Below are 111,798 nucleotides of genomic sequence, written 5' to 3' on the forward strand. Positions count from 1 at the left end.
CTCGCCGGCACGCGCCGCCTCGATGGCCGCGTTGAGCGCCAGCAGGTTGGTCTGTTCGGCGATGGAGGTGATCACGTCGGCCACGCTGCCGATGGACTGGGTCGACTCGGCCAGTTCGTTCACCGCCTGGCCGATCTCATGCACCGCGCCAGCCATCTGCTGCATGGCCTGCAGGCTGCCGCCAGCCAGGTCACGCCCCTGCAACGCCAGGCGATCGGCCTCTTCGGCGGCATGGGTGGTGCTCTGTACGTTGCTCGCCACCTCCTGAATGGTCGCCGCCATCTGGTTGATCGCGGTGGCCGACTGGTCCGTCTCACTACGCTGCTGTTCCAGCAGGTCGGCGCTGGAGCGTGACAGGTCTGCAGACTGGGCGGCGCGCTGGCGCACGTTCTCGCCGGCATCCTCCAAGCGCGTCAACGCGGTCTGCAGGCGCGCCTCCTCGCTGATCATGGCCATGTCCAGCAGGCCCTGGGCGCCGCGGTTGTCGCTGTAGGTCAGCGCCACCAGAGCGCTGGTGAAGGCTCGGGGATGCTCGGCCAGGGTACGGCGGATCATCTGCCGCTTGCTGTACAGCTGGAAGGAGCCGAGGGCGAACATCACCAGCACGATCTGCGGAATCTGCATTTTTTCTGGCAACAGCAACGCGCCGGCCATGATGATCAGCGCGGCGACTATCACCGGCCAGGAACGCAGCAGATCGTAGGTCCAGTATTCGAGCTTCGGCACCGGCGGCTTGCCAGCCCGCAGGCGGGCGTATAGGGCTTCGGCACGGCGCTTCTGCGCCTCGTTCGGCAGCGAACGCACCGACTCGTAACCGGCCATCTTGCCGTTCTCGTAGATAGGCGTGACGTAGGCGCTGACCCAGTAAAAGTCGCCGTTCTTCGAGCGATTCTTGACCACGCCCATCCACGGCTTGCCCTGCTTGATGGTGTCCCACATGTGGCCGAACACCGCAGGCGGCATGTCCGGGTGGCGCACCAGGTTGTGCGGCTGGCCGATCAGCTCCTCACGGGTGAAGCCACTGATCTCGACGAAGGCGTCGTTGCAGTAGGTGATCTTGCTATTCAGGTCGGTCGTGGAGATCAGCCGCTCGTCGGCAGCAAAAGTGCGCTCGCGCTGAGTCACCGGCAGGTTCTGACGCATAGGCATACCGTCCTTGGATGTTGGGAGAGGTTACTTCCTGGCCTTGATCATTTGGTCTAGCACATCCGTGCTAAACCGGCACATGGCCAGCACGCAACCCCCAAATCCCTGACGAACGGTAAGGCTTTAGTGGCAAACGCCCGAATGGCGCCGGCTTCAGGCGATCAGGTCGGCCTTGCGCCGGTACGGAAACACGTCGATCACCTTACCGGCGCGGATCGCATCCTGCAGCCCCTTCCAGTAATCGGCCTCGTAGAGATCGCCATGCAACTGGCTGAACAGCCGGCGCTGGCCGATATCGACGAACAGGAAGCGCGGGAACTCCTCGGGAAACACGTCGTTCGGCCCCACCGAATACCACGGCTCGCTGGACATCTCGTCCTCCTCGTAGCGTGGCGGCGGGATGCGGCGGAAGTTCACCTCGGTCAGGTAGCTGATCTCGTCGTAGTCGTAGAACACCACGCGGCCGTGACGGGTGACGCCGAAGTTCTTCAGCAGCATGTCGCCAGGGAAGATGTTGGCTGCGGCCAGCTGCTTGATGGCCAGGCCGTAGTCCTCCAGTGCCTCCTTCACCTGGGCCTCGTTGGCGTGCTCCAGGTAGATGTTCAGCGGGGTCATGCGCCGCTCGGTCCAGCAGTGGCGGATCAGCACGGTGTCGCCGTTCTCGATCTCGACTGTGGACGGAGCCACTTCCAGCAGCTCGGCCAGGCATTCCGGGTCGAACTTGGACAGCGGGAAGCGGAAGTCGGAGAACTCCTGGGTATCGGCCATGCGCCCTACCCGGTCGACGCTCTTCACCAGGCGGTACTTCTCGATCACCGTGTTGTGGTCGACGTTCTTCGACGGCGAGAAGCGGTCCTTGATGATCTTGAACACGGTGTTGAAGCCCGGCAGGGTGAACACGCTCATCACCATGCCGCGCACACCGGGGGCCATGATGAACTTGTCGTCGGTGCCGGCCAGGTGGTTGATCAGGGAGCGGTAGAACTCCGACTTGCCGTGCTTGTAGAAACCGATCGAGGTGTACAGCTCGGCGATGTGCTTGCCCGGCAGGATGCGCTTGAGGAAGCCGATGAACTCCGCCGGAATCTCCACTCGCACCATGAAATAGGAACGGGTGAAGGAGAAGATGATCGAGACTTCCGCCTCGTCGGTGATCAGCGTATCGATCTGGATGCCCTGGCCCTCGCGGTGCAGCAGCGGGAACACCAGCGGCCACTGCTCGTCCGGGGTATAGATGCGCCCCACCAGGTAGGCGCCCTTGTTGCGGTACAGGGTCGAGGAGAACAGCTCGATGGTCAGCTGCTGGTCCTTGCACACCCAGTCCGGCAGGTTGGCGCGCAGCTGCTGCTCCAGCTTGGCCACGTCGCGGTCCAGATCGTCGAAGGCCACGGCGTAGCTGTAGTCGGTGAAGATCTGCCGCAGCGCCTGGTTGAGGTCGCCACGCGGCTGGTAGCTGCGCGTCTGCGGTGTGCGCTCGTGCGGGCGCAGCGAGGGCCGGGTGGTGTGGATGAACATGCAGCCATCGCTGATCTGGTCATGGCTGAACAGGCCGCAGAAGATCGAGTTGTACCAGGTCTCTGCCAGCTCATCGTCGTTACGCAGGTCGATCAGGCCGATATAGGCGCTCTTGGCCAGCGGCCACAGGTCGATGTCCAGCAGTTGCTCGTCGGCGAAGGACTGGCGCAGGTGACCGGTGACTTCCGCCACCTTCTCCTCGTACAGGTTGATCCGTGCGGCCGAGGCACTCTGCGCCTCCTGCCACTGGGCCTGCTCGAAGCGGGCGCGGGCGCCGTTGGTGATCTCGCGGAAGTGGGCACGATAGTCATCGAAACCATCGAGGATCATTCGGGCGATATCGGCGGCAGGCCGTTGCTGCGACATGGGAGAGCCTCTGCTGCATGGGCGGAACCGCAGCTTAGCCAGAGCCGGCGCTGAGGAAAAGACGAGGCGGCAATCAGTCCACCCGGTCACAACGCGAACAGCGCTGGCGGCCGCACTTTCTACGGGGCAAAAAAAGCCCGCCAGAAGGCGGGCCAGGAGAGACCGCTCGCGGGGCGAGCGGTAAACACGGAATCAAACGATCTCGGCGCTGGTCGGCAGCGGGTTCTTGCCGCCGCCATTGAGCTGGCGCTGCAGGGTGTCTTCGTCCAGCTGCTTGCACCACTTGGCGACCACGATGGTGGCTACGCCGTTGCCGATCAGGTTGGTCAGCGCGCGGGCCTCGGACATGAAGCGATCGATGCCGAGGATCAGCGCCAGGCCGGCCACCGGCAGATGGCCCACGGCGGACAGGGTCGCGGCCAGCACGATGAAGCCCGAACCGGTGACGCCAGCGGCGCCCTTGGAGGCGATCAGTAGCACCGCTAGCAGGGTCAGCTGGTGGCTGATGTCCATGGTGGTGTCGGTGGCCTGGGCGATGAACACGGCGGCCATGGTCAGGTAGATCGAGGTGCCGTCCAGGTTGAAGGAGTAGCCGGTAGGTATCACCAGGCCGACCACGTTCTTCTTCGCGCCGAGCTTCTCCATCTTGTCCAGCATGCGCGGCAGAGCCGACTCGGAGGACGAGGTGCCCAGCACGATCATCAGTTCCTCACGGATGTACTTGATGAACTTGAGGATGCTGAAGCCGTGGGCGCGGGCGATACCGCCCAGCACCACGAGGATGAAGAACACGCAGGTGATGTAGAAGCAGATCATCAGCTGGCCCAGCTGCACCAGCGAGCCGACGCCGTACTGGCCGATGGTGAAGGCCATGGCGCCGAAGGCACCGATCGGGGCGACCTTCATGATCATGTTGATGATGCCGAACATCACGTGGGCGATGCGGTTGATGAACTCCAGGACCGGCTTGCCGTAGTCACCCATGCGCTGCAGGGCGAAGGCGAAGATCACCGAGAAGAACAGGACCTGCAGGATGTCGCCGTTGGCGAACGCACCGACCACGGTGGCCGGAATCACGTTGAGCAGGAAGGCTACGGTGCTCTGCGACTCACCGGCCTTGGCATAGGCGGCGATGCTGCTGGCATCCAGGGTGCTCGGGTCGACATGCATGCCGACGCCCGGCTCGACGATGTTGACCACGACCAGGCCGATGATCAGGGCCACGGTGGAGACGATCTCGAAGTACAGCAGTGCGTAACCGCCGGTCTTGCCCACGGCCTTCATGTCCTGCATGCCAGCGATACCGCTGACGACGGTGCAGAAGATGATGGGGGCGATGACCATCTTGATCAGTTTGACGAAACCGTCGCCGAGCGGCTTAAGCGCTACGCCGGTTTCCGGATAGAAGTGACCGAGCAGAATACCGACGGCGATGGCCACCAGTACCTGGATATACAGGCTCTTGTACAAGGGGGTGCGGGTCATGGCAGTTCCTCTTCGCGGCAAGCACCCGGAGTTCCTTCCGAGCATTGCGGCTATGGCGCTTGCCCCTCCTTTCTGGAGGGTCTTGTTGTTGAGTTACCCGCGAACGGGCTGCAGTCCCAATGGCAAGCGCTGTGCCAAACCTTAAAACGTAAAAATATCCTTATTTTTCAATGATTTAATTTTAAACCAGTTGATTGATAACCATCAGCCTTGGCGGATATCCGCCAACACCAGGCGGATATCCGCCCGAATTTCAGTACACATCGCGCAGATAGCGCTTCTGCTCCGCCAGGCCACGGATGAACTCGGCGGCCTTGTCCTCGCTCAGCGCGCCATGCTCGCGGGCCACCTCGCGTAGGGCCGCATCGACATCCTTGGCCATGCGACTGGCATCGCCACAGACGTAAACCTGCGCGCCCTCCTGCAGCCAGCGCCACAGCTCGGCGCCCTGCTCGCGGATGCGGTCCTGCACGTAGATCTTCTGCGCCTGGTCGCGGGAGAAGGCCAGGCTCAGCTGAGTCAGCAGGCCGTCGTGCTGCATCGCCTTGAGCTCGTCGCGGTAATAGAAGTCGCTGGCCGCGTGCTGCTCGCCGAAGAACAGCCAGTTGCGGCCAGCATCGCCACGCGCACGGCGCTCGTTGAGGAAGCCGCGGAACGGAGCCACCCCGGTGCCGGGGCCGATCATGATCATCGGCACATCACCGTCGGCCGGCACGCGGAAATGCTTGTTGGTCTGCACGAACAATGGCACTTCGCCTCCGCCCAACCGGTCGGCGAGGAAGGTCGAGGCCACGCCCTTGCGCTTGCCATAGCGCACCGCCGAAACGGTCAGGTGCAACTCGCCGGCGTGCGCCTTGGGACTGGAGGAAATCGAATACAGACGCGGTTGCAGACGCTTGAGGCTGGCCAGCAGCTCCTCCGCGCGATATTCGACAGGAAAGGCCTGCAGCACATCGGCCAACTGGCGGCCCCACAGCCAATCCTTCAATTGCTCTTTATTCGTCAGCAGGCCGCGCAGCTCGGCGCTGCCACTACGTTCGGCGACCAGCGCCAGGGCCTCGTTGCTCGGCCTGGCTATCTCGTAGTGAGAGGTCAGCGCCTCGCGCAGCGGCAGGTCGCCAACCTTGGCCACGCTGACCAGCTGATCGCCATTGAGGCGCGCCAGCTGCAACACCTCGGCGACCAGCTCTGGGCAGTTGCGCGGCCATACGCCGAGGGCATCGCCGGCCTCGTAGGCGAGGCTGGAATCACCGATGGCAAAACCAAACTGACGGGTGTCCTTACTCGCTCCGGCGGTATTCAGGCGCAGGTTGATCACCTGACGCGCGACGACCGGCTGCTCCTTGCTCACGCCCGGCACAGAAACTACAGCCGGCTCCATGTCGACCACCGGCGGTGTGGCCGCAGCAGGCATGAGCATCGGCAGCAGCCCGGCCAGCCAGGCCGCGGCCGGCGCCTCGAACTCGGTGTCACAGTCGACCCGCGCGACCAGGCGGCTGGCACCCAGCTCGGCCAGGCGCCCGTCGAGGTTCTTGCCGTGCTGGCAGAACTGGTCGTAATTGGGGTCGCCCAGGGCCAGCACCGCATAGCGCAGCGCAGCCAGATCGGCCGAGCTGGCCTTGAGCTGATCCCAGAAACCCTGGCCGCTGTCCGGCGCATCGCCGTCGCCAAAGGTGCTGCTGAGCAGCAGCAGGTTGCCGGCGCTGCCGAGTTTCTCCAGCGGATAGCCGGACATGCCGGCCAGCTCCACGGCGCAACCGGCGGCCCTGAGTTGCCCGGCGAAGCGCTCCGCCAGAGCCTCGGTATTGCCGGTCTGCGAGGCCCACAACAAGGTCACCGGGGTACGACCGTCCGACACTTCACCCGCCAATTGCAGCGGTGCACCTGAGGCCACGCGACTGAACATACCGGCCAGCAAACCATCCAGCCACAGGCGGGTCGGCTCGGCCAGCGGCGCCTGACTCGGCAGGCTGGGCACGCCGCCCATGGGGTTGGCGCGCAGGCCGCCGACGAAGCCGGCCATATAGGTGCGCTCGCTGTCGCTGAGTACCGGTGGCGTGCCAATGGCGACGCCGAGAAGGTTGGCGAATGCGTCGATATGCGACATATCGAGTTCCTCGGACAAAGGTTCGGAAAGGGTCGAATCGCTCGCCGCGCTGGCGGGCGTCTCTAGGAACTGGTGGTCGATCAGCTCGACGCGGCGCAGGCTGACGGCGCAGAACTTGAATTCCGGCTGCTGCGAGATGGGGTCGACGGCGTCGCTGGTCAGCGCGTTGATCGCCAGGTTGTCGCCGTACACATCGTTCCAGTGGAACGGGGCGAAGCAGCCGCCGGGCAGTACGCGGTCGGTGACCAGCACCGGCAGCACGGCGTGCCCACGCCGTGAGCGGATCTCCAGATGATCCTTGTCGCGCACGCCGAGACTCTCGGCGTCTTCCGGGTGCACCTCGACGAAGGGCCCGGGGTTGAGCTTGTTCAGGGTGGCGACCTTGCCGGTCTTGGTCAGGGTGTGCCACTGGTGCTGCAGGCGCCCGGTGTTGAGCACGAAGGGGAAGTCGGCATCGGGCATTTCCGCCGGGTCGAGGTGCGGGCGGGCGAAGAACTGGCCCTTGCCGCTGGGCGTGGCAAAGACGATGCGCGGCGTGCTGCCATCCTCGGCAAGCTTGAGCTGCTGGCTGATGCCGTCGTTGAGGTAGCGGATCGGCGCGCGGTCTTCGCCCTCCCCGTTCGCGCACGGCCACTGCAGCGGCGTCTCGCGCAGGCGCGCATGGCTGGCGCCGCGCAGGTCGTAGCCGGTCTTGGGGTTGTGGAAGCGCTTGATCTCCTCGAACACTTCGGCCGCCGAGGCGTACGTGAAGGCCTCGGCAAAGCCCATGGCGCAGGCCACGCGGGCAATGATCTGCCAGTCGGCCATGGCCTCGCCGGGCGGCGACACGGCCTGTTGCATCAGGCTCAGGTTGCGCTCGGAGTTGATCATCACCCCCTCGGCCTCGGCCCACAGGGCGCCGGGCAGGAGGATGTCGGCATAACGGTTGGTCTCGGTGTCGAGGAAGGCGTCCTGGGCGATCACCAGCTCGGCGGCCTTGAGCCCCTCGATCACCTTGCCGCGGTTGGCCATGCTCGCCACCGGGTTGGTGCAGATGATCCAGCAGGCCTTTACCTTGCCCGCGGCCATATCCTCGAACAGTGCCACGGTGCCGCCGCCCAGGCGCGTGTGCAGGGTGCCGGCCGGCACGCCCCAAACGTTCTCGACAAAGGCGCGGTCGTCCTCCACTAGCACCGAGCGCTGCCCAGGCAAGCCGGGCCCCATATAGCCCATCTCGCGGCCACCCATGGCGTTGGGCTGGCCGGTCAGCGAGAACGGTCCGCTGCCGGGTCTACAAATAGCTCCAGTAGCCAGGTGCAGGTTGCAGATGGCGTTGGTGTTCCAGGTGCCGTGGGTGCTCTGGTTGAGTCCCATGGTCCAGCAGCTCATCCACTCCCCCGCCTCACCGATCCACTGCGCCGCCTGGCGAATGGCGGCCTCGGGCAGGCCGGTCAGCTCGGCGACCCACGCCGGCGTGTACTCGGCGAGGAAGTCGGGCATGACCTCCCAGCCTTCGGTGAACTGCGCAATAAAAGCTGGATTGGTGTGGCCGCTCACATGTAACAGATGCAGCAGACCATTGAGCAGCGCCAGGTCGGTGCCTGGCTTGATCTGCAGGAACAGGCCAGCCTTGTCCGCTGTGGCGTTGCGCCGCGGGTCGACCACTATCAGTCTGGCGCCGGCCTTGACCCTGTCCATCATCCTCAGGAACAGGATCGGGTGGCAGTCGGCCATATTGGCGCCGATAACGAAGAACAGATCGGCCTTGTCGAAATCCTGGTACGAACCGGGTGGGCCATCGGCGCCCAGCGACAGCTTGTAGCCGCTGCCGGCGCTGGCCATGCACAGGCGTGAGTTGGACTCGATCTGGTTGCTGCCCAAGTAGCCCTTCACCAGTTTGTTGGCCAGGTACTGCGCCTCCAGCGACATCTGCCCGGATACATACAGGGCGATGGCATCAGGACCGTGCTCATCGAGGATCGCACGCAGGCGCCGAGCGGCACTGGCGATAGCCTCGGCCAGCGGCGTCTGTACCGGCTCCTGGGCACGCTCATCGCGCAGATAGGCATGCTCCATGCGCCCGGACTCGGCCAGCGGCTGGTGGCAGGAGCTGCCCTTGGTGCACAGGCGGCCGAAGTTGCTCGGGTGCTGTTTGTCGCCGGCCACCTTCACCACTTTTCCATCGGCCACCTGCATGACGATGCCGCAGCCGACGCCGCAGTATGGGCATACGCTCCGTATCGTCTTCTCCGCCATGCCTTCCCATCCGCCAAAAGCAAAGGCGCCATGCCACCCTCCGCTTGAAGCGGGAGCAACACGGCGCCTTTGTCGTGATCTGGCAATCCACATTGATTGCCGGTACCAGAGCCATAGCAAGGCACGCGCCAGCCTCGGTGAAGACGGCGCAAGCGCAGCCAGCATGCGGTCTGCAGGGTAACAACAGGGGCAAATTGCCCTGCACCGATACGATTCAGATTGGGGCAGCGCGAGCGCCGCGCGCCTCCTTTTGGGTCTCGGCGCAGTGCATCAGGCTTGCCCGCTGCCATGCGCAGAAGCCCATGCAGCAAGGGCTGCAGCAGCATTGGAAAAAACTGGCACAGCCACTGCATACCCCCCATCGAGCCCGTTGTATACGGGCGGCCCAGTCGATCAATGGCGATCGAATGCATGGGTGACAACGATGCCCCGCGACGGCATCGCACAGAACAGGCAAAGGCGCCTGAGACCGCAAGGTTTCAGGCGCCTTTTTTATTGCCGCGGAAAAACCTGATGAGCTTTGGCCGGGAAACGCTATGAACAGCACAGCAGCTACCACTGACAAGCAACGACTGATCGTCGTCGGCAACGGCATGGTCGGCCACAACTGCGTCGAGCAACTGCTCGCGGGCGGCGCCCTGGCGCACTACCGCATCGAGGTGTTCGGCGAGGAAGCCCAGCGCGCCTACGACCGCGTGCACCTGTCCGAATACTTCGGCGGCCGCGATGCCGAATCCCTGGCCATGAGCGCCGCCTCTCTCTATGAAGCGGAAGGCCTGACTCTGCACCTCGGCGTCCAGGTGCTGGAGATCGACCGCGCCAAGCGCGAAGTGGTCACCGCCAAGGGTCGCTTCGGCTACGACAAGCTGGTGCTGGCCACCGGCTCCTATCCCTTCGTGCCGCCGATCGAAGGCGCCGAGGGCGACTCGCGCCTGGTCTACCGCACCCTCGATGATCTCGACGGCATCCGCGCCGCCGCCAACGGCAAGCGCCGTGGCGTGGTGGTCGGCGGTGGCCTGCTCGGCCTGGAAGCGGCCAACGCCCTGAAGTCCCTGGGCCTGGAAGCCCATGTGGTGGAATTCGCTCCACGGCTGATGCCGGTGCAGCTGGACGACTTCGGCGGCGCCGCGCTGAAGCAGCGCATCGAGGACCTGGGCGTCGGCGTGCACCTGTCCAAGGCCACCCAGTCGATCTGCGCTGGCAGCGAGTACCGCTACCGGATGAACTTCGCCGGTGACGACTTCCTCGAGACCGACCTGATCGTCTTCTCTGCCGGCATCCGCCCGCAGGACGCCCTGGCCCGCGCCTGCGGCCTGGAGCTGGGCGCGCGTGGCGGCATCAACATCAACGACCAGTGCCTGACCAGCGACGAAAACATCTTCGCCATCGGTGAGTGCGCGGCGTGGAACGGCAGCATCTTCGGCCTGGTCGCCCCCGGCTACCAGATGGCCCGCCTGGTGGCCGCGCAGCTGTGCGGCCAGGAAGGCTCGCCCTTCCTCGGTGCGGACATGTCGACCAAGCTCAAGCTGCTCGGCGTGGACGTTGGCTCCATCGGCGACGCCCACGGCGCCATGCCCGGAGCCAAGAGCTACCGCTACATCGACGAGGCCACCTCCAGCTACCGCCGCCTGGTGGTGTCGGCAGACGGCAAGCAGGTCCTCGGCGCCGTACTGGTCGGCGACAACAGCTACTACGACACCCTGCTGCAGTACGCGCAGAACGGCATCAAGCTGCCGGAAGACCCGGCCAGCCTAATCATGCCGGCCGGCGAAGGCGCCCCGGCGCTGGGCGCCGACGCCCTGCCCGATACCGCCACCATCTGCTCCTGCCACAACGTCAGCAAGGGCGCGATCTGCTCGGCCATCGACGGTGGCTGCAGCGACATCGCCGGGGTCAAGGCCTGCACCAAGGCGGCCACCGGTTGCGGCGGCTGCGCGGCGCTGCTCAAGCAGGTGGTCGAGCACGAACTGACCGCCCGCGGCGTGGAAGTCGACAAGAGCCTGTGCGAGCACTTCGCCTACACCCGCCAGGAGCTCTACCACTTCGTCCGCGTGGAGAACATCGAGAGCTTCGAGGAGCTGCTGGCCAAGCACGGCAAGGGCCATGTCGGCTGCGACATCTGCAAGCCGGCCGTGGGCTCGATCCTCGCCTCCTGCTGGAACCGCCCGATCATGAATCCGGCGTTGGTGCCGCTGCAGGACACCAACGACACCTTCATGGCCAACATGCAGAAGAACGGCACCTACTCGGTGGTGCCGCGCATCCCCGGCGGCGAGATCACCCCGGACGGGCTGATCGCCATCGGCGCGGTGGCGAAGAAGTACGACCTCTACACCAAGATCACCGGCGGCCAGCGCATCGACCTGTTCGGCGCCCAGCTGCACGAACTGCCGGAAATCTGGAGCGAGCTGATCGCCGCCGGTTTCGAGACCGGCCACGCCTACGGTAAGTCGCTGCGTACGGTGAAGAGCTGCGTCGGCAGCACCTGGTGCCGCTACGGCGTGCAGGACAGCGTCGGCATGGCGCTGCTGCTGGAGGACCGCTACAAGGGCCTGCGTTCGCCGCACAAGATCAAGTTCGCCGTCAGCGGCTGCACCCGCGAATGCGCCGAGGCGCAGAGCAAGGACATCGGCGTGATTGCCACCGAGAACGGCTGGAACCTCTACGTCTGCGGCAACGGAGGCATGCGCCCACGCCACGCCGAGCTGTTCGCCACCGACCTGGATGACGCCACCCTGGTGCGCTACATCGACCGCGTGCTGATGTTCTACATCCGCACCGCCGACAAGCTGCAGCGCACCTCGGTATGGCGCGAGTCACTGGAAGGCGGCCTGGACTACCTCAAGGATGTGGTCATCCACGACAGCCTGGGTCTGGGCGACGAGCTGGAAGCGCAGATGCAGCTGGTGGTCGACCGCTACGAATGCGAATGGGCCAACGCGCTCAAGGACGAGGAGAAGCTCAAGCGCTTCCGCACCTTCGTCAACGAGCGTGGCGGCGATCCGGATATCCACTTCGTCCGCGAACGCGGCCAGCGCCGCCCGGCGCGCGACAACGAACTCGAACTGATCCCCGTGACCATGGAGGCCGTCTGATGAGCACTGCAACCCAACTCGACCATGCCTGGCAGCCGCTGTGCAGCGCCGCCGACCTGGTGCCCAACTCCGGCGTGGTGGCCCTGCTCGGCGGCCAGCAGGTCGCCCTGTTCTACCTGCCGGACAGCGAGCAGCAACTGTTCGCCATCGGCAACCGCGACCCCAAATCCGGCGCCAACGTGATCGGTCGCGGCATCATCGGTCACCTGCAGGGTGAGATGGTGATCGCCTCGCCGCTGTACAAGCAGCACTTCCGCCTGAGCGACGGCGCCTGCCTGGAATACCCGGAGCAGCAGCTGCCGGTGTGGCCGGTGCGCCTCAATGGCGAGCACGTGGAAGTGCGCGTCTGATGCAGCCGCAACGGCCGCTTCGTCCTCCAACGGGGCGGCCGTTGAACAGATGCCACGCAAGAAGCCGGCTTGCACTCTCCGGTAATTTTGTTGACTTTAAAGTCAGCTTTTGGCCTCATGCGCATCTGACGCCTGATCCGCCATCGCGTTTTCCCCAAGCCTTTTCAGCAACACCCCAGGAAACCGGGGCTATCAAGCGTTCGCCTATCGCTATATAGATTTATATATAGCGATATGTTGGGATGGCCTCGCTCTCATCCAGAACAACCACAAAGCAACCTCGGAGCATCCACATGAACAGATCCACCCTGGCCCTCGCAGTCTCCCTGGCCGCCCTGGCCACGGAAGCAGGCGCCGCCGGCTTCATCGAAGACAGCAAAGCCACCCTCGGCCTGCGTAATTTCTATTACGACCTGAACACCAAGAACACCGCCGACAACCGCGGCGAGGCCAACGAGTGGGGCCAGGGCTTCCTCTTCAACTACAGCTCCGGTTTCACCGAGGGCACCGTTGGCTTCGGTCTGGATGCCGTAGGCCTGCTGGGTCTGAAGCTGGATGCCGGTGGTGACGGTGATGTCAGCGACAGCCGCAAACCGGGCCAGCTGTTCCCGCTGGATAGCGATGGCAAGGCCCGTGACGACTACAGCAAGGCCGGCGTGACCGCCAAGGTGCGCGTGTCCAAGACCGAGGGCCGCCTGGGCACCCTGCAGCCGAAGCTGCCAGTCGTCACCTTCAACGACGGTCGCCTGCTGCCACAGCTGTTCGATGGTGGCCAGATCACCTCCAGCGAGATCGACAACCTGACCCTGACTGCTGGTCAGCTCGAGCACACCAAGACCCGCTCCTCCACCGACGACATCGGCCTGCGCATCGCCGCGCCGACTGGCACCCCGGTGGTCGACAGCAACAAGTTCTACTTCGCCGGCGGTGACTACAAGATCACCAAGGACCTGCTCGCGCAGTACTACTACGGCAACCTGGAAGACTTCTACAAACAGCACTTCCTCGGCCTGACCCACAACTGGGCCATCGGCCCGGGTGCACTGAAGTCCGACCTGCGCTACTTCAACAGCAGCTCCGACGGCAAGAACTCCAGCGCCGCCGGCCGCGCCGAAGGCTACTTCAGCAACGGCTACTGGGAAGCGGGCGACAGCGACCGCGGCGAAGTCGACAACCAGACTTGGAGCGCCCTGTTCACCTACACCCTGGGCGGCCATGCACTGAGCGGCGGCTACCAGCAGGTTTCCGGTGACAGCGCCTTCCCGTTCCTCAACCAGGGCGATGGCTCCACCGCCTACCTGATCACCGACCGCCAGATCGGCAAGTTCCTCGCCGCCGGTGAGCGCACCTGGCTGGCCGAGTATGCCTACGACTTCACCAAGGTCGGCGTGCCGGGCCTGAAAGCCACCGTGACCTACCTGTCCGGCGACAACATCGACGCCGCCGGCGGCGACCGTAAGGAATGGGAGCGCGACTTCCGCCTTGACTACACCCTGCAGGAAGGTGCCCTGAAAGGTCTCGGCTTGTCCTGGCGTAACGCCTCGCTGCGTGGCAACACCAGCACCGCCGACCAGGACGAGAACCGCCTGATCGTCAGCTACACCCTGACCCTGCTGTAACCGCCATGACCCTCCTCGCCAGCCGCCACGCCCTCGAGCAGGAAATTCTGCGCGGGCAACCCGTCTGCGCCGAACTGCGCGCAGCCCTGCGTGAGCTGCTGGCGAGGATCGAACGCAACGGCTACGCGGTGAACCTCGACAGCCTCGCCACGCACCTCGCCCAGTTCACCCCCGAGCTGCCGCTGGAGCGCGCCGAGGAATGGCAGGCACGCGCTCAGCAACACTGGCTGGAAAACACCAAGCCAGCGCTGATCGACTGCCTGGCCGACTACTTCATTCGCTGAACCCAACCCCTCACAACAAGGAATTCCCCATGATCAAGACCATGCAACGCAGCCTCCTGGCCCTGAGCCTGGTGTTCGCCGGCAGCGCCCTCGCCGACCAGGTACAGGTCGCCGTGGCCGCCAACTTCAGCGCCCCGATGCAGGCCATCGCCGCCGAGTTCGAAAAGAGCAGCGGGCACAAGGTAGTCACCTCCGTCGGCGCCACCGGGCAGTTCTATGCGCAGATCAAGAACGGTGCGCCCTTCGAAGTATTCCTCTCCGCCGACGACACCACTCCCGCCAAGCTGGAGAGCGAGGGCGACAGCGTGCCCGGCTCGCGCTTCACCTACGCGGTCGGCTCCCTGGCGCTGTGGTCGCCGAAAGCCGGCTACGTCGACAGCGAAGGCGCCGTGCTCAAGGCCAATCAGTTCAAGCACCTGGCCATCGCCAACCCGAAAACCGCGCCCTACGGCCTGGCCGCCACCCAGGTGCTGGACAAGCTCGGTCTGACCCAGACCCTGGCCGGCAAGCTGGTCGAAGGCCAGAACATCGCCCAGGCCCACCAGTTCGTCGCCAGTGGCAACGCCGAGCTGGGCTTCGTCGCGCTGTCGCAGGTGTACAAGGACGGCAAAATCAGCGAGGGTTCCGCCTGGCTGGTGCCGGCCGACCTGCATGAGCCGATCCGTCAGGACGCCCTGCTGCTGAACAAGGGCAAGGACAACGCGGCGGCCAAGGCCCTGCTCGACTACCTGCGTGGCGAACAGGCCGCGACCATCATCCGCGCCTACGGTTACCAGCTGTGATCACGGGCCCCGGCCGACGCCGGGGCCTCCTACAAGGATTCAACGCCCCATGCCCCTGAGCGGAGCCGACTTCGCCGCGATCTGGCTGACCCTGCAACTGGCCAGCCTGACCACCGTCCTGCTGCTGGCCCTGGGTACGCCCATCGCCTGGTGGCTGGCGCATACTCGCTCCTGGCTGAAGGTGCCAATCGGCGCACTGGTGGCCCTGCCACTGGTGCTGCCGCCGACCGTGATCGGCTTCTACCTGCTGGTGGCCATGGGGCCCCATGGCCCGGTTGGCCAGCTGACCCAGAGCCTGGGCCTGGGCACCCTGCCCTTCACCTTCGCCGGCCTGGTGGTCGGTTCGCTTTTCTATTCCCTGCCCTTCGTCGTGCAGCCGCTGCAGAACGCCTTCGAGGCCATCGGCAGCCGCCCGCTCGAAGTCGCCGCCACCCTGCGCGCCAGCCCCTGGGACTGCTTCGTCAGCGTGGTGCTGCCACTGGCCCGCCCCGGCTTCCTTACCGCCAGCGTGCTGGGCTTCGCCCATACCCTCGGCGAATTCGGCGTGGTGCTGATGATCGGCGGCAACATCCCGGACAAGACCCGCGTGGTCTCGGTACAGATCTTCAACCATGTCGAGGCCATGGAGTACGCCCAGGCGCACTGGCTGGCCGGCGGCATGCTGCTGTTCTCCTTCCTGATCCTGCTGGTGCTGCACTTCAAGGGCCGCCCTCCGATGAAGGTGGCCTGAGCCCATGAGCCTGCATATCGAACTGGACCTGCCCTTCGCCGACTTCCACCTGCAGGTCGCGCTGGACCTGCCCGGGAGCGGCATCACTGCACTGTTCGGCCCCTCGGGCTCGGGCAAGACCAGCCTGCTGCGCTGCGTCGCCGGCCTGGAGCGCGGCGCCCAGGGCCGTGTGATGATCGGCGACGAGTGCTGGCAGGACAGCGCGCGCCGGCACTTCCTCGCCCCGCACAAACGCGCGCTGGGCTATGTGTTCCAGGAGGCCAGCCTGTTCCCGCACCTGTCCGTGCGCGGCAACCTCGAATACGGACAGAAGCGCATCGCCCCCGCCACGCGGCGTATCGACCTCGACCAGGCCGTGCAACTGCTGGGTATCGGCCATCTGCTCGAACGGCGTCCGGACACCCTGTCCGGCGGCGAGCGCCAGCGCGTCGGCATCGCCCGCGCCCTGCTCACCAGCCCACGCCTGCTGCTGCTCGACGAGCCACTGGCGGCGCTGGACAGCAAGCGCAAGCAGGAGATCCTGCCGTACCTGGAGCGCCTGCACGACGAGCTGGACATCCCCATGCTCTACGTCAGCCACGCCGCCGACGAAGTGGCGCGCCTGGCCGACCACCTGGTGCTGCTGGAAAGCGGCCACGTACTGGCCAGCGGCCCGCTCGACGAGGTGCTGCCGCGCCTCGACCTACCCCTGGCGCAGAGCGACACCGCCAGCACCGTGCTGCACGCCCAAGTGTGCGGCCACGACAGTCACTATCAACTGCTGGAATTGCAACTGCCGAACAGCGAGCAGCGCCTGCGCATACCGCACGCAGCGGTGCCTGCCGGGCAAATGCTGCGCCTCAAGGTGCCAGCCCGCGACGTCAGCCTGAGCCTCGAACCACCAGGCCCGAGCAGCATCATCAACCGCCTGCCGGTGCGCGTGCTCGACCTGGCCGAAGGCGAGTCATCGGCCCAGGTGCTAGTGCGCCTGGAGCTGGCCGGCCAGCCGCTGCTGGCACGCATCACCCGCTACTCGCACGACCAGCTCGGCCTGCATCCGGGCCAGGCGCTGTGGGCGCAGTTCAAGGCGGTGGCCCTGCTCGGCTGAACCGCACGGCTTGTCTCGGACAAAGGCTCCCGCCTAACATCCGCCCAGCCTTAGGACGAGCCCGAGCATGCGCGAACGCACCATCGCCAGCCATTTCATCCGCGCCGCCCTGCGCGGTGCCCAGCGCCAGAGCTGCGACTACCTGCCTCTGCTGCGCGAGGTCGGCATCCAGCCGGCGCTGCTCGAAGAGCCGCGCGCGCGCCTCGCCCCCGAACAGTTCACCCGCCTATTGCAGGGCCTGTGGGCGCTGCTCGACGACGAGTACATGGGCTTCGGCGTCATCCCCAGCAAGCGCGGCACCTTCGCCATGATGTGCCACGCCATCATCCACTGCCACAGCCTGGAAAAGGCCCTGGTCCGCGGCATGCTGTTCTACGGGTTGTTCCCGGATGCACCACGCGTGCAGCTGCAGCGCGACGGCGAGCACGTGCGCCTGACCCTGGACAGTTCGATCCTGTGGGACCCGGACCACTTCCTCACCGAGAGCCTGCTGGTGATTTGGCACCGCCTCGGCAGCTGGCTGATCGGCCAGCGCATCCGCCTGGACGAAGCCAGCTTCACCTACCCCGAACCGGCCCACAGCGGCGAATATGACCTGCTCTACCCCTGCCCACGGCGCTTCGGCGCCGAGAGCACCAGCCTGCTGTTCCACAGCCGCTACCTGGCCATGCCGCTGCTGCAGGACGAACGCACGCTCAAGCAATTCCTCGAACACTCGCCGGCCGATCTGCTGGCCCGCCCAGACGGCGGCGACAGCCTGACCAGCCGCATCCGCCGCCTGCTCGGCCGCGACTGCGCGCACTGGCCGGACCTGGAAAGCGTCGCCGCCCAGCTGCATATCAGCCCGCAGACCCTGCGCCGCCACCTGCGCGAGGAAGGCAGCAGCTTCCAGGAGCTCAAGGACCACCTGCGCCGCGACCTGGCCATCTACCACCTGGGCCGCGACGAACTGTCGATCCAGGACCTCGCCGAACAACTCGGCTTCTCCGAACCCTCGGCCTTCCACCGCGCGTTCAAGAAATGGACCGGGCTGACGCCGGGTGCTTATCGGGCCCAGGAAAATTGAGCCAGCGCCTGCAGATCGACCACAGCAGCGGGCACCTACGCGTCGGCGACATACTCATTACCCCGACCACCACGCCTGCGGAGCTGGACGCGACCTTCCGCATCGGCGAAACAAGCCTGGTGCAGGTCCTGAACCAACAGGTGCCCTGCCGCTTTGCCTATCTGCAGCTACAGGACGGTCATCTAGGTATCGAGCTGAGCCTGCGCTTCGAAGCTGAAATACTGGTCAGCCTGTTCATCGAGCTCAGCGACCCGCAGATTCCGAGCGAATCCGAAGACGACTTCTACGCCTCCATCCCCAAGCGCGAACATCTGCATCGCCAATGGCTCACCGCCCAGTTGGGCGAGCAGAACGACTTCGCCTGGGGCAGCGCTGGCGTCGCTCGCGACAAGAGCGAGAACGTCTTCATCTACCTGCATAATCGCAACAACGGCTGGGTGTTTGGCGACTGAATACCGGCTCTAACCCGACTATTTCTCTGACTATCAAGGACGATAAATGAAAGCTTCAGATCTACTCGCGATCGCACTTCGCATCAGTGCCCTGTACCTGCTGTTCCGTACCTTCCTGTTGGCAGTCCAGCAATACCAATATGTCAGCCAACTGGCCAACGTCAGCTACTCGGGCAAAGCCCCGGGCGCCGCAATCCTTGGCATAGCGATGGTGCTCGGGCTAGGCCTCGTCAGCCTCGCCCTGCTGAAGTTCCCCGTGACCATCGCTCGCTGGCTGACTCCAGCCACGGCCGACAAGCCCCTCAGTATCAACCTCTCTGTCGATGAGCTGCAGTCGGCCGCCTTCTGCGTGCTGGGTGTCTATCTCATTGCCATGGGCCTGGCCGACTTCGCCAACAATGGCATGTGGATCATCTACATCCTGCGCGGTGGCGAGTTGGAGCGGAACAACCTGGCCGCCTACTTCATCAACCAGCTGATCACGCTGGTCGAGTTCGCCATAGGCCTGGCGCTATGCCTCAAGTCGGATGGCCTCAGTCAGTTCATTCGCCGCCTCAGAACCGCAGGCGCCCCTGGGGCCTGATCGCTGGAAGAAGATGTTCTATCTCGACCCAAGCGCAATACTGGGCTCAGCACACTAGGTCGGCACTAGAGGTGACATCGCCATGCGCATCGAATGCACTCGCCATGTGGACGCCAGCGAGCCGGATGAAGATGGGGCGTACGACTACCACTACGAGTACGACATCTACCGCTTCGCTAACGAGGCTCTATGCCTGATTGCGCGTAGCTATGTCGACGAAGCGGACGAGGCACACTTCCTCAATGTCGAGGAGCACGGCAGGGCGAGGTTGATGCGACCTGCCGACCTGAGACATCCGCTGTTTATCGAGGCGGCGGCTCATCTGCGAACCGCTGGCAAGCAGCGCCTGCGCTGGCTCAGCGGCCGTGGCGACGGCTACGAGCTGGTGCCCTGACGAGCCTGCACACAGGCTCGCCCGGCACCTTGGTTACTTCGGTGCCTTGGCCGTGCGCAGATACGGCAGCTTGATATCGAGGGCGCCGTATTTCTCGCGCGCCTGCTCGTCGTTGAGCGCCAGAGCGACGATTACATCCTGGCCGGCGGCCCAGTTGGCCGGGGTGGCCAGCGGCACGTTGTAGGTCAGTTGCAGGGCATCGAGGGCGCGCAGGACTTCGGCGAAGTTGCGGCCGACCGACATCGGGTAGGTCATCGACAGCTTGAGCTTCTTGTCCGGGCCGATGATGAACACCGAGCGCACGGTGGCGGTGTCGGCCGGGGTACGGCCCTCCGGCAGGTAGGCCTCGGCCGGCAGCATGTCGAAAGCCTTGGACACGGCCAGGCCCTCGTCGGCGATGATCGGGAACTGCGCCGCGGTGCCGCAGACGGCCTCGATGTCGCCCTTCCAGCGCTTGTGCGACTCGGCGCCATCCACCGACACGCCGATCACCTTGGTGCCACGCTTGCGCCACTCTTCGGCCAGTTGGGCGACGGCGCCGAACTCGGTGGTGCACACCGGGGTGAAGTCCTTGGGATGGGAAAACAGGATGGCCCAGTCGGAGCCGATCCAGTCGTGGAACTTGATCGGGCCCTGGTCGGTTTCGGCGCTGAAGTCCGGTACGAGATCATTGATACGTAAAGCCACTTGGTGTTCTCCAGATAGTGGGGATGGGACCTTGCCTGGCCGGCTCGTACGCAGGCAGTCGCTGCCGCGCCCGCAGGCGCCCGGCATCGCAGCGCAGGGAGTATAGGCGGCCGTTTTCGCACGAGCCGGCAGCCGTTCGACTCTGGCGCAGATCATGCACTACCGTTGTTGCATTCACACAGCCCAACCATAGGGCCAGCAAAGGGAGTTGCCATGACCTCCACCGCCCTGCAACGCTTTATCGACGAGGCCGACGCACGTAGCCACCTGCACGGCATTCCGGCCGATTGCGTACTGGCCCTGGCACCACTGATGCTGGAGCTGATCGAGCACGCCGGCAGCTTTCTCGAACCCGAGCACTACCGCAGCAGCCCCGAGGGCTACACGCGCAACCTGATCTACGCCGCGCCGGACCAGAGCCTGTCGCTCTACGCGCTGGTCTGGTTGCCCGGCCAGTGGACGCCGGTACATGACCACGGCAGTTGGGGCGTGGTCGGCGTGGTCGAAGGCGTGCTGGAGGAGCGCAGCTACGTGCGCCTGTCACCGGACCGTGGCGCCGACGAGGACATCCAGTTGGCCCGTGGCGGCACCATCCTGCTCAGCCACGGCGCGGTGACCAGCTTCGTGCCCAATCCGGACCACATCCACATCACCGGCGTGCCCCACGAGCGGCCCCGCGCGGTGAGCCTGCACCTCTATGGGCGCGCCATGAACGACTTCAATATCTATGACGTCGAGGCCGGCAGCCGCCGGCGTACCGTCGTCGCGCACAACGAGAGTTAACCCGGCAGGCGCATGCGGAAACAGGCGCCGCCCAGCGCGGAATCCTCCAGCTGCAACTGGCCGTCGTAGCTGTCGAGAATATCGACCACCACCGCGGTGCCGATGCCCTGCCCCGGATGCTGACTGTCCAGGCGCTCGCCACGTTTGAGAATGCGCTCGCGCTGGTTGGCGGGCACGCCGGGGCCATCGTCCTCCACCACCAGCTCATAGCCCTGCGCATCCTGCCGGGCGCTGACCCGAACCTGGCCCAGGCACAGGCGGTAGGCGTTCTCCAGCAGGTTGCCGAGCAGCTCGAGCAGAGCATCACGCTCCATCGGTACCTGCAGGTTGGCGGGAAAGTCGCGGATCACCTGCACGCGCTTGTCGCGGTAGACCTTGTCCAGGGCGCCACACAGGGTGTCCAGCGCCGCGCCGAAGGGCTCGCGGTGGCGCACCAGGCCGCTTTTGCGCAGGCTGGCGCGTTGCAGCTGGTAACTCACCTGCTGGCTCATGCGCTCGACCTGGTTGCCCAGCACCTGGGCCTGCTCGCGGCTGCCCGGGTTCATCGCCAGCGTCTCGCCGACACCCTGCAGCACGGCCAGCGGTGTCTTCAGGCTGTGCGCCAGGTCGCCGAGGGAGTCGCGGTAGCGTTCGCGCTGGCGGCGCTCACCTTCGAGCAGGTGGTTGAGCGAATCGGTCAGGCGCAGCAGCTCCAGTGGGTGCTCGCGGCTCAGGCGTTCGCGCTGGCCGCTCTCCACCTCGTCCAGTTCGTGGCGCAGCCCGCGCAGGGTGCCAAAACCCCAACCCAGGCCGAGCCAGAGCAACCCGAGCAGCACCAGCAGCGCCCCACCCAGCCACAGCCACAGCTGACGGCCGACGCCATCGAGCACGGCCTGGTATTCGCTGGCCGGCTGCATGGTGACGATGCTGTAGGCGGCGGCCTGGCCGCGCAGCAGATCGACCTCCAGGTCGTAGACGAAGAACTCGTTGCCGCGGGCATCGTGCACCTGGCTGAACTCATGGCCCTGGCCGTCATAGCGCGGCTGGTAATCGAGACTCTCGTCGCCACTGGAAGGCGAACGCCAGACCAGGTTGCCGTCGCGGTCGAAGATGTAGCCGAGCAGCTTGGAGTCGAGCAGGTTGAACTCCTCGTCCGGCAGCCGCGCGGGCATTGCCAACTGGCCACCGTCGATGCGTGCGGCGGAAATCAGGGTCGCCGCATCGGCCGCCAGGCGCTGCTCGATAACGCCCTCCAGGGCATTGCGCACCACGCCCTTGAGCACAGGCAGCAGGGCCAGGATGAACACCACGGCCAGCGCCGTGGCACCGAACATCAGCCGCACACGCAGCGAGCGGATCATCGGCAGCGCTCGGTGAACATGTAGCCCTGGCCGCGCACGGTATCGATCGGCTTCAGCGCGCAGGCACCCTCGATCTTGCGGCGCAGGCGGCCGACCAGCACCTCGACCACGTTGGGGTCGCGCTCGTCATCGCCTTCGTAGAGCTGCTCCATCAGGCGATCCTTAGACACCACCTGCTGCGGGTGCAGCATCAGGTATTCGAGGATGCGGTATTCGTAGGCGGTCAGCGGCAGCGCCTGCTCGTCGACCAGGGCCTGCTTGCGGTTGAGGTCGAGCTTCAATGGGCCGGCCTCGACGCTGGACTGCACCAGCCCCACGGAGCGGCGCAGCAGGGCATGCAGGCGCGCCTCCAGCTCCTCGAACTGGAACGGCTTGACCAAGTAATCGTCGCCACCGGCGGCCAGGCCCTCGACCTTGTCCTGCCAGTTGCCACGCGCGGTGAGAATCAGGATCGGCAGGCCGTTGCCCTGCGCCCTGACCTCGCGGATCAGGTCCAGGCCGCTCATGCCGGGCAGGCCCAGATCGACGATGGCGATGTCGTGATTGAATTCGCGTACGCGATACAACGCCTCTTCGGCATCGGCCACCGCATCCACCACGAAACCTCGTTCACCGAGGCGGGTATGCAGGTGGTGGCGCAGCAGCGCCTCGTCCTCGACCACCAGAATCTTCATGACTGTTCCCCCTTACGACAGGCCGGGCTTGCGCCCGGCCTTCTCCCTGGTTCGTCAGAACTTGTAGTTAGCGCCGAGGTAGACCTGGCTGGTACGGTCCAGATCAAGGGTGCCTACCTTGTTGCCGCCGTGCGGCGCCATGTCGGTGCTGGCATTGGTCTTCATGTAACGGTAGCCGGCTTCGACCGAGGCATTCTTGCCTACGTCCTGCAGGATGCCGGCCTGCAGACCGGCGGCCAGGCCGACGTCACTGTCGCGTTTGTAACCGCGGCTCTCCTGCTCCAGTTTCACCATACCGACGGTGGCACCACCGAACAACTTGGTGCCGCTGTCGTTCAGGGGCAGGAAGGCGTCGTAGCTACCGAGCAGGTGTTGCTGGCGCAGCTTGTAGCCCTGCGAGTCGTCCGAGACGTTCTCGTAGGTCATGTAGTAGCGGCCGTCCTGGGTTTCCTGGCCGACGCGAACACCCCAGGTGCCGCTGCCGTCGATCACCCGATCCAGGTCGGGATGACCCAGGTTGCGGTTGAGCGAACCGGAGTTCTCGATGCGGCTGTCGCTTTGTCCCCAGGTCCCACCGACGAAGGTATCGGCAGCTTGGGCCGATACGGCCGCGACGGAAATGGCGGTTACCAGGGCAAGTTTGCTAACGATGTTTTTCATGGTGTTTTCTCCGAGTTGGGAAAGTTGCTGAACTCGGGGCCTAGGTTGCCTAGGCACTACTGAACCGCTGCTGAACCCTTCCTGAACCAAGCCTGAACGAGACTGCGATGGCTGCACTGCCCAAGCCAGGCGCTTTGCAATAGCCTTGGCAGGCATTCGCCGGGGACTCACACCATGTTCAAGAACAGCTTCAACTCGATCTTCACCACCTGGCTGGCCGGCCTGCTCGCACTGCTGCCGCTGGCCCTGTCGCTGGCCCTGCTGGGCTGGGTGGTGAGCCTGCTGAACGGCCTGATCGGCCCCGCCAGCACCGTCGGCAGGCTGTTCGCCGGTCTCGGCCAGCCCTTCGTCAGCAGCCAGAACCTGGCCTGGCTGCTCGGTACCGTTGGCCTGATCGTGGCGCTCTACCCCCTCGGCCTGGCCGTACAGCTCGGCCTCAAGGGCCCGCTGAGCCGCCTGTTCGACCGCACCCTGCGGCGCATTCCGCTGCTCGGCAACCTGTACGGCCTGGCCGACCGTTTCGTCGGTCTGCTGGACCAGAAGGACAACGCCGACCTGGCCGCCATGAGCCCGGTGTGGTGCTTCTTCGGCGGCGACGGCACCGCCGTGCTGGCCCTGCTGCCCAACCCACAGCCGCTGGAGATCGACGGTCGCGCCTACCACGCCATCCTGGTGCCGACCGCGCCGGTGCCGGTGGGCGGCGGCCTGCTCTACGTGCCGGTGGAGTGGGTCAAGCCGGCGGAGATGGGCATGGAGCGTTTCACCAGCATCTATGTGTCCATGGGTATCACCCCGCCCAAGCCGCCGCTGTAGACCAAGCACAGCGATACAAGTGATGGCCGGCGCATTCGGCTATGGTGACGACTTTCGCCCAAGGACCAGGAGAACCGTCATGCGCCATGCCCTCTTCGCCCTGCTCTGCCTCGCCGGCCTGGCCAGCACTGCCCAGGCCGCGATCCAGACCCAGGAAATTCCCTACACCAGCGCCGACGGCACCCGCCTGATCGCCTACCACGCCTGGGACGACGCCATCGCCGGCAAGCGCCCCGGCGTGCTGGTGGTACACGAATGGTGGGGCCTGAACGACTACGCCAAACGCCGTGCCCGCGATCTCGCCGCACTCGGCTACAGCGCCCTGGCCGTGGACATGTACGGCGATGGCAAGAACACCCAGCACCCGCAGGATGCCGGCGCCTTCATGCAGGCCACCCTGGCCGACCCGGCCGTGCCCAAAGCGCGCTTCCTCGCCGGGCTGGAACTGCTCAAGGCACAGCCGCAGACCGACACCACGCGGATCGCCGCCATCGGCTACTGCTTCGGCGGCCGCATCGTGCTGGACATGGCTCGCCAGGGCCTGCCGCTGGCGGCTGTGGTGAGCTTCCACGGCGCCCTGGTCACCGACACCCCGGCCACCCCCGGCAGCGTCAAGGCCAAGGTGCTGGTCGAGCACGGCGCCGCCGACAGCTTCATCACCGCGCAGCAGGTGGCCGCCTTCAAGGCCGAGATGGACAAGGCCGGCGCCGACTACCGCTTCGTCGAGCTGCCGGGCGCCAAGCACGGCTTCAGCAACCCGGACGCCGACGCGCACAAGGGCCACGGTCTCGATCTCGGCTACCAGAAGGAGGCCGACGAGCGCTCCTGGGCCGACATGCAGGCGCTGTTCAAGCAGGTTTTCTGAAGGCAAAAAAAACGGGAGTCCAGCTGGACTCCCGTACTCGATCAGTAGAGCAAAGCCACGTTGGCGACCCGCCTGCGTGGCTACAACCTCACCAGCGCCCCAATGGAACGCCTGGCCCATTGTTAACCCAAACCAAGCGTTTGCTCTGTAGCGCTTCGTTGTCCCCGTGCAAAGAAATGTAAACGGCTGGCCCGCCCCAGCCGGTCACGGCAGAATGCCGGCCATGAGTCTGTACATCCCACCCTTCTGCCAACTGCACCCCGAGCCCGCCCCGCTGCACCTGGCCGGCGGCCAGCTGGTGCGCGCCAGTTTCGATGCAGCGCAGCTGGTGGCCGAAGACTTCTCGCGCTGCGCCATCGAGTCGGTGCGTGGCGTGGCCAAGCGCCAGGGCGAGTACCTGGCCGGCCGCCTGTGCGCCCGCGAGGCGTTGCGCCGGCTCTATGGCCAGGCGCTGGTGCCGGGACGTGACGAGGATGGCGTGCCGCTGTGGCCGAATGGCATGGTCGGCTCCATCACCCATGGCGCCGGCCAGGCCGCGGCGATTGTCGCCAGCAGCCAGCAGTGGCGTGGCCTGGGTCTGGACCTGGAGAAACAGCTAAGCGCCGAGCGCGCCGCCAAACTGGCCGGGGAAATCCTCACCCCGGCCGAGTTGCAGCGCGCCGCTGGGCTGGATGCCCAGGCTTTCGCCCAGCTGGTGACCCTGACCTTCTCGCTCAAGGAGAGCCTGTTCAAGGCTCTCTACCCGCTGGTGCTCCAGCGCTTCTATTTCCACGACGCCGAGCTGATCGAGCACGGCGCCAGCGACGCGCGCCTGCGCCTGTTGCTCGACCTGCACCAGGAGTGGCCGGCCGGCAGCGAGCTGCACGGCCGTTACGCCGAGTTCGACGGCTACCTGCTCAGCCTGGTCGCCATTCCCGCGCGCTAGACGAACGCCTGCTCGCCGAAGCCGCGCGGCAGACGCTGGCGCCCCGGCAGCGCGGTGAGCCGCGCTTCCCACGAAGTGCGCCAGTCGTTGGCGGCGCGCTCCTTCTTCTCCCGCCGCGCCGCACGCCGCGCAGCATTACGAGTAGTACGCCGGGCCTCGGTGAAAGCCTCGGTCTTGCGGCAGTTACGGCACTTGACCTTGGCCAGGTCAGTGGTGGACGGCAGTTTCTCGCCATGGCTGCCACAGGCCAGGTGGCCGGCAGTCTTGTAGTGCATGACCATTGCATCGTCTCCTGCTTGTGGGCATCACAGCCCTACAAGCATTCCGACTCCCGGCATCGCGCTGCGGTTCAGGCTAACGGCACACCGCCCCAATACGCAAAACGGAGCACCAGGCCCCGTTGCGTTGACTCAGGCCAGTTCGGCTCGTAGCTGCCGCGCCGCCGCCACCATGTTGACCAGCGCCGCCTCGGTCTCAGGCCAACCGCGGGTTTTCAGACCGCAGTCCGGGTTGACCCACAGGCGCTCGGCCGGCACGCGCTGCGCGGCCTTGCGCATCAGGCGGACCATCTCGGCGCTGTCCGGCACCCGTGGCGAGTGGATGTCATACACGCCCGGGCCGATCTCGTTGGGGTACTCGAAGCGTTCGAAGGCATCCAGCAGCTCCATGTCCGAGCGCGAGGTCTCGATGGTGATCACGTCGGCGTCCATGGCGGCGATGGACTCGATCACATCGTTGAACTCGCTGTAGCACATGTGGGTGTGGATCTGCGTCTCGTCGCGCACCCCGCTGGCGGTCAGGCGGAAGGCTTCGGTGGCCCAGGCGAGATACTGCTGCCACTGGGCACGGCGCAGCGGCAGGCCCTCGCGGAAGGCCGCCTCATCAATCTGGATGACCTTGATGCCGGCAGTTTCCAGGTCGACCACCTCGTCGCGGATGGCCAGTGCCAGCTGGCGCGCTTGCTGCTCGCGGGAGATGTCGTCACGCGGGAATGACCACATCAGCATGGTCACCGGGCCGGTCAGCATGCCCTTCATCAGCTTGTCGGTGCAGCGCTGGGCATACTCGATCCAGGCCACGGTCATGGCCTGCGGACGCGACAGGTCGCCATAGATCAGCGCCGGCTTCACGCAACGCGAGCCATAGCTCTGCACCCAGCCGAAGCGGGTGAAGGCGTAGCCGTCGAGTTGCTCGGCGAAGTACTCGACCATGTCGTTGCGCTCGGCCTCGCCATGCACCAGCACGTCCAGGCCCAGTTGCTCCTGAATGCTCACGGCGTGGCGGATTTCGCTGTGCATGGCCTCGGTATAGTCGGCGGCGGACAGCTTGCCGGCCTTGAATGACTGACGCGCCAGGCGGATGGCCGAGGTCTGCGGGAAGGAGCCGATGGTGGTGGTGGGGAACGGCGGCAGATCGAGCAGCGCGCGCTGCTTGGCGATGCGCTCGGCGAACGGCGATTGGCGCTGGCTATCGGCGGCGCTGATCGCAGCCAGACGCGCCTGCACAGCCGGCTTGTGGATACGTGGCGAGGCGGCGCGGCTGGCCTGCACGGCGTTGCTCTCGGCCAGTGCGGCCTGCACCTCGGCGGCCTGCGGCTCGCGCAGGGCCTGGGCCAGCACGGCGACCTCCTGGCACTTCTGCACGGCGAAGGCCAGCCAGCTTTTCAGCTCGGCATCCAGCTGGTCTTCGCGGCCCAGGTCGACCGGGCTGTGCAGCAGCGAGCAGCTCGGCGCCACCCACAGCCGCGAGCCCAGGCGCTCATGGGCCTGCTGCAGCACGTCCAGGGCAGCCTGCAGGTCGGTGCGCCAGATATTGCGGCCGTTGACCACGCCGAGCGACAGCATCTTGTAGGAAGGCAGGCGATCGAGGATGGCCGGGAACTGCTCCGGCGCGCGCACCAGGTCGATGTGCAGGCCATCCACCGGCAGGCTGGCGGCCAGGCCGAGGTTGTCTTCCAGGCCGGCGAAGTAGGTGGCGATCAGTTTCTTCAGCGGCTCCTTCTGCAGCAGGTTATAGGCGCGCTCGAAGGCGTTCTTCCAGGCTTGCGGCAGGTCGAGGGCGAGGATCGGCTCGTCGATCTGCACCCACTCGATGCCCTGGGCAGCCAGGCGCTGGAGGATTTCGCCGTAGACCGGCAGCAGGCGTTCGAGCAGGTCGAGACGCTCGAATTCCGCACCTTTTGCTTTACCCAGCCACAGGTAGGTCAGCGGACCGATCAGCACCGGCTTGAGGTTGTGGCCCAGGGCCTTGCCCTCCTCCACTTCCTCGAACAGCTGCTCCCAGCTCAGGGCGAACTGCTGGTCACGGGAGAACTCGGGGACCAGGTAGTGGTAGTTGGTATCGAACCATTTGGTTAGCTCTTGTGCAGAAGCGGGCTGGGCATGCGCGCCGCCACAGCAGGTGTTCTGGCTGACGCCACGGGCCATGCCGAACAGGGTGTCCAGGGTCGGTTTGGCGCCGTGCACATGGAAGCGTTCGGGGATCACGCCGAAGGCCAGCGAGTGGCTCAGCACCTGGTCGTACCAGGCGAAGTCGCCGACTGGCAGCAGCTCGATGCCGGCGTCCTTCTGCAGCTGCCAGTGCGCGGCGCGCAGCTCGCGGCCCACGGCGCGCAGGCCGGCCTCGTCCAGTTCGCCTTTCCAATAGGCTTCCAGGGCTTTCTTCAGTTCGCGGTCGCGGCCGATGCGGGGGAAGCCGAGGTTGTGTGCCAGTGCCATCTGTCCATCTCCGGTGTTCGTCAATGGCGCACATTCTCGACACCGAGCACATCATGAGACAAACTCAACATATTCGTGATGATCACAAATTTTACTCATTGAGATTCGCTCATGTTGGAACTGCGCCACCTCAAGACCCTGCACGCCTTGCGTGAGACAGACAGCCTGGTAGAGGCCGCCGAACGCCTGCACCTGACCCAGTCGGCGCTGTCGCACCAGTTCAAGGAACTGGAAGAACGTCTGGGCATGCAGCTGTTCGTGCGCAAGACCAAGCCGGTGCGCTTCACCAGCGCCGGCCTGCGCCTGCTGCAACTGGCCGACAGCCTGCTGCCGCAGCTGCGTGCGGCGGAGCGCGACCTGGCGCGCCTGGCGGGAGGGACCGCGGGCCGCCTACATATGGCCATCGAGTGCCACAGCTGCTTCCAGTGGCTGATGCCGACCATCGACCAGTTCCGCGATGCCTGGCCGGAAGTGGAGCTGGACCTGGCTTCGGGCTTCTCCTTCGCCCCGCTGCCGGCGCTGTCGCGCGGTGACCTCGACCTGGTGGTGACCTCCGACCCGGTGGAAATGAGCGGCATCACCTACGTGCCGCTGTTCACCTACGAGGCACTGCTGGCGGTGGCCAACCAGCACGCGCTGGCCAGCCGCCCCTACGTGATCCCCGAAGACCTGGAACGCGAGACGCTGATCACCTACCCGGTGGACCGCGACCGCCTGGACATCTTCACCCGCTTCCTCGAGCCGGCCGACATCGAGCCGGCGCAGGTACGCACCTCCGAGCTGACGGTGATGATGATGCAGCTGGTGGCCAGCGGCCGCGGCGTGTGCTGCCTGCCCAACTGGGCGCTGCACGAGTACAGCTCGCGGGGTTATGTGACCGCCAAGCGCCTGGGCGAGAAGAGCCTGTACTGCACGCTGTACGCCGCGATCCGCGCCGACATGCTCGACGCGCCGTTCATGCGCGACTTCCTGCTGACCGCCAAGGACACCTCCTTCGCCACCCTCGAAGGGGTCAGCGCCGCTCGTTGAGGCAGGCCTGGCGCAGGCGCATGAACTGGGCGAACTCGCTGTCGCCCCGGCGTGGCACGCGCTCCTCACCCGTCTCGGGCAGATGCACGGCGGGCCTGGCGGATGGCTCCGGCAGGCCCTGCTTTCTTTTACTCGTCAGGTAAGAAAACATCAGTTGTCTCGGCAGCCACCGCCCAGGGCCAAGTAGCTCAGGCTGTGGCGCTCGCCCTGGTGATCCTCGTAGACCATCACCGAGCGGGTCACGCCGCAGATGGCCGAGGTATCGGTGGTGGAGATCACCCTGGCCACGTCCAGATCCATGCCGTACTGGTACTGCTCCACCTCGGAACGCTGCGCAGGGCCTTCGGCAGTAGTGGCGGCAAAGGCGAAGGAAGACAGACTGGCCAGGGCCAGAACGATGAATGCTTTCATGTTTACACCTCTCGGGATCACCGATTTCCGGCGCCGCAATCAGGCTGGCGGCGCGCTACGGAGTGAATTCTGCGAGCCGGGGCGGCGACGAAACAGCCGCGTTTGCAGGAAGCTTTCTTACGCATCAGGCAACAATTGACCGACTCTGCCGGCCATTACCTAGTGCCCTATTGGGTGCAGCGCTGCAATCCTGCCTGCAGAAATGACGATGCCCGGCACGGGCCGGGCATCCGTGCTCGTCAGGTAGATCAGCCGTCGATGCAGCCGCCGCCGATCACCAGGTACTCCAGGCGATGCAGGCGACCCTGATGATCCTCGTAGGTCATGATCGACGGGGTCACGCCACAGATCTTCGAGACGTCGGTGGTGGAGATCACGTGGGCCACGTCCAGGTCCATGTCGTAGGTGTACACCTCGACGGCCGGCTGGTTGTCGGCGGTGGCTTCCGTCTGGCCCGCCGCGAAGGCGAACGGGGTCAGGCCGGCCAGGGCCAGCAGGGTCAAAACTCTCATTGGGCAGTGTCCTGATGTCAGGGAAAGGGGCTTCGGCCGTGCAGGTATGCAGCGGCCGAAGTTGCAGCCAGTCGGCCCGGTAGAGGGAAGCCTTGGCTGCTGTGCCTCATCGTGGGAGGCGGGACCATTCTAGGTAGGCGCCCTGCGGCGATATACGCGCGAAGTGCGCATGCACTATTGCCGTCCCGGAAACAATCCTGCGACCTCCTCACCACCCTCCTCGACCACCACGGTGCAGGTCATGCCGGCGGCCAGCTCCAGCCCATCCGGCAGCGCATCGAGACGAATGCGCACCGGCACGCGCTGGGCCAGGCGCACCCAGTTGAAGGTCGGGTTGACGTCGGCGGTCAGCTCGCGGCTCTGCGGGTTGTCGCGCTCGTAGATGCCGCGGGCGATGCTGTCGACACGCCCGCGCAGGCGCTGGCCATTCATCAGGCGCATCTCCACCGGCGCGCCGATGCGCACCCGCGCCAGGCGGGTCTCCTCGAAGTAGCCGTTGACGTAGAACGAGGCACTGTCGACCAGGGCCATGCTCGCCTCGCCAGTCTGCACGTAGTCACCTTCGAACACGCTGAGGTTGGTGATGTAGCCGTCGGCCGAGGCACGTACCTCGGTGCGCTGCAGCATGAGACGAGCCACGTCCAGCTGCGCCAGCGCCGACTGGTAGTCGGCCGTGGCGATGGCCGACAGGTGCCCGGCATCCTCGCGGCTCTCGCGCGACACCACCAGATCGTCCATCTCCGCCCGGCGCTGGGCGTTGACCTCGCGCATGGCCAGGGCCGCCTTGCGCGCCGCCACCAGGGCCTCGGCCTGGCGCACGGCCAACTGGTAATGGCTGGGGTCGATGCGCAGCAGCAGGTCGCCCTTGGCCACGCGCTGGTTGTCGTGCACCGCGACTTCCACCACCAGCCCCGCCACGTCCGGAGCGATGTTGATGATGTCGGCGCGCACCCGGCCATCGCGGGTCCAGGGCGAGTCCATGTAGTGCAGCCACAGGGTGCGCACCAGCAGCGCGGCCGCGGCGCAGATGAGCAGGGTCGCGCAGACACTGACGAGACGTTTCAGGGGCATGGAGGTTCTCTGTGAGCAGGGCTAATCAGCGGTAGATGGTCAGCGCCAGGGCGCAGTACAGGCAGGTGAACAGGCCCACGCGCAGCAGCGTCGGGTGCCAGGCGTGGCGATACAGGCCGGCCTTGGCGAACAGGCGGTCGAGCCCCCAGGCCAGCAACAGGGTGAGCAGGAACAACAGGGTCAGGCTCGGCAGGTAGACGCCGTGCAGGGTGATCTCACGCGGCATGGGCGGCCCTCGGGTAATGGCCGGCGGGCTCGGGCGCGCGCAGCGGCGACAGCGGGTCGAGCAGCGAGCTGCGGATGAAGTGCAGGTAGCTGAGCATGCGCCGCAGTGGCGAGCTGTCGAACTGCGGCGCGCAGGGCTCGGCGGTGCCGCGCAGGGTGTCGATGGCCTGCTCCACCGCCTGTAGCGCGCGTTGGCGATTGACCTCGCCGGGCCTGACGAACAAGCGAATCAGCGCCCGACCCATGGCGCGGATGGCGTACCGCCAGGGCATCGCCTCGGCGTAGCAGTCCAACGGCGGTAGGCGCATCTGTTCCAGGCGCAGTTCGATCACCGCGTGGCCGACCTCCTGCACGGCGAAAGTCCAGCGCAGTAGCTGGCGCTGCACATCGGCGCGCCCGCTGGCCACGCCGTAGGCCTGGCTGAGCAGATCGCGCGTGCCGCTCTCGAACGCGCCGACCAAGCCGGCCAGGCGCCCGCTCACCGCCTGCACCACGCACATGCGCAGCTCATGCTCCAGGCGCCGCCACAGCCAGGGCCGGTTGGGCGGCAGGATGATCAGCGCCGCCACCGTGGCCACGCCCATGGCCAACAGCGCCGCCAGGTACTCGTTGAGCAGACGCAAAGGGTCGTAGATCGTCAGGTTGGCCGGCAGCGAGATCATGCAGAACCACATCAGCAGACCCAGGCCATGGCCGGCGCTGGCGGGCCGCGCGCACAACCAGGCGCCGAAGGCGAACACCGGCGCCAGGGCGCAGCAGAGCAAGGCGAAGCCATCCAGCCAGGGCAGTATCCAGAAGGTCAGGACGAAGCCCAGGCAAGCGCCGCCGAGCGCGCCCAGGCCGATCTGCGCAGACAACCGCCCAGGGCTGGACGAGGTCGACGCCAGCGCCGCGACCATGCCCGCGGTGAGGACGAAGGTGCCGCCGCTGGGCCAGGCGGTGGCCATCCAGAACAGGCCGAGCAGGAGCATCAGCAAGGCGCTGCGCCCTCCCGCCACCGCTGCCGCGGCGAGGTTGGCGCGTGGCCGGAAACTGTCGCGCCAGTCTTCGCGGACATGCTGGTGATCGAGCAGCGAGGCATGGGTGCGAGCGTAGTCGAGCAGATCGCCGGTGAAGCGATAGAGCAGCTCGGCGGCGGTGTCGTAATCCAGTTGCTGCGCCTCCTGCGCACGGCCGATGGCCAGCCACAGGCGCCCCTGGCGGATGTTCTGCATCAGCTGCGGCCGGGCGTTCTCCAGGCTGGCGCGCAGCCATTCGGCATCGGCCTCGCTGCAGGGGCGCTGCTGCAGGGCGGCGAGCAGCGTGGCGACTTCGGCCAGGCTCGGCTGCAGGGCATCGCGCACCCGCTGCCCGCCCTCGCCTGCCAGACGCTGGAGCAACTGGTGCAGGGCGTGGAAGCGCGTCGACAGCACCAGGAACTCGCTGTTCAGCCGGCCCAGGCGCCCGTGGCGCAGGCGCATGTGCGGGTCCTCGAAGGCGCTGGCATTGCGCAGGTTCTCCAGGCTCACCGCGGCGGCGGCAAAGCGCACGTTGTAGTCCTCGAAGTGCGCCTCGCCGAGGTCGCCCTGCAGTCCCGAACTGGCGAAACCGGCGAACTCGCGCAGGCGCGCCTGCAGGCGCAGCTGCAGGTCGTCGCTGCTGCGCTGCGGCAGTACCAGGCCATGCACCAGGCCGGTACAGAGAATGCCCAGGCTGATCTCCAGCACCCGCCACAGCGCCTGCATGAAGGCGCCCTCGGGCATCTGCGTGGCCGGCAGGCCGATCATCAGCGCGGTGTAGCCGGCCAGCACGCAGGCATAGCCGCGGAAATCGCGATAGCGCGAGGCACCGGCCGTGCACAGGCCGATCCACAGCGCCAGGCTGAGCATGAACAGCCCGCGCTCCTGGTTGAACAGAGCGATCAGCAGCACCATCACCGCCAGCCCGAGCAGAGTGCCGAGCAGGCGGTAGAAACTCTTGGCCAGCACCTGGCCGCTCTGCGTCTGCATGACGATGAACACGGTGGCCAGCACAGTGCTCGGCTGCGGCAGTTCCAGGCGATAGGCCAGCCACAGGGCGAGGAAGGCGCTGAGCAGGCCCTTGGCGACGAAGGCCCAGGTTAGGCCGTCGCTGCGCGCCCAGGCGCGCAAGGCGAGTTTGAGGGAGTTCGGCATGGGCAGGTCTCAGGGGCGAGGAAGAAGGCGCAGACGCGGCTCGTGCGGCACCAGGCTGGCGTCATCCGCGCTCTCGGCCGGTGGCTGCACGCCGCCACCGAGGGCCAGCAGCAGATCGGCCTGGGCGCTGAGCCGTGCGGCCAGCACCTGCTGCTGGGTCAGCTGGCGTTCGAGCAGCGCCGGCAGGGCCTGCAGCACTTCGTCGTAGCCGGTCAGGCCACGTCGCTGCGCCAGCGCCGCCAGGTCGCAACTGCGCTGCGCCACTGCAACCGCCTCGGCGGCCAGCTGCGCCTGCTGCTGCAGCGACTGCTGGCGCACCAGGCCGTCGGCCACCTGCTGCAGGGCCAGCAGCAGGCCCTGGTTGTACTGCTCCACGGCAAGGTCGTAGTCGGCGCTCGCCACGCCCAGCTCGCCACGCCGGCGGCCGCCGTCATACAGCGGCAGGTTGAGCGCGGGGCCAAGGTTGTAGGCCAGTTTGTCGTAGTGCAGAAAGTCCAGCAGGCTGCCCTGGGTCGCGTTGCTGCCCAGCCCGGCCAGCAGGTCGATATTGGGATAGAAATCGGCCTTGGCCACCTCGATGCCGCGCGCCGCGGCAGCCACCTGCCAGCGCCGCGCCTGCAGGTCCGGGCGCTGGCCAAGCAGCTCCAGCGGCAGATGTGCGGGCAAGCCGATGTTGCGCTGCAGGTTCAGGCGCGGCCGGCGCAGCCGCTCGCCTGCCCCCGGTCCCTGCCCGGCCAGCACGGCGAGCTGGTGCTGAGTGATGACACGGGCCTCGTGCAGGGCATCCAGGCGCCGGTGGCTCTCGGCCAGCGGCTCCTGCAAACGGTTCACCTCCTGGCGTGTGCCGATGCCATCGCGCAGGCGGCTCTCGGCCAGTTGCACACGTGCCTGCTGCTGGGTCAGCAGGGCCTGGGCGATGTCCGTCTCGGCATACAGCAGGGCCAGCTGGATGTAGCTGCGCAGCAGGTTGCCCTGCAGCTCCAGCGCCGCTACCCGCGCCTCGGCCACCTGCTGGCGGACCTGGTCGACGGCCGCATGGCTGCGGCTGCGTTCGCGGTCCCAGAGGTCGAGGTCATAGCGAAAGCCGAGCTGGCTGCTGTTGTTCCAGCTGCTGGTACGCCCGAGCACGCCGGGGCCGTAGAAGTAGTCGGCCGGCCAGCGCTTGCGCTGCACGCTGGCATCGAGCTGCACCTGCGGCGCCTCCGCCGACTCCACCACGCCGGCCAGTGCCTCGGCCCGGCGCACACGGGCCGCCGCCTGGGCCAGGCTCGGGCTGTGCGCCAGCGCCTGCTCCATCCAGGCGTCCAGCTGGGCATCGCCATAGGCGCGCCACCAGCGAGTGTCCGGCCAGGCAGCTTCGTGCTCGGCCTGCTGCACGGCGGCGCCGAGGTCGACAGCGTCGGCCTGCAATAGGTTGGATTGGGGAACAATGCCGTGGCTGTCGATACAACCAGCGAGCTGGGCAAACAGGGTCAACAGACTGGCGTTCATGAGGCACGACCAAGCGATGCGAGGCATCTGCGCTACATCCTGGGAACGGGCGAAACCGAAGGGGCGGCAGATTCTAGAAGGGCGCCGTGCGGCGGATAAGCAGGCAGTTAGATGATGGATTGTGTACTGAAATAGCAGTAATCCCGACTAGACTGCGGTGACAGAATCCGCCTCCCTGCCCCGTCGGAATCCTCCATGGACACCCTCTTCAACATGCGCGCCTTCGTCTGTGTGGCGGAAACCGGCAGCTTCACCGCCGCCGCCCAGCGCATGTCACTCACTACCTCGTACGTCTCGCGCGCCGTCGCCACCCTGGAAACCCACCTGCGCACTCGTCTGCTGCACCGCACCACGCGGCGCCTGGCGCTGACCGAGGCCGGCCAGCGCTACCTGCTGCGCTGCGAGCAGATCCTCAACTACATCGACGAGGCCGAGGCCGAGGCCGGCGAGGCCAATGCCCACCCGGTCGGCGTGCTCAAGGTGCATGCCATGACCGGCATCGGCCAGCACTACCTGATCAAGGCCATCGCCGAGTACAACAAGATCTACCCGGATGTGAGCTTCGACCTGACCCTGGCCAACCGCAGCCCCGACCTGCTCGACGAGGGCTACGACGTGTCCATGGTCATCGCCAGCGAGCTGCCCGACTCGGGCTTCATCTCCAAGCACCTGGGCAGCACCTACAGCGTGCTGTGCGCCTCGCCGGACTATCTGGCGCGGCACGGTACGCCGCGCCAGGTCAGCGACCTCGGCGGCCACCACTGCCTACGCCTGATCAACAACGTGATGGGCCTGGACAAGTGGCTGCTCGACGGCCCGGACGGCCAGGAGCAGGTGCTGATCAAGCAGACGCCGTTCCAGGTCAACACCGCCGACGCCATGACCGAGGCGATCAAGGCAGGTATCGGCATCGGCGCGCTGCCGCTGTATTCCGCCGTCGGCGGCCTGGGCGACGGCAGCCTGCTGCGCGTGCTGCCCAACCATCGCCTGTTCTCGCTGGGCATCTACGCGCTGTACCCATCGCGGCAGTTCCTCGATGCCAAGACCCGCACCTGGGTCGAATTCGTGCGCAACTTCCTGCCGGCGCTGCTGCGTGCCAACGACGAGGCGGTGGCCGCCGCCAGCCGGCAGCTGTCCGCCCGCTGAAGTGGCGACGATGAAACAGCCGCACCTGGCAGAAGCTGTTTTACCCGCCAAGCAACAATTGCCTCGGCTCAGGCTGCTAACCTGAAGCGAACCGCCAGCGTCTGCCGCTCTGCCCCGGCCCTTACAGGCACATAGAAGCGAGCGCAGACGCCCCGCCCGAGGAGACTCCATGAGCCTGTCGTTGCTGAACCGCTACGCCTTCTTCGCCTTCTGTGTCCTGCTCACCCTCGCCAGCCTGCCGTTCCTCGGCGCGCACGAGTGGCTGTGGCTGCTGACCCTGCTCGGCGGGCTGCTCAGCCTGGTCGGCATCAACGACCTGCTGCAGACACGCCACGCGGTGCGGCGCAACTACCCGATCCTGGGCAACATCCGCTACCTGGTGGAAGCCATCCGCCCGGAGATCCGCCAGTACCTGCTGGAGGGTGACCGCGAGGCGCTGCCCTTCTCCCGCGCCCAGCGTGGCCTGGTCTATGCGCGGGCCAAGAACGAGGGCGCCGACAAGGCCTTCGGCACTCTCAGCGACGTGTACCAGAGCGGCTTCGAATTCATCGGCCACTCCATGCTGCCGGCCGATCACTGCGACCCCAGCACCTTCCGCGTCAACGTCGGCGGCCCGCTGTGCCGGCAGCCCTACTCGGCCTCGGTGTTCAACATCTCGGCGATGAGCTTCGGCTCGCTCAGCGCCAATGCCATTCGCGCGCTGAACAAGGGCGCCTGGCTCGGCGGTTTCTACCACGACACCGGCGAGGGCAGCATCAGCCCCTACCACCGCGAGAACGGCGGCGACCTGGTGTGGGAGCTGGGCAGCGGCTACTTCGGTTGCCGCGACGAGCAGGGCCGCTTCGACCCGCAACGCTTCGCCGAACAGGCCGCCAGCGAGCAGGTGAAGATGATCGAGATCAAGCTCAGCCAGGGCGCCAAGCCGGGCCACGGCGGCATCCTGCCCAAGCACAAGGTGACCGAGGAAATCTCCCTGACCCGTGGCGTGCCGATGGGCCAGGACTGCATCTCGCCGTCGCGCCACAGCGCCTTCTCCACCCCAATCGGGCTGCTGCAGTTCATCGCCCAGCTGCGAGAGCTGTCCGGCGGCAAGCCGGTGGGCTTCAAGCTGTGCCTGGGCCACCCCTGGGAGTTCATGGGCATCGCCAAGGCCATGCTGGAGACCGGCATCCTGCCCGACTTCATCGTTATCGACGGCAAGGAAGGCGGCACCGGCGCCGCTCCCCTGGAGTTCACCGACCACATCGGCGTGCCCCTGCGCGAGGGTCTGCTGTTCGTCCACAACACCCTGGTCGGCCTCAACCTGCGCGACAAGATTCGCCTCGGCGCCAGCGGCAAGATCGTCAGCGCCTTCGACATCGCCAGCGTCATGGCCCTGGGCGCGGACTGGGCCAACTCCGCCCGCGGCTTCATGTTCGCCATCGGCTGCATCCAGTCGCAGAGCTGCCACACCAACAAGTGCCCGACCGGCGTGGCTACCCAGGACAAGCTGCGCCAGCGTGCGCTGGTGGTGACGGACAAGGCCCAGCGCGTGCACAACTTCCACCGCAACACCATGCGCGGCCTGGCCGAGATGATCGCCGCCGCCGGCCTCAGCCATCCCTCGCAGATCGAGGCCAAGCACCTGGTGCGGCGCATGTCGGCCAGCGAGATCAAGCTGTACTCGCAGCTGCACGTGTTCCTCAAGCCCGGCGAGCTGCTCGATGGCAAGATCGACGGCGAGTTCTACCGGCGCATGTGGGCCATGGCCCGCTCCGACAGCTTCGACCCGCAGCCGCTGGAGCAAAGCGCCTAGCCCGCGCCTGACGGGGCGCATGACCGCTGGTCATTCAGGCGCATCAAGCGGCACCACACGGTAGTCACAGGCATATCGACCGTGCGGGTGGAACGGTTCCACCCGCCCCAAGTGAGCATGCCGCCATGACGCAGACCGGCCGTGATTTGCGCATCGACTTCTTCCGTGGGTTGGCGCTGGTATTCATCTTCTGGGACCACATCCCCGGCAACCCGCTGGCGCAGATCACCCCGCGCAACGTCGGCCTGAGCGACGCGGCGGAGATCTTCGTGTTTCTCGCCGGTTACGCCGCCGTGCTGGCCTACGGCAAGCTGCTGCAGCGCGACGGCTACCTGGTCGCCTGCCTGCGCATCCTGCGCCGGGTCTGGGTGCTCTACGTGGCGCACATCTTCCTGCTGGCGGTGCTGATGGGCATCGTGTTCTTCACCAACAATCACGTCGAACAGAAGGACTTCGTCGGCGCCATGGGCCTCGACTACTTCCTCAGCCACCCGCAACAGGCGGTGACCGACGAGCTGTTGCTGCGCTTCAAGCCCAACCTGATGGACCCGCTGCCGCTGTACATCGTGCTGCTGGGCGCCCTGCCGGTGTGCCTGCCGCTGCTGCTGCGCTGGCCGGTGGCGCTGCTCGGCGGCTCCTGCCTGCTGTACCTGCTGGCGCCGCTGCCGCACATGAATCTGGCCGGGCCGCAGGGCGGCGAGTGGTTCTTCAACCCGCTGGCCTGGCAGTTCCTGTTCTTCCTCGGCGGCGCCGCAGCGCTTTATTCACAGCGCCGCCCGGCCGATGCGCCGCGGCCAACGCCGAGCGGCCCTTTGTTCATCGCCAGCGCCCTGTACCTGGTGGCCAGCGCCGCGCTGGCGCTGTCGTGGAAATTCCAGCTGCCGGACGACTGGATGCCACAGCTGCTGACCGATCTGATCTACCCGATCGACAAGACCGACCTGTCGCCACCGCGCCTGCTGCACTTCCTCGCCCTGGCCTACTGCATCGCGGTGATCCTGCCGCGCGGCGACTGGCTGCAGCGCTGGCCGGCGCGGGAGATGTGCCGCATGGGCCAGTACTCGCTGGAAGTGTTCTGCCTGGGCGTGCTGCTGGCGCCGCTGGCCGACGCCGCCAACAACCTGCTCGACGAGCACTGGCTGGTGCGCCTGGCCACTGCCATGGCCGGCCTAGCCCTGATGATGGCGCTGGCGCTGTGGCTGGACTTCATCAAGCGCTTCGGCCAACGCCGCACTCAGCCGGCGCCGCGCGACCCGCCACCACGGCTGCTGCACGGCGCGCGCTGAGCGTGGCGGCAGCAACTCGCAAGGAGCACGACCACCGCTCGGCGCCGACATAAAGCGCTCCTGCCTGCCCGGCGCCGACTAAGCTTGTTTGCAAGCAAAGCTTTCTGATCAGCCAGGCCATCGATCATGGGCGTACTTTGGCAATCGGATGCACCCCAGGCCGCGCTCCCCGCGAGCGAACCGGAAGCGCTTTTTACCCAGAATCCACCGCCGCGCCGGCGCCGCCTGAAACTGCTCATCTGGCTGGGCCTGTTACTGGTCCTGCTGGTTCTCGCGCTCGGCGTGTATCGCGAGCTGCAGACCGCGCGCTTCCAGGCCCGCGAATTCAGCCGCTACGCCGCCGAGCTGAGCTACAGCCTGCAGCCCGGCCCCAGCGCCGACATCGCCTTCCCCAGCGATGGGCCCTTCGACAAGCGCCAGGGCTATGCCCACCTGCCGCTACTGCTGGAGCGCCTGCAACAGCGGCACTTCCTGATCGCCGCGCAGGTACGCCAATCGCCCGCCCTGCTCGGCTATGCCGAACACGGCTTCTTCCCGCCCTTCAGGGAAAAGACCCAGTCCGGCCTGGCCATCGCCGATTGCCGCGGGGAGCCACTGTACCTGTTCCACTACCCGCAGCAGTTGTATGCCGGCTTCGCCGATATCCCGCCGCTGGTGGTGAACAGCCTGCTGTTCATCGAGAACCGCCACCTGCTCGACCGCGACCAGCCCCTGGCCAACCCGGCGGTGGACTGGCCGCGCTTCCTCAAGGCGGCACTGTCGCAGGTGGGCAAGAACTTCGCCCTGCAGGAACAGTCGGCCGGCGGCAGCACCCTGGCCACCCAGCTGGAGAAATACCGCCACTCGCCAGACGGCCTGACCCTGTCGGCCATGGAGAAGCTGCGGCAGATGATCTCCGCCAGCGTGCGCGCCTACCGTGGCGGGCCGGAGACCCTCGCCGCCCGCGAGCAGATAGTGCGTGACTACCTCAACAGCGTGCCGCTCTCCGCCGCACCTGGGCACGGCGAGGTGCACGGCCTGGCCGATGGCCTGCGGGTGTGGTTCGGCGCCGACTTCGCGCGGGTCAACGCCCTGCTCGACCCGGCCCGCACGCCGCTGGCCAGCCGCGCCGAACGCGGCCAGGCGCTGCGTCAGGTGCTGGCGCTGATGATCGCCCAGCGCCGCCCTTCCTATTACCTGGCCCAGGGCCGCAAGGAGCTGGAGGCGCTGACCGACAGCCACATTCGCGTGCTGGCCAGCGGCGGCGTGATCGACTGGGCCCTGCGCGATGCCGCGCTGGCACAGAAGCTGAGTTTCCGCGATCTGGAGCAGTACCCGGCGATCCAGCCGGTGCAGGGCAATAAGGGCATCAGCGTGGCCCGCTCGCGGCTGTCTGCGCTGCTCAACATGCCGCTGTACGACCTCGACCGCCTCGACCTGGCCGCCACTAGCACGCTCAACGACGAACTGCAGCAGAAGGTCAGCAGCTACCTGCGCCAGTTGGCCGATCCCGAGTTCGCCGGCCAGGTCGGCCTCTATGGCGAGCGCCTGCTGTCGCCGGAGAAAACCGCCGAGGTGCGCTACAGCTTCACCCTGTTCGAGCGCAGCCCGGACGGCGCACGGGTACGGGTGCAGACTGACAGCACCGACCAGCCGTTCGACATCAACGAGGGCAGCAAGCTGGAACTGGGCTCCACCGCCAAGCTGCGCGTGCTGACCACCTACCTGGAGGTGATCGCCGAGCTGCACCAGCGCTACGCCGGGCAGAGTCCCGAGGAACTGCGCAAGATCGAGGTGGCACCGCAGGACCACCTGAGCCGCTGGGTGCTCGACCAACTGATCGCCAAGCCCGACCTCGGCCTGCGCGACACCCTCGAAGCGGCGCTGGAGCGCAAGTACTCGGCCAGCCCCTACGAGACCTTCTTCACCGGCGGCGGCGCGCACACCTTCAGCAACTTCAAGCGCGAGGACAACGCGCGCATCCCCACCCTGCGCGTGGCTTTGCAGGAGTCGATCAACCTGCCCTTCATCCGCCTGCTGCGCGACCTGGTGCGCTACAGCACCTACCACGGCGCCAGCAACAGCGCCGCCCTGCTGCAGGACGACAAGCACCCGCTACGCGAGGGCTACCTCAAGCGCTTCGCCGACCGCGAGGGCACCACCTTCCTCCTGCGCTTCTGGCGCAAATACCAGGAGCAAAGCGCCCAGGAGCGCCTGGACACCTTCCTCGAGGGCCTGCGCCCCACCGCCGTACGCCTGGCCGCCGTGCACCGCTACCTGATGCCGGAGGTGGACGAGGCGACCTTCGCCGCCTTCATTCGCGCCCACGCCAACATCAAGGCCGAGAAGCTCACCGACAAGAAGATCCATAGATTGTACCTGGACTACGGCCCCGGCGCCTGGAGCCTGCCGGACCAGGGCTACATCGCCCGCGTCCACCCGCTGGAGCTGTGGCTGCTGGGCTACCTGATCGAGAACCCGCAGGCCAGCTTCAAGGACGCCGTGGCCGCCAGTGCCGAGGAGCGCCAGGAGGTCTACGGCTGGCTGTTCAAGACCCGCCACAAGAGCGCCCGCGACAGCCGCATCCGCACCCTGCTGGAGGTCGAGGCTTTCCTCGACATCCACCAGCGCTGGCAGCGCCTGGGCTATCCGTTCGAGCACCTGGTGCCGTCACTGGCCACCGCCATCGGCAGCTCCGGCGACCGCCCGGCGGCGCTGGCCGAACTGATGGGCATCATCCAGAACGACGGCATCCGCCAGCCCAGCGTGCGCATCGACCAGCTGCACTTCGCCACCGACACGCCCTACGAGACTCTGCTGCGCCACGATAACCAACGTGGCGAGCGGGTGCTGCCCACGGAGGTGGCAGCGGCGCTGCGTGGCGCCCTGTCTCAGGTGGTCGAGGCCGGTACCGCGCGGCGCCTGCACGGCAGCTTCCAGCTCGCCGACGGCACGCCGTTGGTGCTCGGCGGCAAGACCGGCACCGGCGACAACCGCATCGAGAGCACCACCCGTGGCGGCCATGTGCTCAGCTCCAAGGCCATCAACCGCACGGCGACTTTCGTCTTCTATTTAGGCCCGCGCCACTTCGGCACCCTCACCGCCTTCGTGCCGGGCCAGGCGGCGGAAGGCTTCCGTTTCACCTCGGCGTTGCCGGTGCAGGTGCTCAAGGGTATGGCGCCGATTCTCACGCCCTACCTGGAAGCGGCCGGGCAGACCGGCTGCGGCCTACCGCCGGTACCGTCCCGCGTGCGCCTGCTGTAGTTTCCTGCGGGCACAAAAAAGCCGATGCAGGGGCATCGGCTTTTTCTGACGCGACTCGGCTTATTCGGCCTTGGCCTTCTCGGCAGCGTCCTTGATCAGGGTCTGCAGCTCACCCTTCTCGAACATCTCGGTCATGATGTCGCTACCGCCGACCAGCTCACCGCCGACCCACAGCTGCGGGAAGGTCGGCCAGTTGGCGTACTTCGGCAGGTTGGCACGGATCTCCGGATTCTGCAGGATGTCCACGTAGGCGAACTTCTCGCCACAGGCCATTACCACCTGCGCGGCGCGCGACGAGAAACCGCACTGCGGCGCGTTCGGCGAGCCTTTCATGTACAGCAGGATGGTGTTGTTGGCGATCTGCTCTTTGATGGTATCGATAATATCCACGACTCACCTCGTCTGAACTTTCCCGGACCAGCGCCGGGCGGGATGACGCGATTGTACACGAAAGACCCAGCGGCAGGCTCGGGGATGGCGCTTGGCTTACCCCACCAGCCGACGACTAGACTGCAGGCAGAGCGCAGCAGGAATCGGAGACGGTGCATGAAGTGGCTGATCAGAACGGCGAGTACCCTCTATCTCTGCATCCTTGCCCAGGGCGCCAGCGCGGCGACCTACGAGGTGGGTTTCTACGACTACCCGCCGATGATGATCGAGGACGGCAGGCGCGGCATCTACCAGGACATCCTCGACGAGCTGGCCAAGCTCACCGGCGATAGCTTCAACGTGCAGTACTACCCCTACCCGCGCATCGGTCTGCTGTTCAACGAGGGGCAGCTGGACATCGAGCCCGGCGTCTATCCCGGCTGGGTGAAGACCCAGGCGACTCCCGGCCTGTTCTCCGTGCCCTTCGGCAAGGTGGTCGACGTGCTGGTGTTCGCCCCGCACCGGGCCTTTCCGGTCAAGCAACCGGAAGATCTGCGCGGCAAGTCGGTGGGCATGGTGCGTGGCTATGCCTACCCCGAGCTGCTGCCGCTGATCGCCTCGGGGCAGCTGGACCGGCGTAACGCCCTGAACGAACAGCAGCTGCTGGACATGCTGGCCAGGTCGCGCTTCGACCAGGTCATCGCCAACAAGGCAGTCGTCCAGTACAACCTGCTGCAGATCGCCGAGTACCGACGCCTGGAGATCGGCGACGTGATCAGCGCCTACGACGTCAGCATGCGCGTGCAGCCCAAGCACGCCGAGTGGCTGGACAAGCTGGACGCGGCAATCATCCAGCTCAAGCAGCAAGGCACCATCGAGAAGATCTACGCCCGCTACGGAGTACACCTCTGAGCTGGACGCGGCAGCGCCCGGCTCCACTCGGGGCTAGGCAGCCTCGACGCGCACCGGCACGCCGTTCAACGCGGCATTGCCGGACACCGCATCCAGCTGGCGGTCGTCGGTCAGGTCGTTGGCGCTGGCGCCCGGCTGGGCACTGGCGATGCCCATCTGCACACCCGGGCGGGCATGGCCCCAGCCGTGCGGCAGGCTGACCACGCCGGGCATCATCTCGTCGCTGGCCACCGCCTCGACTTCGATCTCGCCAACCCGCGACTGCACGCGCACGCGCTGGCCGTCGGCCAGGCCGCGCCCAGCCATGTCCTGCGGATGCATCAGCAGCTGGTGACGCGGCTTGCCCTTCACCAGGCGCTGGTAGTTGTGCATCCAGGAGTTGTTGCTGCGCACATGGCGGCGACCGATCAGTACCAGCTCGCCCTCGGCCGGCTGCGGCTGGGCGGCGAAGCGCGCCAGATCCGCCACCAACAGCTCGGGGGCGGCCTCGATGGCCTTGGACTCGGTCTTCAACCGCGCCGCCAGGTTCGGCTGCAGCGGCCCCAGGTCGATGCCATGCGGCGCCTCGCGCAGGGTGGCCAGGCTGAGCTTGTGCTCGGACTTGTCGCCATAGGGGCCGAAGCGCAGACCCATGTCGATCATCTGTGCCGGCGGCATGGTCGGCTTTAGCTCGGTGCCGTTCTTCGCGGCGAAGGCCTGGGCCAGGCCGACGAAGATTTCCCAGTCGTCCAGCGCGCCTTGCGGCTTGGCCAGCACCGGCTCGTTGAAGCGGGTGACGTTGCGCACGGCAAACACGTTGAAGGTGGTGTCGTAGTGGTCGTGCTCCAGCGGCGCGGTGGGCGGCAGGATCAGGTCGGCGTGGCGAGTGGTCTCGTTGATATACAGGTCGACCGAAACCATGAAGTCCAGGCCGTCCAGCGCCTGCTCCAGCTGGCGGCCGTTGGGCGTGGACAGCACCGGGTTGCCGGCCACGGTGACCAGCGCGCGAATCTGCCCCTCGCCGGGGGTGAGCATCTCCTCGGCCAGCGCTGCCACCGGCAGCTCGCCACCGTATTCCGGCAGACCGGAGACGCGGCTCTGCCAGACGTTGAAATGGCCGCCCGAGGTGGTCGCCACCAGGTCCAGCGCCGGGCTGGTGCACAGCGCGCCGCCGGCGCGGTCGAGGTTGCCGGTGACCAGGTTGATCAGCTGGATCAGCCAGTGGCACAGGCTGCCGAAAGCCTGGGTGGACACGCCCATGCGCCCGTAGCACACCGCCGACTCGGCTGCCGCGAAGTCGCGGGCCAGCTGGCGGATATCCTGCGCCGACACGCCGCAGCGCGCGCTCATGGCCTCGGCGGTGAATGGCGCGATGGCCTGCTTCACCTGCTCCAGGCCGTTGACCGGCAGGTGGCTGTCGCGGGTCAGGCCCTCGGCGAACAGAGTGTTGAGCAGGCCGAGCAGCAGCGCCGCGTCGTTGCCCGGGCGCACGAACAGATGCTGGTCGGCCATCGCCGCCGTCTCGCTGCGCCGCGGGTCGACCACCACCAACTTGCCGCCACGGGCCTTGAGCGCCTTGAGGCGCTTCTCCACGTCCGGCACGGTCATGATGCTGCCGTTGGAGGCCAGCGGGTTGCCGCCGAGGATCAGCATGAACTGGCTGTGGTCGATGTCCGGGATCGGCAGCAGCAGGCCGTGGCCGTACATCAGGTAGCTGGTCAGGTGATGCGGCAGCTGGTCCACCGAAGTGGCGGAGAAGCGGTTACGCGTCTTCAGCTGGCCAAGGAAGTAGTTGCTGTGGGTCATCAGCCCATAGTTGTGCACGCTGGGATTGCCCTGGTACACGGCTACGGCGTTCTTGCCGTGCTCGGCCTGGATCGCCGAGAAGCGCTCGGCGACCAGCGCGAAGGCTTCGTCCCAGGCGATCGGCTGCCACTGCCCATTGACCTTACGCAGCGGCTGGCGTACGCGGTCCGGGTCGTTCTGGATGTCCTGCAGCGCCACCGCCTTGGGGCAGATATGGCCACGGCTGAACGTGTCTAAGGCATCGCCCTTGATCGACAGGATGTGGCGGCCGTCGTCGCGATCCTCGGTTTCGATGGTCAGGCCGCAGATGGCCTCACACAGGTGACAGGCACGGTGATGGAGGGTCTTGGTCATGGCCTAGCCTCTATTGTTCTGATCGAGACGACCGGTCTAGTCGCCATCCCGCGACTATGGCGCCAGACACCCAGCTTGGCCAGCGGCCTTCGACGCGTGAATCGGCGGCCATCATGGGCACCGATGCATCCGGCGATGCCCGAGACATCCGGAAAGCCTGCTGGCCGGGGGCCATTTGCTCCAATGCGTCGTTTCCTTATGATGTAAACAGGGGTTGTTAGGGGTTATCAGGGTGCGGAATACGGGGCTTTCAGCGGCTTCGCTCACCCTGCAACCCCCTGCCATCCCCTGCGATTGGTACAGAAAGTGGTACAGGTTTATCGGCACACCTCATTGGCGGCCAGCAGTTCCTTCTCGTAGCCCTGCCGCTGGCGGCGATCAGCCAGCAACGCCCTCACCTTCTCCTCCAGGCTGTCGCTTCTGCGCAGTCCATCAGCTGCCCATGCTGGCACCGCGACAGGCTCTGTCGTGCACGGTACAGGGATCGGCACCTCTACGCGCACCACGCGCGGCTCGGGTTCTTCGACCTGACCGGCGCACCCCGCCAGCGCAAGCACTGATATCATCACCATTCGCATATGCAGTCCTTTAGGGATAAGTCGATGAAGCCTGATGTTTGGAAAATCATCCGCGACACGCTTGGCACCGAGGGCAAGGTGGCGTATGTCAGCGACAGCATTTGGCCTCGTATCACAACCACTCTTGATGGCGATGGAGCTAGGCATGGTGTAATCCCTCTCGCCCTGCAGACGAGCGCCAAGGAGCACGGCTTTCAAATCACTGCAGCAGACTTCAAAAGCGGTCGATACGAAGTGCGGGCACTTGAGCTTCAGTCATAACCCAAGCTCTCGATCAATGACCGCCTCCGCGGCGATGCAGGCGTCTCCCCCCGTCCGCTCCTGCTGCAGCCGGTTGGCGGCTTGGTAGTCCTGCTCGGCGCCCTGCCTTGCCTGCTGCTGCGCATCCTTGGCAGCCTCAGCTCTCGACTGGGCGGCACTGCGCAGGCCAGCGATGGCCGTGTTCTGCTCGGCAACCTGAACAAGCAGAGTGCCGCGCGTTTCACGGCAGGCGCCCAGCTTGCCGGCATCCTCCAGCCGTGCGCCGCGCTCGCTCTCCAGCTCACCCTGCAGGCCAACGACGCGGACCTGCTGCACGCCACCGGCCATGGCGGCGAGCGCCAGGCCGGCAAGGGCCATCCATACCCAGGCCGGAACCAGCTTCAGCCAGGCGCTCACAGCACCACATCCATGGCATGGGCGTAGTTCACCGACCACTTCTGCCGCAGCTTCGCCCGCTCCTGGGCTGTGCCGTTTGCGTAGGCGCCGGGCCGCCAGTTGCGTAGGTAGTAGCGCCAGGCGGTCTCCACTGCACCGACGTCGGGCAGCGGGTTTGGGTCAGTCCAGTACAGGAGCCGCGCCAGGGCGCAGTCGAGCACGTCAACGGTACCCGGCAGCGCATCGAAGATGCCCTGCTCGGTCGGCGGCACGCCCAGGGCTGCGCACACTTCGAGCACATGCTGGCGGCTTGAGCGGTGCCGCAGGACACCAGCCACGCCGCCGCCCAACTCGAACTGGAAGATGCCCCGCGCCGGGCCGCACTTGCCGGGGCGTACCGGCAGCTGGCACTGCTCGCCGTTCGGCGCTTCCTGCAGGTGAGTGGCCAGTAGCTGAATCTCTGCCGCGGGCTTGGTCATTTTCGCAGGCAGCAGCAAGAGCGCCTCGGCCAGCGGGCCGTTGCGGATTTCACGCAGGGTCATGGGGTGCTCCAGAAATGAAAAAGCCCGCACTTGGCGGGCTTGGTGATCTGTCAGATCGGGTCAGGTGGGGAGTCGCAAAGATCAACCTGGATAGGCGGCTGGCTTGTGGCCGTGCCCTGGATCAGGCCCAGGGTGTAACCGATGCAGATGCAGACGGTGGCGAAGATCGCGGTCTTGATGACGAGCGCGGAGCGGACAGCTGGCATGCGAGATCCTTCTCGTGGTTGGGCTGGCGCGAGTATAGCCGCCCTACTCTGTCGGCCAGGCTACTTCAACTTCCCCGGCGCGTACTCTGTCTTCCAACGCCTGGCGCTGGCCGATGATGGTTCCGCTCAGCACGGCGAATGCCTCGGCCTTCTGGAGGATACGGCGGATCAGCTCAGCCTCATCAATCCCCCTCGCCACGGCAAGCGCCGCCACCAGGGGCCCGCCGCCGGCGCGCGCCTCGGCTTCCTGCTTGTCCCAGCTCAGCACTTCGGAGTCAGGATAATCTCGCTTGAGTGCCGCCAGGCGGCGGTCGCACTCATCCCGCAATTTGTCCAACGCCTCCCCAGGAGACGTGCCAGGCCAGCCAGGAAACTGCCACCGCTGGCGCACATCGCTCGGCGCATCGGGCACCTCGGTGGCGTCAGATGGCGGCGCGAGTTCTCCAGATAGAGACCCTTCGTCCCAGCCCCCAAGATACATACCTACAGCATCAACAAAGTGCTTCATAGCTCCGCCTTGATTACGAGTCGCCAGCTGGTGTTCGTCAGCGCCACCGACACACCTGATCCGTTCAGGGCCATAAAGGCGTTGGCGTGGGAGCCAAACCGCACCCGGAGCTGGGTGGCTGTTTTTGTGATGACGATGCCGCGGTCGGCGTTTGTGGTCGCCACAACTGTCAGGTAGTCGTTCTGGATTATGTCGCCTACGGCGTAGACGCCATCGATTACCTCGCAATGAAGCTCAGCCCAGACTTTGCTGGGTGTATTCGTCAGGCCATGGCTAAGGGTCAGCGACCCACCAGACGTGATCGTTTGCTTGGTGCTCACATAAGGGGTGGGAGTAGAACCAGCTAGGGCCTGACCATTCGCCTTGGTGTAGTCGATACACCGCCAGTTGCCGGAGCCCAGCGAAAGCCACTCAGCCACATCACCAGCAGCGGCCACAATGGAGGCGCCGCCGGGCAAAATCATGCTCGTTGCGTGGTGAGTGATTGTCGGAGCGGCGCCGAACACGGTGGTGCGTCGAATGCCTGCCCGCGCTGAGCCCCAGGAGCTGATGGTGACCGAGCCCGAAATGTTAATGGTATTGGCGTCAGCGGCGCCCAGGTCAACCGTGCTGGCAGAGGCCAGCGTCACAGGCGATGCTTCGTTCAACGGGCCAGGCAGCTGTAGGCCCTCCCCCGCAGGAGACTCACCCAAGCCGCCGGCAACCTTCACAACAGGAATTGCTTCAACCACTGGTCACCACCGGAATGTTTGCGGGCGTGCCATCGCTCAGCCAGAACGGCAGCTCACCATCGGTTGTCAGGGGAATGTCTTCGCGGGTGCCGTCCGAGAGCACGAACGGCACCGCAGCAGGAATGCCGGCCAAGCTGTCGCCCTCGGGCAACTGCTGCAGGCGGCCGGCCACCCTCACCATGGGCCGGCGGGCGCTCATCAGAGAATCACCGGCGCTTCTTCAACGGTGGCCAGCTCAGTGGCCGAGTCGGCGCGCCCCAGGTACTGGCAGACCTTGTTGGCATTGGCTACGTCGGTGGAGTCGAGCGGAGCGCTGATCACGCCACCAGAAGTGCCCAGCCAGTACTGGGCGCCAGGCGTCAGGCCGGTGCGGTTACCGTTGACGGTGTTGAGGCGTTTCACCGTGGCGTCGTTCGGTGAAGTCACCGCCACCTCAACATAGCCCCACGCTTCCCGGCCGTTGCTGTTGTCCGCCTTACGAGCAGTCAGCGTGCCACCGTCATCGAACAGGTTCACGAAATCACCGGCTGACAGGTTCTCGCTTGTGGGGGCGACCACCTGGTTGGCACCGATGCCAGCAGGAAGAAAGCTGTTATCCAGCACGCCAGCCGCGTTCAACGCCGGGATCTTGCCAGCGTCAGCCGAGCCGAGCGAAGTGACGATGGCAAAGGCCTGCTTGATACGGCCGCCGGCGCGAGTGAGGAATCCTTGTGGCATGGCTAGCCCTCCAGTTCGATGGGGTCAGATAGGTTGAGGGTGATGCGGTTGGGCGCCGTGGCGGCGCCGATCAGCACGTGGAAGCCGTCATCTGCCGGCGTCTGGGTGAGCGCACCGTTGGCGCCGAGGTACACACGGCCTGGTGGCCAGTTCCAGTTGGAATCCTCCAGCACGCCAAGGCGCTGGATGTTCACCGGGTCGCCTTCGCCGGCGGCGGTGAGCGTGATGCCGAGCAGCAGGTCTATATGCTCCGCGTCCCGGTAGTCGAGGTAGAAGGCGCGGCCGTCCAGGTCGTACACGGCGCGCAGGGCGCTGAGCACTTCACCGGCTGAGCGCTGCAGGGCAACGCCACCAGCAGGGCCAGGCGGCCCGGGCGGGCCCTGGCTGCCGTGCTCGAGCACCATCAGCTCGACCTGCTGCAGGATCACCAGGTACTCGCGCTCTACCTCAGCCGTGTCGCCTACCTGGAACTCCAGCACTGCCAGGTAGGCGGTTTCATCCATGGCAGCCCCCCGGCTTGGCCTGGCCGCCCTCGAAGTAGCGCACTAGGTCGCCGCTGGCGAACTCGACTTCGAAGGTGTAGGCCCAGTCGCCCACCAGCTGCTCGGTCTGCTCCTTGGTCAGGGCGCGGGTCACGGTGCCCGGCGCTGGGTTGGCGAGGCCTGCGCCCAGCGTCAGCACCAGGTCATCACCCGCCAGCCCGGAGAAGCGCATGCGCACCACGGCGCCGGTCAGGTCTACCGGCAGCTTGTAGACGAGCTGGCCGCCCTGCGGCTGGGTGCCCACGGCGGAGACGGTGTTGATCTCCAGGGTGTCCGCATCCACGCGCTGGGCGCGGTGCGGCAGCGCCTTGTCCGGCTCGCGGTTGATGGTGGGCAGCCCCGTTACGTTGCGCACCCACACCGGCCAGTCACCGGCCAGGCCGTGATCTGGTGCGGTTACCTGCGCCGGCGCACCGCTGATGCCGGCGATCTGCTTGTAGGCGAAGTCCGGCTGCATGAGCCGCACGGTGTCGCGGTAGGTGGTGCCCGGTACAACGGGCAGGTCCTGGCGGGCCGGCTGCATGGCTGGCTATCTCCGAGTAGGGATGAATCAGGGGGCGAAGGTGAAGGTCACCGTGCGGCCCAGGCCTTCGGCCCAGTCGTGCGCGCCGATGGTCCAGCCGATTTCCGTCTGGTTGGTGCCGGTGTCGTAATACACGCCGATGTCGGCAGTGCTGACGTCGAGCGTGCCGATGCCCTGCACCTCCAGCGAGGTGATGGCGGAGACGTGCGCCGTCTGGTCGCCGAGCAGCGCCACGTAGAACTCGGCGCCCTCCTCCATCTGCAGCACCTTGGCCATGCTTACGGCGGTACCGCCCACGCCTGGCAGATTGATGGTGTCGGGGAACAGCGAGCCGAAGGCATCTGTGCCCGCCGGCCAGCCGCGGAAGTAGCCCACCTGGTAAGTATCCGGGCCGGAGTCCACACGGCCCGCCGTGACCAGCACCGAGTCTGGCGGGATCAGGCCAGCAACCGCCCCAGTCAAGACCGCCACTTGGGCGTCCAGGGCGTTCAGCCAGTTCAGCATGTCTGCGCTCAGCGCCACCACCGGCGCCGCCGGGTTGGTGCTGTCCACCTCGATGCCATCGCCGGCCTCGACGCTCGTAACCCCGCCGCCACCCGGCGTGCTGTTCTGCAGCTGCTGCAGGGTGCCGGCTGTTACGCGGGCTTCAATCAGCGCGCCGGCATCCCACACCTGGGCGCCGCTGGCTTCCTGGTCCCGCGCCACCGTCACCAGGGCGCCGCTGACAGCGGTGGCCTTGACGATCTCGCGGCGCAGCTCCACCTGCGTGGTCGGGTCGCGCTCCACCAGCGTCAGCAGGTAGTAGGCCTCACCACCCAGGCCAGTGAGCTTGGCCGCCTCGCCTGGCGCTACGGAAAGCTGGGTAGCCTCGGCCGTGGCCGCCACGGTCAGAGCCGTGGACCAATAGTTGATGAACAGCTGCATGGATGCTCCTAGACCCAGGAATAGGCGTGGCCTTCCACCTGGTTGCGAATGACTTCCCCGGTGATCGGGTTGTATGAGCCGTAGATGAAGTTGAGCGGCACCGGGCCGGCGGCGGTGTCGTACACCACAACGCCAGCGTCCAGCCCGTGCGGGGTCAGGGCGGCGCCGGCCAGGTAGTACAGGGTGGCGTCCAGCCGGGTGAGGATGCCGAGCGGCTGACAGATCTTGTTCGATGGCCGTGCGGCGCCGATGCTGAGGTTCGCTGGTACCGGCTCCGCAGGCTTGCCGAACTGGTGCAGCGCCTGGGTCAGCTCGGCGGGCCGGCTGAAGGCGCCGCCCGACCAGGCGTGGCGGTCCACGTCCAGCTCGATCGCGCGGCCGATGCTCTGGAAGCTGCCAAAGCTCTCGGTACGCACCACCACCTGGTCTTCCAGGGTGTAGGTGACGGTCACCTCAGCACCCACGCCGGTGATGTTCTCGATCAGCTTGCGCACCTCGAACTGCACGCGCTCGGTCTCCGTACCGCCAACGGCCAGCCAGATCTCGCCACGGTGCACCTCCAGCCCGGTCTCGTAGGGCGTGCCGCCCAGGGTGCCGGAGTAGTCGGTGTAGGCATCCAGGTGCAGGCGCAGCAGCGCCGGGGTGCCGTCCTGCCCGTACCAGGCGCCGAACACACAACTGGCAATGGCGTGCGCGGTGTAGTCGCCGGTTGGTGTGTAGTAGCTGAGCCCTGGGTTGTCGGCCGCGTTGACGATCTCGCCGCCGGTGATCTCCGCCAGCCACATGTTCAGCGGTACCACGTAGGGCTCGTCCAGCGTTGTGTCCCACTCGGCCACGGCGGAGTTGTCGGCCAACAGCGTCAGGACCAGGGCCAGGTCGCCTTCCACCACAGAGAAAGCCGCCTCGGCATAGCCGCACACCGTCGAGCCGTAGGAGATGCTGATAAGCCAGCGGGCGCCGTCGTGGCCTACATCCAGAAAGGTGCCTTCCAGAAAACCGCGCTTCTCGGGCAGGCCAACGTCTGGCCAGCGCAGGCGGTTGCTGGTGAAGGTCACACCATTCACCCGCACGCTCACCCCCACGCCCACATCAGGCTCCAGGGAGTTCTCGGCCAGAATGGTCTGCTGGTCCACCGTCTTGCGCTCGCCCTCCAGGTAGATCGGCGAGCTACGGAAGGCGGCCTGCCCGAAGGTCAGGCCCAGCCCCGCATAGAAGCTGGTACTCGTCACGCCTCGGATGATGGCCTTGCTCAGCCACTGCTCGTCCGGGTCTTCCGGCGTCACCACCGGCTCAGGCATGCCGATATCCCACAGCCAGGTGTCGTTGCTGTAGAGGTCCACGGGCATGGTGCGGCCGCTGCCCAGGGTGAGCACGTCGTCGACGATCAGCCCATGCCAGGGCCAGCCGAACAGCACGGCGTTGTCTTCAGGCTCCAGGAACATTGCTGAGCTCCATCACCACCTCGGCGGCGTTGTCGTCGATCAAGGTGATGGTCTTGGTGCGCTTCACCCGGAACACCAGCAGCCCGTCAGTGGTGGGCAGCGTGCGTTCCGGGTAGTAGGTGCGGGTATCCGCGCCTCCCTCGCCCACCTTCTCCGTCAGTGGGCTGGCGATGCCGGTGCCCTGGTTGGTGGGTTGCGGGGTGTTCAGCGCTGGCGAGCTGGTCGCCGGGCGCGCGCCGCGCGACTCCAGCTGGCGCAGGCCGGCCTGCTTGCGCGGGCTGGGCGCCAGGGCGTTGAGGTCGTTCTGGATGTTGCGGCCGGTGCGCTTGGCCACCATGTTGTCGTGGATGGCCTGGCGCTCGGCGGCGCCGGTGGCGGCGCGCGCCTGGGTGATACCGGCACCGATGGCACGGCGCTGCTCCTCCAGTGTCGCCATCAGATGAACTCCAGCAGGTCGTCAGGGATGGCCACCCGGTAAGTGGCCGTGGCCTCGGCGACGAACTCGTCGCGCTGATCGGCCGGAATCTCCGGCGAGGTGATCTGCATACGCCGCGGGAAGCTGTTGTCGTCCACGTTGTTCCAGTTGCCGGCGAAGCCATCGAGCGTCTCGTCGTACACCTCGGTACCGTCCACGTTCTGCAACTGGGTAGGCAACACGATGGTGCCCGGCGCGCTGCCGCTGGGTGTGCTCGGCGGGATCGGTGGCAGCACGAGCGGATCGGTCACCCCGCCGCCGCCTTGGCTTACGGCCAAGGTAATGGTGGTGAGCGCCGTCTGCGCATCGAAGTCAAACTCGTGCAGGAGACTCCACACAGGGGCCTGGCAGCGGACCCGCTGGTCCTCTACCCGAAGGGTGTGGCGCAGCTCCAGGGCCATCACATCACTGGTCGGCATCTGCACGGCCAGGCGGTTCTCGCGGTGGGCCATCTGCAGGGTGGTGCGATGGATGCTCAGCGCGCACTGCAGCGCCGAGGTCCAGCGGTCCACATCGCGCACATCCACCACCCAATCACCCAGGGCATCCTCGACGGCGTCCGGGTCGGCGGCGGTGAAGGCCGCGCTCTCCCAAGCTTCGCCGCGGTCGCTGCCTTCGCTGTCGGCCGAGAACTGGTCGCGCTGGATCACCTCGCCCGCGGCGGCCATGCTGGTGGGCGCCTCGATGCGGATGGTGTAGCGCTCGGTGATCGGCTGTATCCAGCGCATGCCACCGGTCCAGGCGCCGCGCAGCAGCAGGTCGGGGTACGGGTTCTTCCACAGGAACGGCGGGTCGCACAGGCCACCAGTGCCCGAAGGCGGCAGCCGGTACCAGTCCTCGTCGCTCGGGTTGATGATGCCGGTGTAGCCGGCGCCGTTGGTCTCGTCGAGCACCTGCTGGATATCCGGCAGTTCGGTACTGCCCTGGTTACCCCACATGCAGAAGCCTTCCAGGTCGCCCACGCCGAACAACAGCGGGTGCTCCCAGAAGAAGTCCTGGTGCCGCTCGCGCAGCCGGTCGAAGCGGTATTCGCCCACCAGTTCCACGACGTTGACGCGCTCGCTCAGCTCCACCGGCGTCCACACCAGGCTCTGGTCCATGGTCACGCCATCGCCCAGCAGCATGAACGGCGCAGTGGCTTCGAGCGGCAGCATCTCCAGCGCGCCGCCGGGGCGCTTCTGCAGCGTGGCGTTTACAGTGCTCTTGCGCTCCTGGGCGTAGTCCCAGCGGCTACGGCCGGCAGGATCTTCGAACAGATCGGCGGACCACAGACCACGCACCAGAGCGTTTACCTGCGCCACCGTCAGCGCTTCGATCAGGTCTTGCAGGCGGTCGCTGCAGTCGCAGCGCACGGTGCGCATCACCGGCTCAAAGATTGGGCGAATCACACGGCCATCGAACATCAGCTCCTCAACCCAGCCAGTGCCCGTCCAATCGCGGTAATAGACCTGCACGGTGCGGCCGATGAAGGTGAACGGGTTCACCGGGCCCGGATCAAGCAGCAAGGTGAACTCGGCCAGGGAGGCTGAATCACGCTCCGTCTCTACCCGCGCACCACCAGACAGCAGGTGACTGTGGTCCTCGCCGCCGAGCACCAGGCGCACATCCCACACAATGCTCTGGCGCGGCACTACCGGCTCAGGCGCAGGTGGCTGGACCAGGCCGGCACCTCCGCCCAGGACTACCCCGCCGATCACGCTTCCGTTAATCAGCATGGGTCAGGCTTCCTCGGCAGTGAACGACCAGTCGTGCGTGTTGGCGCCTGGGTCCAGGCCGCGCTCAGGGCGGCCCATCAGCACGGTGAACACCGGCATCCAGCACACCTGGTACTCCAGCGCGCCGGCGCGCGGCGTGATGGTGGCCACCTTGGTGGCGGGGTTGTAGGCGACCGGGGTCTTCAGCCATTCCCGGCCGGTGTAGGCCAGGCACCACGGCGCCACATCAGGCCGAACGGTGCCAGGAATAGTGGTGGTCAGTGCAGCGGTGCGCACCTCCATCTGCTGGGTACAGCGCAGCTCTAGCGGCTGGTCGTAGTCCAGGCCGGCAAGGCCTGGCCCCATCCAGCCAGAGCCGCTGACGGAAACAACCCAGCGCAGATCCCAGTGGCGGAACTTCACCGCCGCGCCCTTGCTACGGCGCAGGATTGGCCCGTCGCCAAGCGGCGCAAAGCGCTGCACTGGCTGGCCAGCCTGCGGGCGAATGGGTACGCCGCCCAGCATGACTTCTACTCGGCTCATGTATTCCTCGGGTTCTGAGTCAGCGGCGGCGAATGCCGCGCTTGTCCTTCTGGCGGCGCAGGGCCACGGCGAAGTCGTCTTCGCGCATCAGCACGGGATAGTCACCATCAGCGGTCGAGAGCACAGCTCGACCGAAGTCACGCAACGGCGACTCGCCAGAGGCAGCGGCCCGCAGCTCAGGGCTGACAGCCGGGATGGCAGGCAGAGAAAGGCCGCCACCGGCCACGCCCCCGGTAGCGAACTTGGGCATCTGCAGGCGATTCAGTTGGTGAACCATGCCGGCGCCGTAGTGCTGCACCGCGCGGGCGTTGAGGATGCCCTCACCGTTACTGAGCCGCGCCAGGATGCTGTCGCTGGTGCCGGTGCCCGGGCCGCGCAGAATGCCGCCAGTGGCAGCGGCCGGCACGGACGGGTCAACTGTAGCGCCAGAGCCATCCGGCGGCAGAACTGTTGGCTTGATGATCATCGCCCGGGCGAGCCGGGCCGCCAGGTCGTTCATCTTCTGCAGGATCTGATCTGCCCCAGCCTGGTCCCACTGAATATCGATACTGACAACCGCAAGGGCCTCGGCTTCTTTCTTGAGCGTTTCCAGCCGCGTACTAACCTCGTCGACTTCCTTCTGGGTATTGGAGGTCTCCAGCTTCGCTGCTTCATTGGCAATGCGCGCGAGGTCCTCCGCTATACCTGCGAAGCCATAGTCATTGGCGCCGGCAGCTTGCAGCTGCTTCAGTAACTCTCCAGCTCGGCGAGCTTCATCGATTGCGCGGTCGGGATCTCTATCAGCTATCGCCCGCCGGGCATTTACACGCGCCTGGTAGACATCGGAAAGCTCACCGCCAGACTGGGCGCCGCCGCCCCGGACGTCACGAACGAGTTGAGCGAACTCCTTCTCGATCGCCAGCTCCTTCTGCTTGGCCTTTTCGAGAGAGGTATTAGCTTTCTTTAGTTGGTCCTCTGCTTCCTTGATCTGCTGTTTCTTAACATCAATCGCATACTGCCGAATGGTACGCAGGCGCTCGGCATGAGCTTGTTCACCAGCCTCTTCCAGTCGCTGCCGCTCTTGCTCGCGCTCAATGAAACTGTCGTAAGTCGTACCTAATTCTGCGGTATGCCGGCGGAGCGCCTCTTCCTCGTCGAACTGCAGCCCTTCCCTCTCAGCGGCCGCGCGCTCTAGATTCACCTGCCGCCGTATTTGGCTATCCAGTTCGGTGCGCTCAAGCATCTCTAATTGCGCGGAGTAAGTGTCTGCTTCGGACTTTGTCGGGGTCGCCCCACTTGATGCCTCGCCACCACCAAACCCACCAAGCAGGAAGGAGAACCCTTTCTCAAGCACCTGGGGACGGCTTACCAGCCGATAGAACTCCCCGAATTTATCCAGCCAAGAGGGAGCCTTCGCTGAGCTCGCGGCGGACAGCGCGGCCGACAGGCGCGTAACCGAGTTAATGGCGCTATCAGAGGCGCCGGTGAAGTCGTCGAGCTTGGATACTGCGATGGTCAACGAATTGGTGAACTTAGTTGCTGCGCCCCCGAATGTTTCAGGCAGCTTCGAAGCCTCCTCGGTGAGCTTCGGCAGCTGGCCAATCAAAGCAGTAGAGATTACCTCCGCCGTCAACTTGCCCTCAGCGGCCATTTCACGAAGGGCGCCCACATTGACCTTCAGCCCATCAGCGAGCGCTCTCAGGAGGCGCGGCGAGCTTTCCGCAAGCGTATTGAACTCTTCTCCACGGAGGACGCCGGAGCCCAAGGCTTGGCTGAACTGCTGAATGGTCGAAGCGGTCTCTGCAGCTGTGGCGCCACTGATGCGCAGCGACTTGGTGACGGCGTCGATGATCTTCAACGCATCCTGCTGTCCTCGCCCGACATCGCGGAGCGCAGGAGCCAGACGCGAATAGAGCGTAACCACATCAGCCAAAGGCGCTTGGTTTTCTTGCGCAATTCGCAGGGTCTGCTGTTGCGCCTCATTGAATTCTTGCTGCGAATGGGTAGCCAGTTGGAGCTGGGCATCCATTTTCTTGGCTTCGTCGGTGATCTGAATGTAGGAGCGCGCGACCGCAGTCAACGCCAGCGCTCCGCCGGCTCCTGCAACGAGTCCGCCACCAAAACCACTGCCGCTACCATTGAGCCCCTGCAGAGCCTCTCGGCTCTCACGAATCCTGGCCGTAAGCTGCTGCTGAGCTACAACGAGTTCCTGGTTCGTCAACTTCCCGCTACGGCGAAGCTGTTCGTACTGCTGAGTAGCCCTATGTATTTCCTGCTGCGCCGCACGGAACTGATTAACCCCAAGGTTTTCCCGGGCGGCCTCTAGGTTTGCCTGCCGCTGGGCAGCAGCTTGCAACTTCAACGCCGCAGCACGCTCGCGAATACCTCGCACAGCAGCATCTTGGCGGCCGGTGCTCAGGGCCTGATCCATCTCCGCATTAAGGCGGCGCTGCTCAGCCGCAAGGCGAGTAGTGTCAACACCCGCAGCCTTCAGTTCGGCCCGCATGCGGGCGAGCTGATTAGCCTGCATGGCTTCCTGGCGCTGGAGCTGCTGGAGTTCCTTCCCTGTAGCGCGGAATGACTCCTGCAGCTGAGCAGAGGGGTTATCAGTCCTGATCAGTTCGGCCTGCAACTCAACCAAACGCTGCTTCGTCTGGCGCGCTTGGGTGCCAGTTGCCTCCAGCGCCTTCTCCAACTCGCGAGTTGCATTCACCTGGCGCAGCGGCTTTTCAACCTGCTTGACCAGCTCGGCATATTCCTTGCGGAAGCCAGCCACTTCGCGCACGGCCGAATCGAGATCGGCTGTGACTCGTAGTTCTACTTCAGCCATGGATCAACCTTCGAGAGACCGAACGAAAAGAGACCAGGGATAATCGAGCACGCGCTGGTGCCCTAGCCTGGTAAGAGTAACGATGGCGCGATCAAGCTGACTCAGGAAGGATTCCGGGCCTGGGCCAGTCGAACCATCAGATCGAAAAAACTTTTATTAGCCTCGCGGCAACCAGCAATGACCTCCTCAAGCGCGCTCGGCTTGCACGCTTCGATCTGCTCTGCAGTCAGACTCGTAAATACAGGTAGGTCGGCTAGCGTGATCTCATGGAACAGAGCCTCACCGAGCAGGTCATCCGTCATTCGACGAGCAAGAACGCCACGCAACTCACCAACGCTGAGCTCATGGCAGGTGACCTTGAGCGAGCCAATCGTCTTGATGACTGTTTTCCCCATCTCCGACATTTCAATCTCCTGAAAACAAAAAACCCGCCGAAGCGGGTTTGGTGGTAATGCACTGCCTACTTCGCTCCAAGGCCAGCGAGACCGCCCAAGAGCATGACGATAAGGAAGCCAATGACGGCGAGGATGATCATTGCCGGTATAGCGGCAATGGCCCACTTCACCATAAACCAGACCATTGAGTTGAAGCTCATGTGCAGGTCGACAACGACCACTGGCTGAGCTCCCTTGTTCTGACCTGCAATCTTCTGAACATGCTCGCCACCAACAATTGGGCGGGTTACCTGCCGTTCGGCGGCAACTCGATCGTGAGCTGCGCGGTCAAGCTTATCTCCCGAGTGCCAAATAGCCTTCTCATAGTAAGCGCCACACTCCGGGCATCTCAGCGGGTCACCAAAGGCTGCGGCGGCGGACTCGTGCTTACAAGCTGGGCATTGCATGTCGGTTCCCTCCCAATGAACTGGGACGGACTCTAACAATACCAGCCCCTGTGCAAAACCCCAGTTGGCCCAAGACCCGAGTGGCAGGTAGATTCGCCAGGATCAACGAAGCAAGGATCGCTGCCATGTCAAACAGACCCGCCGGCACCATCACGACGCTGACCATCGGCTACACCGATGCGGGAGGCGTTGCCACCCACCGCGGCGTATCCGTTACCGCGTTCGACCCTTACGAGATGTTCGGCTTTTGCCACCTGCGCGAGCGTTACCGCTCGTTCCTCCACGAACGAGTCACCTCCTGCGTCGATATCAACACCGGCGAGCTCGTGAGTAACACCTACAACCATCTGCTGCAGGCATGGCAAGGCTCCGCCGGCTACTCCCTCGAGCAGTTCGCGGCGAACAAGCGCGCTGTCCTCCAGATTCTGGTGTACGTAGGCAAGGCCGATGGCCGCCTTACCGCGGCCGAGCGCAAGGTGATGACTGCAGCATGCAAGGTACTAAGCGGCGACCTGCGCATAACCGACGAGATGACGGCCGCCCTGTTCCGCTCAACGGCCATTCCCGCCCTGTCTACCTTCAAGCGGGTTGTAGGTTCCATCGCTAATGGCGGCGATCAGACACTGATGAAGCGCCTATTGATCGCATGCAACACCATCGTTAAGACAGAGAAAAAAGTATCTGTCGCTGAGCAAGAAGCGCTCGACTACATGGCGAAGCGCTTCAATCTCTCATAGCTCACCGCCGGCAAGCTGCAGGGCGCGCAGTTACCCCGCGATGCGCTGCTTCTGCAGTTTGCCGTAGGCAGACTTGGCGTCGCTGGTGGCGCGGGAGTCCTCGCGGAGCACCTCGGCGCGCACGGTCATGGTCATGAAGTCTTCGTTGCCGAGCACGTCACGGCTCTCGGTCGGGCTGAACTTCACGCGCCAGTAGTGGGCGTTGAACTTGCCCTTCTCGCCCACGGCGTTGGCACCCTCGAACAGCAGATACCACTCATCGCCGGAGTTGGTGAGCAGTTCGATCTCGTCGAAGGTGGCGCTGGTGTAGTCCACCTCAGCGGTCACCTCGGTGGCCTGGGCCACGGTGATGGTGAAGCCATCGCCGGTCGCGAACACTGGGCTGCCGGCAGTGATGGTGAAGCTCAGCCCGCCAGTGCTGAAGGGAGTTCCAACTGTGCCGGTGCCAACCGAGCCGCCAGGGCCGGTAACGCTGAACGCGGTGCTGCTGGTGAAGCTGACGGTGTACAGGCCGACTGCAGCAGTGGTGACGGTGACCGCCCCCATGGTGCCGTTGCCGGTGTTGCCGCCGGCCTTCGGCGCGGAGGTGCCGGTCTTGGCCGCCAGCGCGGCGGCGATATCGGCGGCCAGGTCGCTGCCATCGATCACTTCGAGGCCGGCGCCGGTCATGCGCCAGTCGAGGTCCTCGTCGTACTCGTCGGCACCGATGGCCACCTTGGTGATTTCCAGCGGCATCAGCGCCAGGGCACTGGTCTGCCCCACGCCGAGCACAACCTCTTCACCGGTCACCGCGGTGCTCGGCACCTCGGCAATGTCGGCATAGAGGGCGTTGGCCAGGTTGCGGGAGTTGATCTCGCGCAGGGCCAGGGTCAGGAAGAAGCGGTCGACGCGTGCGAAGGTGTCGTAGGTGCCGCCCTGCGGGGTGGTGGTATCCGGCAGGCGGATCTCGGTCTGCTCGATCTGCTCCTGGGCGGTAGATACCAGGCCGACGAAGTCGGTTGGTGCACGGCCACCGGCCTTGCCCAGTTTGAAGCGGCCGCCGATCAGGGCGGTTTCTTTGACTTTCGACATGGTAAAGCCCTCAGTAGTCGATGGAGTCGACGATGGTCGTGATGTGAATGGGGATCAGAACTGTGGCGGCCGGCAGGCCCTCGCCTGGCGGTACCGGCTCAGGCGCGCCGACGGTGAGGTTCGGGGCGCCCTTGGGCAGCCAGTCGGGAAATACGCCTTCCGTGGGCGTCAGGCACTGGAGCAGGTCCAGCTCGATGTCCTCGATGGCATCCTCGTAGCCGTCCAGGCCTGCGGTGACAGCCCCGATGACGCTGAAGCCGGTGTACATCTTCAGCGCCGCGGGGCCGCCCTTGGGCTCCTTGCCCTTGGCGCGCTGCACAACCACCAGGCCGGTGGCCGGAATCTCGGCGCCCTTGGTGATCTCGTTGTACCAACCCGCCTTCACAGCACCGCCGATGTTCGTGCGGTAACCGTTCTGGGTCTGGATGGTTTCGAGCCGGGCGATCAGCGCCTTGCGCACCTGAGTGATGAGGTTGCTCATGGCTGCACCATGCAGGCTGCGGTAACCATGTGGCCGTCGTCGGCGATGATCTCTTCGACGAGCAGGCGTTCACCGCAGAAGGTGAAGATGCCGCCACGTGCGGCGTCAGGAAGCAGCGGCTTACGCCAGCTGATCCCTACCGCATCGGAGCGGAACATGCCCTCCGGGCCGTTCTGCATCAGGTTGCGATCAATGATCACCTGCGGCAGATCGCAGACCGGAGCCCCGCCGGGGCCCTGGTACTGCGCACAGCCGTCGTTGAGCTTGCTGACCACACGCTCGTGCATGCGGTCGCGCATGGCAGCCCAGCTCATGGCTTAGGCCGTTACCGGATGGCCCAGAGAGCCATTGAGGCGAACGCGGCCGACGTCGGACGGGTTGGCGGCAGCCGCGACGGCGACGCCGACCAGGTAGTTGCCGGTACCCGGCACGTTGGTCAGCAAGCTGCTCGCGGCAATGGCGTAGATCGGCTGACCGACAGTCCAGGCCTGAGCCTGGGTTTTCGGCAGATCGAACACACCGGTAGTTTTCAGCTCCACCTCTTCTCCGATGGCGGCATTGGTGGCGGCTACGCCGAGCAGGCTGCCGGCGCGGACCAGGGCACCAGAAAGGATCGCGGCAGCAGCCACGATGGTGATCATGTCGCCGGGTTGTCTGAAGTTCTTCATGTGTCGTTCCTCGAATTGGGGGTGCAGAAACACCGAGGGCGCCATCAGGCGCCCTCAGAGTCGGTGTGTGGCGGTCAGGCCCCGGCGTTCTTGTAGGCGCCGCGGAAGTCGATCCAGGCAGCGCCGAACACCAGGCGAGCCTTAATCTCCATGCCATCCACTTCGAAGCCCTCGCGGGTCTCGGTGAACACGCCCTGCTCGCCTTCGAGGTACGCATACTCGAAGGTGTCCACCACGCCAGGTGCGGCGTAGAGGTACCACTGGTTGCCAGTGATACGAGCGTCGACGATCACGGTCAGCGTAGTGTTACGGCTGTCGTTGATGTCGGCGTTCTTGGCCGGTACGTAGTTGGAGCTGGTGAACTGGAAGGCCTCCAGTTCCTTGTCCGGGCCAACCACCAGGAACTCAGGGCCCAGGTTGAGGAAGTGGCCCGCCTTGGACTTCTGCTTGCGCATGGCGGCACGAGCCGCTGCCAGGGTGGTGGTGTTGATCGCGCCGGCCGAGCCGGCCAGGTTGCCGTGCGCGGCGTCGAACACCGGAGTGCCATCGGTGAAGTTGGGGTTGCCGAGCAGCAGAGCCCACACCAGGTCGGACTCGGTTTGCGCAGCGGCAGCGCCGAGAGACTGCGGGATGCGGGTCAGTGCGCCGAGATCATCGTTCACCACCGACTCCCAGGTGATGGCGATGATCTTGCCGTACTTGGCCACCTTGAGCGGGGCGCCGTCCTCCGCCATCGTGCCGTACTTGTACTCGCCGTGCTCGTTCACCTTCTCCAGGGCAGCGATGTCACCCAGGGCAGCACGGGTTACCGCGCGGAAGTCCGGCACGGTGGTCTGGCGGCCCAGCGGGCGCCAGGTCTGCGGGGCCAGCTCGTAGGCGGCGCGCAGGGTACGGTTGACGGTACCGCCCAGCAGCAGCGGGAAATCGCTGGTGGTGTGCATGCCGGCAGCGCGCACCGCCTGGCGGTCGCAGCCGAGAGCGGCACGGGCCACTTCCTGCGGAGTCATACCGCGCACGTTGCCACCGACCAGCTCGACCGACTCGCGGGCCAGGTCGATCAGGCGCATGCCGCGGAACTCTCGGCCGGCCTCTTCCAGCTTGATACTCGGGTCGCAGCGATGCAGCAGGGCGTTTTGCATAGCACTGCGCTTGGCAGTCAACACAGTCTCGTCGACCTGCGACTGCACCTGGGTGGATTGGGAGTTGCGAGACTTACCTTGGCCCTCCGCCAGTTTGTCGAGCAGTTCGGCACTCGCCTGGGCCGGGGTCAGACCCCGCTCGACCATATCAGCGGCGTGTTCGCCCATGCCGACCTTATCGGCCATTTGGCGAATGGTGGTGGAGCGCAGGCGCTCCGCGGCGGTGGCTTCGGTGCGGATCTGTTCCTCGGCCGCGCGTTTCTCTTCTTCGGTCATCTCTGTTTCCTCGTTGGGGGTGGCCACGGCGGCCGGTTGCTCGGCAGGCTGTTCGGCCTCCCGGGATTCAAAAACGGTGGAGTAGCGCTGGCCTTGGTATTCGGCCGGCGTCTTGGCGCTGCGCACCTTGGCGCCGTCGTCGAAGCCGACAGGCACCAGGGAGATTTCGGTGGGCTCCCAATCCTCCGCGCGGTAGACGGGCACCATGTCTTCGCCGTCTTCCACCAGCACATAGCGGTGCACGATGTAGCCGACGCTGATGTTGCGCAGGATGCCGTCCTTCACGTCGCGGAAGATCGGGTCGACGTCCTCGCGGGAGCTGAAGCGAATGATCGCCCGGCCCTCGGAGCCCTCCAGCCAGGCACGCTCAACAACGCCGATCACAGCGTCTAGCTCCCACTGGTTGTGGAGGTTCAGGAACGGAGCACCGTTGTTCAGGCGCTCCAGGCGAATGGCCGAGGCGCTGACCTCCAGCTCTTCCTGGTACTCGCCGATGGACCAGCTCCAGCGCTTGCCGCGCGAGCCAGTGGTCCAGGTGATCTCTACGGTACGTTGCTCGATGTCCACGGTGCCCGGGCGCACGGCGGCGCGCAGGCTGAGCATCGGAGTCTCAAGCTTCTGCGTCTGCAGGACTGTCATCGGTCTGGCTCTCTTCAGTTGTGGGCGCCGGGTCGACGTCCGTCGATGGGATAACGGTGCCCTGCGGCCTGGCCTGGGTCAGGCCGGCGTTGGATACCTTGCGGGGGTCGCTGTCGAGTACCAGGCCGAGCTCGTCGAACATGGCGTTGGCTGCCGCGATCGCCTTCGCGTGCGCAACAGGGTCGGTGATACCGAGCTCGCGGAGCATGTTTGGCCAGGTGAGCGCGCCGAGGCGCAACTTGTCCTTGATGGTCTCCATCTCGGTTTTCGGGTCGACCATCTCGCGGCGCGGCGGCACCCACTCGGCGACGGCATCCTCAAGCACTCCGCCAGGTGTCAGCGCCTGGGCCTCCATGAACCAGCCCCACACGCGCTCGCAGAGTTGCGGAATCAGCATGCGCCACTGCCACACGTCCACTCGGCGCGCGAAATGCAGCCAGCCCATGCGGCCGCTGGAAAAGTTCACGCCCTTCAGGTCACCGGTGACCAGCTCGTATGGAATGCCCATCCCCACCGCGAAGGCGTGGAGGACTTGCCAGGAGTAGGTGCTGTAGCCGTTGAACACGGGCGGCGAGCCAAAGTGCACTTCCTCGCCCTGGCCCAGCTCCTGGATAATCCCCGGCTCCAGTCGGTCAATAAGCGGGGCTCGCTTGTTGCTCCCTTGGTCGCCAGCGGTGACGAAGGCAGCGAAACAGGCAGCGATCTTGGCCTGCTCCATCACGGCGTCTTCCATGTCGTCGAAGTTGCGCAGGCGCTGCATCACCGGCGCGAACCAGGTGAAGCCACGCGCCTGGCCAGGCCGCCGAGGCATGAATACGTGGATGATGTCTTCCGCCGGCACTCGCTTGGAGCTGGCGGCTACAAGACCCACGGAGGAGCCTGGGTGCTCGTCGAACAACCAGTAGGCTACCCGCCGGCCGATGCCGTCGAACTCCACCCCCTGAATGATCAGGTTGGCGCCGTTCTGGCCGTTCTTGCCCTCGTCGAGAAAGTCGGCCTCCAGCAGCTGCAGTTGCAGCGGAACAGGCAGCTTGTCGGCGGCCTTGCGCCAGCGGCGGCGAATCAGAATCTCGCCGCCCTCTACCACTGCCTCGATGATCTTGTGCTGCAGGCCGTAGAAGTTCTCCAGACCGTCGGCGTCGCAGGCCAAGGTTTCACCCCAGGCCGCCCAACGGGTGGCGAGTTTCTTATTGGTGCGTTCGCTCTTGGCTTGCGGGCTTGGCACGATGCCAGCGCCGACCACGTTGTCAGCAATGCCGGACACGGCGCGCTCGGCATAGGGGTTGTTTCGACGCAGATCGCGTGCACGGTTACGCAGACGCGCCAGGGCCGGGCCGATCTCAGCATTCGCGTCGCTGCCATGGGCACGCCACCCGGCGTTCCGGCGGCCGCCGGCAGCGCCTTCGAACCGGCGCTCCATTGCGGCCGCAACAACATCGGCGCGTAGCTTGCGGACACGGGCCTCCGACCGCTTCGCGGCGTAGCCGGGAAACAGGTTATCGAACCACCCCATGTCAGTATCCTTTCGAGAACGATGCGTAGCGGCGGCGGCCACCTGAGCCGCCCCCATTGCTGGGGAACAGGTCGGCTTCCATCAGTTGGAGGAGGCGAACCATCTCGTCGAGGGTCCGGTACTGCACGCTGCGGTCTGCATAGCGCACAGAGAGCTCGCCGCCGGCGATCGCTTCCTGGAGCTTGGTGTATTGCTCGAGCGTGTAGGCCATCAGCGTTACTTCCAGTATTTCGACTTGGCCCGCGGGCGGTTTTCGGAGTTGGTGGCGGAGTCGCCACCAGGTTGTGGCTCAGCGGCCAGCACATCCAGGTCCAGACCGAAGCGCTGCTGGCTGATGCGCAGAGCGGCAAGCGCGCCGACGAAGCAGTCGAGCGCCTCGTTGCGGCGACCGCCGGCTTCCCAGCGGAAGATCCGTGTGCCGCCGACCACGCGCGGGACCTTGGTCTCGGCAGTGAGTTGGCGCACCTCGCTCTCGTCACAGATGTCATCGTTCGCCGGGAGATGCACGACGCCTGGCTGGGACTCGCCGGCCTGCGACTTGGCCGTGTCTACGCCCAGCTTGTAGCGGCTGTAGATCAGCTCCTTGGCGTTGTCGGTGCCGATTTCAGTCAGGTAGACCTTGCTCTTGGCACTCTTCGTCCGGGGCATGCTCGCCACCGGCTTGCCATACACGTTGGCGCCCTTGGTCGGTATCACCCAAAGCACGCCATGCTTGCGGCTCGCGGCATACACCTCGTCGGTGTAGTGGCCGCCGGAGTCCCAGCACCACCGGTCGACTTTCATCACAAGGCCGTCAGCGCGGGTGAACTGTCGATGCAGTTCCAGGCCGGCCTTGCGCTGCAGCTCTTCGCTGGCAGGGTCCCCCATCAGGATGAAGCGGTAGACAAGCCATGCTTCTTCACCAGGCGCCCACGCCCAGACACGGCCTTCGAGACGGTCGTCCTGCGTGTCGATGCCGCCGGTCAGAGCCACCGCACGCCCTGGAACCTGCCCGGCCCAGACTTCGCGGCGGCCGTACATGGACTCCCAGTCGACCTTGTCCTGGATTTCCTCCCAGGTCTCGCCGAGCGTGGTGTTGGTGAAGGTGATCAGCTTCTCGCGGTCACCCTTGATCTTGAGCCACTCGGTGGCAATCTTGAGCCAGGTGCTCCAGGTGCTGTAGATGGCCCAGCAGAAGAACGCGATGGAGCGCGGCGTCCTAATCGGCTCGCCGTCAGCGTCAAACCAATCCATCGAGTCCCGCGTCCAGATGCCGGTCGCATCGCAGATCCAGCGCCCAACCTTCGAAGCCACAACCATGTCCTGGTGATAGAAGCTCTTGGCGCAGCATTCGCAGTCGTACCAGGCATTTGTGGCCTGGCCGAGAGAGTCCTTCTCCCACTTCAAGCCGTACCCGCAGTCCTTCCCGCCGAACTTGAGCGTTTGCTCGTGCTGACAATGCGGGCAGGCGATATAGAAGCGCAGCCGGACTGGCGACTCTTCAGCAGCCTTGGTGACCTGGCAGCTGCCAGCCTTTTTCGGCGTGGAGCCACGGATGGACTTCGGATAAGTCGCACCGTCGAGGCGCTTGTCACCGAGGGTAACCGCATCGCCCTCGCCACCGATGTCCGGGTCGAAGTTCGACAGCTCGTCGTAGATCGCCTCGTCCGCCGACAGCTCGCGGTAGTTCCCCGAGGCCTTACCGCCGCGAATCCAGAGGCTCTTGCGGTTAGCGAAGACCTTCTGCGCCAGGGTGTTGTCGCGGTGCTTCTTCTCAAACCAGGGCGCAAGCTCCTTGATCACCGGCACGTCGCGAATCAAGCCATCGACGTGGCGCTTGCTGATTCCCTCGGAGTCCCCATCGGTGGGGCTCCACATGACAATGTTGCGGCGCTTGTGCTGCAGCTTGTAGCCGATGTTGGCCATCAGCAGCTTGGTGTAACCGATGCGCGCCGACTTCACGAAGTTCACGACGCTGATCAGGTCATTGCCCATCGCATTGAGGATGGCGACCTGGAACGGGTCAGTCGTCCACTTGCCCTCGTGGTAGGAGGACTCGGACGACATGTAGAAATGTTCGTCTGCCCACTCGACCGCCGTCATCGGCGGCTCCTTGTGGAGCGACTGCAAGCCCAGGGTGACCGCCTTCTCGAGGTCACGGATCCAGGGTTGCGAGATACTCATCGAGGTATTCCGGGAGGTGGTCGCCGAACTTCGAGGCAATGTTCCGCGCCAGGGCGATCTCTCTCTCCATGGTCTCCAGCAGCAGCGGATCTATCTCCGGGTGCCGCCGGCTCACGGTCTTCCCAACGGTCTCCAGTTTCGAGCCGATCTGGGCGGCGATCTTCTCTAGCGCATAGGTGGCAAATGACACCGGCACGAGGACTTTCTCGTTGACCCGATTCTTCTGCTCCACGGCGTCAGCCTGGGCCGTCGTCAGCCGCAGGCGCTCCCGGAGCAGTTCTGATTCGACCTTGCGATCGGAACCTGCGCCGTCTGGGTCGTCAGGTTGTTGTTTCCGCTGGGCATGCTCGAGGCGGTTCTGCACCACATCCTGCACCCGATAGAAGGCCTCTCTACCGGCACGGCCTATCGGCTCAACGCCCCACTTATCAAAGGCTTGCGGGGAAATTCCGAGGCTCTTGGCCATCTCGGACTTGTTCAACCATCCCGGCTGCCTGGTTGTTTCGTGCTTGCTCATGACTAAACAACAACCAACCTCCCGAAAAACCTCATACGTAGTGGAATGGCGGGGCTCGAATTACCCTCATAGGGCACCCCCACCGGGAGGACCCAGAGCCATAGGCCGGGCCTATCGACGCCTGCTAGTCGCCAGCGCCTGAGCCATCGCCTTCTCGAACTCGATAGGTAGATTCTGATCAGCTGAGCGCTCTGCGATGGCATACCAGTCGAGCGCCTTGCTGTAGCTCGGCCTCTTGGTGAAGGCCAAGACCACGCGCAGCCCTGACCTACCAGAGCCAGTGCGCTCGGCAATGGCGAAGGGCTTGCGGTTGCTGTCGTGCATGACGAAGTAACGCTTGGCGTTACCCTTGGCCCGACTGCGCTTGCTGCCTGTGGCGTTGGCGCTGTAGCCCTCCTGGGTGAACAGGTTGGCCCCGGACAGGATCTTGTTGAGCGCGCCTCGGCTGACGTTGCCGTACTGGTCCAGGGGCATCTTCTCCCCGGGCACAACGTACTGACCCTGAGCCAGCACACCACGGCGGCGGAGCAGGCGCTCCACTCCCTTGTCATCGCGGGGCCCGCCGAACACTTCAGGCGTGAGCCACTTGATGGCAGCCCTGCCCTTGCCCCATGCACCATTGCCACCAACAGACCGGCCACCAGGGCCTGGGCTGCTGCCGTCCTTGATCCAGACCCGCGCCTCCATGCGCTGCTTCGTGGCTGGCTGAATGAACAGGCTGTTCAGCGTGGCCGGGGTCGGTCGATCGAACACCACCTGCATCTCGCGGCGCAGGTCATCGGCCACAACCTGGGCGGTGCGGGTCAGGGCGAGAGCTGCAGCGAATGGCAGCTGTTCGCGCTCGAGCCGATCAAGGGTCTGCAGGCGCTCTCGCAGCCCCGTGAATGACACCTTGATCATGGGCCCGCTCAGCCATCCACGCGCTTACCAGCCCAGCGCACCAGGAACTCTCGAATGGTCGTCACGCCGAGGAAGCCGATCGAGCCGCCAACGGTGACGCTCAGGCTCTCCGGAGCACCGAAGAAGCTGAGTCCGCTCGAGGCACACAGTGACAGGGCGCCGCAGATGAGTGATTCCAGACCAATGCGAGTCCAGCGGGTCTCCTTCCCATCGTAGAGGACGCGCAGGAACGCGATGATGCTGGCCATGATTGCCCCTTGCCAGGCGGCAGACTGTTCGACCGCCTGCCAGAGCGCGGCCCACATGTTCGGGTCTTTCTCTGACATCGATCGGTTCTCGAAGAAAACGCCCCCGTTGCAAGGGGCAGAGGGCGCAGCCTGGGGAGGACTGCGCGGAGCAAGAACGAAAAAGCCCCGGCACTTGGCCAGGGCTTTTGGATGCTGTGTCACTCGCTGGAGAGCAAGACACGCTGACATAAAAGCAGGTGTTTATCCGCGCGGAAAGACTTTTATGCAGCCTCTCGAAATTTCTCCATCGCCCCATCGATCCAGGCCACTCCAGCCTTGATCAGCTCCCGCGCCTTCGCCTCGCTCAAGCCGCTCTCGCGACCGATCCGAAGGGCCGGCCACTTCGCACCGAAGTACAACCACACGAAAGTGCCCATCTGCACATCGCGAGCCGACAACCTGGCCACCGCGGCATCCACCGCCAGCGCTACGTCATCGACGATCGCATAGCTCTTGATGCCCCCCATGCAGTTCGTGTTGTCCCGGATCAGCACATAGGCCGGCGACACATATCGCGGCACGCCCATCCCATCCATGCGCCACCAGCCCCACTGCTCGAGCAGCCATTCGGTGTCACCCAGCGCCTTTCCTGCATACGTCCGCTTCTTCATTTCACCCCTCCCCGCCTTTTCCTGATCTTCCTCTGGTAGAAATCCCAGAAATGCCTACAGCCCGCGCCATCGCTGGGCTAGTCGTCATCTGTGGAAATTCCGGTTTGTTCGCTTTTCAGGCCATGTGCAACAGCGAAGCCGCGCACATCCAGCCAGGCATGCCACTGCTCCAGCGCCTGCCGCCGCAGCTGGTCAGCGGTCGTGCGGATGTAGGTCTTCGCCAGCGTGCCCACCGAGTGGTTCAGCAGCAGCTCGCCCACCAGGTAATCGATGCCAATGTCCGTCCACACCGTGCGCGCCAGCTTGCGCAGGTCGTGGCTCGTCCACTCCCCGCCGCTCAGTTCTTTGATCAGCGCACTCGCCTGCTTGGCGCTCAGCGGCCGGCCGTTCACGCCAGGGAACACCCATGGGCTGCCCTGGCGAGCCGCCGGCAGCGCCTGCCAGTAACGTGTCAGCAGCGCGCACATCTGCTCGGTGATCGGCACCACCAGCTCCTCGCGGGTCTTCGTGTTCTGCGCCGGGAAGATCCACACCCGGTCGATCAGGCTGATGTGCTGCCGCCTGGCCATGCAGGTCTCACCGATACGCGTGGCGTTCGCCAGCATGGTCAGGGCCAACATCCCCACCACCGGCTGCCGCTCGAAGGCCCCGCACAGCTTCGGCAGCAGCTCAGGCACCGCCACCGGCAGCAGCCCAGCGGCCTTCGGCTGCAGCTTGCCGGACCAGAAGTCCTTGAAGCTGACCCCGGCCAGCGGATTGCGCTCGACGCGCTTCTGCTTGGCCGCTAGATCCAGCGAAGCCAGCAAGCCCTGCAGCGCCTTGTGCGCGGTGTGCGGCGACAGCCCCTCAGCCTGCATCGGCCACACTAGCGAGTCGTCCACCGTGGCGCGGTCCAACTGCTTCAGCGTCACCTTGCCCAGCCTCGGCACCACCTGCCGGCGCGCCAGGCTCAGCATCGTCGCCTTGTAGCTGGCGCTCACCGAGCGGTTCGCCTCCAATCGGTCGCCCCACCAGGCCATCACCTGGGCCACCGTGCGCAGCTGCACGCCAGCTCGGCGGCTGCGCTCACCAGCCATACGCGTACTTCTCCTCCTGGCTCATCAGCGCCAACTGCGCCACGGCCAGCACCACGTTGCGCCGCACATACCGGCGCACTAGGTCGAGCTGCTCGAACGTCGCATGCGCCTTGGCCACGATCTGGTCCAACTGCAGGCCATGGAACCGCGTCGCCAGCAGGAAGCAGTCCGCGTCATCGTCCAGCGGCGAGAACCAGTCACGGCCACCCCAGCCAGACTCCACGGCAAACCGGCCGCTCAGGTCGTACCGCCCTACTACGCCGGCCTCCTTGGCCACCGTCTCGACCAACTGCATGTCGTTCATCAACACCGCCTGGCGAAGGTCAGCCACGGTCCACCTCCCGACGGGCGCTATCCCAGTCGAACTTCACAACGATGCCCCCACCCTCGCGCAGCCGGTCCACAGTCCGATCGCCCAGGGCGCCGACCAGAGCCGGCGCGGCCAGGTTGGAAATCACGATGGTCGGCTTCACGTCCTCGTAGCGAGCGTTGATCACCTCGAACATCACCATCCGCTCGAAGTCGGTCCCGTAGCTCGCCCCCACCTCGTCCAGAATCAGCAGGTCCGGCGCGCGGAACAGGTCCATCGCCTCCCGTTCGGACTGCTCCGCCTCCTTCCCGTAGCTCGCCTTCACCTGCTGGCAAACCCGGGCAACGGTCGTGTACATCACGTTGCGGCGATGCTCCCGCACCACCACCCCAGCCACTGCTGCGGCCATGTGCGTCTTCCCGTTGCCAACATGGCCGAGCAACAGCAGGCATCGGCCGTCAGCGGCATGCTCCGTGAAGTTCGCCGCGTAGCCCTGGCACGCACTCAGCGCCACCTGCTGGCGGTCGTTCTCAGTGCGGTAGTTCTCGAAGGTCTTGGTCGTAAAGCGCACCGGAATCAGCGCCTGGCCCAGCTGCCGCTCGAGCTTGGCGGCGATGGCCTGCCGCTGCTGCTCCACGCGCTCCTCGGCCTCAGCCACGGCCAGCCGCTGCTGCGCGCACGTCGGGCAACTCGTATGCCCGCCATCGGCAAGGGTGTTCGCAATGTAATCGCCGTGATCCTGGCACTTCGCTGGCGCGGTACCGGTGATCCCGGCGGATTGCTGCAGGCGGGCCAGGCTGGCACCAACCGAGGCAGCATGGTTAGAGCGCGTAGGTTCCATCGCTATTGGCCTCCAGGCCTTCGGTAGGGTTCTGGTTGTTCAGGTTGGTGTGCTGACTCGTGCGGGCACCGGCGGCTGGCGGCTGGCCGGCAGGCTTGGCAGCCGCCCTCACCGAGCGGCGCTTGGCGGACATCACCAGCTCCCGGCACCACACGGCCTGGTTGTTCGCCGTGTCAGAGCGGGCCAGCCAGTACGAGACGAACTCGGCCAGCACCTCAGGGGTGATCAGTTCAGCCGCCACGCCGATCAGCTGCAGGTGGGTGCCCAGATTGGCGTCGTCGGGTTTCCACTCGGGGCTCATGGGGAATCGCTGCCACGACTCGACCGCCGGGGTTGGTCCGGATGGGGAAGCCTGAGCAGGGTCTGGCGCCTGCCCCTGTTGTTGTTGCTCTTTATCTACATCTACATCTTCTCTAGGTAACGCACCGCTAACGCCGGCACCGTTAGCTTTAGCGTTACCCTTGGCGTTAGCGGCCTTGTGGTTCGCAACCCGCTTGGCTGTGAGAAGCCGATTCTTCGCGGTCTTGCCGTTGTGGCGCTCGAAATGAGGCAGGCTGATCACGCCCTCGCACTCATCCATCCAGCCAACCGATTTCATGTGCTCGCAGAAACCAGTAACGCCAACCAGGCGGTCGAGCAACGTTTTGCTAACGCTCGGAGCGTTACCGCTTTCAGTCTGCTGATCGAACCAGCCCCACACCCGCAACAGCTTCCCCACCGCGGCATCAAGGTCGATGTCAGCGAGCGCAGCGATCTGGCAAACCTCTGGCTTGTCGAGGGTAGTGAGCTCGAACTTGATCCAGTCGCCTGCCATGGCTCACCCCACCACACGCAATGCGGATGACTGACCATGCTGCGCCAGCACGTTCTCCATCTGCCTGCGGATCTCGCACGCGCGGGACTCCACCGCCAGCAAACGCTCAATCGCCTCAGGCAGCAGCGGCAAGTCGGTGGCGTCGATCTTCTGGTCAGCCAGCACAGCACCCGCCGCCTCCACCGCGCCGCCCAGTCGCACTACCAACTGGCCGAATGCAGTCAGCGGACAGGCTTCGCCACCGAGGGCGCGTGCACCGACCAGTCCATAGCGTGCCGCCAGCTCGTTAATGCAGCGCTCGCGGTAGTCCTCATCCAGCGCCTGAACCCAGCCCTCTTCGACCCAGGCTGGCAGATCAACCTCACCGGCCAGCCACCGCTGCACCTTCTTCAGCCAGGAGGCCGAGGCTTTCAGAAAGGGGGCAGCATCGCCGGCAGCGGCCAGCACTTGAAAGTCCGGCACGCCCGCGTCCGCAGCCTTGCTCGGCGTCATCTCGTGCAGCTTGCCGGCCAGGGCCTGGGCAAACCGATCCTGGCTCAGTGAGGTGCGGGCGATCATCTCGGCCGCATGCGCCACCAGCACCTGGTCGCGCGTCATGCGCTGTCTAGAACTGGACAGTGTCATCTTCTGCTCCTGTCGTTATCGTGAGGGCCATGAAGTACTCGGCCCGCCTGATACATCCGCTGTTGTGCAGCCCCCAAGCTGGGGCCTCTGCGCCTTATGCGGCGGAATTGATTCCGAGGAGCTCCCGGGCGGTGATAGCGCCCTTGGTCAGCTCCTCTGCTTTGAATGCTGTTTCGGCGAGCATCGTGTGAGTGCCGGCCAGCCAATACGAAACAGCCGGCTGCGAGACGCCTAGCGCCTTGGCCGTCTTGGTCTGATCGCCGAAGAAATCGACGAGCTTTTGGATGGGGGTCATAGCGGAGCCTCAACGATAAGCTTGCTTATACTTTAAGAATAAGGAGGCTTATTTGCAAGGTCATAAGGCCGCTTATAGATTGGCGGGCATGAGCACCCTCAAAGACCGCATAAAAGCAGCACGGAAGCACGCCGGCCTCACCCAGCGAGAGTTGGCCGTGAACGTTGGCGTCTCGCAGCCCGTCATCTCGCAACTCGAGAGCGGTGAGAACCTGCAGAGCGTGCACCTGCTACGCATCGCCGGAGCATGCGGCGTCCGTCCTCAATGGCTGGCCGACGGAGAAGGTGCGATGGTCGATGCTGGCCAGGTAAGCGAGAGTGGCGCTGGCCAGTACATGACTTCTCCGGCTGCTACCAGCGGCGCCGCCGACAAGGTCCTCGCCATGCTGAGCCGACACAAAGGCCTCAGCGCAACAGCCCGCGACCAGATCGCCCAGGCCGTCGAGCAGACCGTGGCCGAGGCCGTACACGGCAGCAACGTCATCAGCGCCGACTTCTCCGGCTCCCGCGTCAAGCCAGGCGAGATCCTGATTCCCCAGTACGACGTGCGCGGCTCCATGGGCCACGGCCAGGTGCCGGCCGACTACACCGACTTCATGCGCAACGTGGTGGTCAGCGTGCCCCAGCTGGAGAAGCTGGGCCTCGACTACACCTCCGCCGCCAACCTGGCCATCATTAGCGGCTGGGGCCAGTCCATGGCGCCGACCATCCAGGACAAGGACCCAGTCATCGTCGACCGGGGCGTCAACGACTTCATCGGGGACGGCGTTTACGTCATCACCTGGGACGGCATGCTCTACATCAAGCGCCTTCAGAAGGTCGACGCCGAACGCATTGAGCTGATCTCGGACAACCCGAAACACAAGGACCGCGTCGTGAGCCTCGACGAGGTCGCCATCCATGCCAGGGTATTGCTCGTTTGGAATGCAAGTAAATTGTAGCTCTAGGGCTTCAAGCGCTAATCTCTGAATATTTTTGCCTGTTGCCTGTCCAACTGTGGAACCAAGGAGTCAAGGATGTCGAAATCACCGGAACCGACCAAGGGACAATCGAATATCCAGCCGTTGACCTATCAGAAAAAGATTTTTCCGGTCGACATACTCACTGAGTACCCCAATACGCAAGGCTCAGCCGATCTTAAACTTATCGTTAACGGTCGCGATGGGAAAGACTACGCCGTCAAGAAGCCCAATGACGGTAAGGGGAAAGTCCCAGCAAGCGAGCTTCTATGCTACGAGCTTGCGTATCGCGTAACAATTCCAACTCCAAGCTGGGCATTCATCAATCTTTCTGACGGCGACATTGGGTTTGGCTCAGTGTGGGAAGGTGGCGTTGCTAAGATTGCGCACATCAACCAAATCATTAGCATTCTTCAGTACAAGGTCAAAGTTAATAACCTTAAGGTATTTCTAAGCAGGCTATACGCCTTCGATCTTTTTGTGAACAACGTAGATCGGCACTGGGGAAATTATCTCTGGCGAGAAAGCTACGATCAGAGCTTTATAACTTTAGCTTTTGATTTTAGCCGCGCATGCTTTGAAACTGGTCACGACAAATACGACGCCTTTGATCCTGGATGCAATACGCAAAGCACCTTTACACTTATCAATCTGACAATGAACTATGATCGCCAGGAAGCGATTAAGTGCCTCGACGATCTGTTAGCTATCACACCATCGGAAATTGAGGACATGATCAAAGACATGCCTCATACATGGATGACAGCGAGCGAGAAAAAGAGTTATATTGACTGGTGGGCGTCCAGCGCTAGAACCGACAGAATAGCGACAATCAAGGGGAAAATTTGAATGATCACGTTCAAATATTCAATCATTAAGTACATGCCTGACCCAAGGCGTGGCGAGATTGTTAATGTTGGCCTTGTCGTTTTTAAGCATGACCAGCTTGATGTCCATGTTCTCAACGCGTCCGCAAAGCTTCGCATGCTAGATGGCACTTCCAGCGTCGAGGATATCGAAAGCCTCAAGAATGCCCTTCATGAAATTGGAGCCATCTCAAGCGACATAGAAACGGCAAGAAGTGTACTTAAAAGCTTCAAGCTTGCCAGTTTCTTATCCGACGAAGGCACATTTACAATCGACGATTCAAATCAATACGAACAGCGAGTCCGGTCGCTGTTTAATATGCTAGTAAAGCCTTACGCAGCAAAAGAAAAAGGCATAAAAACCCACCGCATACTTACGCATCTGAAAGACAAGTTCGAGTCGCTAAATCTTCTGGCGAAATCAACCGATGAACTCAGTCTACATAAAGTAGTTTATAACTACCCGCTGAATGAAAAGAGTGGCTTTCACGCGGACTTCCTACTTAAGAATGGTCGCTTCCACATTACCGAAGCCATCGACTTTAATGTGAATGACTTGAATGCAAAGTTCAAAGAAACATCATTAAAGATGATGACTTTCATGGAAGGTAGAAAAGCACTCGGAGAGGATACTGGTAGCTTTTTCGTTTACACCGCCCGTAAGACAGTTGAAAAGGACATTACCTCCCACCTCAATTTAGCTAGCGACTACAGCGATCAAATTTTCAATTTAGACTGCCCCAAAGAGAACGCTCGGTACTTTGACACCATATGCTCTCTGGCTGGACAGAATCGACTAGTACACTAGTTTGCGTGTAGCCCGGCCTAGAGCCGGGCTTCTTTTCTAGACCAACAGATACCTCAAAACGCTACGTCATCCTCCAGCACCTCCAACTCCCCCTCCTCCACTTCCCGATCGCCCTCGCCTTCCAGCGCCCACCGCAACGTCACTGACCCGTCATCATTGAAGGTCATCTCGATTCCGTCCGTCTCGGCCAGGATCTCCATCACCCCCTCCCACGCCTCCTCGGTATCCGTATCTAGCCGGTGCACCGTCGTCCAGCGCTCAAGCTGCGCCCGGGGCGAACCGATCATCATCGAGATGCGCAACGCCAGCCGCTCCTGGCCAGACATCACGCTGCGCTCGGATTGCTGTGGGGAATTCTGCTCAGCCATCTGCCTCTCCCTTTTCTGTATATCCATACAGTATTCCATTCCTCCGCCTCGCTTCAATCCATACCCTAACCGTTAGCGCGCAAAACGATTTATAAGCACACTTATTGACCATGAGAATAAGCGTGCTTATATTTGCTTTACACCGGCACACAACCGGCCAGGCCGAAAGGCCGCCGCTCTTTAACAACCAGCGCCATGCCCGACTAACCCGGCCCAGCCGGCTAGGTCACTCCCGGCTCCATCGGTGGGAGGACAGAAAACCGATGAAACAGACCGCTGTGCCTCTACCGGCGACCGGCGAGCAGACAGGCGCGAAAGCCTGCCCACGTGGGAACACCCCACGGCTGCCGAGGGTTACCGAACCGAGCGAACGACCCGGCACGCACAGCGCCCCGCCTCGATCCCCAGGGCGGCCAGGTCAGGGGAGCATCACCAGAGCACCTGCGCCGCGGGTGTTGTGCTGATGCCCACAGAGGAATCCCCCATGCAAACCATCCGCCGCAATGAAGTCCCCGCCCTCGGCCAACCTCTAGCCGGCGGCACCCTGATCGCCCGCTACTGGCAGGGCGAAAAGGAGATTGCCCTGATAGCCCTCGGCGCTGACGCCGAGTTCGAGGGCAAGTGGGCACCTGATTACGAACAGGTCGCCACCACTCATGGTGACGGCTACAGCAACACCCTGGCCATGGCCGAAGCTGGCAGCGCTATCGCAGCCAAGGTCTTGGAGCTGGACGCACACATCCCCTCCGCCTTCGAAGCGCACGTCATGATGGTGGCGAAGCAGACCGGTTATCTGACCGACCTGCGCGAGGATCGCTTCTACTGGACCAGCTCGCAGTACTCCGCCTACAGCGCCTTCAGCATGGACTTCGAGGGTGGCTGGCAGTACTACGACGGCAAGGGCAACGAGCGGCTCGTCCGCCCCGTCCGCAGCCTCATCGTCCAGTAATTCACTCATTCAATGCTCTTCCGCTCCTCTCGCGGATCGCTGGTAGCCCAGCCAACGAGAGGCGGTCGCGGCACGCTGGCCGTAAGAGCGATGCCGGGCACTCCCATGCGGTTCCCCGGCTAGCAAGCGCTCCACCTGGCCCGGCTCATCACCGGGCCGCCCTACTCCCGCCTCCATACGCCGCCGCCTTACCGGGTGACCTTGCGGAAGGTCTGCACTCGGCCAGGGCGGCGACCTATGCACGCCAACCACCCCGAGGTGCCCATGAACGTGATCACCATGGCCCAGGAAAGCATCCTGGAACTGGCGGAAGTACTCCGCCTCAGCGGCCAGGCCCGCCTGGCATTCGAAGCGCGCCGCACCCAGCCAGCGCCAACCAACTACCACACCCAGGTCATCGCCGGCGCAGGCATGGTCCGCGTCGTCGAGATCGGCACAGGCCGCGTGCTCGGCTTCCGCCGCACCATCCGCGAAGCCCAGTGGCTGGCCGACTCCCTCGCCCGCCGCAACGCCCAGCAGGTGCCGGCGTGACCATCCAGGCAGCCGCAGAGCTGCAACAGAAGATGGCCGCCTTCCTCGCCGCCGGCGGAGCAGTGCAAATCCTCCCCGGCTTCGAGCGCACCGCGCCCCTGCCCGCCCGCACTGACCCGCCACCCACCGTGCGCCAGTCGCGCCGCAACCCCGTCGGCATCAAGCGCCCGCGCCCCAAGCGCGACGGCCTGGTCGACGACCACGTAGCGCGCATCCGCGAACTGGCCAAGACCAAGACAGCAGCCGAGGTGGCGGCCGACATCGGCTACGCCCTCAGCACCGTCAAGGCATGCGGCCAGCGCCACAGCATCATCTTCCAGGGCATGCGCTGGCGGCCCTACTCCAAGGCGGAGATCGCCGCCATTCGTGAGGCGGCCACGACCCTGAACATGTACCAGGCCGCCGACAAGTTCGGCCGCACCCGCAGCTCACTGCGCGCCATGGCCAAGCGCGAAGGCATCACCTTTAAGGACGGCGTCAGCGACAGCAGAACCGCCCTGACCAAGTTCAACCGCAGCCTCAGCCAGAAGTAACGTCGCCACGCCACCCCGGAGAACACCATGACCAACACCACCGCACCTCAAACCATCGCCGCCGCCGACCTGCCCGCTCGCGGCCAGCCCCTGGCCGGCGGCACCTTCGTCGAGCGTTACTGGCTCAACGGCCAAGAGCGCGCACTGATCCTGCTGCCGGACGAGTTCGTCGGCGCCTACGGCAACTATGGCGAAGAGATCGAAGGCGCCAACAGTCACGCGGACGGCGAGGCCAACACCCGCGCCATGGCTGAGGTCGGCAGCGAGGCCGCCAAGAAGGCGCTGGAGCTGGGCGGCCACATCCCCTCCTGCCTGGAGGCACAGCTGCTGATGGTTGCCAAGCAAGCCGGCCTGGTCACCCTGCGCGAGGACCGCTGGCACTGGCTGAGTACGCAGTACTCCGCCGACTACGCCTTCCTCATGGCTTTCGAGGATGGCTGGCAGGGCTACGGCGCCAAGAGCTACGAGCGCCTCGTGCGCCCCGTCCGCAGCATCCCCATTCAGTAATCCACTGATCCATTCCTTTCGATTTCGCAGGCGATTCGCGGGGCCACGGGAAGTCGGCCAGACCAGAAGCGCGCCGGGAAGCGCCGGCCGCCTGCGCACTACTCTCAGGAGCAACACATGAAGAAGCGTGATGTGATCACCCTCACCGAGGGCCCGCTGACCCTGACGATTCCGGCACACGCCATCACTCAGGTGTTCACCGCCGTAGCACTGGCCCACGTCAGCAACCTGCAGCAGGCGCCGGCGAACGAAAGCGGCATTCCTGCCCTGGGCGAGTACTGGCCAGGCGAAGGCGGCCACAACGCCGGCTTGATCCGTGGCGTCGCCGGCGCGCCGGACTACTACCTGATCGTGCCGGCCGGCACTGCGGCGGAGTTCAAGGCTGAATGGGGTGGCTACGGCCGCAGCGTTGCAGGCGCCACCAGCGCAAGCGATGGTCTGACCAACACGAATGCACTGCTGGAAGACGCCGACGACCACCCTGCCGCCAAGCTGGCAGCCGGCTACACCGCCGACGGGCACGAGGACTTCTACCTGCCGGCACGCCGCGAGCTGCAGCTGTGCGAGGCGAACGTCCCCGAGTTGTTCACCAAGGGCTATCACTGGTCGAGCTCGCAGTCCTCCGCCCTCCTCGCCTTCGGCATGGACTTCGAGGATGGCTGGCAGTACGACGGCGGCAAGGGCAACGAGCGCCTCGTGCGCCCCGTCCGCAGAAAGTACCTCTGATCCTTCAATACTTCATTCCTGGGCGCGCCAGCGCCCGCGCTTTTCGAGGAGGCCAGGATGGCCCTGCATACCGAACTGGAGATTTACAAGGGCGCTGAAGAACTCCTCAGCGTCACGCTCGACCTGGTGCGGAACATTCCGCGCGACCTGAAGCAGATCGTCGGCGCCAAGATCCGCGACGAAAGCCTGCAGGTAATGGTGCTGATCGGTCGCGCCAACATGGCACGCAACAAGCTCCCGCACCTCAACGAGCTCCTCGAAAGCATCTGGATGATCAATTACCTGCTCCGAGCCCTCACGAACAAGGGGCTCATCAGTAAGGGGCAGCATGCCCAGGCCATGAAGCTCACCGCATCCATCGGTAAGCAAGCCAACGCCTGGAGAAAGTCCGCAACCGCGCCCGTTGCTTGAGGGTCAAGGCCCTCCTGCCTGTGCGCTGAATCTGGTCGTGCCGCTGGCCCACAAGGCCACCGCCATGCGCAGCACAGGGACCACCGACGGAACGGTCGGCGAGGCCTGGCGCAGTTTCCCCGCTGAGCAATCGGCAGGGCGACGTAGATAGCACGATAGGTCGCAGTACTCCGCCAACAACGCCTTCAACATGGACTTCGAGAATGGCTGGCAGAACAACAACGACAAGAACAACGAGCGCCTCGTGCGCCCCGTCCGCAGATTCGAGTGTTGCACCCTTCACCTTCGAGGAGCTGGTTCAGGCCTATTACGACTGCCGCCGCGCCAAGCGCAACACCAACAGCGCGCGGGAGTTCGAGCAGCACATGGAAGCCAACCTCCTCGAGCTGTACGAGCAGCTGCAGGCCGGCACCTACCGGCCGGGCCGCTCCATCTGCTTCGTCATCACCAGGCCCAAGCCGCGCGAGGTATGGGCCGCCCAGTTCCGCGACCGCATCGTGCACCACCTGCTGTACAACCACGTCGGCGCCGGCATCGAAGCCACGTTCATCGCCGACAGCTGCGCTTGCATCCCAGGCCGCGGCACGCTGTACGCCGCCGAGCGGCTGGAGGCCAAGGTGCGCAGCGTGACCCAGAACTGGAGCCGCCCCTGCTTCTACCTCAAGGCAGACCTGGCCAACTTCTTCGTCTCGATCGACAAACGCGTGCTGGCCCGCCAGCTGCGCGCCTTGATCGATGAACCCTGGTGGCGAGCGCTGGCCCTGCAGGTGCTCTGGCACGACCCGCGCGAAGACTACGAAACGCGCTGCCCGCGCTGGCTGTTCAACCAGGTGCCGCAGCACAAGCGCCTGACCTCGCAGCCGGCGCACCTGGGCCTGCCCATCGGCAACCTCTCCAGCCAGTTCTTCGCCAACATCTACCTGAACGCCCTTGACCAGTTCGCCAAGCACGAGCTGCGCGCCAAGCACTACATCAGGTACGTGGACGACTTCGTGCTGCTGCACGAATCCCCGCAGCAGCTGAACGCCTGGCTGGCGCAGATCGAAGGCTTCCTGCCCGGCCTGGGCGCCAAGCTCAACCCGACCAAGACCATCTTGCAGCCGGTCGACCGTGGCATCGACTTCGTCGGCCAGGTCATCAGGCCCTGGCGCCGTACCACTCGCAAACGGACGGTGAAGGAAGCACTACGCCGAGTGGCCACTTCGCCAGATGAGGATCTGCTGGCCACCGCCAACAGCTACTTCGGGCTGCTCGGCCAGGCTACCCACAGCCATGCCGACCGGGCGGCACTGGCGAATGCCCTGCTACGCCGCGGCAAGCCGGTGAACGCCGGCCTTACCCAGACCTACCGCTAATCACAAGCCGGACTAGCCATGGCCGCCTACTACAACGAAATCGACCCGTATGCAGCGCAGTGGCTCCGCAACCTGATCAAGGGGGGGCACATTGCGCCCGGCGACGTCGATGAACGCTCGATCGAGGATGTGCATCCAGATGACCTGCGCCCATACACCCAATGCCATTTCTTCGCCGGGATCGGCATCTGGTCCCTCGCCCTTCGCCGCGCCGGCTGGCCAGATAGTCGACCTGTTTGGACCGGTTCCTGCCCTTGCCAACCTTTCTCCACGGCAGGCGCGGGAGCTGGGTTTGATGACAAGCGGCACCTCTGGCCGGACTTCCATTGGCTCATCCGCGAGCGCCGCCCTGTGCTCGTCTTTGGTGAGCAGGTTGCAAGCAAGGCTGGCCTCGCTTGGCTCGACCTCGTTCAAGCTGACCTGGGGCGTGAGGGTTACGCCTTCGGGTGCGCGGATATCTGCTCTGCGGGGGCAGGCTCTGAAAACGGCAGGCAGCGGCTGTATTTCGTGGCCGACACCAACAGTCAACGACAGCCGCGGAGGGCGCAACAGAACAGCTCAGCGCTCGAATCCTGTGAGTCGGCACCACGATGGAATCACGCTGGTGGATGCAGCCAGAATGCATTGTTTGCCGCCGAGCTTGTGGTCGGCGCCAGCGGAGAAAGTCGGCTACTTGAACCCGGAACTGTCCCGCTGGTTGCAGGCTATCCCACGCTCCTGGAGCGCCTGCGCGCCTACGGAAACGGCCTCAACGTTGAAGCGGCGACGCAGTTCATAGGCGCCTATCTGGACGCTACCACCTGAGCCACCCTGCCCGGCCGTCATCCTTGCCCGATGCGCGGCCGGCGGGCGGTCTAGAAATAGTGCACCAATCACCCTTCCAGTTCTTGATTATCCTCTGAGAAGCGCTGAAAGAGGTTGTATGTTGGGCCTGCATCAGCTGAACCCATTTGAATTAAATAGAACTGATCTTCATTAATCAGCCTCAATTCATGGGCATTCAGTAAGTTTCGAATCTTCATTCCCCACCCCTGAGCAGCGTCAAGATGCACTTCATACTTCAGAGCCTTCCCGTATGGGTTCTGGCTATGCAGTAATCCGCCACACAAATCATATAGCGTTTCAAAATCATCCTTGGACAGATAGTCCCCTTCGTACTTACGAAGCTCCGCCGTGTGCCTTTGATTCTGCACTTTATGCTGAGTTACAGGGCGTGGATAAAAATCAGGGTGAATCGCTGCAACTGCCTTGAGAACCCTGGAAGCGTGCCAGTCACGCGAATAGTCAGCACGGGCTTTCGCATAGGCATCCAAACTCGCAACTAGCGAACCAAAAGCGATCAACTCAAGTATTTTTCGGAACTGCAGGTAAATAACCTCAACGTTAGTCTGCATGAACCCAGTGGTCGCTTCCCCCACCAAAATCCTATGCACAACCTGAGTTCTATATTTTACCTCTTTCATTAATTCGCAATAACGAACAGCTCCAACTGCATCCATATTTTCATACTCCATTTATTGCGGTCGCTTCAGCTGTTGGCGACCATTAAACCTACCAATACCCCACAACCAACCTTTCACGCCACTGGCGAGGGAGAAGTCATGTCCACTGAAAACCCCATCGTCACCCGTGAGCACCTCGCCGCCCTACAGGTGTTCGCGAACGACATGATCACCGCCGCCCTGGGTGGTGGCGACGTAGACGGGCCGACTATCCAGGAGCAGGCCGTAAAGCACGGACTACTTGCGCGGCGAATCATGACAACTCCTTGCTGCGGCCCTGAAGAAGGCTTCTGCAGCTGCGCCCACACCACGTCGTTCCCGGCTGAATGCTTCCGCAAGACCGTGGCGCTGGTGGCCGAGCTTTCGCAAACCAGCCCGCCGCAATCTGCGCCGGCCGGGGCGGTGCATGACGCCTTGGAGTGGCTGGATGATTTCGTGGCCCGCTGTAATGGAGACGACCGAGGTGCATGCAGTTCGGTGAATATCCTGCGCGATGCTCTCGCCGCCGCCCCTCAACCAGCAGCGAGGAATGGCTGGATTCCATATAGCGAGCAGAAGCCAGACGGCCAGCACCGTACCGAGTACCTGATCTATTTCGAGGACACCGGGAAGATCCTCGTAGATGAATGGATCGACGAGCAAACAGAGGGCTGGTGCTTCTGGTTCGGCGACCCGTCTCACTGGATGCCCCTGCCTGCATCACCGGTAAAGCAGAGCGAAGGAGAGCAGCCATGAGCAGCAATGACCTGAAGGCCTACCACGTAGGCGAGGACAGCGAAGGCGGCCACGTCGTTGTCTTCGCCACAAGCGGTGCAGCTGCTCGCCGCGCGGGCGGCAACGAACTGGACCTTGAGTTCTCTGCGGTGGAGTTCTGCCGCCGGGCGCAATGGGCGGATCAGTATGCAGGCCAGCCGTTCATTCCAGCCAAGGCGTTTCATGACGCAGGCTGGTGGCTGCGCTGCAGCTATTGCGAGACCACCAACTACGACGACGCCGAAGACGACGACGGCAACCCACTGACGATGGTGTACGACGGGCCGGACGTGTACTGCAGCCAGAGCTGCAAGGACGCGAAGGAGAAGGACATCGACGACGCCAACGAGCGCGGCGATGCCTTTATCCGCAAGGTCCATGAGGCGCGCCCGGACCTGCACTTCGTAAGATTTCGTTGCGGCTGGCCTTACGTGACCATGACGGCGGAGTTCACCTTCCCAGGCTGCCGCTACGGCGGCGAGATCGTCGACCAGAAGGGCGACGGCAACCTGGCAATGTACGTGGCAGGCTATGACGGCGACGACTTCCAGGCCTACGAGCGCAGCCGCAATCGCGCTGTTACCGAGCAGCGAGCCTGATCATGGCCGCCAAAATCCTCTGCCGCACCACCCGCAAGCCGGCCGAAGAGTGCCGCTGCCTGCGCTGCACCCCGCCTCCCAAACCGAAGGACTGACCTCATGAACAACCTGCTCTGGCAGCTGCTCGCGCGGCTGCTGGCGTGCCGCCCTGTGCGCGCCTTCCTCATTGCCTACGCCAAGCGCACCCCTTACCAGCACATCATGTCCGCCGACGGGGGCGAGATGTACATGGGCCGCTGGTGGCTGCTCAACCCCTACAACAACGAGACGCGCGCCAGCCGTTGGCCGTGGCTGCCATTCTCTGCCCGCATCCACCACATCATGCGCGCCGACCAGGACCGCGACCTGCACGACCACCCCTGGAATGCACGCACCATCATCCTCGACGGCTGGTACACCGAGCAGCGCCTGGTTGAGGACGGCAGCCCACTGCATCAGGCCATCGCGCCACCGCCTGGCGCTGAGGTAACCGAGCTCATCCACCGCGAGGCCGGCACCTCGGCGCGGCTGCGCCACGGCGAGTACCACCGTATCGACGAGGTGTCGCCGGGCGGCGTCTACACCCTGTTCATCACCAGCCGCTACCGCGGCACGTGGGGCTTCCTGGTGGACGGCGTGAAGGTGCCGTGGCGCCAGTACCTGGGCCTGCCGGAAGCCCCTGCCACCAACATGCAGCAAGCGGACCCAGAGCTGGCAATGCTGGAGAGCTACGCCGCGCCGGTCTACGTGCTCATCGGCCTGGCCGGCATCGCCACTGCGAGCCTGCTGCTGTGGACGCTGTAGCGCCAGCCCCCTGCCAGCACAGCTGGGCGTTTACCACGCCCGGCCACATCAAGTGCACCAAGTGCCCGGCCATCGGCCAGCGCTGGTTCACCGCGCAAGAGCGGCGCGAGTACAAGGCCGGCCTGGCCGGCAAAGGCCCGCGCTGGTTCCACCTCATGCCCCGCACCTGATCCCTTCACCTTTACGGCCTGCCGGCGCCGCCGGCGGGGAGGAGCAGCCATGCCCAAACCTCAGCAACTGCCAGACACCGGCGACGATCACGACAAGGTGCTCGAGGCGAAGCTGGCCGAGCTGATCGGCACCACCCCAAAGGCCCTGCAGCGCAAGCGCGAGAAGGGCATCATCCCCCACGGCGTCTGGTGCCTCATCGACGGCCGGGTGACCTACAGCAAATGGAGATACAACGAATGGGTCGAAAGTCTGTGGACCTGCCAGAAGGAGTCGAAGTCGTCGGCAACGCCGTCCGCATCCGCTTCACATGGAAGCATCGCCGTTGCGAAACCCTTGCCTATGCGCCGACCGCCGCGGGGATCGCCAAGGCCTCAAGTCTTCGAGCTCAGGTAAAGCAGCTGGTAAAGCTCGGCGTCATGACGGACGACAAGTACGCCGAGCTGTTCCCCGCCTCCAGCTACAGCCTGGCGCGCCGCACCCCCACCTTCGGGGAGTACGCCCAGGTCTGGCTGGATAGCCGCGAGATCGTCGGCAGCACCCGCCTGAACTACAAGAGCACGCTGAACCGGTACTGGATGCCGCACTTCGCGGCCCTGCGCCTGGACGAAATCAGCGCGGTGGACGTGCGCAAGGTCATTGCCGAAACGAACTGGGCGTCACCAGGCGTGCGGCGTAATGCCTGCGACAAGCTGTCGACCATCTTCAAGGAGGCAGTGCAGGACGGGACCATTGCGCGCAACCCGGCCAGCGCCATCAGCCGGCCGAAGCTGCCGAAGAAGGTGGTGGACCCGTTCACCCGCGAGGAGGCCGAGCAGATCATCGCGCACATGTATTCGAAGCTGACAGGGCTGCTGCGGATCTACGCCTGCTTCTTCGAGTTCGCCTTTTTCACGGGCATGCGCCCGGGCGAGGTGATGGCGCTACGGTGGGAGGAGGTGGATTTTCAAGGAAGGAGCGCGCACGTCTGCCGGGTGCAGGTGAAGGGCAAGATCCACGAACGGGTCAAGACCAAGCGCAGTCGGCATGTGCTGCTGAATGACAGGGCGCTGCATGCCCTGAATGAGGCCAAGCCACTGACCATGGCTCGGAGTGCATATGTGTTCGCGCCGGCCACCCTGGCCAAAGACAGCGACTGGATACGGACGTGCACCACGCCCAGGGAGTACTTCGCCAAAGCCTGCCGGGCGCTCGGCCTGCGTGAGCGGCGGCAGTACGACACCCGCCACACCTACGCGACGATGTGCCTGATGGCCGGCATGAACCCAGCCTTCATTGCCAACCAACTCGGCCACAGTGTACAAATGTTGCTTTCCACTTACGCGAAGTGGCTCAACTCCACATCGGACTGGGCCGAACTTCAGAAGCTGGAGACGCAACAAAACGGTACGAAATTGGTACAACCGATTTCATCACCGACCTGAAAGGCGCGCTGGTCTTGCCTTCTGTTGGCAGGATGCGACATTTCCTTATAAGATCCCGCCTCCCCCAATCGTCGCCCTCAAGCGGCTCCAGCCGCCGTGTGGGCTGCTATTCCCCGGAAAAACCGGGCCGCGACCGTGGTCGAATTAAGGTAGTAATCAAGATGAGCGCCAGGCACTTTCTCTCGTTGATGGACTTCAGCCCTCAGGAACTGAGCGGCCTGATCCGTCGAGCCATCGAGCTGAAGGACCTGCGCCATCGAGGTGTGCTGTTCGAGCCGCTGAAGAGCCGGGTGCTGGGCATGATCTTCGAGAAAGCCTCGACCCGTACCCGCCTGTCCTTCGAGGCCGGCATGATCCAGCTCGGCGGCCAGGCCATCTTCCTCTCCCCGCGCGATACCCAGCTGGGTCGCGGCGAGCCGATCGGCGACACCGCCATCGTCATGTCCAGCATGCTCGACGTGGTGATGATCCGTACTTACGCCCACAGCAACCTCACCGAGTTCGCCGCCAACAGCACGGTGCCGGTGATCAACGGCCTGTCCGACGACCTGCACCCCTGCCAGCTGCTGGCCGACATGCAGACCTTCGAGGAAGCGCGCGGCAGCATCAAGGGCAAGACCGTGGCCTGGATCGGCGACGGCAACAACATGTGCAACAGCTACCTGGAAGCCGCCGTGCAGTTCGACTTCCAGCTGCGCATCGCCTGCCCCGAGGGCTACGAGCCGAAGGCCGAGTTCCTCGCCGCCGCCGGCGACCGGGCGCAGATCGTGCGTGATCCGAAGCAGGCCGTGGCCGGCGCCCACCTGGTCAGCACCGACGTGTGGACCTCCATGGGCCAGGAAGAGGAAAGCGCCAAGCGCCTCAAGCTGTTCGCCCCCTATCAGGTCAACCGCGCCCTGCTCGATGCCGCCGACCCAAGCGTGATCTTCCTGCACTGCCTGCCGGCCCACCGTGGCGAGGAGATCAGCGAAGACCTGCTCGACGATCCGCGCTCGCTGGCCTGGCAGCAGGCCGAGAACCGCCTGCATGCGCAGAAGGCGCTGATGGAAATGCTCGTCGCCCCAGGATGCCGCCCCGCATGAGCCAACTACTGCTGTCCCTGCGCGAGCTGGCTTGCGGCTACAGCGAGCAGCGCATCGTGCAGACCCTCAACCTGCACCTGAACGCTGGCGACATCGGCTGTCTGCTCGGCCCCTCGGGTTGTGGCAAGACCACCACCCTGCGCGCCATCGCCGGTTTCGAGCCGGTGCAGGAAGGCGAGATCGAGCTGGGCGGCGAAGTGATCTCGCGCGCCGGCTTCACCCTGGCACCGGAGAAGCGCCGCATCGGCATGGTGTTCCAGGACTACGCCCTGTTCCCCCACCTGACCGTTGCCGAGAACGTGGCCTTCGGCATCCGCAAGCATCCGCAGCGCGACAAGGTGGTGGCCGAGCTGCTGGAGCTGGTCAAGCTAACCAACCTCGGCAAGCGCTACCCGCACGAGCTGTCCGGCGGCCAGCAGCAACGCGTCTCGCTGGCCCGTGCCCTGGCGCCGGAGCCGCAACTGCTGCTGCTCGACGAGCCCTTCTCCAACCTCGACGGCGAGCTGCGCCGCCGCCTCAGCCATGAGGTGCGCGACATTCTCAAGGCTCGCGGCACCAGCGCCATCCTGGTCACCCACGATCAGGAAGAAGCCTTCGCCGTCAGCGACCAGGTCGGCGTGTTCAACAAGGGCCGCCTGGAGCAGTGGGACACCCCCTACAACCTCTACCACGAGCCGGCCACGCCCTTCGTCGCCAGCTTCGTCGGCCAGGGCTACTTCATTCGTGGCCAGCTGCAGAGCCCGGACACGGTGCAGACCGAGCTGGGCCTGATCCGTGGCAACCGCGCCTACCACTGGCCGGAAGGCAGCGCGGTGGACGTGCTGCTGCGCCCGGACGACATCGTCCCGGCGGCCGACAGCAGCCTGCAGGCCCAGGTGGTCGGCAAGACCTTCCTCGGCGCCGCCACCCTGTACCGCCTGCAACTGCCGACCGGCACCCAGCTGGAAGCCATCTTCCCCAGCCACGCCGACCACCAGCCGGGCCAGCAGGTGGGCATTCGCATCGCCGCCGATCATCTGGTGGTGTTCGCCGCACAGGGCAGCGTGGCCGCCCAGCTCAACCTCGGCGACTCCGGCGTGCGTCGTTACAGCAACGGCTGAGCCCGTGAAGAGGTGCGCTCAGCGCCCCTCCGCCCCCCTTACAGATAGAGCTTGCCGCTGGCGACCAGCACGGACTGGCCGGCAATCTTCACCCGTGCACCATCCAACCGGCAGTGCAGCTCGCCGCCGCGTGCGGAGCACTGGTAGGCGCGCAGCTCAGTCTTGTCCAGGCGCTCGGCCCAGTAGGGAGCCAGGATGCAGTGGGTGGAACCGGTCACCGGGTCCTCGTCGATGCCGATGCCCGGGGCGAAGTAGCGCGAGACGAAGTCGTGCTGCACACCCGGCGCGGTAACGATCACACCCAGGCCCGGCAGCTGCGCCAGTGCCGTCATGTCCGGCTTGCACTCACGCACCGCCTGCTCGGACTCCAGCACCGCCAGCAGCTCCTTGCCGACCTGCACCGCCAGCACCCGCTGACCGAGGATGGCACCGACCTGCTCCGCCATCTGCGCCGGCTCCAGGCGGATGGCCGGGAAGTCCAGCACCAGGCGCCCGCCGTCACGGCTCACCGCCAGGGCACCGGACATGCAACTGAACTCCAGGCGCTCGCCCGGCTCACCGTACAGCTGGAACAGCGCGTGGGCGGTGGCCAGGGTAGCGTGGCCACACAGAGGCACCTCGCAGGCCGGGGTGAACCAGCGAATGCGCCAGCCCGCTCCTTCACGCACGGTGAATGCGGTTTCGGCCTGGTTGTGCTCGGCGGCGATGCGCTGCATCAGCTCGTCCTCCAGCCAGGCGTCGAGCCGATAGACCACGGCCGGGTTGCCGCTGAACGGTCGGTCGGTGAAGGCGTCGATCTGATGGAATTCGAGTTGCATGCTGCGCTCCCTGGCAGTTGGTCTTGAGCCACCAGCATGCCGTGGCGCTCGCCCGCCGGATCGGTACAGTCACCTGCGATTGCGCCATTACAGCTGTCTGTTGTGACCGCGCCCCAGGGGATGTTCTAGCGCGCGCTGACCCCGTAGCTCTCGAGCAGGGTCTGCAGCCGGCCATCGGCGCGATAGCGCTGCAGGCCGCGCTCGAAGATCTCGGCGTAGCGCGCGCTGTCCTCACGCCCCGGCGAGAAGGCCAGGTAGATCGGCACGTCCGGCTCGCGGCAGCCCGCCTCGCGCAGCTCGCCGACGCGGCCGAGGTCGGCCAGGTGCGCCTGGATCACCCAGCTGTTCTCGATCAGCACATCGATACGGCCGTGGTCGAGCTTGGTCAGGTTGAGATCGAGCGCAGCGCCGCCGGCCGCCACCTGCACGCGGTCGCCATTGCCACGCTGCGCTGCGACATAGGCATTGAGCTGCTCGCCATAGCTGTAGTCGTTGATCACGCCCAGGCGCACGCTGGCCAGCGAGTCCACGCCAGTGAAGCGCCACTGCGAGTCCTGCTGGGTGTAGAAGCAGTTGCGCGACATGGCCACCGGCGTGGCAGTGAACAGGAAGTCCGGCGCGTCCTCGCGGCCGGCACCGACTGCAGCGTTGATCTCGCCGTGACGCACCTGCTGCAGCACCCGCGCCCAGTTGCGGATCTCGTAGCGCACGGTGATGCCGGACTCGGCAAAGATGTCGCGCGCCAGCTCGACGAAGATGCCCGGCTGCTGGGCATCCGGGGCACAGTTGATCGGGCACCAGAGGTCGGCGGCGATCACCAGGGTCTCGGCGCGAACCTGCGGAGCGAGGCCCAGGCCGACGAGCAGCAGAGCAGAAAAGGTCGGAAGACGACTACACAAATCCATGTGGCGACCTCAGGCAGAAACACGCAGCAGTTGTATCACCCTCAGCCTTCGCTGCGCACCCTCTTCACCGCATCCAGCCAACCGGCGTAGAGCTTGCTGCGGTGCGCATCGGCCATACGCGGCGAGAAGCGCTGCTGGCGGTGCCAGTGCCCGGCGATCTCCTCCAGGTCGCGGTACAGCCCGGCCTGCAGGCCGGCCAGGTAGGCCACGCCGAGCGCCGTGGTCTCGGTCACCACCGGGCGCTCCACCGGTACGCCGAGCACGTCGGCGAGGAACTGCATGACCCAGTTGTTGACCACCATGCCGCCGTCCACGCGCAGCGCGCTGGGCTCGGCGGCGCCGTCCTGACGCATGGCTTCGAGCAGGTCGCGGGTCTGGTAGCACACCGACTGCAGGCCGGCGGTGACGATTTCCTTGATTCCGGTATCGCGGGTCAGGCCGAAGATCGCGCCGCGTGCCTTGGGGTCCCAGTACGGCGCGCCGAGGCCGGTGAAGGCCGGCACCAGATACACACCGCAGGCATCGCCGGTCTGCTCGGCGAGTATCTCGGTATCGCGGGCATCGCTGATCAGCTTGATGCCGTCGCGCAACCACTGCACGGCAGCGCCGGCGACGAAGATGCTGCCCTCCACCGCATAGGTGACCTTGCCGTTCAGGCGGTAGCCGACCGTGGTCAGCAGGCGGTTCTGCGACACCACCGGCTTGTCACCGGTGTTCTGGATCATGAAGCAGCCGGTACCGTAGGTGCTCTTGACCATGCCGGCGTCGAAGCAGGCCTGGCCGATCAGCGCGGCCTGCTGGTCGCCGGCCATACCCAGCACCGGGATGCCGGCACCAAGCAACTCGGGCGAGGTGGTACCGAAGTCGGCGGCGCAGTCCAGTACCTCCGGCAGCAGGCTGCGCGGGATGTCAAACAGCGCCAGCAGCTCCTCATCCCACTGCTGGCTGTGGATGTTGAACAGCAGGGTGCGCGAGGCGTTGCTGGCATCGGTGCGGTGCGAGCGGCCATCGGTCAGGCGCCACAGCAGGAAGCAGTCGACGGTACCGAAGCGCAGCTCGCCGCGTTCGGCGCGCTCGCGGGCGCCGGGCACGCTGTCGAGAATCCAGCGCAGCTTGGTCGCGGAGAAATAGGGGTCGATCAGCAGGCCGGTCTTCTCCGCCACTTTGGCCTCGTGGCCCTCGGCCTTGAGCCCTGCGCAGTAGTCGGCGGTGCGGCGGTCCTGCCAGACGATGGCCGGGTGGATCGGCATGCCGGTAGCAGCGTCCCACACCACGGTGGTTTCGCGCTGGTTGGTGATGCCGATGGCCAGCACTTCTTCAGCCTTCAGCGCCTTGCTGGCCAGTGCCTCGCGGCAGACCTTAAGGGTGGTCAGCCACAGCTCCTCGGCATCGTGCTCGACCCAGCCATCCTGCGGGAAGTACTGCTTGAACTCCTGCTGGGCGCTGGCCAGCGGCAGGCCCTGGGCACTGAAGACGATGGCGCGCGAGCTGGTGGTGCCCTGGTCGATGGCAAGCAGGTACTGGGACATGCGTATTCCTTGTTGTTATGTGGGTGACGCCGGGTGGAGCCTGATCAATCGCGGCCGATGGCGGCGAAGCTGCCCTGGGTGTGCTGCGCCAGTACCTCGGCCGCTAGCTCCACTTCCAGGCCGCGGCGACCGGCGCTGACGTGGATGGTCGGGTGATTGCGCGCAGACTCGTCGATGAAGGTGCGCAAGCGCTTCTTCTGCCCCAGCGGGCTGATACCGCCGACCAGGTAGCCGGTGCTGCGCTGGGCCTGCTGCGGATCGGCCATGTCGGCCTTCTTCGCCCCCGCCGCATGGGCCAGGGCCTTGAGGTCGAGGCTGCCGGCCACCGGCACCACGGCTACCAGCAACTCACCCTTCTCGGTGGCGGCGAGCAGAGTCTTGAACACCCGCGCCGGGTCCAGATTGAGTTTTTCCGCGGCCTCCAGGCCATAGGACGGCGCCTTGGGGTCGTGGTGATAACTGTGCACCTTGTGCTCGGCCTTGGCCTTTTTCAGCAGATCGATGGCAGGAGTCATGTTCGAATGTGAAAATCTTCCGACAGAATTCGCGTACCTTAGCGGAAAAAACCGCCGCAGGCAGTTATTAACGTCGCACTGCCATGACCAGCCATGAACAGCGCAGCGGCACACCGTTATAATCCGCCGGCCAATAAAAAGGACAGCCGATGAGCCTCCCGCCCCGCCAGCAGAGCATTCTCGAACGCACCCGCGAGCGCGGCTACGTCAGCATCGACGAGCTGGCCCAGGCCTTCGCCGTCACCCCGCAGACCATTCGCCGCGACATCAACCAGCTGGCCGAACAGGGCCTGCTGCGGCGCACCCACGGCGGCGCGGCGAGCGAAGCCTCGAGCATCCAGAACACCGCCTACGCCATGCGCGCCGGGCAGATGCGCGACGAGAAGCAGCGCATCGCCGAAGCCATCGCCGCCGCCATTCCCGACCACGCCTCGCTGTTCATCGGCATCGGCACCAGCACCGAGGCCATCGCCCGCGCCCTGCTCGGCCACAAGCACCTCAAGGTGATCACCAACAACCTGCACGTAGCGGCGACCCTGGCCGACAAGGCCGACTTCGAAGTACTGGTCGCCGGCGGTAGCGTGCGCAGCGATGGCGGCGTGGTAGGCCAGGCGGCGGTGGACTTCATTCAGCAGTTCCGCGTCGACTTCGCCGTGATGGGCATCAGCGGCATCGACGAGGACGGCAGCCTGCTCGACTTCGACTATCAGGAAGTGCGGGTGTCCCAGGCGATCATCGACAACGCCCGCCAGGTGCTGCTGGCCGCCGACTCCAGCAAGTTCGGGCGTAACGCCGTGGTGCGCCTGGGCTCTATCGCCCTGGTCGACCAGCTATACACCGACGCCCCACCCGCCCCCGCCATCGTGCGCCTGCTGGCCGAGCAGAAGATCCAGCTGCATATCGTTTAACAGCCGACAACACCTTCCCCCACGATGACCGGCCGGTACCAAGGCTGGCGTCGGCACGCTCACTCGGCTAGCATATTTTCGAAATCGAACATTAAAAGTTCACATTACAACTTATGGTGCCCTTGCCATGCCGCTCAGCCAGACGCCTCCCATCGCCGAAATCTACGACCTGGCCGTGGTCGGTGGCGGCATCAATGGCGCCGGCATCGCCGCCGATGCGGCCGGGCGCGGGCTCTCGGTGTTCCTCTGCGAACGCGACGACCTGGCTCAGCACACCTCCTCGGCCAGCAGCAAACTGATCCACGGCGGCCTGCGCTACCTCGAACACTACGAGTTCCGCCTGGTCCGCGAGGCCCTGGCCGAGCGCGAAGTGCTGCTGGCCAAGGCGCCACACATCGTCAAACCGCTGCGCTTCGTCCTGCCGCACCGCCCGCACCTGCGCCCGGCCTGGATGATCCGTGCCGGCATGTTCCTCTACGACCACCTGGGCAAGCGCGAGAAGCTGCCGGCCTCGCGCGGCCTGCGCTTCGGAGCCGGCAGCCCGCTCAAGGCGGAGATGACCCGCGGCTTCGAATATTCCGACTGCTGGGTGGATGACGCCCGCCTGGTGGTGCTCAACGCCATGGCCGCCCGCGAGCGCCGCGCCCATGTGCACACCCGCACCCGCTGCGTCAGCGCGCGGCGCAGCAAGGGCCTGTGGCACCTGCATCTGGAGCGCGCCGATGGCAGCCTGTTCTCGATCCGCGCCCGCGCCCTGGTCAATGCCGCCGGGCCCTGGGTCGCGCGCTTCCTGCAGGACGACCTCAAACAGAAGCCCACCTACGGCATTCGACTGATCCAGGGCAGCCACATCGTGGTGCCGCGCCTGCACGATGGCGAGCACGCCTACATCCTGCAGAACGAGGACCAGCGCATCGTCTTCGTCATCCCCTGGCTGGAGCGCTTCAGCCTGATCGGCACCACCGACCGCGAATACCAGGGCGACCCGGCCAAGGTGCAGATCAGCGAGGAAGAAACCGACTACCTGCTCAAGGTGGTCAATGCCCACTTCAAACAGCAGCTATCGCGCAGCGACATCCTGCACACCTACTCCGGCGTGCGCCCGCTGTGCGACGACGAGTCCGACCAGCCTTCGGCCGTCACCCGCGACTACACCCTGGCGCTGGCCGGCGCGCCGGGCGAGGCTCCACTGCTGTCGGTGTTCGGCGGCAAGCTGACCACCTACCGCAAACTGGCAGAGGCAGCCATGGAGCTGCTCGCGCCGACCTTCAGCCACCTGTGCCCGGCCTGGACCGCCAAGGCGCCGCTGCCCGGCGGCGAGAGCATGGACAGCCGCGAGGCCCTGGCCGACAAGCTGATCGCCCGCTTCGGCTGGCTCGACCGCGAACTGGCCCTGCGCTGGGCCGGCACCTACGGCAGCCGCACCTGGCGTCTGCTCGATGGCGTGCAGCGGCAGAGCGAACTGGGCGAGCACCTGGGCGCCGGCCTGTACACCCGCGAAGTGGATTACCTGCGCCGCGAGGAATGGGCGGTAGAAGTCGAGGACATCCTCTGGCGCCGCACCAAGCTCGGCCTGTTCATGACGCCCGGCCAACAGGCCAGGCTGCGCGACTACCTGCTCGCCTGCCGTCAGCCGCCGGTCAGCGCTCCGGTCGCCTGATCACAGCGGCGACTGCAGCGTGTCACCCGCCAGGCGCTGGGCCAGCTGTGCATCATCCATGCGATGGGCGCGCAGGTGCGGCAGCACGGCAGCCAGCAGCGGCTCCTTGAATGCCGGCTGGAAACGATGGGCCAGCCCGGAAATCAGCTTCAACTCGCTACCCTTTATATGCGCAGCCACGTGCACGCCATGCATCACCGGCAGCAACGGGTCGGCGGTGCCGTGTACCACCAGGGTCGGCACATGCAGGCGCTCGAGCAGCGCCACGCGGCTCGGCTCGGCGAGGATCGCCAGGATCTGCCGCTGCACGCCCTGCGGGTTGAAGGCGCGGTCATAGCTGCGCGCAGCCTCGCCCAGCAGTTGCTGGCGATCCACCGCCTGAGTCGGACTACCAAGTGCGGCCAGCAGATCGGCCTGCTGTTCGAGAGCCGCGGCGCGGTCGGGCGCCTCGCGCCGTGCCAGCAGTTGCAGCAGGTGCGCATCGGGCGCCGGCAGGCCCGGCGCACTGGTGCTGGTCATCAGCAGGGTCAGGCTCTCCACGCGCTGCGGCGCCAGGTCGGCCATGTGCTGAGCGATCATCCCACCCATGCTCGCGCCGAGCACGTGAAAGCGCTGCACACCCAGCGCATCCATCAGGCCCAGGGCGTCGCCGGCCATGTCACGCAGCGAATAGGGGGCGTTGGCGCCCAGACCCAATTGGTAGCGCAGCGCCTCGTAGCTCAGGTTCGCCTCCGGCGCCTCGCCGTTCCAGGCAGACAGGCCGACATCGCGGTTGTCGAAACGGATCACTCGGAAACCCTGCTGGCACAGGCTTGCCACCACCTCGTCCGGCCAGTGGATCAGCTGACCGCCAAGGCCCATCACCAGCAGCAGCGCAGGATCGCTGGGGTTGCCGATGCTCTGGTAGGCCAGGCGCACGGCGCCAACGTCCGCCGTGGCGGTCGGCACCTGCACCTCGCATCGGTTCGCCGCATAGGACGGCAGGCCGCACAATAGCGCGGCGAGGAAGAGTAGAACTCGCATCGACAACATCCGGAACGCAGAACCCCAGTGAAACGCGAGTCTGCGGATGTTCGTTCGAGAGCGCTGCCACAGTTCAGTGACAATTTGATGAATGGCGCCGAACGGTAGTGACTCAGCGCTTATATAGCTGCCGACGCGGCCACATCAGGCTGAAACGTGCGCCACCCAGATAGGTGCCACGGCCGACATAGGCGCGCCCACCGTGCCAGTAGACGATGCGCCGCACGATGGACAGGCCCAGACCGTGGCCACCGGAGGCGCGGGTGCGGCTGTCGTCCAGGCGCAGGAACGGGGTGAACACCCGTTCCCAGGCCTCCTCCGGTACGCCGGGACCATCGTCCTCGATATCGATCCAGCAGCGCTCGGCGTCGATCCGGTAGCTCAGCCGCACTCGTGACTCGGCGTGGCGCATGGCGTTGCTCACCAGGTTCTGCAGGGCGCGGTGCAGGTAGCGCGGCTCGGCGTCGACCATGGCCGTGTCGTCCGGGCCGTCCTGGCAAGTGCCGCGGTCGACCTTGATATGCGCACGCAGCGGCGCCAGCTCGCCGATCACCTGATCGATCAGCGCGCCCAGGTCGACGCGCTGGAAGTTCAGCTCCGGCGAGCCCTGCTCCAGACGGGCGTAGACCAGCATCTCGTCAACCAGCTTGTCGAGGTCCTGGATGTCGCCGTCCATGCCCTCGAGGTACTTGTGCCGGGCCTGGTCGGTCTCGGCGTCGGCGATCATCTCCAGGCCGAAACGCAGGCGCGCCACCGGCGTGCGCAGCTCGTGGGACACCGCGCGGACCATCTCGCGCTGCACGCTGACCAGGCGCTGCAGCTGCTCGGCCATGGCGTTGAAGGTGGCGGCCAGGCGCCCCACCGAGTCGGCGCCCTGAGACGGCGCACGAGCATCCAGGCGGCCGCTGGCCAGCTGTCCGGCGGCGCTTTCCAGGCCCTGCAGGCGCAACTCCAGGCGGCGCACCAATAGATAGAGGATCAAGCCGGTCAGGCTCAGGCCGAGCACGCCGATCAGCACCAGTAGCTCGGTGGGGTACGGATTCATCTGGTAGATCGGGCCGACTTCCAGCACCCAGGGCGTGCCGACCATGCCGGCGATCACGCGGATCGCATCGCCGCCCTTACCCAACGCCAGCACCGTATCGCCCTCATCCACCCGGCGCTGCTGGTCCTCGTCCAGGTCGACCTTCTCCAGGGTGACCAGGCGCAGGTCGAAGCCGAACTGTTTCTCTTCCTTCAACGCTGCCAGGCGCTTGGGCTGCTCGACGATGGGATAGCGCACCAGCTCGTCCATCAGCAGATAGACGGTGGCGCGCGCCAGCTGCTCGCTGACCTGCTCGATCTCGGCGGTCAGCACCAGTTGCTGCTGGGCGCTGACCAGGGCGAATACCCGCGCCTCGTGCGGCCCGGCCTGTTCGACCAGCACCTGGCCATTGAGCAGGCGCCCGCGGGTGCGGCCATCCAGCGGTGCGTCGGCCAGCGCCTGCAGCTCCAGTGGCACGCCGAGCAGGCGCGTCCAGGTGATCAACGCGCGGCGGCGGTCGACATCGTTCATCGGCTGCAGGCTGTCCGCCATCAGGCGGAAGGTGCCGCGCGCCAGCTGCTCGCGGTATTGGTCGCTGCGCACCTCGTTGGTCAGCTGCAGGGCGCCGACGCCAAGCAGCGCTACCAGCACCAGGGCGGCGATGATGCCGCCATAGATGCGCAGGAAAATACTGTTCATTGCAGCGCGCTGGCGGCCTCGGCAACGAACAGGTAGCCCTTGCTGCGCACGGTCTTGATCAGGCGCGGGTGCATGGGATCATCGCCAATCTTCGGGCGGATGCGCGAGATGCGTACGTCGATGGAGCGGTCCTGACCATCGTACTCGATGCCACGCAGGGCGGTGAAGATTTCCTCGCGGGAGAGGATGCGCCCGGCATTGGAGGCCAGCAGCCAGAGCAGGTCGAATTCGGCGCTGGTCAGCTCGATGCCTTCGCCACGCAGCCAGGACTCGCGCATGGCGTTGTCGATCACCAGCGGGCCGAACTCCAGGCGGCGCTGGTTCTCGGCCGGAGCATCGACGCCCTCGCTGCGCCGTAACAGGGCACGGATGCGCGCCAACAGCACACGCGGGCGCACCGGCTTGCACACATAGTCGTCGGCGCCCATCTCCAGGCCGAGCACCTCGTCCATGTCGTCGGTGCGCGCGGTGAGCATCAGGATCGGCCCGGCGAACTGGCCGCGCACCTTGCGGCAGATGGACAAACCATCCTCGCCCGGCAGCATCAGGTCGAGCACCACCAGGTCCGGCTGCTCCTGGAGAATGCGGGCCGCGGCCCGGGCCCCATCGGATTCGATCGACACCTGCAGACCGTTGCTCTGCAGGTACTCCTGGGTCAGCTCCGCCAACCGCTGATCATCCTCGACGATCAGGATCTGCCAGGCCTCTTGTTCCACGACTTCTTCTCCAGCGGAAACGCCATTAGTGGCGGCATTGTAACAACCGAGTGTGGTTAGCACAGTGCATGCCAAAAACACTAGATATTGTGGTAGCGTGCGCCGCGTCGCCACACCGGCAAATGTCCGAAAAAGCCGTTCGCCGGTAGCGACGAACGGTAGGGGCCAGAGTTCTCGGGGCCTGCCGCGCGTTATGGCGAAACGACCCACAATTCACCCACAAGTTATCCACAGAAAGCCCCCCTGCACTTCCCTTGCAAAGCCCCCAATAGCGCATTATCTTGTATCCCCATCGCGCCTCACCCCTACATGTAGTGGGTAACCCGAGGCCAGGGACACTAAGAAGAAAGAATGCAGAGGGGCTCGATCCACGCGCTACCGGTAGCATTTCAGCCCAGCCGCCATCGCTTGCGGCTGCAGGCAGCACGGACCGCGCAACCCCTCCCCCTGTATTCACAGAACGACCGCGAAGTCGCGTGTCGTGACCACTACAGCTTGTGGTCATGATCAACCGGCTCCGCCTGGATTCAGTTGCCAGGATGGCCCTCGAGTCATCCTGACTGCCGTAAGTTTTCTCGATGTCTGGCCGGACGCCGGATGTCGTGACGTTTTGCAATGGAATGAACACGCGACACCCAAAGTGTCCAAACCAATTAGAAGTGGAGAACCTCATGCACACCGACACAACTCGCGAGAATCCGCAGTCCGTGGCACCCCAGGCCGGCGAGTCCAGCCAGGATCTGGCCGCCACCGCTCCGGGCCAGCTGCGCGTGATCAAGCGCAACGGTACTGTCGTGCCCTACACCGACGACAAGATCACCGTGGCCATCACCAAGGCGTTTCTCGCAGTTGAAGGTGGCAATGCCGCCGCCTCGTCGCGTATCCATGAGACCGTCGCGCGCCTGACCGAGCAGGTCACCGCCACCTTCAAGCGCCGCATGCCGTCCGGCGGCACCATCCACATCGAAGAGATCCAGGACCAGGTCGAACTGTCCCTGATGCGCGCCGGCGAGCAGAAAGTCGCCCGCGACTACGTGATCTACCGCGAAGCCCAGGCCAGCAAGCGCAAGAGCGCCAGCGACGACGTCGCCCAGCCGCACCCGAGCATCCGCGTCACCAAGGCCGACGGCAGCGTGCAGCCGCTGGACATGGGCCGCCTGCAGACCATCATCCGCGAGGCCTGCGAAGGCCTGGCCGAAGTCGACGGCTCGCTGATCGAAGCCGAGACCCTGAAGAACCTGTACGACGGCGTAGCCGAGAAGGACGTCAACACCGCCCTGGTGATGACCGCCCGTACCCTGGTCGAGCGTGAGCCGAACTACTCCTACGTCACCGCCCGTCTGCTGATGGACAACATCCGCGCCGAGGCCCTGAGCTTCCTCAACATCGCCGACAGCGCCACTCACCACGAGATGGCCGACCTGTACGCCCGCGCCCTGCCGGCCTACGTCGAGAAAGGTGCCGAGTTCGAACTGATCGACGCCAAGCTGAAGGACTATGACCTGGCCAAGCTGGGCGCAGCCATCAACCACGAGCGCGACCAGCAGTTCACCTACCTGGGCCTGCAGACCCTGTACGACCGCTACTTCATCCACAAGGACGGCATCCGCTTCGAACTGCCGCAGGTGTTCTTCATGCGCGTGGCCATGGGCCTGGCCATCGAAGAGCCGAAGAACCGTGAAGAACGCGCCATCGAGTTCTACAACCTGCTGTCCTCGTTCGACTACATGGCGTCGACCCCGACCCTGTTCAACGCCGGCACCCTGCGTCCGCAGCTGTCCTCCTGCTACCTGACCACCGTGCCGGACGACCTGTCGGGCATCTACGGCGCCATCCACGACAACGCTATGCTGTCGAAATTCGCCGGCGGCCTGGGCAACGACTGGACTCCGGTTCGCGCGCTGGGCTCCTACATCAAGGGCACCAACGGCAAATCCCAGGGCGTCGTACCCTTCCTGAAAGTGGTCAACGACACCGCCGTGGCCGTGAACCAGGGCGGCAAGCGCAAGGGCGCCGTGTGCGCCTACCTGGAAACCTGGCACCTGGACATCGAGGAATTCCTCGAGCTGCGCAAGAACACCGGTGACGACCGTCGCCGTACTCACGACATGAACACCGCGAACTGGATTCCGGACCTGTTCATGAAGCGCGTGTTCGACGACGGCCAGTGGACCCTGTTCTCCCCGTCCGAAGTACCGGATCTGCACGACCTGACCGGCAAGGCCTTCGAAGAGCGCTACGAGTACTACGAAGCCCTGTCCGGCTACGGCAAGATCAAGGTCTTCAAGACCATCGCCGCCAAAGACCTGTGGCGCAAGATGCTGTCCATGCTGTTCGAAACCGGCCACCCGTGGCTGACCTTCAAGGACCCGTGCAACCTGCGCAGCCCGCAGCAGCACGTGGGCGTCGTGCACAGCTCCAACCTGTGCACCGAGATCACCCTGAACACCAACAAGGACGAGATCGCAGTCTGCAACCTGGGCTCGATCAACATGGTCAACCACATCGTCGACGGCAAGCTGGATACCGAGAAACTCGGCCGCACCGTGAAGACCGCTGTGCGCATGCTCGATAACGTCATCGACATCAACTACTACAGCGTGCCGCAGGCGAAGAACTCCAACCTCAAGCACCGTCCGGTCGGCCTCGGCCTGATGGGCTTCCAGGACGCCCTGTACCTGCAGCACATCGCCTACGGTTCCGACGCGGCCATCGAGTTCGCCGACAAGTCCATGGAAGCGATCAGCTACTACGCGATCCAGGCTTCCTGTGACCTGGCCGACGAGCGCGGCGCCTACTCCACCTTCGAAGGCTCCCTGTGGTCCAAGGGCATCCTGCCGCTGGACTCCCAGCAGATCCTGATCGAGGCCCGTGGCCAGAAGTACATCGACGTCGACCTGAGCGAGTCGCTGGACTGGGCGCCGATCCGCGAGCGCGTGAAGAAAGGCATCCGTAACTCCAACATCATGGCCATCGCGCCGACCGCGACCATCTCCAACATCATTGGCGTGTCGCAGTCGATCGAGCCGACCTACCAGAACCTGTACGTGAAATCGAACCTCTCCGGCGAATTCACCGTGATCAACCCCTACCTGGTTCGCGACCTGAAGAACCGCGGCCTGTGGGACAGCGTCATGGTCAACGACCTGAAGTACTACGACGGTTCCGTACAGCAGATCGAGCGCATCCCGCAGGACCTGAAAGACCTCTACGCCACCGCGTTCGAAGTGGAAACCAAGTGGATCGTCGACGCCGCCAGCCGTCGCCAGAAGTGGATCGACCAGGCTCAGTCGCTGAACCTGTACATCGCCGGCGCCTCGGGCAAGAAGCTGGACGTGACCTACCGCATGGCCTGGTACCGTGGTCTGAAAACCACCTACTACCTCCGTGCCCTGGCCGCCACCAGCACCGAGAAATCCACCATCAACACCGGCAAGCTCAACGCCGTGTCCAGTGGTGCGATCGACGAGGGCAGCTTCGCTGCTCCGGCCGGTCCGGCTCCGGTACCAAAGGCATGTGCCATCGACCAGCCCGACTGCGAAGCCTGTCAGTAAGTCGCGGCTCGCAGAGCGGACCGCGCGTTGTTGCCCGGCAGGACGGCCCCCATCACGTGCACCAGCACGCTCAGGGGCTCCACCCTACCGGGCGCCTAGCGCTGCCTCGCTCTGCAAACCGCTCGCACCGAGTTGCCGAGGTAAAAAAGCTAAAAGCAACTCGGATCGCTTGTTTCCCCTCTCCCCTCGGGAGAGGGGCCAGGGGTGAGGGAAACCAGCCCCAAGAACATCTCCCCTCGCCCGCCTCGCGGGCCTGGGCGCCACCAGTCGGGTGGCACTGTTTGACCCTTGCGTGCAGATCGCAACGGAACATAATCAGAATTACTGGACATTCATACAGGCCGCACAGAAACCCGGCCCGATGACCAAGCAGGAGACCACCATGCTCAGCTGGGACGAATTCGATAAAGAAGAAGGCGCCGAAGCCGCCGCCAAACCCGCCGCTGCCGTAGTCGGCGCCGCCGTTGATCAACTGGACGACGATGCCGCCGGCTCCGTCGAAGAGGCTCGCGCCGTATCGGCCGACGACTCCGACGCCGTCGCCCGCGCCAAGAAGGCCCTGGACGATCTGGACATTCAGGAAGGCCTGGACGATCTGGAAGGCTCGGCCGCCCGCGTACACGTCGGCGACAAGCAGATGATCAACGCCCGCGCCGACCTCAACCAGCTCGTACCCTTCAAGTACGACTGGGCCTGGCAGAAGTATCTGGATGGTTGCGCCAACCACTGGATGCCGCAGGAAGTGAACATGAACGCCGACATCGCTCTGTGGAAGAGCAAGGACGGCCTCAGCGAAGACGAGCGCCGCATCGTCAAGCGCAACCTCGGCTTCTTCTCCACCGCCGACAGCCTGGTTGCCAACAACCTGGTGCTGGCCGTGTACCGCCTGATCACCAACCCCGAGTGCCGCCAGTACATCCTGCGCCAGGCCTTCGAGGAAGCGATCCACACCCACGCCTACCAGTACTGCATCGAGTCGCTGGGCATGGATGAAGGCGAGATCTTCAACATGTACCACGAGATTCCTTCGGTCGCGAAGAAAGCCTCCTGGGGCCTGAAATACACCCGCTCGATCTCCGACCCCGAGTTCAAGACCGGCACCCCGGAGACCGACCGCCAGTTCCTGCGCAACCTGATCGCCTACTACTGCGTTCTGGAAGGCATCTTCTTCTACTGCGGCTTCACCCAGATTCTCTCCATGGGTCGCCGCAACAAGATGACCGGCACCGCCGAGCAGTTCCAGTACATCCTGCGCGACGAGTCCATGCACCTGAACTTCGGTATCGACGTGATCAACCAGATCAAGATCGAGAACCCGCATCTGTGGGACGCCCAGATGAAGGACGAAGCGACCCAGATGATCCTGCAGGGCACCCAGCTGGAGATCGAATACGCGCGTGACACCATGCCGCGCGGCGTACTGGGCATGAACGCGGCCATGATGGAGGACTACCTCAAGTTCATCGCCAACCGTCGTCTGACCCAGATCGGCCTGAAAGAGGAATACCCAGGTACCAACAACCCGTTCCCGTGGATGAGCGAGATCATGGACCTGAAGAAGGAGAAGAACTTCTTCGAGACTCGTGTGATCGAGTATCAGACTGGTGGTGCGTTGAGCTGGGATTGATTCCTGGGTCTAGACCGTTAGGACAGATTACAAGCGCTTTACCTGAGTATGGATGTTCGGGGTAGCGAGAGAAAGACTAAAAGCCCCGCCTTGCGCGGGGCTTTTTTATTAGGAAATTCCATGAAGATCCTCTTCGTAAATCTGAGCCTGCTTACATCCTTGTTACTAGCAGCTACCGCCGCAGCCAGCACAGAACACTTGGCTCCCGTAAACATTACCCCCGAGTATTACGAGAAACTGACTACCACCTTTAGGAGCGGCTATAGCCAGGAGCCCTCCTTACAAGCCCTGGTACTCCCTAGCTTGAGCAATGAGTTCCTAACTGGGGTAAGAGCCACAAGCGAAGGTCAAGAAGCATTCCTTATTGAACCAAAGTATTCAGTCCACATGTTTCAAGTAGCCGAAGCAGCGAAAGAGGGCAACGAGATGGCCAGACAATATGTCTTCCCTCCAGACATCCCCGATAGTTACTTGAAGAACCCAACTCAAATTCACTCAAAGAATATCTCAGACGACCTATCCCACCGTCTTTGTAAAATCTGGATTCATGAGCTTTACAAGACCAAAGCCACGTCACGAGATAAGAGAATATTGCTCGACCCGACAACATTCATATTTTCTGCAAACACCGCTGAGAAAGGGCAAACCAAAGGCCAGGCTGTCGATCCTGATAGAGGGTCCAGAGTGAGAGCCTTTTCAAACCTGGCCTACGCCTTGAGAAGCTATGCGTTGGGCGACATGAGCGAGGATGAATTAGAAAAGCTGACTTCAGCCTTCGAAACCCAGCATCCAAAGCCCACACCATTGTCGGCTGGAGAATGCGAAAAGCTTTGACCCCCAGCGTAGGGCGTGTACCTGTCACGCAGACACAGAGATCTTACGTTCTATTCCAACTATCGCTTTTCGCCCTTACGGCGAGTCACTTTCTCTTGCGTGCGGATCGCCGCCCGGCCCAAGAAAAAGTAACCAAAGAGAAGGGCACCCCGACATCCGGGGTGCCGTCGCGAAGGGGCCTCCCTGCCCCTTCGCTCCTTGCTCGGCGTCCTGCCTCGCGCCCCCCTGCGCAACACCTCCACTCGGCCTCCTGACGGGTTCGGACTCCTAGCTGCTTGGTAGCGCTTTCCTCTTTCTTGCGGACTCGCTTTTCGCTTCGCTCCCACTTCCGTCATCCCCGCGCAGGCGGGGCTCCACGCTCGCCTCTGCTCCCTCCCTCCAGCGCCTAGAAGCGTTCGAACGATCTATACCTCGCCCGATTACTCACGTGCTATACCGGCTCGGCTATCGCGCGGGGCCGCCATGGCAATGCGGTCCACGATGAGTCCAATAACAACAAGGGAAAGAGCAGATGAACTACTCAGCGATTGATTGGCAGCTCAACGATGGCCTGCTGAAACTGACCCTCAACCGCCCCGAGCAGATGAACGCATTCACCATCGAAATGGCCAATGAGCTGGAGCACGCCTTCAACCGGGCCAGCCTGGACGATGACGTTCGCGTCATTCTGGTAACCGGGGCGGGCCGCGCGTTTTGCGCAGGTATGGATCTATCGAAGGAAGGCAACGTCTTCGGCCTGGACGAATCCCTTACGCCCAGCCTCGCAGACATGCACGAACGGCTCGATAGCGCAGACATCCATGCCGGCGTACGCGATACCGGTGGCCGCGTGACCCTGGCCATCCACGCTTGCCGCAAGCCGGTGGTCGCTGCCATCAATGGCGCTGCCGTTGGTATCGGCGCCACCATGACGCTGGCGATGGACTTTCGCCTCGCCTCGGAAAAAGCTCGCATCGGCTTCGTCTTCGGCCGCCTGGGTATCGTCCCCGAAGCCTGCTCGAGCTGGTTTCTGCCGCGTATCGTCGGCCTGCAGCAAGCGCTGGAATGGGTTTACACCGCCGACATCTTCGACGCCCAGGAAGCCCTGCGCGGGCGCCTGGTACGCTCGGTTCACTCGCCAGAAAACCTGTTGGAAGAAGCCGAAGCCTTTGCCCGTCGGCTAGTACAGGATCGCTCACCCGCCGCCACCGCGCTCAGCCGCCAGATGCTCTACCGCAACAGCGCGCAAGCCCATCCGCTGGAAGCGCACCGCATCGACTCGTTGGCGATGTTCTATACCAGCATCGGTGACGGCAAGGAGGGCGTGGCCGCGTTCCGCGAAAAGCGCCCAGCACAGTTCAGCGTCAAGGCCTCCAGCCTGCCGCCGTTCTATGACGAGTGGATGGCCCAACAGGAATAGCCACGCATATCGCTCCCAGGCAGCAGCGTGGGAGCGATCAAAACCGAAAACAGAACTAAAGCGTGCAGAGCCCACCCGGCACTGCCATCACCCAATCCCGCACCGCCCGAATAGCCGGATCATCCCGCCGGCTCTCCGGATACACCAGAAAGAACGGCTTGCCCTCCACCTCCGGCCCGAACGGCTGTACCAGCCGCCCTTCCCTCAGCTCATCCTCGATCAACTGCCGGCTCATCAGCGCCACCCCCTGCCCGCCGATGGCCGCAGAAACCGCATGGGTCTCGTCGGAGAACACCAGCCCGGCGCTGACATCCAGCCCCGGCACCTTGGCCTGCTTCTGCCACAGCGCCCAGTCCAGCGGCGACGAGACCACGGCCTGGTTACGGAAATGGATCAGCGTGTGCCTAGGCAGTTCGGTCGCATCCTGCAAACCGAGCCGTGGGCTGCAGGCCGGGATGAAGGTGTTGTCGAACAGCTTCTCCGCCACCAGCCCCGGCCAGCGGCCGTCGCCGTAGCGGATGGCGATGTCCGCGGTGACGCCGTCCAGCGCCACCGGCTCGTGCGAGGCGTGGATGCGCAGGTCGATATCCGGATGGGACTCGCGCAGCAGGCAGACCCAGGACAGCAGCCAGCGCACCGCCACCGCCGGCGTGGTGCTGAGAGTGATGGCCTGGCGGCAGGGCAGCGCGCTGAGGCGCATGGCCGTAGCGCTGATGCTGTCGAACGCCGATTCCAGCGTCTGCTGCAGCTCGCGGCCCTGGGCGGTCAGCTCCAGCTGGCGCGGTTTGCGCAGGAACAGTGCCACGCCGAGCGATTCCTCCAAGGCGCGAATCTGGTGGCTGATCGCCGTGGCGGTCACCGAGAGTTCTTCCGCGGCCTGCTTGGCGCTCTCGTGGCGAGCGGCCGCCTCGAAGGCGCGTAGGGCCGAGAGCGAGGGTAGCCAGCGCTGACTCATGGATGAATTCCTCTCAGGCGTGTCGAAAAATAATGATCGTTTGTCGCCAATATTTGGCGGCCATAGCCTGAGTCTGCTGCGAAATACAGATGAGCACAACTTCAATCAGGAGACTCGACATGCCGCACATACTGCACCTGGATGCCAGCGCCCGCCCCGGCCTCGCCGGCAAGGACCTGCACGGCTCGCACAGCCGCAACCTGAGCCAGCGCTTCGTCAGCCAGTGGCTGACCCGCCGCGCGCAGGACAGCCTCACCTACCGCGACATCGGCCAGAACCCGCCGACCATCATCGACCACGACTGGATCGCTGCCGCCTTCACTGCGGACGAACAACGTGAGCCGTGGATGAACGACACGCTGAAGGAGAGCGAGCTGCTGATCGACGAGCTGCTGGCGGCGGACGTGCTGGTGATCGGCACACCGCTGTACAACTTCAGCATGCCGGCCGCGCTCAAGGCGTGGATCGACCAGATCGTGCGCACCGACCGCACCGTGGCGTCCGACGCCAGCAACCCGCTCGCCCCCTATATCCCGCTGCTGGCCGACCGGCCTCGGCATGCGGTGATCCTCACCGCCCGTGGCGGCGTCGGCTTCGACGCGGGCGGGCAGATGGCGCACATGAACCATCTGGAAGCCAGCCTGATCACCGCCCTCGGCTTCATCGGCATCACCCAGGTGCACCAGATCGCCATCGAGGGCCAGGAAGCCGGCGGCGAACTGCTGGCCGCGTCGGTAGCCCAGGCCATGGACCAGGTCGACGCGCTGGTGGCGCAGCTGCAGCAATCGCTGCAGGAAGAACGCGTTGCAGAGCCGGCCTGAATGGCCGGCTCAAGGTCAGTGAGCAGCCTTAGCGGCTGCTTCGGCCTCGCCGAAGTGAGCCCGGCGCCAGGGGCAGGTCAGCGTTTTTGCGCGATAGGTCACCCGAGCTGATCCGCAGATGCCCTACCCTGGCTCTAAGCCACTGCGAAGCAATCGACGATGAGCGACGCCAGCAACCTGATCCTCTTCCTCCTCACCCAGCTCGCGCTGCCGTTCGGCCTGGGCTACCTGTATTGCCGGCGCCAGGGTATTCCCACCAATTCCTGGCGCGCCGGTGGCATCTACCTCATCGCCCTGTCAGCCGCGATGCTGCTCTTTACCGGCCTGGTCGGCCTGCCGACTCATGTGAAGAACGTCGGCTTCGTGAGCAACCGCCCCATGGGCCTGACCTGCGGTGCCATCGGCATAGCCGCGGGCATGGTGATGGGACTTCTCGCGAAGCGTTTCGAGGGCGCGGCGAGCAAACCGCGCTGACGTCGCTCAGCTCCCGAAACCCTTGGCGCAAGGAACAAGGCACATGGAAGTCCGCTTACTGCCTCTGCTGGAGTTCGGCAACGTCCACTTCTACCGGATCGTCACGCTGTTCTTTCTGCTGCTCATAGGCGGCATCACGCTGAAGGGAGTGGCCGACAGCGAATTCGCCCTCCTCTCGTTCCTGCCCCTCGTCATGCTGGCCATGGCGCTCCGCTTCGGCCTGGAATGGCTCAGGGTCAGCAGATGCCGACCGGCCTTCATCCATGACGACGAGCTGGTACTGTGCGGCGCCGACAGCAACCTCAGGGTTGAGCTGACGAAAATCAGCTCGGTCCGCTCCAGCCATAGCCTGTTCATGGTGCGGCGCTATCGCTCCTGGTCGGACCACCTGGCGTTCGTGCAGCTCACCCTGAATGACGGCACGCGCCTCCACACCCTTGCCGAGAGCGCCACCTTCGAATTCCCACCTGCCAAGAGCACCGTGCGAGCATTGGAGGCGGAAATTCTCGCGGCCAAGATGCGGGATATTGCCAAGCGGCAGCCCAGCGCCGAGGGCGGCCAACAGCTCTGACTGCACCATCTGCCTGACGCTCGCTAGCGAAAGCTTTCCTCCCAGGCCGCGACACTCAAGTCGCCACCCACCATCACAAAACGCAACTTCCCTTAGCGTCCGCAATCGCTAGAATGGCGCCCGCCCAAACCAGTGGCATATCGCCTCCATGATCAAGGACGCTCAATGAAAACTCTGCATTACCTGGCAGCAGCCCTGCTCGGCCTGAGTCTTACCGGCTGTGTCTCCTTCACCCCTGCCGGCCCCATCAGTGAACCCGCCCAGAAAGCCAGCGCTGCCCGCCAACAGGCCGTCATGATCGATGACGTACTGGTCTCGGATAGCAGCCTCGACGCCGAAGTCCGCAAGAACCTGAGCAGCCAGTTCACCAGCCAACTGAACCAACGCATCGAGCACGGCGAGTATTTCCGGGAAGTAATCAGCTTTCCGGCCTCGCTCGGCGAGCAGGATGTCCTGCTCAAGCTGGAGCTCAGCTCGCTGAAGGGCAAACGCACACCGCATCCAGGCTATTTCCCGGGAGCTCTCCTCACTCTGACCGGTTGGATCTGGTTCAACGGTCCGATCTATGTCGACAAGTACGATCTGAAAGGCGCGTTGGCCTTCGAGGACAAGCAGGGCAAAACGCTCGCCAGCAGCCAGAAAACACTGCACCTCGACCAGAACACCGGGCTGTGGGATGACGACTATTTCAATCTCGCCCTCGGCTCCACCCAGCTCAACCAGCTAGTAGAAGAACTACTGCAGGACAGCCTTCAGCAACTGGCCAATAAGCCCTAAGGACACACATTGAACCGGATTTTCTCCCTGCTGCTGGTCACCCTGCTGCTCCAGCTCACAGGCTGCGCCACTTACTCTCACGACGACCTGAGCCCAGTCACGCAATGGCCGCCAGCGGCCGCCAGCGGCGCAAAGCCCAGCCTCTACCTCAAGGTGGAAGGCCAGTACCTGTTCAACGGCAATGCCACCGGTGCGGGCTTCAATCAGGCAAAACTGGCGGAGCTGGTACTCAAGGAATACCAAGGCAGCGAACAGTTCGAGCGCGCCACCCTCGCCCAGCAAACCTCCGATATCTACGCGTCCGTGCAAGTTACCAACCACGAGCGTGGCAGCATGGCCAGTGCCTTCATC

Annotated in this window: 116 protein-coding genes and 1 pseudogene (1 of these 117 only partly in view); 52 read left to right on the forward strand and 65 right to left on the reverse strand. The window is 64.8% G+C overall.

Annotation, left to right across the window (positions count from 1 at the left end):
- From IP89_RS09530 to IP89_RS09545, 4 genes are all read right to left on the reverse strand, one after another.
- A partial coding sequence (locus IP89_RS09530) for a PAS domain-containing protein (protein WP_043309222.1) occupies positions 1-1,143 on the reverse strand: 1,143 nt, incomplete at its 3' end.
- Positions 1,144-1,299: 156 nt separating this feature from the next.
- Positions 1,300-3,027, reverse strand: a complete 1,728-nt coding sequence (gene aceK, locus IP89_RS09535; protein WP_043309223.1) for a bifunctional isocitrate dehydrogenase kinase/phosphatase — start codon at positions 3,025-3,027, stop codon at positions 1,300-1,302.
- Between the two features lie 192 nt (positions 3,028-3,219).
- Positions 3,220-4,512: a dicarboxylate/amino acid:cation symporter gene (locus IP89_RS09540; protein WP_043309224.1), complete on the reverse strand. Its 1,293-nt coding sequence runs from the start codon at positions 4,510-4,512 to the stop codon at positions 3,220-3,222.
- A gap of 253 nt (positions 4,513-4,765) precedes the next feature.
- A complete protein-coding gene (locus IP89_RS09545; RefSeq protein ID WP_043309225.1) occupies positions 4,766-8,854 on the reverse strand; it encodes a bifunctional nitrate reductase/sulfite reductase flavoprotein subunit alpha in 4,089 nt (1,362 codons plus the stop codon).
- A 536-nt stretch (positions 8,855-9,390) separates the two neighbouring features.
- Between IP89_RS09545 and nirB the strand changes: the two genes are divergently transcribed.
- The 11 genes from nirB (at position 9,391) to IP89_RS09600 (ending at position 19,296) form a co-directional block, all read left to right on the forward strand.
- Entirely contained in the window at positions 9,391-11,949 is a 2,559-nt protein-coding gene (gene nirB / locus IP89_RS09550) for a nitrite reductase large subunit NirB (RefSeq protein ID WP_043309226.1), read from the forward strand.
- Entirely contained in the window at positions 11,949-12,299 is a 351-nt protein-coding gene (gene nirD, locus IP89_RS09555; RefSeq protein WP_043309227.1) for a nitrite reductase small subunit NirD, read from the forward strand. Before nirB ends, nirD begins: the two co-directional genes overlap by 1 nt.
- A gap of 293 nt (positions 12,300-12,592) precedes the next feature.
- Positions 12,593-13,918 carry an OprD family porin gene (locus IP89_RS09560; protein ID WP_043309229.1) on the forward strand — a complete coding sequence of 442 codons (1,326 nt, stop codon included), beginning with the start codon at positions 12,593-12,595 and terminating at the stop codon, positions 13,916-13,918.
- A 5-nt stretch (positions 13,919-13,923) separates the two neighbouring features.
- Complete coding sequence (locus tag IP89_RS09565) at positions 13,924-14,202, forward strand: hypothetical protein (RefSeq protein WP_043309230.1); 279 nt, start codon at positions 13,924-13,926, stop codon at positions 14,200-14,202.
- A gap of 29 nt (positions 14,203-14,231) precedes the next feature.
- A complete protein-coding gene (gene modA, locus IP89_RS09570; RefSeq protein ID WP_043309231.1) occupies positions 14,232-14,984 on the forward strand; it encodes a molybdate ABC transporter substrate-binding protein in 753 nt (250 codons plus the stop codon).
- Positions 14,985-15,033: 49 nt separating this feature from the next.
- On the forward strand, positions 15,034-15,714 hold the full coding sequence (modB, locus tag IP89_RS09575; protein WP_043309233.1) for a molybdate ABC transporter permease subunit: 681 nt from the start codon (positions 15,034-15,036) through the stop codon (positions 15,712-15,714).
- Positions 15,715-15,718: 4 nt separating this feature from the next.
- The gene (modC, locus tag IP89_RS09580) at positions 15,719-16,801 is read left to right on the forward strand and encodes a molybdenum ABC transporter ATP-binding protein (RefSeq protein WP_043309234.1); all 1,083 of its coding nucleotides are present in this window, start codon (positions 15,719-15,721) and stop codon (positions 16,799-16,801) included.
- Between the two features lie 67 nt (positions 16,802-16,868).
- The gene (locus tag IP89_RS09585) at positions 16,869-17,867 is read left to right on the forward strand and encodes an AraC family transcriptional regulator (RefSeq protein WP_043309235.1); all 999 of its coding nucleotides are present in this window, start codon (positions 16,869-16,871) and stop codon (positions 17,865-17,867) included.
- Positions 17,864-18,319: a hypothetical protein gene (locus tag IP89_RS09590; RefSeq protein ID WP_043309237.1), complete on the forward strand. Its 456-nt coding sequence runs from the start codon at positions 17,864-17,866 to the stop codon at positions 18,317-18,319. Before IP89_RS09585 ends, IP89_RS09590 begins: the two co-directional genes overlap by 4 nt.
- Before the next feature lie 46 nt (positions 18,320-18,365).
- Positions 18,366-18,902, forward strand: coding sequence for a hypothetical protein (locus IP89_RS09595; RefSeq protein ID WP_043309238.1), 537 nt, complete (start codon positions 18,366-18,368; stop codon positions 18,900-18,902).
- An 82-nt stretch (positions 18,903-18,984) separates the two neighbouring features.
- Positions 18,985-19,296: a hypothetical protein gene (locus IP89_RS09600; protein ID WP_043309240.1), complete on the forward strand. Its 312-nt coding sequence runs from the start codon at positions 18,985-18,987 to the stop codon at positions 19,294-19,296.
- Between the two features lie 33 nt (positions 19,297-19,329).
- Here the strand turns inward: IP89_RS09600 and IP89_RS09605 are convergent, their stop codons facing one another.
- A complete protein-coding gene (locus tag IP89_RS09605; protein ID WP_043309242.1) occupies positions 19,330-19,983 on the reverse strand; it encodes a peroxiredoxin in 654 nt (217 codons plus the stop codon).
- A gap of 213 nt (positions 19,984-20,196) precedes the next feature.
- Between IP89_RS09605 and IP89_RS09610 the strand changes: the two genes are divergently transcribed.
- Complete coding sequence (locus IP89_RS09610) at positions 20,197-20,766, forward strand: cysteine dioxygenase (RefSeq protein WP_043309243.1); 570 nt, start codon at positions 20,197-20,199, stop codon at positions 20,764-20,766.
- Here the strand turns inward: IP89_RS09610 and IP89_RS09615 are convergent.
- The 3 genes from IP89_RS09615 to IP89_RS09625 are packed head-to-tail and all read right to left on the reverse strand — an operon-like array spanning position 20,763 to position 23,440.
- Positions 20,763-22,106, reverse strand: a complete 1,344-nt coding sequence (locus IP89_RS09615) for an ATP-binding protein (protein WP_043309244.1) — start codon at positions 22,104-22,106, stop codon at positions 20,763-20,765. The two genes, IP89_RS09610 and IP89_RS09615, sit on opposite strands and share 4 nt — an antisense overlap.
- Positions 22,103-22,780, reverse strand: coding sequence for a response regulator transcription factor (locus IP89_RS09620; protein WP_043309245.1), 678 nt, complete (start codon positions 22,778-22,780; stop codon positions 22,103-22,105). The genes IP89_RS09615 and IP89_RS09620 overlap by 4 nt, the downstream gene beginning before the upstream one ends.
- A gap of 54 nt (positions 22,781-22,834) precedes the next feature.
- Entirely contained in the window at positions 22,835-23,440 is a 606-nt protein-coding gene (locus IP89_RS09625) for an outer membrane beta-barrel protein (protein WP_043309246.1), read from the reverse strand.
- A gap of 174 nt (positions 23,441-23,614) precedes the next feature.
- Here IP89_RS09625 and IP89_RS09630 point away from each other — a divergent pair, with 174 nt between their 5' ends.
- From IP89_RS09630 to IP89_RS09640, 3 genes are all read left to right on the forward strand, one after another.
- Positions 23,615-24,253 (forward strand): DUF502 domain-containing protein, encoded by a 639-nt coding sequence (locus IP89_RS09630; protein WP_043309248.1) that lies wholly within the window; start codon positions 23,615-23,617, stop codon positions 24,251-24,253.
- A gap of 79 nt (positions 24,254-24,332) precedes the next feature.
- The gene (locus tag IP89_RS09635) at positions 24,333-25,118 is read left to right on the forward strand and encodes a dienelactone hydrolase family protein (protein WP_043309249.1); all 786 of its coding nucleotides are present in this window, start codon (positions 24,333-24,335) and stop codon (positions 25,116-25,118) included.
- Positions 25,119-25,332: 214 nt separating this feature from the next.
- Positions 25,333-26,043 (forward strand): 4'-phosphopantetheinyl transferase superfamily protein, encoded by a 711-nt coding sequence (locus IP89_RS09640; RefSeq protein WP_043309250.1) that lies wholly within the window; start codon positions 25,333-25,335, stop codon positions 26,041-26,043.
- On the opposite strand, the gene IP89_RS09645 is transcribed toward IP89_RS09640, so the two are convergent.
- Positions 26,040-26,324, reverse strand: coding sequence for a hypothetical protein (locus IP89_RS09645; protein WP_043309251.1), 285 nt, complete (start codon positions 26,322-26,324; stop codon positions 26,040-26,042). The genes IP89_RS09640 and IP89_RS09645 overlap by 4 nt on opposite strands.
- A gap of 129 nt (positions 26,325-26,453) precedes the next feature.
- A complete protein-coding gene (gene metE / locus IP89_RS09650) occupies positions 26,454-28,760 on the reverse strand; it encodes a 5-methyltetrahydropteroyltriglutamate--homocysteine S-methyltransferase (RefSeq protein WP_043309252.1) in 2,307 nt (768 codons plus the stop codon).
- A 111-nt stretch (positions 28,761-28,871) separates the two neighbouring features.
- On the opposite strand from metE, the gene metR reads away from it, so the two are divergent.
- Positions 28,872-29,789, forward strand: a complete 918-nt coding sequence (metR, locus tag IP89_RS09655) for a transcriptional regulator MetR (RefSeq protein WP_043309254.1) — start codon at positions 28,872-28,874, stop codon at positions 29,787-29,789.
- Here the strand turns inward: metR and IP89_RS23320 are convergent.
- From IP89_RS23320 to IP89_RS09685, 7 genes are all read right to left on the reverse strand, one after another.
- Positions 29,773-29,940 carry a hypothetical protein gene (locus IP89_RS23320; RefSeq protein ID WP_156115015.1) on the reverse strand — a complete coding sequence of 56 codons (168 nt, stop codon included), beginning with the start codon at positions 29,938-29,940 and terminating at the stop codon, positions 29,773-29,775. The genes metR and IP89_RS23320 overlap by 17 nt on opposite strands.
- Entirely contained in the window at positions 29,940-30,200 is a 261-nt protein-coding gene (locus IP89_RS09660; protein ID WP_043309256.1) for a DUF2790 domain-containing protein, read from the reverse strand. Before IP89_RS09660 ends, IP89_RS23320 begins: the two co-directional genes overlap by 1 nt.
- Before the next feature lie 248 nt (positions 30,201-30,448).
- Entirely contained in the window at positions 30,449-30,712 is a 264-nt protein-coding gene (locus tag IP89_RS09665; RefSeq protein ID WP_043309258.1) for a DUF2790 domain-containing protein, read from the reverse strand.
- Between the two features lie 174 nt (positions 30,713-30,886).
- On the reverse strand, positions 30,887-31,783 hold the full coding sequence (locus IP89_RS09670; protein WP_043309261.1) for an HlyD family secretion protein: 897 nt from the start codon (positions 31,781-31,783) through the stop codon (positions 30,887-30,889).
- Between the two features lie 25 nt (positions 31,784-31,808).
- A complete protein-coding gene (locus IP89_RS09675) occupies positions 31,809-32,009 on the reverse strand; it encodes a DUF1656 domain-containing protein (RefSeq protein ID WP_043309262.1) in 201 nt (66 codons plus the stop codon).
- Positions 31,999-34,161: an FUSC family protein gene (locus IP89_RS09680; RefSeq protein WP_043309263.1), complete on the reverse strand. Its 2,163-nt coding sequence runs from the start codon at positions 34,159-34,161 to the stop codon at positions 31,999-32,001. The genes IP89_RS09675 and IP89_RS09680 overlap by 11 nt, the downstream gene beginning before the upstream one ends.
- 9 nt (positions 34,162-34,170) lie before the next feature.
- On the reverse strand, positions 34,171-35,679 hold the full coding sequence (locus tag IP89_RS09685) for an efflux transporter outer membrane subunit (protein ID WP_043309265.1): 1,509 nt from the start codon (positions 35,677-35,679) through the stop codon (positions 34,171-34,173).
- Positions 35,680-35,847: 168 nt separating this feature from the next.
- Between IP89_RS09685 and IP89_RS09690 the strand changes: the two genes are divergently transcribed.
- From IP89_RS09690 to IP89_RS09705, 4 genes are all read left to right on the forward strand, one after another.
- Positions 35,848-36,798: a LysR family transcriptional regulator gene (locus IP89_RS09690; RefSeq protein ID WP_043309266.1), complete on the forward strand. Its 951-nt coding sequence runs from the start codon at positions 35,848-35,850 to the stop codon at positions 36,796-36,798.
- Between the two features lie 169 nt (positions 36,799-36,967).
- Positions 36,968-38,593, forward strand: a complete 1,626-nt coding sequence (locus IP89_RS09695; RefSeq protein WP_043309267.1) for an FMN-binding glutamate synthase family protein — start codon at positions 36,968-36,970, stop codon at positions 38,591-38,593.
- Positions 38,594-38,718: 125 nt separating this feature from the next.
- On the forward strand, positions 38,719-39,879 hold the full coding sequence (locus IP89_RS09700) for an OpgC family protein (RefSeq protein ID WP_052081015.1): 1,161 nt from the start codon (positions 38,719-38,721) through the stop codon (positions 39,877-39,879).
- Positions 39,880-40,005: 126 nt separating this feature from the next.
- Positions 40,006-43,122, forward strand: coding sequence for a transglycosylase domain-containing protein (locus IP89_RS09705; protein WP_043309269.1), 3,117 nt, complete (start codon positions 40,006-40,008; stop codon positions 43,120-43,122).
- 60 nt (positions 43,123-43,182) lie between these two features.
- Here IP89_RS09705 and grxD read toward each other — a convergent pair whose 3' ends face one another.
- Complete coding sequence (gene grxD, locus IP89_RS09710; RefSeq protein ID WP_043309270.1) at positions 43,183-43,512, reverse strand: Grx4 family monothiol glutaredoxin; 330 nt, start codon at positions 43,510-43,512, stop codon at positions 43,183-43,185.
- A gap of 156 nt (positions 43,513-43,668) precedes the next feature.
- Here grxD and IP89_RS09715 point away from each other — a divergent pair, with 156 nt between their 5' ends.
- Entirely contained in the window at positions 43,669-44,403 is a 735-nt protein-coding gene (locus IP89_RS09715; protein WP_043309271.1) for an ABC transporter substrate-binding protein, read from the forward strand.
- Between the two features lie 33 nt (positions 44,404-44,436).
- Here the strand turns inward: IP89_RS09715 and IP89_RS09720 are convergent, their stop codons facing one another.
- The 19 genes from IP89_RS09720 to IP89_RS23330 all read right to left on the reverse strand — a co-directional run bounded on the left by IP89_RS09720 (position 44,437) and on the right by IP89_RS23330 (position 60,253).
- A complete protein-coding gene (locus IP89_RS09720) occupies positions 44,437-46,542 on the reverse strand; it encodes a molybdopterin oxidoreductase family protein (RefSeq protein ID WP_043309272.1) in 2,106 nt (701 codons plus the stop codon).
- Positions 46,543-46,859: 317 nt separating this feature from the next.
- Complete coding sequence (locus IP89_RS09725) at positions 46,860-47,120, reverse strand: hypothetical protein (protein WP_043309273.1); 261 nt, start codon at positions 47,118-47,120, stop codon at positions 46,860-46,862.
- Between the two features lie 255 nt (positions 47,121-47,375).
- On the reverse strand, positions 47,376-47,777 hold the full coding sequence (locus IP89_RS09735; RefSeq protein WP_052081016.1) for a hypothetical protein: 402 nt from the start codon (positions 47,775-47,777) through the stop codon (positions 47,376-47,378).
- A complete protein-coding gene (locus IP89_RS09740; RefSeq protein ID WP_043309275.1) occupies positions 47,774-48,298 on the reverse strand; it encodes a hypothetical protein in 525 nt (174 codons plus the stop codon). Before IP89_RS09740 ends, IP89_RS09735 begins: the two co-directional genes overlap by 4 nt.
- A 50-nt stretch (positions 48,299-48,348) precedes the next feature.
- Complete coding sequence (locus IP89_RS23325) at positions 48,349-48,504, reverse strand: hypothetical protein (protein ID WP_156115016.1); 156 nt, start codon at positions 48,502-48,504, stop codon at positions 48,349-48,351.
- Positions 48,505-48,547: 43 nt separating this feature from the next.
- Entirely contained in the window at positions 48,548-49,012 is a 465-nt protein-coding gene (locus IP89_RS22735) for a hypothetical protein (protein ID WP_052081017.1), read from the reverse strand.
- A complete protein-coding gene (locus IP89_RS09750; RefSeq protein WP_156115017.1) occupies positions 49,009-49,743 on the reverse strand; it encodes a hypothetical protein in 735 nt (244 codons plus the stop codon). Before IP89_RS09750 ends, IP89_RS22735 begins: the two co-directional genes overlap by 4 nt.
- On the reverse strand, positions 49,736-49,924 hold the full coding sequence (locus IP89_RS09755; protein WP_177326861.1) for a hypothetical protein: 189 nt from the start codon (positions 49,922-49,924) through the stop codon (positions 49,736-49,738). Before IP89_RS09755 ends, IP89_RS09750 begins: the two co-directional genes overlap by 8 nt.
- Before the next feature lie 17 nt (positions 49,925-49,941).
- Positions 49,942-50,460 carry a hypothetical protein gene (locus IP89_RS09760; protein WP_043309280.1) on the reverse strand — a complete coding sequence of 173 codons (519 nt, stop codon included), beginning with the start codon at positions 50,458-50,460 and terminating at the stop codon, positions 49,942-49,944.
- A gap of 2 nt (positions 50,461-50,462) precedes the next feature.
- Entirely contained in the window at positions 50,463-50,963 is a 501-nt protein-coding gene (locus tag IP89_RS09765; protein ID WP_043309281.1) for a DUF2190 family protein, read from the reverse strand.
- Positions 50,956-51,525, reverse strand: a complete 570-nt coding sequence (locus IP89_RS09770) for a hypothetical protein (RefSeq protein ID WP_043309282.1) — start codon at positions 51,523-51,525, stop codon at positions 50,956-50,958. Before IP89_RS09770 ends, IP89_RS09765 begins: the two co-directional genes overlap by 8 nt.
- A gap of 27 nt (positions 51,526-51,552) precedes the next feature.
- Positions 51,553-52,449 carry a hypothetical protein gene (locus tag IP89_RS09775; RefSeq protein WP_043309284.1) on the reverse strand — a complete coding sequence of 299 codons (897 nt, stop codon included), beginning with the start codon at positions 52,447-52,449 and terminating at the stop codon, positions 51,553-51,555.
- Positions 52,450-52,457: 8 nt separating this feature from the next.
- Positions 52,458-53,891, reverse strand: coding sequence for a hypothetical protein (locus tag IP89_RS09780; protein ID WP_043309285.1), 1,434 nt, complete (start codon positions 53,889-53,891; stop codon positions 52,458-52,460).
- Positions 53,875-54,327 carry a hypothetical protein gene (locus IP89_RS09785; protein ID WP_043309286.1) on the reverse strand — a complete coding sequence of 151 codons (453 nt, stop codon included), beginning with the start codon at positions 54,325-54,327 and terminating at the stop codon, positions 53,875-53,877. The genes IP89_RS09780 and IP89_RS09785 overlap by 17 nt, the downstream gene beginning before the upstream one ends.
- Positions 54,327-56,081, reverse strand: coding sequence for a hypothetical protein (locus IP89_RS09790; protein ID WP_052081018.1), 1,755 nt, complete (start codon positions 56,079-56,081; stop codon positions 54,327-54,329). Before IP89_RS09790 ends, IP89_RS09785 begins: the two co-directional genes overlap by 1 nt.
- 3 nt (positions 56,082-56,084) lie before the next feature.
- Positions 56,085-56,603, reverse strand: a complete 519-nt coding sequence (locus IP89_RS09795; protein ID WP_043309287.1) for a hypothetical protein — start codon at positions 56,601-56,603, stop codon at positions 56,085-56,087.
- Positions 56,604-56,622: 19 nt separating this feature from the next.
- Positions 56,623-59,412 (reverse strand): tape measure protein, encoded by a 2,790-nt coding sequence (locus IP89_RS22740; RefSeq protein WP_052081020.1) that lies wholly within the window; start codon positions 59,410-59,412, stop codon positions 56,623-56,625.
- A gap of 101 nt (positions 59,413-59,513) precedes the next feature.
- Positions 59,514-59,816, reverse strand: coding sequence for a hypothetical protein (locus IP89_RS09805; RefSeq protein WP_043309289.1), 303 nt, complete (start codon positions 59,814-59,816; stop codon positions 59,514-59,516).
- Between the two features lie 56 nt (positions 59,817-59,872).
- The gene (locus tag IP89_RS23330; RefSeq protein ID WP_156115018.1) at positions 59,873-60,253 is read right to left on the reverse strand and encodes a hypothetical protein; all 381 of its coding nucleotides are present in this window, start codon (positions 60,251-60,253) and stop codon (positions 59,873-59,875) included.
- A gap of 125 nt (positions 60,254-60,378) precedes the next feature.
- Between IP89_RS23330 and IP89_RS09815 the strand changes: the two genes are divergently transcribed.
- A complete protein-coding gene (locus tag IP89_RS09815; RefSeq protein ID WP_043309290.1) occupies positions 60,379-60,990 on the forward strand; it encodes a hypothetical protein in 612 nt (203 codons plus the stop codon).
- 30 nt (positions 60,991-61,020) lie between these two features.
- On the opposite strand, the gene IP89_RS22745 is transcribed toward IP89_RS09815, so the two are convergent.
- The 18 genes from IP89_RS22745 to IP89_RS09910 form a co-directional block, all read right to left on the reverse strand.
- The gene (locus IP89_RS22745) at positions 61,021-62,061 is read right to left on the reverse strand and encodes a hypothetical protein (protein WP_052081021.1); all 1,041 of its coding nucleotides are present in this window, start codon (positions 62,059-62,061) and stop codon (positions 61,021-61,023) included.
- A gap of 10 nt (positions 62,062-62,071) precedes the next feature.
- Positions 62,072-62,542, reverse strand: coding sequence for a hypothetical protein (locus IP89_RS09830; protein WP_043309291.1), 471 nt, complete (start codon positions 62,540-62,542; stop codon positions 62,072-62,074).
- Positions 62,539-62,856 (reverse strand): hypothetical protein, encoded by a 318-nt coding sequence (locus IP89_RS09835; RefSeq protein ID WP_156115019.1) that lies wholly within the window; start codon positions 62,854-62,856, stop codon positions 62,539-62,541. Before IP89_RS09835 ends, IP89_RS09830 begins: the two co-directional genes overlap by 4 nt.
- Before the next feature lie 3 nt (positions 62,857-62,859).
- Positions 62,860-63,210 carry a DUF2190 family protein gene (locus IP89_RS09840; protein ID WP_043309293.1) on the reverse strand — a complete coding sequence of 117 codons (351 nt, stop codon included), beginning with the start codon at positions 63,208-63,210 and terminating at the stop codon, positions 62,860-62,862.
- A 74-nt stretch (positions 63,211-63,284) separates the two neighbouring features.
- The gene (locus IP89_RS09845; RefSeq protein WP_256203127.1) at positions 63,285-65,264 is read right to left on the reverse strand and encodes a prohead protease/major capsid protein fusion protein; all 1,980 of its coding nucleotides are present in this window, start codon (positions 65,262-65,264) and stop codon (positions 63,285-63,287) included.
- On the reverse strand, positions 65,236-66,777 hold the full coding sequence (locus tag IP89_RS09850) for a phage portal protein (RefSeq protein WP_052081022.1): 1,542 nt from the start codon (positions 66,775-66,777) through the stop codon (positions 65,236-65,238). Before IP89_RS09850 ends, IP89_RS09845 begins: the two co-directional genes overlap by 29 nt.
- A gap of 1 nt (position 66,778) precedes the next feature.
- Complete coding sequence (locus IP89_RS09855) at positions 66,779-66,988, reverse strand: phage head-tail joining protein (protein ID WP_043309296.1); 210 nt, start codon at positions 66,986-66,988, stop codon at positions 66,779-66,781.
- Positions 66,989-66,993: 5 nt separating this feature from the next.
- The gene (locus IP89_RS09860) at positions 66,994-68,940 is read right to left on the reverse strand and encodes a phage terminase large subunit family protein (RefSeq protein ID WP_043309297.1); all 1,947 of its coding nucleotides are present in this window, start codon (positions 68,938-68,940) and stop codon (positions 66,994-66,996) included.
- Positions 68,912-69,457 (reverse strand): terminase small subunit, encoded by a 546-nt coding sequence (locus tag IP89_RS09865; protein ID WP_043309298.1) that lies wholly within the window; start codon positions 69,455-69,457, stop codon positions 68,912-68,914. Before IP89_RS09865 ends, IP89_RS09860 begins: the two co-directional genes overlap by 29 nt.
- Before the next feature lie 111 nt (positions 69,458-69,568).
- Positions 69,569-70,357, reverse strand: coding sequence for a hypothetical protein (locus IP89_RS09870; protein WP_043309300.1), 789 nt, complete (start codon positions 70,355-70,357; stop codon positions 69,569-69,571).
- Between the two features lie 8 nt (positions 70,358-70,365).
- Positions 70,366-70,683, reverse strand: coding sequence for a phage holin, lambda family (locus tag IP89_RS09875; protein WP_043309301.1), 318 nt, complete (start codon positions 70,681-70,683; stop codon positions 70,366-70,368).
- A 182-nt stretch (positions 70,684-70,865) separates the two neighbouring features.
- The gene (locus tag IP89_RS09880) at positions 70,866-71,255 is read right to left on the reverse strand and encodes a hypothetical protein (RefSeq protein WP_043309302.1); all 390 of its coding nucleotides are present in this window, start codon (positions 71,253-71,255) and stop codon (positions 70,866-70,868) included.
- Between the two features lie 77 nt (positions 71,256-71,332).
- Positions 71,333-72,331: a site-specific integrase gene (locus IP89_RS09885; protein ID WP_052081023.1), complete on the reverse strand. Its 999-nt coding sequence runs from the start codon at positions 72,329-72,331 to the stop codon at positions 71,333-71,335.
- The gene (locus tag IP89_RS09890) at positions 72,321-72,662 is read right to left on the reverse strand and encodes a hypothetical protein (protein ID WP_043309303.1); all 342 of its coding nucleotides are present in this window, start codon (positions 72,660-72,662) and stop codon (positions 72,321-72,323) included. Before IP89_RS09890 ends, IP89_RS09885 begins: the two co-directional genes overlap by 11 nt.
- On the reverse strand, positions 72,655-73,482 hold the full coding sequence (locus IP89_RS09895) for an ATP-binding protein (RefSeq protein ID WP_043309304.1): 828 nt from the start codon (positions 73,480-73,482) through the stop codon (positions 72,655-72,657). Before IP89_RS09895 ends, IP89_RS09890 begins: the two co-directional genes overlap by 8 nt.
- Complete coding sequence (locus IP89_RS23510; RefSeq protein ID WP_177326862.1) at positions 73,463-74,296, reverse strand: DnaT-like ssDNA-binding domain-containing protein; 834 nt, start codon at positions 74,294-74,296, stop codon at positions 73,463-73,465. The genes IP89_RS09895 and IP89_RS23510 overlap by 20 nt, the downstream gene beginning before the upstream one ends.
- Before the next feature lie 3 nt (positions 74,297-74,299).
- Entirely contained in the window at positions 74,300-74,920 is a 621-nt protein-coding gene (locus tag IP89_RS09905; RefSeq protein WP_043309305.1) for a hypothetical protein, read from the reverse strand.
- Positions 74,921-75,014: 94 nt separating this feature from the next.
- A complete protein-coding gene (locus tag IP89_RS09910) occupies positions 75,015-75,215 on the reverse strand; it encodes a Cro/CI family transcriptional regulator (RefSeq protein WP_043309306.1) in 201 nt (66 codons plus the stop codon).
- Between the two features lie 88 nt (positions 75,216-75,303).
- On the opposite strand from IP89_RS09910, the gene IP89_RS09915 reads away from it, so the two are divergent.
- The 3 genes from IP89_RS09915 to IP89_RS09925 all read left to right on the forward strand — a co-directional run bounded on the left by IP89_RS09915 (position 75,304) and on the right by IP89_RS09925 (position 77,847).
- On the forward strand, positions 75,304-76,155 hold the full coding sequence (locus IP89_RS09915; RefSeq protein ID WP_043309309.1) for an XRE family transcriptional regulator: 852 nt from the start codon (positions 75,304-75,306) through the stop codon (positions 76,153-76,155).
- 75 nt (positions 76,156-76,230) lie between these two features.
- Positions 76,231-77,022, forward strand: coding sequence for a HipA family kinase (locus IP89_RS09920; RefSeq protein WP_043309310.1), 792 nt, complete (start codon positions 76,231-76,233; stop codon positions 77,020-77,022).
- A complete protein-coding gene (locus tag IP89_RS09925) occupies positions 77,023-77,847 on the forward strand; it encodes a DUF3037 domain-containing protein (protein WP_043309312.1) in 825 nt (274 codons plus the stop codon).
- Positions 77,848-77,900: 53 nt separating this feature from the next.
- Here IP89_RS09925 and IP89_RS09930 read toward each other — a convergent pair whose 3' ends face one another.
- Positions 77,901-78,215 carry a DUF1654 domain-containing protein gene (locus IP89_RS09930; protein ID WP_043309476.1) on the reverse strand — a complete coding sequence of 105 codons (315 nt, stop codon included), beginning with the start codon at positions 78,213-78,215 and terminating at the stop codon, positions 77,901-77,903.
- A 484-nt stretch (positions 78,216-78,699) separates the two neighbouring features.
- Between IP89_RS09930 and IP89_RS09935 the strand changes: the two genes are divergently transcribed.
- From IP89_RS09935 to IP89_RS09970, 8 genes are all read left to right on the forward strand, one after another.
- Positions 78,700-79,164, forward strand: a complete 465-nt coding sequence (locus IP89_RS09935) for a DUF1566 domain-containing protein (protein ID WP_043309313.1) — start codon at positions 78,700-78,702, stop codon at positions 79,162-79,164.
- Positions 79,165-79,401: 237 nt separating this feature from the next.
- Positions 79,402-79,695 carry a hypothetical protein gene (locus tag IP89_RS09940; protein WP_043309314.1) on the forward strand — a complete coding sequence of 98 codons (294 nt, stop codon included), beginning with the start codon at positions 79,402-79,404 and terminating at the stop codon, positions 79,693-79,695.
- Positions 79,692-80,228, forward strand: a complete 537-nt coding sequence (locus IP89_RS09945) for a hypothetical protein (protein WP_043309316.1) — start codon at positions 79,692-79,694, stop codon at positions 80,226-80,228. The genes IP89_RS09940 and IP89_RS09945 overlap by 4 nt, the downstream gene beginning before the upstream one ends.
- A 27-nt stretch (positions 80,229-80,255) precedes the next feature.
- Positions 80,256-80,735, forward strand: a complete 480-nt coding sequence (locus IP89_RS09950) for a DUF1566 domain-containing protein (RefSeq protein ID WP_043309319.1) — start codon at positions 80,256-80,258, stop codon at positions 80,733-80,735.
- A 117-nt stretch (positions 80,736-80,852) separates the two neighbouring features.
- Positions 80,853-81,461: a hypothetical protein gene (locus IP89_RS09955; protein ID WP_043309321.1), complete on the forward strand. Its 609-nt coding sequence runs from the start codon at positions 80,853-80,855 to the stop codon at positions 81,459-81,461.
- A 57-nt stretch (positions 81,462-81,518) separates the two neighbouring features.
- Positions 81,519-81,872: a four helix bundle protein gene (locus IP89_RS09960; protein ID WP_043309322.1), complete on the forward strand. Its 354-nt coding sequence runs from the start codon at positions 81,519-81,521 to the stop codon at positions 81,870-81,872.
- A 203-nt stretch (positions 81,873-82,075) separates the two neighbouring features.
- Positions 82,076-83,227 (forward strand): RNA-directed DNA polymerase, encoded by a 1,152-nt coding sequence (locus tag IP89_RS09965; RefSeq protein WP_081963216.1) that lies wholly within the window; start codon positions 82,076-82,078, stop codon positions 83,225-83,227.
- A gap of 18 nt (positions 83,228-83,245) precedes the next feature.
- Positions 83,246-84,031: a DNA cytosine methyltransferase gene (locus IP89_RS09970; protein ID WP_043309323.1), complete on the forward strand. Its 786-nt coding sequence runs from the start codon at positions 83,246-83,248 to the stop codon at positions 84,029-84,031.
- A gap of 68 nt (positions 84,032-84,099) precedes the next feature.
- On the opposite strand, the gene IP89_RS09975 is transcribed toward IP89_RS09970, so the two are convergent.
- Positions 84,100-84,726, reverse strand: coding sequence for a hypothetical protein (locus tag IP89_RS09975; RefSeq protein ID WP_156115020.1), 627 nt, complete (start codon positions 84,724-84,726; stop codon positions 84,100-84,102).
- A gap of 102 nt (positions 84,727-84,828) precedes the next feature.
- Here IP89_RS09975 and IP89_RS22750 point away from each other — a divergent pair, with 102 nt between their 5' ends.
- The 8 genes and pseudogenes from IP89_RS22750 to IP89_RS10010 all read left to right on the forward strand — a co-directional run bounded on the left by IP89_RS22750 (position 84,829) and on the right by IP89_RS10010 (position 90,638).
- Positions 84,829-85,464: a hypothetical protein gene (locus IP89_RS22750; protein WP_052081025.1), complete on the forward strand. Its 636-nt coding sequence runs from the start codon at positions 84,829-84,831 to the stop codon at positions 85,462-85,464.
- Positions 85,461-86,081: a hypothetical protein gene (locus tag IP89_RS09985; protein WP_043309324.1), complete on the forward strand. Its 621-nt coding sequence runs from the start codon at positions 85,461-85,463 to the stop codon at positions 86,079-86,081. The genes IP89_RS22750 and IP89_RS09985 overlap by 4 nt, the downstream gene beginning before the upstream one ends.
- 99 nt (positions 86,082-86,180) lie before the next feature.
- Positions 86,181-86,726, forward strand: a pseudogene (locus tag IP89_RS09990) (hypothetical protein); the annotation flags it as partial.
- 125 nt (positions 86,727-86,851) lie between these two features.
- On the forward strand, positions 86,852-87,034 hold the full coding sequence (locus IP89_RS09995; protein ID WP_043309325.1) for a hypothetical protein: 183 nt from the start codon (positions 86,852-86,854) through the stop codon (positions 87,032-87,034).
- Positions 87,035-87,083: 49 nt separating this feature from the next.
- Positions 87,084-87,428, forward strand: coding sequence for a hypothetical protein (locus IP89_RS23710; RefSeq protein ID WP_256203128.1), 345 nt, complete (start codon positions 87,084-87,086; stop codon positions 87,426-87,428).
- Entirely contained in the window at positions 87,332-88,456 is a 1,125-nt protein-coding gene (locus tag IP89_RS10000) for a site-specific integrase (protein WP_256203131.1), read from the forward strand. Before IP89_RS23710 ends, IP89_RS10000 begins: the two co-directional genes overlap by 97 nt.
- Before the next feature lie 161 nt (positions 88,457-88,617).
- Positions 88,618-89,538: an ornithine carbamoyltransferase gene (argF, locus tag IP89_RS10005; protein WP_043309327.1), complete on the forward strand. Its 921-nt coding sequence runs from the start codon at positions 88,618-88,620 to the stop codon at positions 89,536-89,538.
- Complete coding sequence (locus tag IP89_RS10010; RefSeq protein WP_043309328.1) at positions 89,535-90,638, forward strand: ABC transporter ATP-binding protein; 1,104 nt, start codon at positions 89,535-89,537, stop codon at positions 90,636-90,638. Before argF ends, IP89_RS10010 begins: the two co-directional genes overlap by 4 nt.
- Positions 90,639-90,676: 38 nt before the next feature.
- Here the strand turns inward: IP89_RS10010 and IP89_RS10015 are convergent, their stop codons facing one another.
- The 4 genes from IP89_RS10015 to ybaK form a co-directional block, all read right to left on the reverse strand.
- Positions 90,677-91,456 carry a PhzF family phenazine biosynthesis protein gene (locus tag IP89_RS10015; RefSeq protein WP_043309329.1) on the reverse strand — a complete coding sequence of 260 codons (780 nt, stop codon included), beginning with the start codon at positions 91,454-91,456 and terminating at the stop codon, positions 90,677-90,679.
- A 125-nt stretch (positions 91,457-91,581) separates the two neighbouring features.
- Positions 91,582-92,361: an ABC transporter substrate-binding protein gene (locus IP89_RS10020; protein ID WP_052081026.1), complete on the reverse strand. Its 780-nt coding sequence runs from the start codon at positions 92,359-92,361 to the stop codon at positions 91,582-91,584.
- 41 nt (positions 92,362-92,402) lie between these two features.
- On the reverse strand, positions 92,403-93,890 hold the full coding sequence (glpK, locus tag IP89_RS10025; protein WP_043309332.1) for a glycerol kinase GlpK: 1,488 nt from the start codon (positions 93,888-93,890) through the stop codon (positions 92,403-92,405).
- 44 nt (positions 93,891-93,934) lie between these two features.
- Positions 93,935-94,405: a Cys-tRNA(Pro) deacylase gene (ybaK, locus tag IP89_RS10030; protein ID WP_043309333.1), complete on the reverse strand. Its 471-nt coding sequence runs from the start codon at positions 94,403-94,405 to the stop codon at positions 93,935-93,937.
- A 149-nt stretch (positions 94,406-94,554) separates the two neighbouring features.
- Between ybaK and IP89_RS10035 the strand changes: the two genes are divergently transcribed.
- Positions 94,555-95,313, forward strand: coding sequence for a DeoR family transcriptional regulator (locus tag IP89_RS10035; RefSeq protein ID WP_043309335.1), 759 nt, complete (start codon positions 94,555-94,557; stop codon positions 95,311-95,313).
- 127 nt (positions 95,314-95,440) lie between these two features.
- Positions 95,441-96,973, forward strand: a complete 1,533-nt coding sequence (glpD, locus tag IP89_RS10040) for a glycerol-3-phosphate dehydrogenase (RefSeq protein ID WP_043309337.1) — start codon at positions 95,441-95,443, stop codon at positions 96,971-96,973.
- Here glpD and IP89_RS10045 read toward each other — a convergent pair whose 3' ends face one another.
- The 3 genes from IP89_RS10045 to IP89_RS10055 all read right to left on the reverse strand — a co-directional run bounded on the left by IP89_RS10045 (position 96,974) and on the right by IP89_RS10055 (position 100,435).
- Positions 96,974-97,996, reverse strand: a complete 1,023-nt coding sequence (locus IP89_RS10045; RefSeq protein ID WP_043309339.1) for an alpha/beta fold hydrolase — start codon at positions 97,994-97,996, stop codon at positions 96,974-96,976.
- 112 nt (positions 97,997-98,108) lie between these two features.
- On the reverse strand, positions 98,109-99,719 hold the full coding sequence (locus IP89_RS10050; RefSeq protein ID WP_043309341.1) for an ATP-binding protein: 1,611 nt from the start codon (positions 99,717-99,719) through the stop codon (positions 98,109-98,111).
- Positions 99,716-100,435, reverse strand: coding sequence for a winged helix-turn-helix domain-containing protein (locus IP89_RS10055; protein WP_043309343.1), 720 nt, complete (start codon positions 100,433-100,435; stop codon positions 99,716-99,718). Before IP89_RS10055 ends, IP89_RS10050 begins: the two co-directional genes overlap by 4 nt.
- Before the next feature lie 671 nt (positions 100,436-101,106).
- Here IP89_RS10055 and IP89_RS10060 point away from each other — a divergent pair.
- The 4 genes from IP89_RS10060 to IP89_RS10070 all read left to right on the forward strand — a co-directional run bounded on the left by IP89_RS10060 (position 101,107) and on the right by IP89_RS10070 (position 107,849).
- The gene (locus IP89_RS10060; protein ID WP_043309345.1) at positions 101,107-103,989 is read left to right on the forward strand and encodes a ribonucleoside-diphosphate reductase subunit alpha; all 2,883 of its coding nucleotides are present in this window, start codon (positions 101,107-101,109) and stop codon (positions 103,987-103,989) included.
- A 382-nt stretch (positions 103,990-104,371) separates the two neighbouring features.
- A complete protein-coding gene (locus IP89_RS10065) occupies positions 104,372-105,616 on the forward strand; it encodes a ribonucleotide-diphosphate reductase subunit beta (protein ID WP_043309482.1) in 1,245 nt (414 codons plus the stop codon).
- Between the two features lie 120 nt (positions 105,617-105,736).
- On the forward strand, positions 105,737-106,450 hold the full coding sequence (locus IP89_RS23335) for a hypothetical protein (RefSeq protein WP_156115021.1): 714 nt from the start codon (positions 105,737-105,739) through the stop codon (positions 106,448-106,450).
- A 511-nt stretch (positions 106,451-106,961) separates the two neighbouring features.
- Positions 106,962-107,849 (forward strand): crotonase/enoyl-CoA hydratase family protein, encoded by an 888-nt coding sequence (locus IP89_RS10070; protein ID WP_043309346.1) that lies wholly within the window; start codon positions 106,962-106,964, stop codon positions 107,847-107,849.
- Between the two features lie 55 nt (positions 107,850-107,904).
- Here IP89_RS10070 and IP89_RS10075 read toward each other — a convergent pair whose 3' ends face one another.
- Positions 107,905-108,804, reverse strand: a complete 900-nt coding sequence (locus IP89_RS10075; protein WP_043309348.1) for a LysR substrate-binding domain-containing protein — start codon at positions 108,802-108,804, stop codon at positions 107,905-107,907.
- A 119-nt stretch (positions 108,805-108,923) separates the two neighbouring features.
- Between IP89_RS10075 and IP89_RS10080 the strand changes: the two genes are divergently transcribed.
- From IP89_RS10080 to IP89_RS10100, 5 genes are all read left to right on the forward strand, one after another.
- Positions 108,924-109,625, forward strand: coding sequence for an FMN-dependent NADH-azoreductase (locus IP89_RS10080; RefSeq protein WP_043309349.1), 702 nt, complete (start codon positions 108,924-108,926; stop codon positions 109,623-109,625).
- Between the two features lie 159 nt (positions 109,626-109,784).
- A complete protein-coding gene (locus IP89_RS10085; RefSeq protein WP_043309350.1) occupies positions 109,785-110,099 on the forward strand; it encodes a hypothetical protein in 315 nt (104 codons plus the stop codon).
- 43 nt (positions 110,100-110,142) lie between these two features.
- Positions 110,143-110,670, forward strand: coding sequence for a hypothetical protein (locus IP89_RS10090; RefSeq protein WP_043309352.1), 528 nt, complete (start codon positions 110,143-110,145; stop codon positions 110,668-110,670).
- Between the two features lie 165 nt (positions 110,671-110,835).
- Positions 110,836-111,447 carry a hypothetical protein gene (locus IP89_RS10095; RefSeq protein ID WP_043309354.1) on the forward strand — a complete coding sequence of 204 codons (612 nt, stop codon included), beginning with the start codon at positions 110,836-110,838 and terminating at the stop codon, positions 111,445-111,447.
- Between the two features lie 9 nt (positions 111,448-111,456).
- Positions 111,457-111,798, forward strand: the 5' portion of a protein-coding gene (locus IP89_RS10100) for a hypothetical protein (protein ID WP_043309356.1). It continues 246 nt past the right edge of the window; the window shows 342 of its 588 coding nt (coding positions 1-342); its start codon is at positions 111,457-111,459; its stop codon lies off the right edge, out of view.

Source organism: Pseudomonas sp. ML96, from assembly GCF_000761545.1.
Classification (GTDB): domain Bacteria; phylum Pseudomonadota; class Gammaproteobacteria; order Pseudomonadales; family Pseudomonadaceae; genus Aquipseudomonas.

Bases quoted from the DNA above. Each gene is read 5' to 3' on its own strand.
- aceK (WP_043309223.1), bottom strand. From the start codon at position 3,027: ATGTCGCAGCAACGGCCTGCCGCCGATATCGCCCGAATGATCCTCGAT.
- IP89_RS09540 (WP_043309224.1), bottom strand. From the start codon at position 4,512: ATGACCCGCACCCCCTTGTACAAGAGCCTGTATATCCAGGTACTGGTG.
- IP89_RS09545 (WP_043309225.1), bottom strand. From the start codon at position 8,854: ATGGCGGAGAAGACGATACGGAGCGTATGCCCATACTGCGGCGTCGGC.
- nirB (WP_043309226.1), top strand. From the start codon at position 9,391: ATGAACAGCACAGCAGCTACCACTGACAAGCAACGACTGATCGTCGTC.
- nirD (WP_043309227.1), top strand. From the start codon at position 11,949: ATGAGCACTGCAACCCAACTCGACCATGCCTGGCAGCCGCTGTGCAGC.
- IP89_RS09560 (WP_043309229.1), top strand. From the start codon at position 12,593: ATGAACAGATCCACCCTGGCCCTCGCAGTCTCCCTGGCCGCCCTGGCC.
- IP89_RS09565 (WP_043309230.1), top strand. From the start codon at position 13,924: ATGACCCTCCTCGCCAGCCGCCACGCCCTCGAGCAGGAAATTCTGCGC.
- modA (WP_043309231.1), top strand. From the start codon at position 14,232: ATGATCAAGACCATGCAACGCAGCCTCCTGGCCCTGAGCCTGGTGTTC.
- modB (WP_043309233.1), top strand. From the start codon at position 15,034: ATGCCCCTGAGCGGAGCCGACTTCGCCGCGATCTGGCTGACCCTGCAA.
- modC (WP_043309234.1), top strand. From the start codon at position 15,719: ATGAGCCTGCATATCGAACTGGACCTGCCCTTCGCCGACTTCCACCTG.
- IP89_RS09585 (WP_043309235.1), top strand. From the start codon at position 16,869: ATGCGCGAACGCACCATCGCCAGCCATTTCATCCGCGCCGCCCTGCGC.
- IP89_RS09595 (WP_043309238.1), top strand. From the start codon at position 18,366: ATGAAAGCTTCAGATCTACTCGCGATCGCACTTCGCATCAGTGCCCTG.
- IP89_RS09600 (WP_043309240.1), top strand. From the start codon at position 18,985: ATGCGCATCGAATGCACTCGCCATGTGGACGCCAGCGAGCCGGATGAA.
- IP89_RS09610 (WP_043309243.1), top strand. From the start codon at position 20,197: ATGACCTCCACCGCCCTGCAACGCTTTATCGACGAGGCCGACGCACGT.
- IP89_RS09615 (WP_043309244.1), bottom strand. From the start codon at position 22,106: ATGATCCGCTCGCTGCGTGTGCGGCTGATGTTCGGTGCCACGGCGCTG.
- IP89_RS09620 (WP_043309245.1), bottom strand. From the start codon at position 22,780: ATGAAGATTCTGGTGGTCGAGGACGAGGCGCTGCTGCGCCACCACCTG.
- IP89_RS09625 (WP_043309246.1), bottom strand. From the start codon at position 23,440: ATGAAAAACATCGTTAGCAAACTTGCCCTGGTAACCGCCATTTCCGTC.
- IP89_RS09630 (WP_043309248.1), top strand. From the start codon at position 23,615: ATGTTCAAGAACAGCTTCAACTCGATCTTCACCACCTGGCTGGCCGGC.
- IP89_RS09635 (WP_043309249.1), top strand. From the start codon at position 24,333: ATGCGCCATGCCCTCTTCGCCCTGCTCTGCCTCGCCGGCCTGGCCAGC.
- IP89_RS09640 (WP_043309250.1), top strand. From the start codon at position 25,333: ATGCCGGCCATGAGTCTGTACATCCCACCCTTCTGCCAACTGCACCCC.
- IP89_RS09645 (WP_043309251.1), bottom strand. From the start codon at position 26,324: ATGGTCATGCACTACAAGACTGCCGGCCACCTGGCCTGTGGCAGCCAT.
- metE (WP_043309252.1), bottom strand. From the start codon at position 28,760: ATGGCACTGGCACACAACCTCGGCTTCCCCCGCATCGGCCGCGACCGC.
- metR (WP_043309254.1), top strand. From the start codon at position 28,872: ATGTTGGAACTGCGCCACCTCAAGACCCTGCACGCCTTGCGTGAGACA.
- IP89_RS23320 (WP_156115015.1), bottom strand. From the start codon at position 29,940: ATGTTTTCTTACCTGACGAGTAAAAGAAAGCAGGGCCTGCCGGAGCCA.
- IP89_RS09660 (WP_043309256.1), bottom strand. From the start codon at position 30,200: ATGAAAGCATTCATCGTTCTGGCCCTGGCCAGTCTGTCTTCCTTCGCC.
- IP89_RS09665 (WP_043309258.1), bottom strand. From the start codon at position 30,712: ATGAGAGTTTTGACCCTGCTGGCCCTGGCCGGCCTGACCCCGTTCGCC.
- IP89_RS09670 (WP_043309261.1), bottom strand. From the start codon at position 31,783: ATGCCCCTGAAACGTCTCGTCAGTGTCTGCGCGACCCTGCTCATCTGC.
- IP89_RS09675 (WP_043309262.1), bottom strand. From the start codon at position 32,009: ATGCCGCGTGAGATCACCCTGCACGGCGTCTACCTGCCGAGCCTGACC.
- IP89_RS09680 (WP_043309263.1), bottom strand. From the start codon at position 34,161: ATGCCGAACTCCCTCAAACTCGCCTTGCGCGCCTGGGCGCGCAGCGAC.
- IP89_RS09685 (WP_043309265.1), bottom strand. From the start codon at position 35,679: ATGCCTCGCATCGCTTGGTCGTGCCTCATGAACGCCAGTCTGTTGACC.
- IP89_RS09690 (WP_043309266.1), top strand. From the start codon at position 35,848: ATGGACACCCTCTTCAACATGCGCGCCTTCGTCTGTGTGGCGGAAACC.
- IP89_RS09695 (WP_043309267.1), top strand. From the start codon at position 36,968: ATGAGCCTGTCGTTGCTGAACCGCTACGCCTTCTTCGCCTTCTGTGTC.
- IP89_RS09700 (WP_052081015.1), top strand. From the start codon at position 38,719: ATGACGCAGACCGGCCGTGATTTGCGCATCGACTTCTTCCGTGGGTTG.
- IP89_RS09705 (WP_043309269.1), top strand. From the start codon at position 40,006: ATGGGCGTACTTTGGCAATCGGATGCACCCCAGGCCGCGCTCCCCGCG.
- IP89_RS09715 (WP_043309271.1), top strand. From the start codon at position 43,669: ATGAAGTGGCTGATCAGAACGGCGAGTACCCTCTATCTCTGCATCCTT.
- IP89_RS09720 (WP_043309272.1), bottom strand. From the start codon at position 46,542: ATGACCAAGACCCTCCATCACCGTGCCTGTCACCTGTGTGAGGCCATC.
- IP89_RS09725 (WP_043309273.1), bottom strand. From the start codon at position 47,120: ATGCGAATGGTGATGATATCAGTGCTTGCGCTGGCGGGGTGCGCCGGT.
- IP89_RS09740 (WP_043309275.1), bottom strand. From the start codon at position 48,298: ATGACCCTGCGTGAAATCCGCAACGGCCCGCTGGCCGAGGCGCTCTTG.
- IP89_RS23325 (WP_156115016.1), bottom strand. From the start codon at position 48,504: ATGCCAGCTGTCCGCTCCGCGCTCGTCATCAAGACCGCGATCTTCGCC.
- IP89_RS22735 (WP_052081017.1), bottom strand. From the start codon at position 49,012: ATGAAGCACTTTGTTGATGCTGTAGGTATGTATCTTGGGGGCTGGGAC.
- IP89_RS09755 (WP_177326861.1), bottom strand. From the start codon at position 49,924: ATGGTGAGGGTGGCCGGCCGCCTGCAGCAGTTGCCCGAGGGCGACAGC.
- IP89_RS09760 (WP_043309280.1), bottom strand. From the start codon at position 50,460: ATGCCACAAGGATTCCTCACTCGCGCCGGCGGCCGTATCAAGCAGGCC.
- IP89_RS09765 (WP_043309281.1), bottom strand. From the start codon at position 50,963: ATGGATGAAACCGCCTACCTGGCAGTGCTGGAGTTCCAGGTAGGCGAC.
- IP89_RS09770 (WP_043309282.1), bottom strand. From the start codon at position 51,525: ATGCAGCCGGCCCGCCAGGACCTGCCCGTTGTACCGGGCACCACCTAC.
- IP89_RS09775 (WP_043309284.1), bottom strand. From the start codon at position 52,449: ATGCAGCTGTTCATCAACTATTGGTCCACGGCTCTGACCGTGGCGGCC.
- IP89_RS09780 (WP_043309285.1), bottom strand. From the start codon at position 53,891: ATGTTCCTGGAGCCTGAAGACAACGCCGTGCTGTTCGGCTGGCCCTGG.
- IP89_RS09785 (WP_043309286.1), bottom strand. From the start codon at position 54,327: ATGGCGACACTGGAGGAGCAGCGCCGTGCCATCGGTGCCGGTATCACC.
- IP89_RS09790 (WP_052081018.1), bottom strand. From the start codon at position 56,081: ATGCTGATTAACGGAAGCGTGATCGGCGGGGTAGTCCTGGGCGGAGGT.
- IP89_RS09795 (WP_043309287.1), bottom strand. From the start codon at position 56,603: ATGAGCCGAGTAGAAGTCATGCTGGGCGGCGTACCCATTCGCCCGCAG.
- IP89_RS22740 (WP_052081020.1), bottom strand. From the start codon at position 59,412: ATGGCTGAAGTAGAACTACGAGTCACAGCCGATCTCGATTCGGCCGTG.
- IP89_RS09805 (WP_043309289.1), bottom strand. From the start codon at position 59,816: ATGTCGGAGATGGGGAAAACAGTCATCAAGACGATTGGCTCGCTCAAG.
- IP89_RS23330 (WP_156115018.1), bottom strand. From the start codon at position 60,253: ATGCAATGCCCAGCTTGTAAGCACGAGTCCGCCGCCGCAGCCTTTGGT.
- IP89_RS09815 (WP_043309290.1), top strand. From the start codon at position 60,379: ATGTCAAACAGACCCGCCGGCACCATCACGACGCTGACCATCGGCTAC.
- IP89_RS22745 (WP_052081021.1), bottom strand. From the start codon at position 62,061: ATGTCGAAAGTCAAAGAAACCGCCCTGATCGGCGGCCGCTTCAAACTG.
- IP89_RS09830 (WP_043309291.1), bottom strand. From the start codon at position 62,542: ATGAGCAACCTCATCACTCAGGTGCGCAAGGCGCTGATCGCCCGGCTC.
- IP89_RS09835 (WP_156115019.1), bottom strand. From the start codon at position 62,856: ATGAGCTGGGCTGCCATGCGCGACCGCATGCACGAGCGTGTGGTCAGC.
- IP89_RS09840 (WP_043309293.1), bottom strand. From the start codon at position 63,210: ATGAAGAACTTCAGACAACCCGGCGACATGATCACCATCGTGGCTGCT.
- IP89_RS09845 (WP_256203127.1), bottom strand. From the start codon at position 65,264: ATGACAGTCCTGCAGACGCAGAAGCTTGAGACTCCGATGCTCAGCCTG.
- IP89_RS09850 (WP_052081022.1), bottom strand. From the start codon at position 66,777: ATGGGGTGGTTCGATAACCTGTTTCCCGGCTACGCCGCGAAGCGGTCG.
- IP89_RS09855 (WP_043309296.1), bottom strand. From the start codon at position 66,988: ATGGCCTACACGCTCGAGCAATACACCAAGCTCCAGGAAGCGATCGCC.
- IP89_RS09860 (WP_043309297.1), bottom strand. From the start codon at position 68,940: ATGAGTATCTCGCAACCCTGGATCCGTGACCTCGAGAAGGCGGTCACC.
- IP89_RS09865 (WP_043309298.1), bottom strand. From the start codon at position 69,457: ATGAGCAAGCACGAAACAACCAGGCAGCCGGGATGGTTGAACAAGTCC.
- IP89_RS09870 (WP_043309300.1), bottom strand. From the start codon at position 70,357: ATGATCAAGGTGTCATTCACGGGGCTGCGAGAGCGCCTGCAGACCCTT.
- IP89_RS09875 (WP_043309301.1), bottom strand. From the start codon at position 70,683: ATGTCAGAGAAAGACCCGAACATGTGGGCCGCGCTCTGGCAGGCGGTC.
- IP89_RS09880 (WP_043309302.1), bottom strand. From the start codon at position 71,255: ATGAAGAAGCGGACGTATGCAGGAAAGGCGCTGGGTGACACCGAATGG.
- IP89_RS09885 (WP_052081023.1), bottom strand. From the start codon at position 72,331: ATGGCTGGTGAGCGCAGCCGCCGAGCTGGCGTGCAGCTGCGCACGGTG.
- IP89_RS09895 (WP_043309304.1), bottom strand. From the start codon at position 73,482: ATGGAACCTACGCGCTCTAACCATGCTGCCTCGGTTGGTGCCAGCCTG.
- IP89_RS23510 (WP_177326862.1), bottom strand. From the start codon at position 74,296: ATGGCAGGCGACTGGATCAAGTTCGAGCTCACTACCCTCGACAAGCCA.
- IP89_RS09905 (WP_043309305.1), bottom strand. From the start codon at position 74,920: ATGACACTGTCCAGTTCTAGACAGCGCATGACGCGCGACCAGGTGCTG.
- IP89_RS09910 (WP_043309306.1), bottom strand. From the start codon at position 75,215: ATGACCCCCATCCAAAAGCTCGTCGATTTCTTCGGCGATCAGACCAAG.
- IP89_RS09915 (WP_043309309.1), top strand. From the start codon at position 75,304: ATGAGCACCCTCAAAGACCGCATAAAAGCAGCACGGAAGCACGCCGGC.
- IP89_RS09920 (WP_043309310.1), top strand. From the start codon at position 76,231: ATGTCGAAATCACCGGAACCGACCAAGGGACAATCGAATATCCAGCCG.
- IP89_RS09925 (WP_043309312.1), top strand. From the start codon at position 77,023: ATGATCACGTTCAAATATTCAATCATTAAGTACATGCCTGACCCAAGG.
- IP89_RS09930 (WP_043309476.1), bottom strand. From the start codon at position 78,215: ATGGCTGAGCAGAATTCCCCACAGCAATCCGAGCGCAGCGTGATGTCT.
- IP89_RS09935 (WP_043309313.1), top strand. From the start codon at position 78,700: ATGCAAACCATCCGCCGCAATGAAGTCCCCGCCCTCGGCCAACCTCTA.
- IP89_RS09940 (WP_043309314.1), top strand. From the start codon at position 79,402: ATGCACGCCAACCACCCCGAGGTGCCCATGAACGTGATCACCATGGCC.
- IP89_RS09950 (WP_043309319.1), top strand. From the start codon at position 80,256: ATGACCAACACCACCGCACCTCAAACCATCGCCGCCGCCGACCTGCCC.
- IP89_RS09955 (WP_043309321.1), top strand. From the start codon at position 80,853: ATGAAGAAGCGTGATGTGATCACCCTCACCGAGGGCCCGCTGACCCTG.
- IP89_RS09960 (WP_043309322.1), top strand. From the start codon at position 81,519: ATGGCCCTGCATACCGAACTGGAGATTTACAAGGGCGCTGAAGAACTC.
- IP89_RS09965 (WP_081963216.1), top strand. From the start codon at position 82,076: ATGGCTGGCAGAACAACAACGACAAGAACAACGAGCGCCTCGTGCGCC.
- IP89_RS09970 (WP_043309323.1), top strand. From the start codon at position 83,246: ATGGCCGCCTACTACAACGAAATCGACCCGTATGCAGCGCAGTGGCTC.
- IP89_RS09975 (WP_156115020.1), bottom strand. From the start codon at position 84,726: ATGGATGCAGTTGGAGCTGTTCGTTATTGCGAATTAATGAAAGAGGTA.
- IP89_RS22750 (WP_052081025.1), top strand. From the start codon at position 84,829: ATGTCCACTGAAAACCCCATCGTCACCCGTGAGCACCTCGCCGCCCTA.
- IP89_RS09985 (WP_043309324.1), top strand. From the start codon at position 85,461: ATGAGCAGCAATGACCTGAAGGCCTACCACGTAGGCGAGGACAGCGAA.
- IP89_RS23710 (WP_256203128.1), top strand. From the start codon at position 87,084: ATGCCCAAACCTCAGCAACTGCCAGACACCGGCGACGATCACGACAAG.
- argF (WP_043309327.1), top strand. From the start codon at position 88,618: ATGAGCGCCAGGCACTTTCTCTCGTTGATGGACTTCAGCCCTCAGGAA.
- IP89_RS10010 (WP_043309328.1), top strand. From the start codon at position 89,535: ATGAGCCAACTACTGCTGTCCCTGCGCGAGCTGGCTTGCGGCTACAGC.
- IP89_RS10015 (WP_043309329.1), bottom strand. From the start codon at position 91,456: ATGCAACTCGAATTCCATCAGATCGACGCCTTCACCGACCGACCGTTC.
- IP89_RS10020 (WP_052081026.1), bottom strand. From the start codon at position 92,361: ATGGATTTGTGTAGTCGTCTTCCGACCTTTTCTGCTCTGCTGCTCGTC.
- glpK (WP_043309332.1), bottom strand. From the start codon at position 93,890: ATGTCCCAGTACCTGCTTGCCATCGACCAGGGCACCACCAGCTCGCGC.
- ybaK (WP_043309333.1), bottom strand. From the start codon at position 94,405: ATGACTCCTGCCATCGATCTGCTGAAAAAGGCCAAGGCCGAGCACAAG.
- IP89_RS10035 (WP_043309335.1), top strand. From the start codon at position 94,555: ATGAGCCTCCCGCCCCGCCAGCAGAGCATTCTCGAACGCACCCGCGAG.
- glpD (WP_043309337.1), top strand. From the start codon at position 95,441: ATGCCGCTCAGCCAGACGCCTCCCATCGCCGAAATCTACGACCTGGCC.
- IP89_RS10045 (WP_043309339.1), bottom strand. From the start codon at position 97,996: ATGCGAGTTCTACTCTTCCTCGCCGCGCTATTGTGCGGCCTGCCGTCC.
- IP89_RS10050 (WP_043309341.1), bottom strand. From the start codon at position 99,719: ATGAACAGTATTTTCCTGCGCATCTATGGCGGCATCATCGCCGCCCTG.
- IP89_RS10060 (WP_043309345.1), top strand. From the start codon at position 101,107: ATGCACACCGACACAACTCGCGAGAATCCGCAGTCCGTGGCACCCCAG.
- IP89_RS10065 (WP_043309482.1), top strand. From the start codon at position 104,372: ATGCTCAGCTGGGACGAATTCGATAAAGAAGAAGGCGCCGAAGCCGCC.
- IP89_RS23335 (WP_156115021.1), top strand. From the start codon at position 105,737: ATGAAGATCCTCTTCGTAAATCTGAGCCTGCTTACATCCTTGTTACTA.
- IP89_RS10070 (WP_043309346.1), top strand. From the start codon at position 106,962: ATGAACTACTCAGCGATTGATTGGCAGCTCAACGATGGCCTGCTGAAA.
- IP89_RS10075 (WP_043309348.1), bottom strand. From the start codon at position 108,804: ATGAGTCAGCGCTGGCTACCCTCGCTCTCGGCCCTACGCGCCTTCGAG.
- IP89_RS10080 (WP_043309349.1), top strand. From the start codon at position 108,924: ATGCCGCACATACTGCACCTGGATGCCAGCGCCCGCCCCGGCCTCGCC.
- IP89_RS10085 (WP_043309350.1), top strand. From the start codon at position 109,785: ATGAGCGACGCCAGCAACCTGATCCTCTTCCTCCTCACCCAGCTCGCG.
- IP89_RS10090 (WP_043309352.1), top strand. From the start codon at position 110,143: ATGGAAGTCCGCTTACTGCCTCTGCTGGAGTTCGGCAACGTCCACTTC.
- IP89_RS10095 (WP_043309354.1), top strand. From the start codon at position 110,836: ATGAAAACTCTGCATTACCTGGCAGCAGCCCTGCTCGGCCTGAGTCTT.